The 115,343-nt window shown below is 63.5% G+C and carries 99 protein-coding genes (2 of these 99 cut by a window edge); 55 read left to right on the forward strand and 44 right to left on the reverse strand.

Annotation, left to right across the window (positions count from 1 at the left end):
* From PPGU16_RS13255 to PPGU16_RS13290, 8 genes are all read right to left on the reverse strand, one after another.
* Positions 1 to 386, reverse strand: partial view of a glycosyltransferase family 4 protein gene (locus PPGU16_RS13255; protein WP_180720389.1) — the 5' end (the start) only. 757 nt of this gene lie to the left of the window's left edge; only the first 386 of its 1,143 coding nucleotides appear in the window; the start codon lies at positions 384 to 386; its stop codon lies beyond the left edge, outside the window.
* Positions 387 to 491: 105 nt separating this feature from the next.
* Positions 492 to 1,499, reverse strand: coding sequence for a GDP-L-fucose synthase family protein (locus PPGU16_RS13260; protein WP_180720390.1), 1,008 nt, complete (start codon positions 1,497 to 1,499; stop codon positions 492 to 494).
* Positions 1,500 to 1,504: 5 nt separating this feature from the next.
* On the reverse strand, positions 1,505 to 2,632 hold the full coding sequence (gmd, locus tag PPGU16_RS13265) for a GDP-mannose 4,6-dehydratase (protein WP_180720391.1): 1,128 nt from the start codon (positions 2,630 to 2,632) through the stop codon (positions 1,505 to 1,507).
* 59 nt (positions 2,633 to 2,691) lie between these two features.
* Complete coding sequence (locus tag PPGU16_RS13270) at positions 2,692 to 4,917, reverse strand: polysaccharide biosynthesis tyrosine autokinase (RefSeq protein ID WP_180720392.1); 2,226 nt, start codon at positions 4,915 to 4,917, stop codon at positions 2,692 to 2,694.
* An 80-nt stretch (positions 4,918 to 4,997) separates the two neighbouring features.
* Complete coding sequence (locus tag PPGU16_RS13275; RefSeq protein ID WP_180720393.1) at positions 4,998 to 6,134, reverse strand: polysaccharide biosynthesis/export family protein; 1,137 nt, start codon at positions 6,132 to 6,134, stop codon at positions 4,998 to 5,000.
* A 55-nt stretch (positions 6,135 to 6,189) separates the two neighbouring features.
* Positions 6,190 to 7,575, reverse strand: a complete 1,386-nt coding sequence (locus tag PPGU16_RS13280) for an undecaprenyl-phosphate glucose phosphotransferase (RefSeq protein WP_180720394.1) — start codon at positions 7,573 to 7,575, stop codon at positions 6,190 to 6,192.
* An 81-nt stretch (positions 7,576 to 7,656) separates the two neighbouring features.
* Positions 7,657 to 9,279: a mannose-1-phosphate guanylyltransferase/mannose-6-phosphate isomerase gene (locus PPGU16_RS13285; RefSeq protein WP_180720395.1), complete on the reverse strand. Its 1,623-nt coding sequence runs from the start codon at positions 9,277 to 9,279 to the stop codon at positions 7,657 to 7,659.
* Positions 9,280 to 9,354: 75 nt separating this feature from the next.
* Positions 9,355 to 10,356 (reverse strand): GlxA family transcriptional regulator, encoded by a 1,002-nt coding sequence (locus PPGU16_RS13290; protein ID WP_036002896.1) that lies wholly within the window; start codon positions 10,354 to 10,356, stop codon positions 9,355 to 9,357.
* Between the two features lie 967 nt (positions 10,357 to 11,323).
* On the opposite strand from PPGU16_RS13290, the gene PPGU16_RS13295 reads away from it, so the two are divergent.
* The 3 genes from PPGU16_RS13295 to PPGU16_RS13305 all read left to right on the forward strand — a co-directional run bounded on the left by PPGU16_RS13295 (position 11,324) and on the right by PPGU16_RS13305 (position 14,448).
* Positions 11,324 to 13,507 carry a glycoside hydrolase family protein gene (locus tag PPGU16_RS13295; protein WP_180720396.1) on the forward strand — a complete coding sequence of 728 codons (2,184 nt, stop codon included), beginning with the start codon at positions 11,324 to 11,326 and terminating at the stop codon, positions 13,505 to 13,507.
* Positions 13,508 to 13,714: 207 nt separating this feature from the next.
* Positions 13,715 to 13,855: a hypothetical protein gene (locus PPGU16_RS13300; RefSeq protein ID WP_180720397.1), complete on the forward strand. Its 141-nt coding sequence runs from the start codon at positions 13,715 to 13,717 to the stop codon at positions 13,853 to 13,855.
* A 119-nt stretch (positions 13,856 to 13,974) separates the two neighbouring features.
* Positions 13,975 to 14,448 (forward strand): GDP-mannose mannosyl hydrolase, encoded by a 474-nt coding sequence (locus PPGU16_RS13305; RefSeq protein WP_180720398.1) that lies wholly within the window; start codon positions 13,975 to 13,977, stop codon positions 14,446 to 14,448.
* A gap of 79 nt (positions 14,449 to 14,527) precedes the next feature.
* On the opposite strand, the gene galU is transcribed toward PPGU16_RS13305, so the two are convergent.
* Positions 14,528 to 15,460 carry a UTP--glucose-1-phosphate uridylyltransferase GalU gene (galU, locus tag PPGU16_RS13310; protein WP_180720399.1) on the reverse strand — a complete coding sequence of 311 codons (933 nt, stop codon included), beginning with the start codon at positions 15,458 to 15,460 and terminating at the stop codon, positions 14,528 to 14,530.
* Between the two features lie 188 nt (positions 15,461 to 15,648).
* Between galU and PPGU16_RS13315 the strand changes: the two genes are divergently transcribed.
* From PPGU16_RS13315 to PPGU16_RS13330, 4 genes are all read left to right on the forward strand, one after another.
* Positions 15,649 to 16,713 carry a GlxA family transcriptional regulator gene (locus PPGU16_RS13315; RefSeq protein WP_180720400.1) on the forward strand — a complete coding sequence of 355 codons (1,065 nt, stop codon included), beginning with the start codon at positions 15,649 to 15,651 and terminating at the stop codon, positions 16,711 to 16,713.
* Between the two features lie 155 nt (positions 16,714 to 16,868).
* Positions 16,869 to 18,362 (forward strand): MFS transporter, encoded by a 1,494-nt coding sequence (locus PPGU16_RS13320; RefSeq protein WP_180720401.1) that lies wholly within the window; start codon positions 16,869 to 16,871, stop codon positions 18,360 to 18,362.
* Positions 18,363 to 18,650: 288 nt separating this feature from the next.
* Positions 18,651 to 19,004 carry a hypothetical protein gene (locus PPGU16_RS13325; RefSeq protein WP_180720402.1) on the forward strand — a complete coding sequence of 118 codons (354 nt, stop codon included), beginning with the start codon at positions 18,651 to 18,653 and terminating at the stop codon, positions 19,002 to 19,004.
* Between the two features lie 271 nt (positions 19,005 to 19,275).
* A complete protein-coding gene (locus PPGU16_RS13330) occupies positions 19,276 to 20,088 on the forward strand; it encodes a mechanosensitive ion channel family protein (RefSeq protein ID WP_180720403.1) in 813 nt (270 codons plus the stop codon).
* 61 nt (positions 20,089 to 20,149) lie between these two features.
* On the opposite strand, the gene PPGU16_RS13335 is transcribed toward PPGU16_RS13330, so the two are convergent.
* Positions 20,150 to 20,824, reverse strand: a complete 675-nt coding sequence (locus tag PPGU16_RS13335; protein ID WP_180720404.1) for a DedA family protein — start codon at positions 20,822 to 20,824, stop codon at positions 20,150 to 20,152.
* A 218-nt stretch (positions 20,825 to 21,042) separates the two neighbouring features.
* Between PPGU16_RS13335 and mutL the strand changes: the two genes are divergently transcribed.
* From mutL to PPGU16_RS13350, 3 genes are all read left to right on the forward strand, one after another.
* A complete protein-coding gene (gene mutL / locus PPGU16_RS13340) occupies positions 21,043 to 23,136 on the forward strand; it encodes a DNA mismatch repair endonuclease MutL (RefSeq protein WP_180720405.1) in 2,094 nt (697 codons plus the stop codon).
* 58 nt (positions 23,137 to 23,194) lie between these two features.
* Complete coding sequence (gene miaA, locus PPGU16_RS13345) at positions 23,195 to 24,145, forward strand: tRNA (adenosine(37)-N6)-dimethylallyltransferase MiaA (RefSeq protein WP_180720406.1); 951 nt, start codon at positions 23,195 to 23,197, stop codon at positions 24,143 to 24,145.
* A 362-nt stretch (positions 24,146 to 24,507) separates the two neighbouring features.
* Positions 24,508 to 25,779, forward strand: coding sequence for an IS256 family transposase (locus PPGU16_RS13350; RefSeq protein ID WP_418016271.1), 1,272 nt, complete (start codon positions 24,508 to 24,510; stop codon positions 25,777 to 25,779).
* A 541-nt stretch (positions 25,780 to 26,320) separates the two neighbouring features.
* Here the strand turns inward: PPGU16_RS13350 and purM are convergent.
* A complete protein-coding gene (gene purM, locus PPGU16_RS13355) occupies positions 26,321 to 27,388 on the reverse strand; it encodes a phosphoribosylformylglycinamidine cyclo-ligase (RefSeq protein WP_180720407.1) in 1,068 nt (355 codons plus the stop codon).
* Positions 27,389 to 27,485: 97 nt separating this feature from the next.
* Here purM and PPGU16_RS13360 point away from each other — a divergent pair, with 97 nt between their 5' ends.
* The 8 genes from PPGU16_RS13360 (at position 27,486) to PPGU16_RS43070 (ending at position 34,138) form a co-directional block, all read left to right on the forward strand.
* Positions 27,486 to 28,562 carry an AI-2E family transporter gene (locus PPGU16_RS13360; RefSeq protein ID WP_180720408.1) on the forward strand — a complete coding sequence of 359 codons (1,077 nt, stop codon included), beginning with the start codon at positions 27,486 to 27,488 and terminating at the stop codon, positions 28,560 to 28,562.
* Between the two features lie 43 nt (positions 28,563 to 28,605).
* Positions 28,606 to 29,388: a DnaA regulatory inactivator Hda gene (gene hda / locus PPGU16_RS13365; RefSeq protein ID WP_180720409.1), complete on the forward strand. Its 783-nt coding sequence runs from the start codon at positions 28,606 to 28,608 to the stop codon at positions 29,386 to 29,388.
* The gene (locus PPGU16_RS13370; RefSeq protein WP_042313055.1) at positions 29,381 to 30,067 is read left to right on the forward strand and encodes a histidinol-phosphatase; all 687 of its coding nucleotides are present in this window, start codon (positions 29,381 to 29,383) and stop codon (positions 30,065 to 30,067) included. Before hda ends, PPGU16_RS13370 begins: the two co-directional genes overlap by 8 nt.
* Positions 30,064 to 31,686 (forward strand): polynucleotide adenylyltransferase PcnB, encoded by a 1,623-nt coding sequence (gene pcnB / locus PPGU16_RS13375; RefSeq protein WP_180720410.1) that lies wholly within the window; start codon positions 30,064 to 30,066, stop codon positions 31,684 to 31,686. Before PPGU16_RS13370 ends, pcnB begins: the two co-directional genes overlap by 4 nt.
* A gap of 48 nt (positions 31,687 to 31,734) precedes the next feature.
* Positions 31,735 to 32,298 (forward strand): 2-amino-4-hydroxy-6-hydroxymethyldihydropteridine diphosphokinase, encoded by a 564-nt coding sequence (gene folK, locus PPGU16_RS13380; protein ID WP_180720411.1) that lies wholly within the window; start codon positions 31,735 to 31,737, stop codon positions 32,296 to 32,298.
* A gap of 11 nt (positions 32,299 to 32,309) precedes the next feature.
* On the forward strand, positions 32,310 to 32,990 hold the full coding sequence (locus PPGU16_RS13385; RefSeq protein WP_180722630.1) for a deoxynucleoside kinase: 681 nt from the start codon (positions 32,310 to 32,312) through the stop codon (positions 32,988 to 32,990).
* A gap of 42 nt (positions 32,991 to 33,032) precedes the next feature.
* A complete protein-coding gene (panB, locus tag PPGU16_RS13390; protein WP_180720412.1) occupies positions 33,033 to 33,848 on the forward strand; it encodes a 3-methyl-2-oxobutanoate hydroxymethyltransferase in 816 nt (271 codons plus the stop codon).
* A 158-nt stretch (positions 33,849 to 34,006) separates the two neighbouring features.
* On the forward strand, positions 34,007 to 34,138 hold the full coding sequence (locus PPGU16_RS43070) for a hypothetical protein (RefSeq protein ID WP_274599970.1): 132 nt from the start codon (positions 34,007 to 34,009) through the stop codon (positions 34,136 to 34,138).
* Positions 34,139 to 34,171: 33 nt separating this feature from the next.
* On the opposite strand, the gene pabB is transcribed toward PPGU16_RS43070, so the two are convergent.
* From pabB to hrcA, 8 genes are all read right to left on the reverse strand, one after another.
* Positions 34,172 to 36,052 (reverse strand): aminodeoxychorismate synthase component I, encoded by a 1,881-nt coding sequence (gene pabB, locus PPGU16_RS13395; RefSeq protein WP_180720413.1) that lies wholly within the window; start codon positions 36,050 to 36,052, stop codon positions 34,172 to 34,174.
* A 36-nt stretch (positions 36,053 to 36,088) separates the two neighbouring features.
* Positions 36,089 to 37,222 (reverse strand): molecular chaperone DnaJ, encoded by a 1,134-nt coding sequence (gene dnaJ / locus PPGU16_RS13400; RefSeq protein ID WP_036002840.1) that lies wholly within the window; start codon positions 37,220 to 37,222, stop codon positions 36,089 to 36,091.
* A 254-nt stretch (positions 37,223 to 37,476) separates the two neighbouring features.
* Positions 37,477 to 39,426: a molecular chaperone DnaK gene (gene dnaK / locus PPGU16_RS13405; RefSeq protein WP_180720414.1), complete on the reverse strand. Its 1,950-nt coding sequence runs from the start codon at positions 39,424 to 39,426 to the stop codon at positions 37,477 to 37,479.
* Between the two features lie 203 nt (positions 39,427 to 39,629).
* Positions 39,630 to 40,046: a thioredoxin family protein gene (locus PPGU16_RS13410; RefSeq protein ID WP_180720415.1), complete on the reverse strand. Its 417-nt coding sequence runs from the start codon at positions 40,044 to 40,046 to the stop codon at positions 39,630 to 39,632.
* A 17-nt stretch (positions 40,047 to 40,063) separates the two neighbouring features.
* Positions 40,064 to 40,666, reverse strand: coding sequence for a nucleotide exchange factor GrpE (gene grpE, locus PPGU16_RS13415; RefSeq protein ID WP_180722631.1), 603 nt, complete (start codon positions 40,664 to 40,666; stop codon positions 40,064 to 40,066).
* A 481-nt stretch (positions 40,667 to 41,147) separates the two neighbouring features.
* A complete protein-coding gene (locus tag PPGU16_RS13420; protein ID WP_180720416.1) occupies positions 41,148 to 41,555 on the reverse strand; it encodes an RNA-binding S4 domain-containing protein in 408 nt (135 codons plus the stop codon).
* A 74-nt stretch (positions 41,556 to 41,629) separates the two neighbouring features.
* The gene (gene hemH / locus PPGU16_RS13425) at positions 41,630 to 42,700 is read right to left on the reverse strand and encodes a ferrochelatase (RefSeq protein WP_180722632.1); all 1,071 of its coding nucleotides are present in this window, start codon (positions 42,698 to 42,700) and stop codon (positions 41,630 to 41,632) included.
* A 150-nt stretch (positions 42,701 to 42,850) separates the two neighbouring features.
* Positions 42,851 to 43,870: a heat-inducible transcriptional repressor HrcA gene (hrcA, locus tag PPGU16_RS13430; protein WP_036002823.1), complete on the reverse strand. Its 1,020-nt coding sequence runs from the start codon at positions 43,868 to 43,870 to the stop codon at positions 42,851 to 42,853.
* On the opposite strand from hrcA, the gene PPGU16_RS13435 reads away from it, so the two are divergent.
* From PPGU16_RS13435 to recN, 3 genes are all read left to right on the forward strand, one after another.
* Positions 43,869 to 44,144, forward strand: coding sequence for a hypothetical protein (locus tag PPGU16_RS13435; protein WP_180720417.1), 276 nt, complete (start codon positions 43,869 to 43,871; stop codon positions 44,142 to 44,144). The genes hrcA and PPGU16_RS13435 overlap by 2 nt on opposite strands.
* 7 nt (positions 44,145 to 44,151) lie before the next feature.
* Positions 44,152 to 45,054 (forward strand): NAD kinase, encoded by a 903-nt coding sequence (locus tag PPGU16_RS13440; protein ID WP_180720418.1) that lies wholly within the window; start codon positions 44,152 to 44,154, stop codon positions 45,052 to 45,054.
* An 88-nt stretch (positions 45,055 to 45,142) separates the two neighbouring features.
* The gene (recN, locus tag PPGU16_RS13445; protein WP_180720419.1) at positions 45,143 to 46,810 is read left to right on the forward strand and encodes a DNA repair protein RecN; all 1,668 of its coding nucleotides are present in this window, start codon (positions 45,143 to 45,145) and stop codon (positions 46,808 to 46,810) included.
* Positions 46,811 to 46,871: 61 nt separating this feature from the next.
* Here the strand turns inward: recN and glnE are convergent, their stop codons facing one another.
* On the reverse strand, positions 46,872 to 49,664 hold the full coding sequence (gene glnE / locus PPGU16_RS13450; protein WP_243460546.1) for a bifunctional [glutamate--ammonia ligase]-adenylyl-L-tyrosine phosphorylase/[glutamate--ammonia-ligase] adenylyltransferase: 2,793 nt from the start codon (positions 49,662 to 49,664) through the stop codon (positions 46,872 to 46,874).
* A gap of 186 nt (positions 49,665 to 49,850) precedes the next feature.
* Between glnE and PPGU16_RS13455 the strand changes: the two genes are divergently transcribed.
* The 6 genes from PPGU16_RS13455 to PPGU16_RS13480 all read left to right on the forward strand — a co-directional run bounded on the left by PPGU16_RS13455 (position 49,851) and on the right by PPGU16_RS13480 (position 58,933).
* Positions 49,851 to 54,095: a YhdP family protein gene (locus PPGU16_RS13455; RefSeq protein WP_180720421.1), complete on the forward strand. Its 4,245-nt coding sequence runs from the start codon at positions 49,851 to 49,853 to the stop codon at positions 54,093 to 54,095.
* A 115-nt stretch (positions 54,096 to 54,210) separates the two neighbouring features.
* Complete coding sequence (locus PPGU16_RS13460) at positions 54,211 to 55,059, forward strand: carbon-nitrogen hydrolase family protein (RefSeq protein WP_180720422.1); 849 nt, start codon at positions 54,211 to 54,213, stop codon at positions 55,057 to 55,059.
* A gap of 98 nt (positions 55,060 to 55,157) precedes the next feature.
* On the forward strand, positions 55,158 to 56,624 hold the full coding sequence (gene tldD / locus PPGU16_RS13465; protein ID WP_054928913.1) for a metalloprotease TldD: 1,467 nt from the start codon (positions 55,158 to 55,160) through the stop codon (positions 56,622 to 56,624).
* 386 nt (positions 56,625 to 57,010) lie between these two features.
* Entirely contained in the window at positions 57,011 to 58,084 is a 1,074-nt protein-coding gene (gene aroG / locus PPGU16_RS13470) for a 3-deoxy-7-phosphoheptulonate synthase AroG (RefSeq protein WP_180720423.1), read from the forward strand.
* Between the two features lie 226 nt (positions 58,085 to 58,310).
* Complete coding sequence (locus tag PPGU16_RS13475; RefSeq protein WP_243460595.1) at positions 58,311 to 58,601, forward strand: type II toxin-antitoxin system RelE/ParE family toxin; 291 nt, start codon at positions 58,311 to 58,313, stop codon at positions 58,599 to 58,601.
* Positions 58,598 to 58,933, forward strand: a complete 336-nt coding sequence (locus tag PPGU16_RS13480; RefSeq protein WP_042313094.1) for a helix-turn-helix domain-containing protein — start codon at positions 58,598 to 58,600, stop codon at positions 58,931 to 58,933. Before PPGU16_RS13475 ends, PPGU16_RS13480 begins: the two co-directional genes overlap by 4 nt.
* Before the next feature lie 33 nt (positions 58,934 to 58,966).
* Here the strand turns inward: PPGU16_RS13480 and PPGU16_RS13485 are convergent, their stop codons facing one another.
* On the reverse strand, positions 58,967 to 59,545 hold the full coding sequence (locus PPGU16_RS13485) for a cob(I)yrinic acid a,c-diamide adenosyltransferase (protein WP_180720424.1): 579 nt from the start codon (positions 59,543 to 59,545) through the stop codon (positions 58,967 to 58,969).
* Positions 59,546 to 59,738: 193 nt separating this feature from the next.
* Here PPGU16_RS13485 and PPGU16_RS13490 point away from each other — a divergent pair, with 193 nt between their 5' ends.
* From PPGU16_RS13490 to proC, 6 genes are all read left to right on the forward strand, one after another.
* The gene (locus PPGU16_RS13490) at positions 59,739 to 61,151 is read left to right on the forward strand and encodes an FAD-binding oxidoreductase (RefSeq protein ID WP_180720425.1); all 1,413 of its coding nucleotides are present in this window, start codon (positions 59,739 to 59,741) and stop codon (positions 61,149 to 61,151) included.
* Positions 61,152 to 61,222: 71 nt separating this feature from the next.
* Positions 61,223 to 62,728 carry an FAD-linked oxidase C-terminal domain-containing protein gene (locus PPGU16_RS13495; RefSeq protein WP_180720426.1) on the forward strand — a complete coding sequence of 502 codons (1,506 nt, stop codon included), beginning with the start codon at positions 61,223 to 61,225 and terminating at the stop codon, positions 62,726 to 62,728.
* A gap of 159 nt (positions 62,729 to 62,887) precedes the next feature.
* A complete protein-coding gene (glcE, locus tag PPGU16_RS13500) occupies positions 62,888 to 63,976 on the forward strand; it encodes a glycolate oxidase subunit GlcE (RefSeq protein ID WP_180720427.1) in 1,089 nt (362 codons plus the stop codon).
* Between the two features lie 7 nt (positions 63,977 to 63,983).
* On the forward strand, positions 63,984 to 65,210 hold the full coding sequence (gene glcF / locus PPGU16_RS13505; RefSeq protein ID WP_180720428.1) for a glycolate oxidase subunit GlcF: 1,227 nt from the start codon (positions 63,984 to 63,986) through the stop codon (positions 65,208 to 65,210).
* A gap of 118 nt (positions 65,211 to 65,328) precedes the next feature.
* The gene (locus PPGU16_RS13510) at positions 65,329 to 66,027 is read left to right on the forward strand and encodes a YggS family pyridoxal phosphate-dependent enzyme (RefSeq protein WP_180720429.1); all 699 of its coding nucleotides are present in this window, start codon (positions 65,329 to 65,331) and stop codon (positions 66,025 to 66,027) included.
* Between the two features lie 13 nt (positions 66,028 to 66,040).
* On the forward strand, positions 66,041 to 66,856 hold the full coding sequence (proC, locus tag PPGU16_RS13515) for a pyrroline-5-carboxylate reductase (protein ID WP_180720430.1): 816 nt from the start codon (positions 66,041 to 66,043) through the stop codon (positions 66,854 to 66,856).
* Positions 66,857 to 66,938: 82 nt separating this feature from the next.
* Here proC and ubiA read toward each other — a convergent pair whose 3' ends face one another.
* The 7 genes from ubiA to recG form a co-directional block, all read right to left on the reverse strand.
* The gene (gene ubiA / locus PPGU16_RS13520) at positions 66,939 to 67,802 is read right to left on the reverse strand and encodes a 4-hydroxybenzoate octaprenyltransferase (protein ID WP_180720431.1); all 864 of its coding nucleotides are present in this window, start codon (positions 67,800 to 67,802) and stop codon (positions 66,939 to 66,941) included.
* A gap of 178 nt (positions 67,803 to 67,980) precedes the next feature.
* Positions 67,981 to 68,469, reverse strand: a complete 489-nt coding sequence (locus tag PPGU16_RS13525; protein ID WP_007578627.1) for a Dps family protein — start codon at positions 68,467 to 68,469, stop codon at positions 67,981 to 67,983.
* A 171-nt stretch (positions 68,470 to 68,640) separates the two neighbouring features.
* A complete protein-coding gene (locus tag PPGU16_RS13530; protein ID WP_180720432.1) occupies positions 68,641 to 68,817 on the reverse strand; it encodes a hypothetical protein in 177 nt (58 codons plus the stop codon).
* A gap of 53 nt (positions 68,818 to 68,870) precedes the next feature.
* Entirely contained in the window at positions 68,871 to 70,325 is a 1,455-nt protein-coding gene (locus PPGU16_RS13535; RefSeq protein WP_180720433.1) for a catalase, read from the reverse strand.
* 87 nt (positions 70,326 to 70,412) lie between these two features.
* Positions 70,413 to 70,547, reverse strand: coding sequence for a hypothetical protein (locus tag PPGU16_RS43075; protein WP_274599971.1), 135 nt, complete (start codon positions 70,545 to 70,547; stop codon positions 70,413 to 70,415).
* A 174-nt stretch (positions 70,548 to 70,721) separates the two neighbouring features.
* Positions 70,722 to 71,681: a LysR substrate-binding domain-containing protein gene (locus PPGU16_RS13540; protein WP_180720434.1), complete on the reverse strand. Its 960-nt coding sequence runs from the start codon at positions 71,679 to 71,681 to the stop codon at positions 70,722 to 70,724.
* 124 nt (positions 71,682 to 71,805) lie between these two features.
* The gene (gene recG, locus PPGU16_RS13545) at positions 71,806 to 74,031 is read right to left on the reverse strand and encodes an ATP-dependent DNA helicase RecG (RefSeq protein ID WP_180720435.1); all 2,226 of its coding nucleotides are present in this window, start codon (positions 74,029 to 74,031) and stop codon (positions 71,806 to 71,808) included.
* Between the two features lie 196 nt (positions 74,032 to 74,227).
* Between recG and queA the strand changes: the two genes are divergently transcribed.
* The 5 genes from queA (at position 74,228) to secF (ending at position 80,246) form a co-directional block, all read left to right on the forward strand.
* Positions 74,228 to 75,289, forward strand: a complete 1,062-nt coding sequence (gene queA, locus PPGU16_RS13550) for a tRNA preQ1(34) S-adenosylmethionine ribosyltransferase-isomerase QueA (protein WP_180722633.1) — start codon at positions 74,228 to 74,230, stop codon at positions 75,287 to 75,289.
* Between the two features lie 84 nt (positions 75,290 to 75,373).
* The gene (gene tgt, locus PPGU16_RS13555) at positions 75,374 to 76,585 is read left to right on the forward strand and encodes a tRNA guanosine(34) transglycosylase Tgt (protein WP_180720436.1); all 1,212 of its coding nucleotides are present in this window, start codon (positions 75,374 to 75,376) and stop codon (positions 76,583 to 76,585) included.
* 189 nt (positions 76,586 to 76,774) lie between these two features.
* Entirely contained in the window at positions 76,775 to 77,104 is a 330-nt protein-coding gene (gene yajC / locus PPGU16_RS13560; protein ID WP_007578638.1) for a preprotein translocase subunit YajC, read from the forward strand.
* Positions 77,105 to 77,225: 121 nt separating this feature from the next.
* Entirely contained in the window at positions 77,226 to 79,277 is a 2,052-nt protein-coding gene (gene secD, locus PPGU16_RS13565) for a protein translocase subunit SecD (protein WP_180720437.1), read from the forward strand.
* 18 nt (positions 79,278 to 79,295) lie between these two features.
* Entirely contained in the window at positions 79,296 to 80,246 is a 951-nt protein-coding gene (gene secF / locus PPGU16_RS13570) for a protein translocase subunit SecF (RefSeq protein WP_180720438.1), read from the forward strand.
* Between the two features lie 105 nt (positions 80,247 to 80,351).
* Here the strand turns inward: secF and PPGU16_RS13575 are convergent, their stop codons facing one another.
* The 4 genes from PPGU16_RS13575 to PPGU16_RS13590 all read right to left on the reverse strand — a co-directional run bounded on the left by PPGU16_RS13575 (position 80,352) and on the right by PPGU16_RS13590 (position 84,361).
* On the reverse strand, positions 80,352 to 81,629 hold the full coding sequence (locus PPGU16_RS13575; protein WP_180720439.1) for an MFS transporter: 1,278 nt from the start codon (positions 81,627 to 81,629) through the stop codon (positions 80,352 to 80,354).
* A gap of 978 nt (positions 81,630 to 82,607) precedes the next feature.
* Positions 82,608 to 83,177 (reverse strand): YceI family protein, encoded by a 570-nt coding sequence (locus PPGU16_RS13580; protein WP_180722634.1) that lies wholly within the window; start codon positions 83,175 to 83,177, stop codon positions 82,608 to 82,610.
* A 39-nt stretch (positions 83,178 to 83,216) separates the two neighbouring features.
* Positions 83,217 to 83,780, reverse strand: coding sequence for a YceI family protein (locus tag PPGU16_RS13585; RefSeq protein WP_180720440.1), 564 nt, complete (start codon positions 83,778 to 83,780; stop codon positions 83,217 to 83,219).
* Positions 83,781 to 83,788: 8 nt separating this feature from the next.
* Positions 83,789 to 84,361, reverse strand: coding sequence for a cytochrome b (locus PPGU16_RS13590; protein ID WP_007744607.1), 573 nt, complete (start codon positions 84,359 to 84,361; stop codon positions 83,789 to 83,791).
* Positions 84,362 to 84,745: 384 nt separating this feature from the next.
* Between PPGU16_RS13590 and PPGU16_RS13595 the strand changes: the two genes are divergently transcribed.
* The 5 genes from PPGU16_RS13595 to PPGU16_RS13615 all read left to right on the forward strand — a co-directional run bounded on the left by PPGU16_RS13595 (position 84,746) and on the right by PPGU16_RS13615 (position 89,886).
* Positions 84,746 to 85,489, forward strand: coding sequence for a paraquat-inducible protein A (locus PPGU16_RS13595; RefSeq protein WP_180720441.1), 744 nt, complete (start codon positions 84,746 to 84,748; stop codon positions 85,487 to 85,489).
* Between the two features lie 7 nt (positions 85,490 to 85,496).
* Positions 85,497 to 86,171, forward strand: a complete 675-nt coding sequence (locus PPGU16_RS13600; protein WP_180720442.1) for a paraquat-inducible protein A — start codon at positions 85,497 to 85,499, stop codon at positions 86,169 to 86,171.
* The gene (locus PPGU16_RS13605) at positions 86,164 to 87,798 is read left to right on the forward strand and encodes a PqiB family protein (protein WP_180720443.1); all 1,635 of its coding nucleotides are present in this window, start codon (positions 86,164 to 86,166) and stop codon (positions 87,796 to 87,798) included. Before PPGU16_RS13600 ends, PPGU16_RS13605 begins: the two co-directional genes overlap by 8 nt.
* Entirely contained in the window at positions 87,795 to 88,502 is a 708-nt protein-coding gene (locus tag PPGU16_RS13610) for a PqiC family protein (RefSeq protein ID WP_180720444.1), read from the forward strand. Before PPGU16_RS13605 ends, PPGU16_RS13610 begins: the two co-directional genes overlap by 4 nt.
* 112 nt (positions 88,503 to 88,614) lie before the next feature.
* Complete coding sequence (locus tag PPGU16_RS13615) at positions 88,615 to 89,886, forward strand: THUMP domain-containing class I SAM-dependent RNA methyltransferase (protein ID WP_180720445.1); 1,272 nt, start codon at positions 88,615 to 88,617, stop codon at positions 89,884 to 89,886.
* Positions 89,887 to 90,634: 748 nt separating this feature from the next.
* On the opposite strand, the gene PPGU16_RS13620 is transcribed toward PPGU16_RS13615, so the two are convergent.
* From PPGU16_RS13620 to PPGU16_RS13640, 5 genes are all read right to left on the reverse strand, one after another.
* The gene (locus PPGU16_RS13620) at positions 90,635 to 91,375 is read right to left on the reverse strand and encodes a helix-turn-helix transcriptional regulator (RefSeq protein ID WP_180720446.1); all 741 of its coding nucleotides are present in this window, start codon (positions 91,373 to 91,375) and stop codon (positions 90,635 to 90,637) included.
* A 29-nt stretch (positions 91,376 to 91,404) separates the two neighbouring features.
* Positions 91,405 to 91,788, reverse strand: a complete 384-nt coding sequence (locus tag PPGU16_RS13625) for a VOC family protein (protein ID WP_180720447.1) — start codon at positions 91,786 to 91,788, stop codon at positions 91,405 to 91,407.
* A 915-nt stretch (positions 91,789 to 92,703) separates the two neighbouring features.
* Positions 92,704 to 94,155 carry an NAD(P)(+) transhydrogenase (Re/Si-specific) subunit beta gene (locus PPGU16_RS13630; protein ID WP_180720448.1) on the reverse strand — a complete coding sequence of 484 codons (1,452 nt, stop codon included), beginning with the start codon at positions 94,153 to 94,155 and terminating at the stop codon, positions 92,704 to 92,706.
* Complete coding sequence (locus PPGU16_RS13635; protein ID WP_180720449.1) at positions 94,156 to 94,479, reverse strand: NAD(P) transhydrogenase subunit alpha part 2; 324 nt, start codon at positions 94,477 to 94,479, stop codon at positions 94,156 to 94,158.
* A 65-nt stretch (positions 94,480 to 94,544) separates the two neighbouring features.
* Positions 94,545 to 95,687, reverse strand: a complete 1,143-nt coding sequence (locus tag PPGU16_RS13640) for a Re/Si-specific NAD(P)(+) transhydrogenase subunit alpha (protein ID WP_180720450.1) — start codon at positions 95,685 to 95,687, stop codon at positions 94,545 to 94,547.
* Positions 95,688 to 95,975: 288 nt separating this feature from the next.
* Between PPGU16_RS13640 and PPGU16_RS13645 the strand changes: the two genes are divergently transcribed.
* The 3 genes from PPGU16_RS13645 (at position 95,976) to PPGU16_RS13655 (ending at position 99,576) form a co-directional block, all read left to right on the forward strand.
* A complete protein-coding gene (locus PPGU16_RS13645; protein ID WP_180720451.1) occupies positions 95,976 to 96,473 on the forward strand; it encodes an NUDIX hydrolase in 498 nt (165 codons plus the stop codon).
* 43 nt (positions 96,474 to 96,516) lie between these two features.
* Positions 96,517 to 97,668 carry a tRNA 2-thiouridine(34) synthase MnmA gene (gene mnmA, locus PPGU16_RS13650; protein ID WP_180720452.1) on the forward strand — a complete coding sequence of 384 codons (1,152 nt, stop codon included), beginning with the start codon at positions 96,517 to 96,519 and terminating at the stop codon, positions 97,666 to 97,668.
* 297 nt (positions 97,669 to 97,965) lie between these two features.
* The gene (locus PPGU16_RS13655) at positions 97,966 to 99,576 is read left to right on the forward strand and encodes an FMN-binding glutamate synthase family protein (RefSeq protein WP_180720453.1); all 1,611 of its coding nucleotides are present in this window, start codon (positions 97,966 to 97,968) and stop codon (positions 99,574 to 99,576) included.
* A gap of 789 nt (positions 99,577 to 100,365) precedes the next feature.
* On the opposite strand, the gene loiP is transcribed toward PPGU16_RS13655, so the two are convergent.
* Positions 100,366 to 101,121 (reverse strand): metalloprotease LoiP, encoded by a 756-nt coding sequence (gene loiP / locus PPGU16_RS13660; protein ID WP_180720454.1) that lies wholly within the window; start codon positions 101,119 to 101,121, stop codon positions 100,366 to 100,368.
* Positions 101,122 to 101,383: 262 nt separating this feature from the next.
* Complete coding sequence (locus tag PPGU16_RS13665) at positions 101,384 to 101,992, reverse strand: glutathione S-transferase N-terminal domain-containing protein (RefSeq protein WP_180720455.1); 609 nt, start codon at positions 101,990 to 101,992, stop codon at positions 101,384 to 101,386.
* A 301-nt stretch (positions 101,993 to 102,293) separates the two neighbouring features.
* Here PPGU16_RS13665 and PPGU16_RS13670 point away from each other — a divergent pair, with 301 nt between their 5' ends.
* The 6 genes from PPGU16_RS13670 (at position 102,294) to ruvC (ending at position 108,701) form a co-directional block, all read left to right on the forward strand.
* Positions 102,294 to 103,694, forward strand: a complete 1,401-nt coding sequence (locus PPGU16_RS13670) for an aminopeptidase P N-terminal domain-containing protein (protein WP_180720456.1) — start codon at positions 102,294 to 102,296, stop codon at positions 103,692 to 103,694.
* 21 nt (positions 103,695 to 103,715) lie between these two features.
* Complete coding sequence (locus tag PPGU16_RS13675; RefSeq protein WP_180720457.1) at positions 103,716 to 104,933, forward strand: UbiH/UbiF/VisC/COQ6 family ubiquinone biosynthesis hydroxylase; 1,218 nt, start codon at positions 103,716 to 103,718, stop codon at positions 104,931 to 104,933.
* Positions 104,934 to 105,137: 204 nt separating this feature from the next.
* The gene (gene dusB / locus PPGU16_RS13680) at positions 105,138 to 106,202 is read left to right on the forward strand and encodes a tRNA dihydrouridine synthase DusB (RefSeq protein ID WP_180720458.1); all 1,065 of its coding nucleotides are present in this window, start codon (positions 105,138 to 105,140) and stop codon (positions 106,200 to 106,202) included.
* Positions 106,199 to 106,432, forward strand: coding sequence for a Fis family transcriptional regulator (locus PPGU16_RS13685; protein WP_007587477.1), 234 nt, complete (start codon positions 106,199 to 106,201; stop codon positions 106,430 to 106,432). The genes dusB and PPGU16_RS13685 overlap by 4 nt, the downstream gene beginning before the upstream one ends.
* A gap of 43 nt (positions 106,433 to 106,475) precedes the next feature.
* Complete coding sequence (gene purH, locus PPGU16_RS13690; protein WP_180720459.1) at positions 106,476 to 108,041, forward strand: bifunctional phosphoribosylaminoimidazolecarboxamide formyltransferase/IMP cyclohydrolase; 1,566 nt, start codon at positions 106,476 to 106,478, stop codon at positions 108,039 to 108,041.
* A 117-nt stretch (positions 108,042 to 108,158) separates the two neighbouring features.
* Positions 108,159 to 108,701, forward strand: coding sequence for a crossover junction endodeoxyribonuclease RuvC (ruvC, locus tag PPGU16_RS13695; RefSeq protein ID WP_007587471.1), 543 nt, complete (start codon positions 108,159 to 108,161; stop codon positions 108,699 to 108,701).
* Positions 108,702 to 108,713: 12 nt separating this feature from the next.
* Here ruvC and PPGU16_RS13700 read toward each other — a convergent pair whose 3' ends face one another.
* Positions 108,714 to 109,346, reverse strand: coding sequence for a LysE family translocator (locus tag PPGU16_RS13700; protein ID WP_180720460.1), 633 nt, complete (start codon positions 109,344 to 109,346; stop codon positions 108,714 to 108,716).
* A 163-nt stretch (positions 109,347 to 109,509) separates the two neighbouring features.
* Here PPGU16_RS13700 and ruvA point away from each other — a divergent pair, with 163 nt between their 5' ends.
* Positions 109,510 to 110,091, forward strand: a complete 582-nt coding sequence (ruvA, locus tag PPGU16_RS13705; RefSeq protein WP_180720461.1) for a Holliday junction branch migration protein RuvA — start codon at positions 109,510 to 109,512, stop codon at positions 110,089 to 110,091.
* Positions 110,092 to 110,200: 109 nt separating this feature from the next.
* A complete protein-coding gene (gene ruvB, locus PPGU16_RS13710) occupies positions 110,201 to 111,265 on the forward strand; it encodes a Holliday junction branch migration DNA helicase RuvB (RefSeq protein ID WP_180720462.1) in 1,065 nt (354 codons plus the stop codon).
* Between the two features lie 45 nt (positions 111,266 to 111,310).
* On the opposite strand, the gene PPGU16_RS13715 is transcribed toward ruvB, so the two are convergent.
* The 3 genes from PPGU16_RS13715 to tyrS are packed head-to-tail and all read right to left on the reverse strand — an operon-like array spanning position 111,311 to position 113,759.
* Positions 111,311 to 111,985, reverse strand: a complete 675-nt coding sequence (locus PPGU16_RS13715) for a histidine phosphatase family protein (protein WP_180720463.1) — start codon at positions 111,983 to 111,985, stop codon at positions 111,311 to 111,313.
* A gap of 24 nt (positions 111,986 to 112,009) precedes the next feature.
* Complete coding sequence (gene dtd, locus PPGU16_RS13720) at positions 112,010 to 112,468, reverse strand: D-aminoacyl-tRNA deacylase (protein ID WP_007745682.1); 459 nt, start codon at positions 112,466 to 112,468, stop codon at positions 112,010 to 112,012.
* A gap of 43 nt (positions 112,469 to 112,511) precedes the next feature.
* On the reverse strand, positions 112,512 to 113,759 hold the full coding sequence (tyrS, locus tag PPGU16_RS13725) for a tyrosine--tRNA ligase (RefSeq protein WP_180720464.1): 1,248 nt from the start codon (positions 113,757 to 113,759) through the stop codon (positions 112,512 to 112,514).
* Positions 113,760 to 114,006: 247 nt separating this feature from the next.
* On the opposite strand from tyrS, the gene PPGU16_RS13730 reads away from it, so the two are divergent.
* Positions 114,007 to 115,137, forward strand: a complete 1,131-nt coding sequence (locus tag PPGU16_RS13730; RefSeq protein WP_086909301.1) for an anhydro-N-acetylmuramic acid kinase — start codon at positions 114,007 to 114,009, stop codon at positions 115,135 to 115,137.
* Positions 115,138 to 115,217: 80 nt separating this feature from the next.
* On the opposite strand, the gene erpA is transcribed toward PPGU16_RS13730, so the two are convergent.
* Positions 115,218 to 115,343, reverse strand: the end of a protein-coding gene (erpA, locus tag PPGU16_RS13735) for an iron-sulfur cluster insertion protein ErpA (protein WP_007587442.1). The gene runs 240 nt beyond the window's last position; only the last 126 of its 366 coding nucleotides appear in the window; its start codon lies off the right edge, out of view; its stop codon occupies positions 115,218 to 115,220.

Consider the following 115,343-nt stretch of genomic DNA (forward strand, 5'->3'; position numbering starts at 1 on the left):
CGATCGCGCGCCGTCGAATCGCAGAACACGGCGCGCCGTTTGCCCATCACGACGCACGCGGCGAGCATCGCCCAGTATTCGGGGCGGTGATAGCCGGGCAGCACGATCAGGTCCGACTTCGCCTTCACCACTTCCCAGACGAGACGCTTCGTCAGTTGCCAGCGCGGCACGTCCTCGTAGCAGCCGTCGAAGAGCTTGTGCATCGGGTAGCGGTGAAACGAATAGTCGACGTCCGAGAAACCAATCCGATCATGTTCCGTGTCCGCGATCTGCACCATCGAGTAGCGGATCGCGCCCGATGCCGAGATGCTGTGCAACGCGGAGAACACGGCGCCCTTGTGCCGTGACCACACAACGTTATGAAAGATCGTGACTGACGCACTCATTTCTTACAGTCCTTATTCAAGCGAAACTGTCGTTTCTCCCGGAAAAAAGAACGGACGTCACCCTAATCCCGGTCCCGGGCAACGTCCGTCACCAGGAGCGGTTCATCAGGCACGCGCGGCCATCGCGAACGAAGGCGCAGCGTATTTTTCTCCGTGCTTGTCTCCGAAAGTGTCTCCGTACTTCTCCTCATACTTCGCGGCGAATTCGCGATACGTATTCGCGATCCCATCCGCGAGACCAATGCTCGCGCGCCAGCCCATCTGCGCCAGCTGCGACACGTCGAGCAGCTTGCGCGGCGTGCCGTCGGGCTTGCTCGCGTCGAACTGCAACTGGCCGTCGAAACCCACTACATCGCAGATCGTCTGGGCGAGTTCGCGAATGCTCAGGTCCTCACCGACGCCGACGTTGAACACGCCCGTATTGATGTCGTGCTCGAGCACGAAGAGCGTTGCCGCCGCCAGATCGTCGACATGCAGGAACTCGCGACGCGGCGTGCCGCTGCCCCACACGGTCAGCGATTCGTCGCCGTGCAGACGCGCCTCGTGCGCCTTGCGGATCAGCGCGGGCAGCACGTGGCTGTTCTTCAGGTCGTAGTTGTCGTTCGGACCGTAGAGGTTCGTCGGCATCAGCGCGACATAACGCGTGCCGTACTCGCGGTTGTACGCGTCGCACAGCTTGAGACCGGCGATCTTCGCGATCGCGTACGCGTCGTTGGTCGGCTCCAGTTCCGAGGTCAGCAGATACGATTCGCGGATCGGCTGCGGACACAGCTTCGGATAGATGCACGACGAGCCGAAGAACACCAGCCGGTCGACGTTCGCGCGATACGCCGCGTGAATCACGTTGGTTTCGATCACGAGGTTCTCGTAGAGAAACTCGCCGGGCTGCGTCGCGTTCGCCAGAATGCCGCCGACGCGCGCCGCCGCGAGTAGCACGACGCCGATCTGCTCGCTTTCGAAGAAGCGGTTCACGGCCGCCTGGTCGGTCAGGTCGAGTTCGGCATGCGTGCGCGTGACGAGGTTGCGATAGCCGCTCGCCTCGAGCTTGCGCACGAGCGCCGAGCCGACCATCCCGCGATGCCCTGCGACGAAAATGCGTGCGTTCTTGTCCATGGGCGTCACTCGTGATGTTCCAGCGCCTTGAAGCCGGCCAGCGTGACGAGCGCATCGCGCCGCGCAATCTGGTAATCCGACAACACCATTTCCTTCACGAGCGACTCGAACGACGTGGTCGGCTTCCAGCCCAGCTTCTGGTGCGCCTTCGACGGGTCGCCGAGCAGCGTCTCCACTTCCGTCGGACGGAAGTAGCGCGGATCGACGCGCACGATCACATCGCCCGGCTGCACGCGCAATTCATTGCGGTTGCGGCGCTCGACATGTTCGACGATACCCACTTCATGCACGCCCTCGCCTTCGAAGCGCACCGCGATGCCGAGCTCCGCCGCCGCGCGCTGCACGAACTCGCGCACGCTGTACTGGACGCCCGTCGCGATCACGAAGTCTTCGGGTACTTCCTGCTGCAGCATCATCCATTGCATCTCGACGTAATCGCGCGCATGGCCCCAGTCGCGCAACGCCGAGAGATTGCCGAGATACAGCTCTTCCTGCAGACCAACCGCGATACGCGCGATGGCCCGCGTGATCTTGCGCGTCACGAAGGTTTCGCCGCGCACGGGCGACTCGTGATTGAACAGGATGCCGTTGCACGCGTAGATGCCGTACGCTTCGCGATAGTTGACCGTGGTCCAGTACGCGAACAGTTTCGCGACGGCATACGGGCTGCGCGGATAGAACGGCGTGGTCTCGCGCTGCGGCACTTCCTGCACGAGGCCGTAGAGTTCCGACGTCGATGCCTGATAGAAGCGCGTTTTCTTCTCGAAGCCACAGATGCGGATCGCTTCAAGAATGCGCAGCGTGCCGAGGCCGTCGGCATTGGCCGTGTATTCCGGTTCTTCGAACGACACGGCAACATGGCTCTGCGCCGCGAGGTTATAGACTTCGTCCGGCTTGACGCGCTGGATGATGCGCGTGAGGCTCGTCGAATCGGTCAGGTCGCCGTGATGCAGTTGCAGGCGCTGGTCCGGGTCGTGCACATCGCGGTAAAGGTGGTCGATCCGGTCGGTGTTGAACAACGACGAGCGACGCTTGATGCCATGCACCTCGTAGCCCTTGTCGATCAACAGCTCGGCCAGATATGAGCCGTCCTGGCCGGTAATGCCGGTAATCAAGGCAACCTTTCGAGTCATCGTATTCTCCTTGGTGGAACTGAGCGGGCGCTTTGACGCCTCACTCCGGACCCATGCGTTTAGCCTGCGATACTCTCGTAACCGTAATAGCCGCCGCGATAACCCGAGCCGATGAAAGCGCCCGCCTGCGGCACGTCGGTCAACAACACCCCCTGCAAATCCACGCCGCCATTGCGCAGGCGCTTCGCCGTTTCAGCGAGCTCGCCCACCGGATGACGACCATGGCGAATCACGAGCAACGTCGTCCCGACGTGCTTGCCGATCACGGTCGAATCGGTGACGGCGAGCACAGGCGGCGTATCGATGATGATGAAGTCGTATTGCTTCTTCAGTTCCTCGAGCATCGTCTCGAAGCGCTTGCTCATCAGCAGTTCCGAGGGATGCGAAGGCAACGAGCCCTTGGTGAGCACGTCGAGGCCCGGCAGCACGTCGCGCTGGATCGACGATTGCAGATCGCCGCCGCGCAGCACGTCCGAAAGACCCGGCTGATGCTGCAGGCCGAAGTGCGAGTGCACGTCGCCGCGCCGCATGTCGCCGTCGATCACCAGCGTGCGTTTGGCCGTCGAGGCCACCAGCGCCGACAGGTTCACCGACAGGAACGATTTGCCGGCATCCGGGCGCGAGCCCGTCAGCATCACGACGTTGTTCTGCTTGTCGTCGACGGACAGCTGCAGCGAGGTGCGCAGGTTGCGCACCCCTTCCACGGCGATATCCTGCGGCGCCTGCTCGGCGAGCACGTGCAGGCCGCGCCGGCGCATCATCACGTCCTGTTGCAGGCGCAGTTGCTGCTCGCTGCGCGGCACCACGGCAAACACGGGCACGCCCAGCGCGGCTTCGAGTTCGTCCGGACGTTCGACGCCGCCATACAGCGTCTTGCGAACGAACGCGAACACGATGCCGATGAACAGACCCGCACCGAAGCTGATCAGGATCACGAGCACGCGCTTCGGACGCACGGGGTCGTCGGCCGATTCGGCGAAGTCGACGATGCGCACGTCGCCCACCTGGCCCGCCTTCGCAATGCGCAGCTGCTGCGCGCTGTTGAGCAGGTTCGTGTACAGCTCGGTATCGACATGCACGTCGCGCAACAGGCGCAGGGCCGTCTGCTCGGTATCGGGCAGCGTCTGCACGCTCTTGCCCATCTTCCCGAGATTGCCTTGCAGCGCGGCGATTTGCGCGTCCAGTGCGGCGACGGCCGGGTGATTCGCGGTAAAGCGTTGCGACATTTCCGCGCGCTGCGTTTGCAGGTCGACGAGTTTGGTCTTGTTATCGACGATCTGCTGCAGCAGCAGCCGGCTTTCTTCGCTCAGATCGACAGTGCCGTGCTGATTGCGGAACGTGTTGTAACGCTGCTCGGCGGCATCGAGTTCCTTGCGCAGCTGCGGCAACTGCTGGTCGAGGAACGCCAGCATGTGCTCGGCTTCCGTCGAACGGCTTTCGACGTCCTGGCGGATGAACTCGCGCGCCATGCTGTTCATGATGTCGGCCGTGAGCTTCGGATCGTGGCCTTCGAGGCTCGCGCGGATCACGCCCGACTGCAGCGTCGATTCGCCGATATCCATCGCCTTCTGCAGCCGCTCGACCGTGGTCAGCGTGGACCCGCGCGTCAGGTCGTAACGCGTGCCCGGCGCACCCGTCATTTCATCGACACGCAGCGTGATCGGGCCGGCCGGCGTTTCACGCACGACGTTCTCGCCGACGCGCCCTTCGAGAATCGCGACGCCATCGGGATTGTTCAGCACGAAGTCGCCATTCTGTCCGGCGATCAACGTGAAGTCCTTGTCGTACATATCCTTCGCCGTGTCGAAGCGGGACACCTTGATGCTCTCGTTGCCCCACGCGTAGCTCGGCAACTGCAGCGCCGGCGGCAGCTTGATGCCCCACTTGCCGTTCATCAGCGGCGCGAGCAGCCCGCCGACGAAAGGCAATGTGTGCGGCCGCGCAGCGATGTCGAGGTGCAGCGACTTGACGGTCTCTTCGGTCACGAGCCGCGACTTCATCAACTCGATCTCGGCTGCCGTCGACGGCTTCGTGTCGAACATGCCTGTCAGCGGTTGCAGGCCGTCCTGCTTGTTGTTGTTTTCGGCCTTGTCGACCACATGGAACAGCACGTCCGCACGATAGACGGGCGTCGCGATGAATGCATACGCGGTGCCCAGCGCCGTGATGGCCAGCGTGATCATCAGAATGGAGCGCCAGTTCGCGATGATGGCCTGCAGATAGTCCGTCAGGTGCATCTCGTCCGAACTGACATCCGTATAACGATTGTCAAAGTTGATAGCCATTTGCTTGATCCATCAAAGACCGACTGTGTCGAAAGCGTTGCGTTGTTTCACCCCGTTAATGCATAACGCATACCTGCTGCTTACTTCGCGAGCAACGCAGCCGTCACACCGGCGTTGATTGCCGGCAGGAGCAGTGTCAACACGCGGTTGAAACGCACGAGGCTGTTGTTGTCGACATAGACGACATCCTTCGGCTGCAGCTCGAACTGGTTCGCGAGCAGCATCGAAACGGGTGAGGTCGTGTCGAGGTGATAAATCTCCGGCTTGTCGCTCGTCGAATTGCGGATGACGAAGGTCTGCTTTGCGTCGGCCGTATTCGGGTTGAAGCTGCCCGCCTGAGAGAGCGCTTCCGACAGCGACAGCTTGCCGTCGCGCATCGGCAGGATGGTCGCGGGCTTGTTCACTTCGCCCATCAGATAGATGCCGTTCTCTTCGCGTGCCGGCACGCGCAGCATGTCGCCCGGTTGCAGGTAGATCGAGGTCGGTGCGCGGCCGCGCTTGATCAGGTCGGGCACGTTCAGGTCGTAGGTCACGCCGTTGCGCACGAGTTCGAGACGACCCTGGTCCGCGTTCGGCGTGAAGCCGCCCGTACGGTTGATCGCTTCCGTCAGCGACATGGGGATGTCGTTGACCTGTGCCGGCCCCGGTGCGTGCACCTCGCCGTCCACATACACTTGCGACGAACGGAACGACGAGACGCGCACCGTCACTTCAGGCTTCGAATACACCACGCTCAACTTTTTATACAGCTCTTTCTGCACGGACGCCGCGTCCTTGCCGCCCACGTGCAGCGTGCCCGCATACGGGAACTGGACGTTGCCGTCGGCATCGACGAGAAAGCCGAGCCCCGGATCGTTCTTGCTGCTCGATGCCTGCGGCTGTCCAAGCGCGGCGGCCAGTTCGGGGTGATCCCAGACGGTGATCTGCAATACGTCGCCCGGACCGATCTTGTAGACGGGCGGCTTGTTGCTGAAGAGTCCGACCGTTTGCTGGCTCAGATCGGTCGTCTGGCCCTTCATCTTCCGCACCAGCGACAGATTGATGTCGGTGATGGGGATCTGGATCTGCTGCTCGGCCTCGGTGCTGTACTCGCCGCCCGTGTCCGGCAGCGCGGCAGGCGTGATCATCCGTTGTCCGGGTGCGAGACCGCAGGCGGAAAGCAGCAACGTCATCGACAGCACTAACGGCGCGTACACGCCTGTTCGAATGCGGTTCATGGCAGTTCCTCCTAACTCGGGAGCTTGGTCCTTGTTCATTGGCTTGCTCCCCGTCTCAATACGCGTTGGTATGAATAAAGCCTTTGACGATCGTGGCGCCGATAATCCGCATATCGAGCCAAAACGTCCAATGCCCCAGGTAATACAGGTCATGCGCGACCCGCCGCTCCATCTTTTCGATGCGATCGGTTTCGCCGCGAAAGCCGTTGATTTGCGCCCAGCCTGTGATACCCGGCTTGATCCGGTAACGATGGATATAGCCGGCCACGACCTTCTGATACAGATCGTCGTGTTCGAGTGCGTGCGGGCGAGGCCCGACCACGGACATGTCGCCGCGCAGCACGTTGAAGAACTGCGGCAGCTCGTCGAGACTCGTGCGGCGCAGGAACGCGCCGACCCTGGTGATACGCGGATCGCCCTTGGTGGCCTGGCTGACCTTGCCGGCTTCCTCGGTGTGCACGCGCATCGAGCGGAACTTGTAGATCTTGAAGACGCGGCCGTCGGCGCCCTTGCGCTTCTGCCGGAAAAACACGGGACCGGGCGACGTCACCTTCACGGCAATCGCAATCGCGATCAGCAGCGGCGCGAGTCCGATGATGGCGGCCGCGGCAAACACGCGGTCGAACAGGTCCTTCTTGAACAGCGCGCGCGACGACAGCGGCGAGGCCACGAGGTTGATCGCGGGCACGCCGAGCAGCTCGATCACGCTACTGGTGTCGAACAGCGCGAGGCTGCGCACGTCCGGCATGAAGCGGATGTTCACGAGATCGTTGCGAAACTCGGTGACGAGACGAAAGATCGTGCGCTCGTCGGTGAGCGACAGTGCGAGCCAGAGTTCATGCACGTCGTTGGCGCGTACGTAGTCGGCGAACGCCGCCTGCGAATCGAAGCAGGTCACGCGCGGGTTGGTCAGCGGCGATTCTTCGGGGTGCGTGTTGAGTACCGCCGTCGCGCGAAAGCCCGTGGCCGGCTGCGATTCGACGCGGCGCAGAATCTGGTCGCAATGGCCGCCGCTGCCGACGATCGCCACCTGATGCAGGTTCCAGCCGAGGCGCCGGGCGCGGGCCAACACGGCATGCGCGATCAGCCGCCATGCGATCAGCAGGCCGCCCGCCATCGCCGTCCAGTAGGCGAACCAGAGGCGCGACACGATGTCGATCCGATGCAGCGAATACATCAGCGCGAGCGCGCAGCCCTGCACGACCAGCCAGGCGAGCGCGACCTGGCCGGCGAGCGCGAGCTTCGAGCGGCCGCGCCACGATACATAGACGCCGAACGCCGGGAACATCGCCAGCGCGAAGGCCGCAGAAAAGAGTACGAACGCGTCGTAGAAGCCGCGCTGTGAAAATTCGTCGAAGCGGATCTGCGATGCGACGATGGCGCCTAAGAGTATCAGCGCCACGTCCGCCACCCGCGCGAAAAAGTCCTGTAAGTCCCGCATAATCGTTCACCCTGCCATTCGTCGTTCGTTAACTGCTCTCCGGGTGTTGCGTAGGGTGTTGCATGTCACGCCGCCGCGCGCCTAACTCGCGGAGTGAGTCGGGCCGTGCCCCGTGCCCTGACTCTGGTTCTGGCTCTGGACCTGAAGCGGGCCCGCGCCCTGCAACTGCTTCGGGTCATGCGCCTGTTCGCAGCGCCCGTACGTATCGTCGAAGCGCACGATGTCGTCTTCGCCGAGATACGAGCCCGACTGCACCTCGATGATTTCAAGCGGCACCTTGCCCGGGTTCTCGAGCCGGTGGCGCACGCCGAGCGGAATGTAGGTCGATTCGTTTTCCGTCAGCAGGAACTGCTCGTCGCCGCGCGTGACCAGCGCCGTGCCGCGCACGACGATCCAGTGCTCGGCGCGATGGTGATGCAGTTGCAGCGACAGCTTCGCGCCCGGCGTCACGACGATGCGCTTCACCTGGAAGCGGTCGCCGTGATCGATCGAGTCGTAGAAGCCCCACGGGCGGCGCACCTTGCGATGCGCGTCGGCCTCAGGGGCTTTCTGCGCCTTGATGCGCGCGACCAGCCCCTTCACGTCCTGCACGCGCGAGCGGTCGGCGACGAGCACGGCGTCGGCCGTTTCGACGACCACGACGTTCGTCGTGCCGACACACGCGACGAGCCGTCCCTCCGAATGTGCATAGCTTGACACCGCGCCTTCGAACATCACGCGGCCACGTCCGACGTTGCCCGCTTCGTCCTTCGGCTGCGCGGCCCACACGGCGTCCCACGAGCCGAGATCGGACCAGCCCGCGTTGAGCGGCACGACGACGCCCGTCGGCGTCCAGCCGGACGTGGCGTTGAGCCGCTCCATCACCGCGTAGTCGATCGAATCGGACGGCGAGCGCGTGAATGCGTCCGCCGCGGGGCGGAACGTGGTGCCGTCTGTCTGCCCCTGGACGAACGACGCGAGACACGCCGCGTGCATATCGGGTTGTAGCGATTGCAGCGCCGCTAGCCACACGCTCGCGCGCACGATGAAGATGCCGCTGTTCCACCAGTACGTGCCCTGCGCGAGGTATTGCTTCGCGAGTTCGGCAGCGGGCTTTTCGACGAAACCATCGATCTCGCGCGCATCGTCGTCGAGCTTCTTGCCGACGCGGATATAGCCGAAACCTGTTTCCGGCGCGTTCGGCGGCACGCCGAGCGTCGCGATCGAGCCGCGCTGCGCATGGCGCGCGGCAACTTCGAGCGCACGCTGTAGCGCGGGCACGTCGCCAATCGCGTGGTCGGACGGCATCACGACCAGAATCGCGTCGTCGCCGTTCGCGCAGGCGAGCGCTGCCGCCAGCGTGAGCGCGGGTGCCGTGTCGCGTCGCGCCGGTTCGACCACGAGACGCGGCGTGCAGGCATTGCACGTCAGCTGCTCGGCGATCACGAAGCGATGCTCTTCACCACACACGACGATGGGCGAATTCGACACGGTCCAGCCAGCGGGGAAACCTTCCATCCGATGCGCGGTGTCCTGCAACAGCGACTCCGAACCGACGACGCCGATCAGCTGCTTCGGAAAGTTTTCACGCGACATCGGCCACAGCCGCGTGCCCGATCCGCCCGCCAGAATCACCGGGACGATCTGCGTGCACGCCGCCAGCGCGCTGGCAGGTTCCGCCGCATTCGCCGCCCCATTCGTCGGATTGTTATGGTCCGTCAACATATATGCACTCCTTAATGTCCGCCACTGAACGCCTGGCATGGAGACCTGAAACACACTGCGGATCGTGGCCGGGGACTAGATGCCGGCTTCGCGCCGGGTCTTCATCCGGTATTCCGTCGGCGAGACTTTCATCCGCTTGCGGAAGATCTTGGCCAGACGATCGCCGTTGCCCATTCCCGTGCGCCGCGCAATCTTGTCGACGGGCAGTTCGGAATCGGTCAACAGGCTGCACGTAATCGCGAGCCGTGCGTGCAACAGGTAGTCGGACGGAGTGACGCCCACTTCCATCTTGAAGCGACGCAGAAAATTGCGTTCGCTCATTGCGGCCACCTGGGCCGCATCCGCGATCGAGATCGACCGCTGGCAGTTCTCCTGTAACCAGCGCGCCGCGGCGCGCACCTTGTCTGCGGGACTCTTGCCCGTGCTGTCGCCCAACAGCGACATCAGGCTGTCGCCGGCGTCGGGCATCAGGCGTTCGGCGACGTTGCGCGCGACATCGATGCCGAGGTCGCGCTTGATCAGCATCAACGCGCTTTTCATCGATTCGAGACGATCGTTCGCTTCGCTACCGTTACGTTCATCGCGTTCTTCGCGCACGTTATAGCTGCCGAAGTCGCGTTGCTGAATACCGTTGATACAGGCCGCTTCGAGCAGCGAGCGTCCTTCGCCGATCGGACGCACGGTGCTGGTGTTCGCATGCACACGCCGCAGCCAGGCAATGAGCCGTTCGTCGCGGGCCGCGGCACGCGCACCCTTGCCGCCAGCGACGAAAAGCGCATCGAAGCCCATGTAATGACGCGCATCGAGTCCATCCGTCCAGACCCGAATGGACGACGAGCACGTGATGTTGCCGCCCGCAGCCGAGAGAAAACTCACGTCATACGTCCAGCTGTGACTGGCGGATGAAGACAGTTCGTTAGCAGCGTGAAAAACTTCAGCGACGATGCCTGCGCCAAGAAGGGAACAGCCGTCGAAAAGCAGAATTGCAATGTGGCGTGTAGCGGCTGCGTAGTGCGCGCTGCGCTCAGGCGCTCGTACCCAGCCAACCATCGGAGATTCTAGACTTGCATACGCCATGACTCTTCCCCCTTGACCATTCCGGTGTGGAAAGAACTAGTTAAATGCGTGCGATGTGCAGTGCATCATACGCATTAAAAAAACAATCCCGGCGGCTACTGACTGAAACTGACGATGTATTGGCGTATTCGGTCCGGTGAACGATAACCGGCTTTCAGCCCGCATTTAACAATCACATAAACCGATTATTACGGGCCCGTATTCCACTGCTAATTCGCCATTTCATAAGACGAACCGCAATCACGCCTCAAAAGCCGCACCGGGCTTGACACAAAGCCTTACAAATTGTTGCAAATACATTTTCTTCATACCAATAAAACAGCAATTTTTTCGGCTTTACATTTAAGGGACGCAATACTTACCAGACGCGTACCTGGTTATCCCAATTTCCGATCCAATTGCCAGTTTGCTAATATGAAATGACGGCTTTATTGATATGATGAAATTCGCGCGCACAACTGCACGAATTAGGAATTATAAGAAGGGAAATGACAGTTCAAATAATTTCTTCTATTCCTTTTTGAGTGGCGCCATAAATAAATCAATTAATGTTTCAAACACGAAACATTGGGCCCCAGGGCGAGGCGCAATGGCGCTAACCAGGTGCAGTCAAACTGCCGTTTTAGCGAACCATTCAGGTTCATTCGGACACGCAAACACCCTCTCCCTACGTTGCAGGCCTTATGCAGCGCCACTTCGCTGCATTAGTCGAATCTCGCCACGAACAAGCGTCGCGACGACGCAACATTCGTATCGATCCGCCAGCGAAGTTGCGCTCATGCACTAGGAAACGTCCAATTCCTGCTAACTCACCGGTGTAATCTTGGTCGCGCGATAAGCGCTTAACCGGTCATCGATACCGTTTGGGGGAAGAATGACTGATGGCGATAACAGGGTCGGTAAGAGATGCGTATCCGGTTTGCGGCCGCGTTTTGCACGCAATGTTTCGCTCAGCTTGCGAATAACAATGCTGGCCATAACCATTGCGATAGCGAGCGCCTGCGACAGTGCATCGGCCGATAACGAACAGGCGAAGAATTCTGCTAACTGGACCCATTGTGCAGACGAGCGGGGCACGTGCAGCTTCAACGGCACGCGCGACGTGCGCTACGGCAGCGAGACGCACAACACGGTCAAGTCGCTGACGAACGGCACGCCATGCGACAACGGGATATTCGGCGACCCCGCGCCTGGCGAACTCAAGCAGTGCTGGATCGCGGGCACGACCGACGCGGCCGGCCCTTCCGCGTCCGCCAAAACCGCCACTGCATCGACGGACGATGCCTCTGAGCAAAGCGAGTGGCCGATGAAAGCGCCTCCGCGTGCGAACGATTCGCAAGGACTCCGTTGTAACAAATCGTCGGAGGTGGCGGCCGCGAACGCACAGGGCGATCTCCTCGACGCGGACACGCCAGGCAGCGACGGCACACGCCTCTTTCCGCTCGACCGTTCGTTCCAGATTGTCATCACGACACGCGCGCCGCGCGACGACAAGCTCGCATGGAAGGTCCGCGATGCATGGGGCACCGTGCAAGCAAGCGGGACATATGGCGTGGCGCAAGGCGCGCGTCAGGTAACGTTGAATTGCGAGTCCTCGCTGGCGGGTTACTTCGCGCTGTCCGCATCATTGGACAAGGCGCATGGGCAATTGACGGCGCGCGGCACGCGCCCTCAGGGCATTACGACCTTCGGCGTACTGCCCGACGTATCGGCGAGCGTGCCGCCCGTGCGTTACGCGCACGCGGACCTGCATCGCTTCGGTGGCCAGGGCGGCGCGTTCGTCGGACCCGGCCAGCGCTGCTGCGACGGCGACGGCTATCGTCCGCTCTATACGCGGCTCGGCCTCACCTGGGTCAACGACAATCGCAACTGGTACAAGGAAGAACCGGATCGCGCGGACACCTTCAATCCCGCCACGCGGCAACTCGAACCGTGGTTCCGCAAAGGCGACCTGCTGCGGCTGATCCAGCTAGATGGCTTTCCCGGCTGGGCGAGTCCCACGGGCAAGCAGACGCATAGCTACCTGCCGAAGTCGACGACAGCGCTGCGCGAATACATGCAGCGCGTCGGCACTGAATCGAGCCGCGTGCGCAACACGGTCTTTCCGACGCAGACGAGCAACTACTACCAGGTGACGTGGGAACCGGATCTGGCAGGCGGCCTGCCCTGGCGCGACACCGATGCAAATTTCGTCGAGCTATATAAGTCCGTGCATGAAGGCATTCATGCAACCGATCCGAACGCCGTCGTGATGGGCCCGACGTTTGGATCGGTGGTCGGCAATATCGAATGGCTCAAGCGTCTCGCGCCGCTCGGTCTGCCGAAGTATCTGGACGGGATCGCCATTCACGGCTACTACGATCCGGGCGGCAACAGCCCGTCGCATCCGCCCGAACGTCTGATGAACGCGAGCAATCCGCAGCAGGCGCAATACGCGCTGCCAAACGCGATGCGCGCCTTGCGACGCGTGATGACGGATCAGTACCGGCCAGGCGCGAAGCTGTTCGCGACCGAGACGGGCATCAGCTACGACGTCGGCGAAGAGTACGGCCCGCACTATCCGCCCAACGACGTGCTGTACGCGCAAGGCGCCGTCGTCGCGCGCACGCATCTGATCCTGCTCGGCGAAGGCGCGGACATGACCTACATCTTCTATTCGAACGATTCACCCGCTGCGACGCCCGGCTACGGCGTGTTCTTCGATCTCGATCATCCGAAGGGCGCGTTCGGCCCGAGCACGGTCAGCCCGAAGCCCGCCGCGTCTGCGATCGTCGCGATGACCCGGCTTATCGACGGCACGGCCACACTCGGACCCGTGAAGCGCACGCCTGCGGGCGTCTATGCGTACGCGTTTCAGCGCCTGAACAACGGCAAGGTCGTCACGGCCGCCTGGACACATGACAACGCCAGGTGGAACAAGTCGACTCACTTCGACCCGACAGCGGGCGTCGCCTGGCGTTTGCAGGTGGATGCGCCGGGCACCGCGGGCAAGGTCACGGTGTTCGACATGATGGGCAATCCGTCGAGCGTGCCCTACGAGGATGGTTACGTGTCGCTCACGCTGACTGAGACGCCCGTGTATGTAGTGTCGTCGAATGTGGCGGTGATGAAGGCCAACGTCACCACGCCGGCGGGCTATGTCGCGCCGTGACCGCCGTGTGGAAGAGCGCGTCAATCGGCGCGCAGCCCGTGTCTGCGCGCGGCTTTTCACTTTGGCCATACAAGACGGCATTTAGGCGTCAGACGACAGAACCGCGCTTTATTGCTACGTCTAGACTCTGAGCAATGCTGCAAACCGCGCGTCATACGAGCGTCACGCAGCGCAAAACTATCGAGGCCATGACGACGGAGCGGTGGAATGACCGGTTTGGGCTGGATCATGGTGATAGTGGTTGCAATGCTGGCGTCCTGGCTGCTGCTTAGCGTGGGCGTCGCCGTTGCCATCGCTCTTCTGTTCGGCACTGCGTCGCGGCTGTTCGCCAGCGATCACGATCAATAGACAGGCAAGCCGGCCGGGCACGCCGGCGGCCCGTCACACGTGCGACGCGTGTGACGGGCGTTGTGCTGTACGCCGTTTGGCTGCATCCATTAAACAAGACCACATGACGAGAGAGAGACATGGCCGCCACGTGTGCCGATTATCTCGAAGCAGGCGATTTTCTTCAGGTCGTCAAAATGACACCGCTCGTGTCGATCGACCTGATCGTGTCCGACTACTCGGGGCGAGTGCTCGTCGGGCATCGGCGAAACCGGCCGGCGCTCGGCACCTGGTTCGTGCCGGGCGGACGCATCTGCAAGAACGAAAGGCTCGACGCGGCATTCACGCGCATCGTCGATGCGGAACTCGGTATCTCGGGCATGGAGCGCTCGGCCGCGCGTTTCGGCGGTCTGTTCGAACACCTTTATAAAGACAACTTCGCCGGCGCGGACAAGATCACGACGCACTACGTCGTCATCGCGTATTTCCTGACGCTCGAGAACACGGCGTCCGTCGGGCGCTTCGACCAGCACAGCCGCTACATCTGGCTCCCCCCCGAGGCGCTCCTCGCGCGCGACGACGTGCACGAAAACACCAAGGCGTATTTCCGCTGAGTCCACAGGCGAGGTTCGTCGTCGGGCAAAAAAACGGCGCGGCGGATCACACCGCCGCGCCATCTCCCATCCGCCGGAATCAGACCCGGCTCAACAGTTCCGCCAGTTCGTCCTGCGCGCCCTCGCCGTTCGGCCCAGGTTCGCCCTGCATGCGGCCGCGCAAATAGGCATCGAATGCATCTTTCACTTCGGGATGGCGCAACGCGAACTCGACCGTCGCCTTCAGATAGCCGAGCTTGCTGCCGCAGTCGAAGCGCTTGCCGTTGTACTGGTACGCGAGCGCCTGCTCCGAGCCGAGCAGCGACTGGATCGCGTCGGTCAACTGGATTTCGCCACCCGCACCGGGTTGTTGACGGCGCAGATGATCGAAGATCGCGGGCATCAGCACGTAGCGGCCCACGACGCCGAGATTCGACGGCGCATCTTCAGGCGCGGGCTTTTCGACGATCCCGGACATCTTGAAGAGCCGATCGTCCCACCGCTTGCCGTCGATCACGCCATACGAGCGCGATTCCTGCTTGCCGATCTCCTCGACACCGACAATCGAGCAATGATAATGATTGAACAGGCTCACCATCTGCGACAGAACGGGCGGCTCGCCATCGAGCAAATCGTCGGCGAGGATCACGGCGAACGGTTCGTCGCCGACCAGCTTTTCCGCGCACAGCACCGCATGTCCGAGCCCGAGCGGCTCCGACTGGCGCACATAGCAGCATTCGACATGGCTCGGCTTGATGTTCTGCACCAGTTCCAGCAGCGCGAGCTTGCCGCGCGCGAGGAGCTCGCACTCGACCTCGTAGGATTTGTCGAAATGGTCTTCGATCGCGCGCTTGCTGCGCCCCGTGACGAAGATCATCTCCGTGATGCCCGCCGCGATTGCCTCCTCGACTGCGTACTGGATCAGCGGCTTGTCCACGACCGGCAGCATTTCTTTCGGGCTCGCCTTCGTCGCGGGAAGGAATCGGGTGCCGAGACCGGCCACCGGGAACACCGCCTTGCGTATGCTGAGCATGCTCGCGCCTCTTTTGAGTGGTTTGATAAGCATCGATACGCCAGCGTATTCCGCGAATATCGAGCCGATCTGCCAACTTCTCGGTATTTTCCGACTCAAACCGACAGCGCCTGAAAACATGGGCCTATGATGGACCCAAGGCACGCAGACCTTTATTCTTTCGCCGTCCTCGGCACTGGAGACAGACGATGCGATATGAGCACGCGGTGAGTCGGTGGCTGGATTCAACCTCGTCGAGCGCAGTCGTCAATGTCGGGCACATGGTCAAACGTATCGGCATTCTCGTTTTTGAACGGTTTCCGCTGAGCGACGTGTGTCTGCTCGCTGACGCATTCCGGCTCGCCAACGAAGCACAGGCCGATCAGTCCGGCCCCGAGGGAATGGGTATCGAACCCTCCTATTCGATCGTGATGCTGTCCGAAATGGGCGGCAGCGTCGTCAGCAGCTGTTCGCTGCGCGTGTGGACGGAAAGCCTCAATGGACCGCTGCTGAACGGCTTCGATACGCTGTTCATCGTCGGCGGTCCGGGCGCGTCGCGCGCGAAGGCAAACGAACGGCTGATCCGGCGCCTGCGCGCCATCGCGCCGAAAATCCGCGTGGTCAAGGCGCTCGACGAAGGCCTCGGCGTGCTAGCGGCCGCCGATCTCGCCTTCGAGCGGCGCGGCTGGCGCAGCATGTCGGGCGCAACCGACGACTCTGGCAAGCCCGCCACGCCCCTCGCGAGCGACACGCAATGGCAGATCGAGCCCGGCGCCTCGATCGACGTCGACGCGCCCGTGCGTTCGATCGCGGCGGCGCTCACCGTCATCAAGCGCGATCACGGCACGCCGATCGCGCGGCTCGTGTCGGAGCGCGCGCTATCGGGCACGTCGCGACGGCTCGATGCGATTCTCGACGACGACGAAAAAAAGGGCATCACCCGCAAGATCACGACGGCCGCGCACTGGATCCGCGAGAACTACACGCGTCACATTTCGGTGGCGGAAGCCGCCGAAGTCGCGAAGATGAGCGAGCGCAATTTCCTGCGGCGCTTCAAGGCGCAAGTGGGACTCACGCCGTCGGAATACCTGCTGCGCGCACGGCTCGACGCGAGTTGCCTGCTGCTGACGGAGACCGACATGTCGATCGACGGCATTGCACGGCGCTGCGGCGTGCGCAGCGGCGACGGGCTCGCGAAGATTTTCCGTAAGCGTCTGTCCATTTCCCCGACCGACTATCGCGCGGCACACCGGCACAGCATGTCGAAGAGCTGATCCCGGCGACGTGGACTGTTGGCCCGCATTCCCGTATTTGGGACGATGCGTTTCGCATCGACGCGGGCATGAGCTAATAACAAAAATAACGTTGGTGGCAGCGGACAGGCGCCCGTAGGATTCGCCCTTTTGCGCGTTTTGCGCGTTCCCGCCGCATGTCCACTGTTCTCGCGCCCGAAACAGGCGTCGCGCAAGCATCTTCCCGCGCGCACAGCAAGCCTGTCATCCGTTCCGCCGCCGACGTCTCGGCACTCGTCAACCAGGGCGCCGCCATTGGCAGCGACGCGCGCATCGTCGTCGCGATCGCGCTCGGCGGCGTGTTTCTCGATGCCTACGATCTCGGCGCGCTGGCGTTCGGCCTCAAGGACGTCGCGCGCGAATTCTCGCTGACGCCCGCAGGCACGGGTTTCGTCGCTTCCGCGATCACGTTCGGCGCGATCGTCGGCGCGTTTCTCGGCGGCTTTCTGACCGATCGCATCGGCCGCTACCGCGTGTTCATGGCCGACATGTTCTTCTTCGTGATCGCCGCGCTCGCCTGCGCGTTCGCGCCGAACGCGTGGGTGCTCGGCGGCGCGCGCTTCGTGATGGGTCTCGGCGTCGGCATCGACCTGCCCGTCGCGATGGCGTTTCTCGCCGAGTTCTCGCGGCTGCAAGGCAAGGGCAACAAGGCCGCGCGCGTCGCGATGTGGTGCCCCGTCTGGTATGCGGCGATCAGCGTGTCGTATCTGCTCGTGCTGGCGTTCTATGCGACCTTGCCGGAGGCTCATCAGCCTCTGCTATGGCGCCTGATTCTCGGCTTTGGCGCCGTGCCGGCGATCGTCATCATCCTGATCCGCAGCCGCTATATCAGCGAATCGCCTGTATGGGCCGCGAATCAGGGCGATCTGAACGGTGCCGCGCAGATTCTCAAGCGCTCGTACGGTATCGATGCGGACGTCGCGCCGGATGCCGCCGCCAACGCGAAGCAGAATCACGTGCGCACGGCATCGTGGAAGAATTACGGCACGCTGCTCAAGGGCGTGTATCTGAAGCGAACGGTGCTCGCGACGGTCATCGCAATCGCGTCGTCGTTTGCGTATAACGCGGTCGCGTTCGGTTTGCCGGTGATCATCTCGAGCTTCCTCGCGCAGTCGATGCTCACCACGATCCTCGCGTCGCTCGTGCTCAATCTTGCGTTTGCGTTCGTCGGCGGCGTCATCGCGGTCCGAACGGTGCCGAAGTTCGGCGCGTGGAACATGACGGTGCTCGGCTACGCGTGCCAGCTCGTCGCGCTGGTCGGTCTTGCTGTCGTCGGCAAGCCGGCGGGTGGCGCGCAGGTCGCCACCGCGATCGCGATGCTCGCGCTGTTCCTGTTCGGCCAGGGCTTCGGGCCCGGCTCGCACAGCATGACCTTCGCTTCCTTGAGCTATCCGACTTCGCTGCGCGGCGTCGGCGTCGGCTTCAACCAGACGCTGATGCGCGCAAGCTCGACCGTCTCGCTGTTTCTGTTCCCCGTGCTCGCCGCCGCGCTGCATACGCGCGTGTTCTGGATCATCGCCGTCGCGCCGCTGTGCGGCCTGATTGCGCTGCTCGCGATCCGCTGGGAGCCGTCGGGCTACGACGTGGACGCGGAAGACTTCGCGCCGGCCGCGTCGCTCAGGCAGCAATAGCCCGCGCGCTTCCTGCACCAGGCGGAACAGCGCGACATTCGCTGTCGTCGCCATACCGACAAGGGTCTCCGGGCAACCGGAGACCCTTTTTTACATTCGACGGCGCAAACAGTTGAGAAATGGCACCGCGTGTCGTGCGTCGCCAACGCCTTATTCTGGAGTCCAGATATTTGCATTTATCGAGATGAAAAGACGTGCAATGATCGCGCCGCTACGCCCATGTGGTGCCTGCATATTGACGTCACCTGCGAGCGGGCATTCGTAAAAGAACGTTTTCATCTCAACGTCATGATCAATTTCCTGCTCGATCTGATTTCGAACCTGATCATCCTCGCCATGCTGCTGACGGCCTGTTGCGTGATCAACTGGATGAGGCCAGACGCGAAGGCGAACGGCTATCGGGTGTTCGTGGTGCTCGTCGCGATCGCGCTGCTGTTCGACGGGGCGCTGACCTTTCTGGTGTTCGCCGATTCGCAGGCGCGCTATGGCAAGTTCAGCACGGCGCAAGCATTCGTTCCGCGCCTTGCCGCGTATGTCGCGGCATGCGGCATCGCCATCGGCCTGTCGCGTATGCGCAGCCGCAAGGCAGCCGGGCGCGCCGGCGGGCGCACCGTCATCCGCACGTCGCCTTCCGCCCATTGACCGCGATCGGCGTGGACCGTTTTCCGCCTGGAATATGTCTTGCTGACGGCCGCGCCATCGCCTATAACAGTCGATGATTGCAAGCGGCGGCAACAGCGCCGCCGTTTCTCGCATATCGGGCAACCTGCCCGCTCAAGCCGTTCGCCGTACGAATAACAAGTCGTGTAGCACAAGCGATGGACGCGGCGTCCGCTCTGCTGGTCCGCCTCGCGTCCACTGCGCCGTCGCATGCACGTAGTCAGTCATACGAACCGACTCAAGCGAGGGAATCGTGGATATCGAAGCCGTACGCGTCTTTCTGATGACCCGGGGCATCGACTTCGGGACCAAGGTACTCGGTGCGATCGTTCTGTGGATCGTCGGGCGATGGGTGATCGGACTCGTCATCGGCCTGTTGCGCAAGGTGCTCGCGCGCAACAGCAAGGTCGACCCGACGCTCGCGCACTACCTCGGCTCGATCCTCGGCGCGCTGCTGAACCTGATCCTGATCCTCGCGATTTTGCAGGTATTCGGCGTGCAGACCACGTCGTTCGCCGCGCTGCTCGCGGGCCTCGGTCTGGCGATCGGCACCGCGTGGGGCGGTCTGCTCGCGCATTTCGCGGCGGGCATCTTCATGCAGGTGCTGCGACCATTCAAGGTCGGCGATTTCGTGACGGCGGGCGGCGTGACGGGGACGGTTCAGGAACTCGGCCTGTTCGGCACGACGATCGTTACGCCTGACAACGTGCTGACCATCGTCGGCAATAACACGATCTTCGCGGGCATCATTTCCAATTTCAGCGCGCAGCCGGTACGGCGGGTCGAACTGACGGCGAAGGTCGCGAACGGCGTCGATCCCATCGATGCGGCGAACCGCTTGCGGGCCGCCGTCACGAAGATTCCGAATGTGTCGGAAAGCCCGCCGCCCGATATCGAGGTGCTGTCGTTCACGCCGGAAGGTCCGCTGCTGTGCGTGCGGCCTTACACGCACAACGACAACTACTGGCAGGTGTATTTCGACACGAATCGCGCGATCATCGAAACGTTCCGCGAAGCGGGCTACCCGACGCCGGAAACGCCTGTCGTGCGGCGCGTGGCGCCGTAGCGTTTCTGCTGCGATTGCATCCTCTGCGCAGCAGGCACCGCGCGCGATGCCTGCTGGCCGCTTAGTCGGCCGAGCGTGACGGCTGACGCTTGCTGCGCATGATCTTCCATAGCGCGCCGAGCGCGACGGGCACGACAGCGGCACCGATACCGACCAGCGCGATCACATTCAGATACTGGCGGATGAACGGAATATTGCCGAAGAAGAAACCGAGCAGCGTCAGAAGCAGCACCCAGAACAGCGCGCCCGCGACGTTGAAGAACTGGAACCGCTTGACGCTCATCTGCGACGCGCCTGCGACGAACGGCGCAAAGGTCCGCACGACGGGAATGAAACGGGCGAGCACGATCGTCTTGCCGCCGTGGCGCTCGTAGAAGTTGTGCGTCTTGCGCAGCGCTTCGCGATCGAGGAAGCGTTCGAGCACGGGTATGTGCGAGTCGAACACCTTCGGCCCGATTGCCCGGCCGATCATGTAGTTCACCGTGTTGCCGAGCACGGCCGCCACCAGCAGCAGCACGATCAGCAACTCGATATTCATCTCGCCCGTCGCGCAGAACGCGCCGCCGATGAACAGCAGCGAGTCGCCCGGCAGAAACGGCAGCACGACGAGGCCTGTCTCGCAGAACACGATGAGGAACAGCACCGCGTAGACCCACGCGCCGTACTGATGAATGAAGACTCCCAGAAACTTGTCGATGTGCAGGACAAGATTGAAGAATTGCAGCAGCGTGTCCAAAGGTCGTCCTTTTAAAAGCAGATGGCTGGCATGACGGGGACGGCGGCCCGTCTTGTCTGGCGGTTTGGCGCGCCTCACGCAGGTCACGGCAGTGACGAAGCGTCCCGAGGCACGAAATTGACCGCGCAATGATACCGAAAGTGCCATGACGACCTTAAAAAATGTCGCCTGCTTTGTGCACGTTCAGACGATCTGCGACGAATCGCTATAATTTCGCCATGTCCGCGATCCCCGAATCTTCCGAAACGCGTGCCAACGCGCCCGCCGGCGCACCTGCCGCGCCGAATTCCATGTCCGACCGCGACGAGAACGCAGCCGAACGCGACCTCACGCCGCGTCCGCTGCGTGCAATCCAGCCACTGCCCGACCAGCTGATCAGCCAGATCGCCGCAGGCGAAGTGGTCGAGCGGCCGGCGTCAGTGGTGAAGGAATTGCTCGAGAACGCGCTCGACGCGGGCGCGAAAACGCTGCGCATCCTGCTCGACGAAGGCGGCGTCAAACGCATCTCGATCACCGACGACGGCTGCGGCATTCCCGAAGGCGAGCTCGCGCTCGCGCTGATGCGTCACGCGACCAGCAAAATCCGCTCGCTCGCCGAGCTCGAAGCCGTGGCGACACTCGGGTTCCGAGGTGAGGCACTGGCGTCGATTGCGTCGGTGTCGGACATGCACATCACGAGCCGCACTGAGAACGATTCGCACGCGACGCGCATCGACGCGCAGACAGGCGCGCTGTCGCCCGCAGCGGGCACGCGCGGCACGACGATCGAAGTGCGCGAGCTGTACTTCAACACGCCGGCGCGCCGTAAATTTCTCAAGAGCGAGCAGACCGAACTCGGCCATTGCCTGGAGATGATCCGGCGCGCGGCGCTCGCGCGGCCCGATGTTGCGATTTCGGTGCTGCATAACGGCCGCGCCGTCGAGCACTGGAACGCCAGCGATCCCGCGACTCGCGTCGCGAAGATTCTCGGCGAGACGTTCGCGACCGCGCATCTGCCGCTCGACGAATCGGCGGGACCGCTGGCCGTCTACGGTTGCGCCGGTCTGCCGACCGCAAGCCGCGGCCGCGCCGATCAGCAGTATTTCTTCGTCAACGGCCGCTTCGTGCGCGACAAGCTGCTCACGCACGCCGTGCGCGCCGCGTACGAAGATGTGCTGCACGGCGACCGTTATCCGTCGTATGTGCTGTTCCTCGATCTGCCGCCCGAGGCCGTCGACGTGAACGTGCATCCGTCGAAGATCGAAGTGCGCTTTCGCGATTCGCGCTCGATTCACCAGTTCGTGTTCCATGCCGTGCAGCGCTCGCTGGCGCGACATGCGGGTGCATCGCCGGAAACGACGTCGGGCGGACACGCCGCGCGCATCGAGCCGATGCCGATGCCGTTTCCGACGCCGGCAACGCCCGCGACGCCCACCACCCCCGGTTCATTCGGCTCGACGCCGCTTGGCGGCGGCTTCCGGGTCAGCGATGGCGGCAGCTCGCAACCGGGCAACACGTGGCTGCGCCAGGCGCGCATGACGCAGGGCACGCTGCCCGTCGCGCAGCCGCTCGCGCTCTACGACGCGCTGTTCGGACGCAAGGACACGGGCGCGGGCACACAGCAAGGCACGACTACGTTTGAACTGCGCGACGCGCCGGACACGGCTGATGGCGTCGGCGCGCCATCCCCGTTCGCGGGTTTTGCGCCAAAGCCGCCCATCGCGCCGCAGAGCTTCGATGCGCATGACGAGCAGCCGCTCGGATTCGCGCTCGGTCAGATCCACGGCATCTACGTGCTCGCCCAGAACGCGCGCGGACTCGTGATCGTCGATATGCACGCGGCGCATGAGCGCATCCTGTATGAGCAGTTCAAGAACGCACTCGTGGATCGAGCGATTGCCGTGCAGCCGCTGTTGATCCCCGTGTCGATGCCGGCTGATGGTGTCGAGATCGGTGTCGTCGAAGAGGAACGCGAGACGCTCGATGCGCTCGGCTTCGATCTGGCCGTGCTGTCGCCGACGAGTATTGCGATTCGCGCCGTCCCGGCGCTGCTGAAGGATGCCGATTTGCAGGCGCTGGCGCGCGCGGTGCTGTCCGATCTGCACGCGTACGGCGGCTCGCGCGTGTTGACCGAGCGTCAGCACGAACTGCTCGGCACACTGGCCTGCCATCACGCGGTGCGCGCTAACCGGCGCCTCACGCTCGACGAAATGAATGCGCTACTGCGCCAGATGGAAGCGACGGAGCGCGCGGACCAGTGCAATCACGGGCGGCCGACGTGGTATCAGTTGACGCTAGCCGATCTTGATCGGCTGTTCATGCGCGGACAGTGAGCGGGTTCGTTTTGCACTGCCGCTTACGCCTGTCATCCCGTATGTCATCACGCCTCTCATGACGCAGCACGCACCTCAACCGATCGCCTGCCTGCTCGGCCCGACGGCTTCCGGCAAGACGGCGGCCGCGCTGGCGTTCGCTGCGCGCGCGCCTGTCGAGATCGTCAGCGTCGATTCGGCGCTGGTGTATCGCGAGATGGATATCGGCACGGCGAAGCCGTCGGCGGAAGAACGCGCCGTCGCGCCTCACCATCTGATCGACATCGTCGATCCTGTCGATGCCTACTCTGCCGCCGATTTCCGCGCCGACGCGCTGCGCCTGGTCGGCGAGATCGTGGCGCGCGGCAACGTGCCGTTGCTGGTTGGCGGCACGATGCTGTACTACAAGGCGTTGACGCAAGGGCTGAACGATCTTCCCGCCGCCGATCCCGACGTGCGCGCGACGCTCGATGCCGACGCTGCGCGCGAGGGCTGGCCTGCACTGCACGCGCGCCTCGCGGCTGTCGATGCAGTCACGGCGGCGCGACTTGCTCCGAACGATTCGCAGCGTATCCAGCGGGCGCTTGAAGTGTTCATGCTGACGGGGCAACCGATGTCGGCGTTGCTCGCCGCGCCCACGCGCGATGACGATGCAGCGCGGCTTTATCGATTCGTTCCGATTGCGTTGGAGCCGTCTGATCGTAGTGTGCTGCATGCGCGCATTGCGGCGCGGTTTGATGCGATGCTTGCGGCTGGGTTTATTGACGAGGTGAGGCGGTTGCGCGCGCGTGGGGATTTGCATCCCGGGTTGCCTTCGATGCGGTGTGTGGGGTATCGGCAGGCCTGGGAGTATCTCGACGGCGAGACCGATTACGACACCATGCGGGATAAGGGCGTCTTTGCGACGCGGCAGTTGTGTAAGAGGCAGCTTACGTGGCTGCGAGCTATGCCTGGGCGGGTTGTGGTTGATTGTTGTGGGGCGGAGGCTACTGCGCTTGCCTTGCAGGCTATTGAACGTGTTGTTGGTTGAGGTTTTTTGTTCTGCGACGCGTTGGGTGTTTTTTCGCTGGCATCCGCGTTGTGCCTCTGGTTTGCGAGCGTTGCCCCTGTGCGGGGCGGCACCTACTTTTTCTTTGCCGCCGCAAAGAAAAGTAGGCAAAAGAAAGCGGCTCACACCGCCAGTTCTTGTATTTGCCTGAGGGCCCCCACAGGTTCTTACACTTCACGCGTCAACGCACCTGTCCACGCTCGTTGCCAACGTTCTCTCCCTACGCCTCACCCGCTTCACGTGCCCGCGTCGCAGCACGCCGCGCCAGATAGTCCACGGCCGCCCAGGGGGCCTATCCGTCATTTTGTGGGCGAGGCATATCATGAGAGGTAAAAGTCATGGATATGCCAATGAAGAAGAAACGCACGGTGGCGTCTCAGGCAGCGGCCCGAGGGCCGCTGCCTGAACTGCCCAAGGCACTGCTGGACGAACTGGTCAAAGGGCCGATGACGCCAGGCGAGGTGCAGGATCTGATGCTGGCGTTTAACAAGGCGATTATCGAACGCGCGATGGGTGCGGAGATGAATCTGCATCTGGGGTATCCGCCGGGCGAATCCAAACCCGCTGGCCAGGCCAACGAGCGCAACGGCGCCAGCCGCAAGACGGTCATCACCGATCGTGGCGTCGTCCGGGTCGAGTTGCCGCGCGACCGCGACGGCAGCTTCGAGCCGATCCTGATCCCCAAACACGAACGCCGCTTCACCGGCTTTGACGAGCGCATCATCGCGATGTACGCGCGTGGCATGAGCGTGCGTGAGATCCAGGCCTTTCTGGCCGAGAGCTACGGCACCGAGGTGTCGCCCGATTTCATCAGTTCGGTCACCGACGAGGTGATGGCCGAAACGCTGGCCTGGCAGAACCGTCCGCTCGAGACGATGTACCCGGTGGTCTTCTTCGACGCGTTGCGGGTCAAGATCCGCGATGACGGTGTGGTCAGCAACAAGGCGGTGTATCTGGCTCTGGGCATTCAGGCGGACGGCCAGCGCGATGTGCTGGGCCTGTGGATCGAGCAGACCGAGGGCGCGAAGTTCTGGCTCAAGGTGTTCAACGAACTCAAGACCCGCGGCTGCCAGGACATCCTGATTGCGGTCGTTGACGGCCTGAAGGGGCTGACCGACGCGATCGGCGCGGCTTATCCGAAGACGGCGGTGCAAACCTGCATCGTGCATCTGATCCGCAACAGCCTGGAATACGCGGGCTGGAAGGACCGCAAGGCCGTCGCCCAGGCGCTGCGTCCGATCTACGCAGCGGCCAGCGAAGAGGCCGCGAAGCAGGCTCTGCAAGCCTTCGCTGATGGGCCATGGGGCGCGAAATACCCGAGCATCGTGCAGTCCTGGCAGCGCGCATGGGAGCACGTCACGCCGTTCTTCGTGTTTCCACCCGAGATCCGACGGGTCGTGTACACCACGAACGCCATTGAGAGTCTGAACATGCAGTTACGCAAGATCATCAAGACCCGCGGTCACTTCCCCAATGACGATGCTGCCATCAAGCTACTCTGGCTGGCATTGCGCAACGTCCTGGCCAAAAACGTGCGCTCAGCCTTCGACTGGAAGTCAGCCATGAACCAGTTTGCTATTCTGTTTGGCGATCGATTCACGCAGGCGCGCGGCTAACGATTCCTTTAACCGCCTCGCCCACAAAAATGCGGACAGGCTCCGCCCAGGTGGCAAACTGTGTGTAGGCTTTTGCGCCATACACGCTTCACTCCGCACTGAAAAGCAAGGTCGGTGTCTCTGGTAAGAACGCTGACATTTTGGGCACTACAACCTACACACAGTTTGCCACCTGGGCGGCACAAATCATTCGCTGCCGCCGGTCCGTGTGCGGGCGTTTGAAGAGGGTGAGGCATCGATTCGAAGCGTTGGCAACGAGCACCAGCCGGAGCACTGCCGAGTGAAGCACGGGAACGTTGGGGGCCCATGGATAAGAACACGGGCTGGCGGTGTGAGCCGCTTTCTTTTGCCTACTTTTCTTTGCGGCGGCAAAGAAAAGTAGGTGCCGCCCCGCACAGGGGCAACGCTTGCGAACCAACAACATCACGCGGATGCCAGCGAAAGCCCCAAACCAGAAAGTACAAAAAAACGAAAAAGCAAAAAACAAAAAAGCCGCCCAACTCCCGCCGGACGGCTTCGCAAACTCTGCCTGAAAGGCAAATCAAACCACCACAGTCTGCGCCTCACCTTCTGCGCTCTCACGCACGGCACCGATCTTCCACACCTGCTCGCCAGCGGCAGACAACAGCCCAATCGCCTTATCCGCGTCAGCGGCAGACACAATCACCGCCATCCCGATTCCGCAATTGAACACCCGATGCATCTCCGCATCAGCCACGCCGCCATGCTTCTGCAGCCATGCAAACAGCGGCGGCAGCGGCCACGCGCGGTGATCCAGCTCGGCTGTCAGGCCTTCCCGCAGCACGCGCGGAATATTCTCAACGAGACCGCCGCCCGTGATATGCGCCATGCCCTTCACTTCGAGCTGCTGCATCAGCGCCAGCAAAGGCTTCACATAAATATGCGTCGGCGCCATCAGCGCATCCGCAAGCGAACGACCATCGAAATCGGCATTCAAGTCCGGCTGAGCACGCTCGATCACCTTACGCACCAGCGAAAAACCATTCGAATGGATCCCGCTCGACGCCAGACCCAGCACCACATCGCCCGGGACGATCTTGCTGCCGTCGATGATCTTGCTCTTTTCGACCGCGCCGACGGCAAAACCCGCCAGGTCGTACTCGCCATCCGGATACATGCCCGGCATTTCAGCCGTTTCGCCGCCGATCAGCGCGCAACCAGCCAGCTCGCAGCCCTGCGCAATGCCCTTCACGACCGTCGCGGCCGTGCCGACGTCCAGCTTGCCGCACGCGAAGTAGTCGAGGAAAAACAGCGGCTCGGCACCCTGCACCAGAATGTCGTTCACGCTCATCGCGACGAGATCCTGGCCGACTGTGTCATGCTTGTTCAGCTGGAACGCCAGCTTCAGCTTCGTGCCGACGCCGTCCGTACCCGACACGAGCACCGGCTCCTTGTACTTCTTCGGCACCTCGAACAGCGCGCCGAACCCACCGATGCCGCCCAGCACGCCGTCGCGCAGCGTCTTTTTGGCAAAGGGCTTGATCGCGTCGACCAGGGCGTCGCCCGCGTCGATGTCCACGCCCGCGTCGCGATACGACAAACCTTGGGCCGAATCAGGGGAATTCGGGGCGGATTTCGGTTGATTCATGGGGGGAGAGCTCGAAGGTCGGTAAAATGCGATTTTACCCGATGCCGGCCGCACGGCTGGAATTTGAGACGCCGACACGACACCTGGGAAACCCGCTTTGCAGCAAAACAGTCCGATCCTCACGCCGTATCAGCGCCGCGCCTTTATCTGGCTTGCCATTGCGCTTGCCGTCGGCATCCTGCTCTGGCTGTTGAGCCCCGTGCTCACGCCCTTCCTGCTCGGTGCGATCCTCGCCTACATCTTGCAGCCGGGCGTCGCGTGGATGACCCGTCGGCGCGTCCCGCGCGGCATCGCCGCAATGCTGATGATCCTGTTCTTCGCCTTGATCGTCACGCTGCTGGGGCTGCTCGTGCTGGGCGTCATCCAGAAGGAAGTGCCGCAACTCAAGCAGCAGGTGCCCTCGTTCTTCTCGCATCTGCATGGCTGGCTGCAGCCCAAGCTGGCGTTGCTGGGCATCATCGATCCGCTCGATTTCGCGAGCATTCGCGACGTGGTGATGGGCCAGCTCGAAGGCAGCGCGCAGACGGTCGTGCTGTACGCGTGGACCTCGATCCGCACCAGTTCCAACGTGATGATCACGGTGGTCGGCAACGTCGTAATGGTGCCGCTCGTGCTGTTCTATCTGCTGTACGACTGGAATGCGATGCTCGCGCGCCTGCGCGGCTTCATCCCGCGCCGCTTTTTCGCGAAGACGATTCATCTCGCGCGCGACATGGATCACATGCTGTCGCAATACCTGCGCGGCCAGCTGCTCGTGATGGGCGTGCTCGCCGTGTTCTATGCGGCCGCGCTGTATATCGCCGGGTTCGAGATCGCGCTGCCCGTTGGCATCTTCACGGGGCTCGCCGTCTTCATTCCGTATATCGGCTTTGCGACGGGCCTCGCGCTCGCGCTGCTCGCCGCGCTGCTGCAATTCGGCGACTGGTACGGGTTCGGCGCCGTCGCGGTGATCTACGGCATCGGACAGATACTCGAAAGTTTCTTCCTGACGCCGCGGCTGGTCGGCGAACGGATCGGCCTGCATCCGCTCGCGGTGATCTTCGCGCTGCTCGCGTTCGGCCAGTTGTTCGGCTTTTTCGGCGTGCTGCTCGCGCTGCCCGTCAGCGCGATACTGTCTGTCGCATTCCGCGAGTTGCGGCAGAGCTATCTGTCCAGTTCGCTTTACAAGAACTGATCGCTTATCGGTTCGCATATCGGTCATTAACGGCTTATCTATTGTGTCGCGCCAATTGACGCTCGATCTCGGCACCCCGCCGCCATCGACATTCGACAACTTCTTCGCCGGCGCCAACGCCGAGCTGGTGACGCGCCTGCGCGAGCTGGACGCGGCGCTCGCGGCCGGCCCGGTCGCGGACCGCACGTTCTATGTCTGGGGCGAGACGGGCAGCGGCCGCACGCATCTGCTTGAGGCGCTCGTGCATGAAGCGCCGCCGGGCCACGCGCGCTACGCCGGTCCGCAAAGCAGCCTCGCGGCTTTTGCGTTCGACCCCGCCGTCGCGCTGTATGCAATCGACGATTGCGACCGCCTGTCCGGCGCGCAGCAGATCGCGATGTTCAACCTGTTCAACGAAGTGCGCGCCCATCCGACCAGCGCGCTCGTCGCCGCGGGCAACGCCGCGCCGATGGGCCTCGACGTCCGTGAAGACCTGCGCACGCGGCTCGGCTGGGGCCTCGTGTTCCATGTCGCGCCGCTCGCCGACGATGGCAAGGCGGCCGTTCTGAAGCGCGCGGCACGCGAGCGCGGCATCAATCTCGCCGACGACGTGCCCGCCTACCTGCTCACCCATTTCCGCCGCGACATGCCGAGCCTGATGGCATTGCTCGACGCGCTCGACCGCTTTTCGCTCGAACAAAAGCGTGCCGTCACGCTGCCGCTTTTGCGCACGATGCTCGCGTCGCCCGATGGCGCCAGCACCGCGAGCGGCACGGTCGACGCCCCGCGTCGCGCGGCTGCCCAGGCCTTATCATCCGCTTCAAGTAAAATAGTCCCCCATGGCTAACCTCGCTCTCTTCGACCTCGATCACACGCTCATCCCCACCGACAGCGACCACGAATGGGGCCGCTTCATGGTGAAACTCGGCATTGTCGAAGCCGAAAGTTTTGCGCGTGAAAACGATCGCTTCTTTGCCGACTACAAGGCCGGCAAGCTCGACATTCATGCCTATCTGGTCGCCATGCTGACGCCGCTGGCGAAGTACCCGCGCTCGCAGCTGAAAACGTGGCACGACCAGTACATGCATGAAGTCATCAAGCCCGCCATCGTTCCCGCCGCAATGGAACTGGTGCGCAAGCATCGCGACGCGGGCGACCTGTGCTGCATGGTCACCGCGACCAACGAATTCATCACCGCGCCGATCGCCGAAGTCTTCGGCGTCGAGAAGCTGATCGCGTGCGAAGTGGAGACGATCGACGGCCACCCGGCATCGGACTACACCGGTTACCCGAAAGGCACGCCGAGCTACCGTGAAGGCAAGATCGTGCGCACGGAAGAATGGCTCGCGTCGATCGGTAAAACATGGTCGGACTTCGAACGCAGCTATTTCTACAGCGATTCGCATAACGACATCCCGCTGCTCGAAAAGGTCACCGACCCGATCGCGACCAACCCGGACGACACGCTACGCGCACATGCCCAGAAGCATGGCTGGCGCATCCTCGAACTCTTTCAACCCTCGTGATCAAGAAACTCATTCGCAAGCTGTTCGGACAGGACGCAGAGCCCGCTGACGAAGCCGCGCCGCCCGCAGAAGCCGACGACTACGCTGTGCCGGAAGAACGCGCGCACACCAGCCGCGCACCCCGTACGTCATCGAAAGGCGGCGCTGCGTCGTCGAAGGGCGGCACGCGCCGCAAGCCGGCCGCAGCAGCCGTGTCCGAGCCCGACGCGCCCGTCATCATCTCGTCGGACATTCACGGCATCGACCCTTCGCTGATTTCGCGCAACGCGATCCGCGTGACGGAAGGGCTGCAACAGGCCGGCTTTCGCGCGTTCATCGTCGGCGGCGCCGTGCGCGATCTGCTGCTCGGCATCGCGCCGAAGGACTTCGACGTCGCCACGGACGCCACGCCCGAACAGGTGCAGAAGCTGTTCCGCCGCGCGCGCATCATCGGGCGGCGCTTCCAGATCGTGCACGTGCAGTTCGGCCAGGAAATCATCGAAACGTCGACGTTCCGCGCCTTGGTCGACGCGCCGCCCGCCGATGCCGACGCCCCGCCGCCGCGCCGCCTGAAGCGCGACGAACTGGACCGTCGCACGCATGCCGTCGATGCAAGCGGCCGCGTGCTGCGCGACAACGTCTGGGGCGAGCAGCACGAAGACGCCACGCGCCGCGACTTCACGATCAACGCGATGTACTACGATCCCGCGACGCAAACCGTGCTCGACTATCACAACGGCATGGCCGATGTGCGCGCGCGCCTGCTGCGCATGATCGGCGATCCGGCCACGCGCTATCGCGAAGACCCGGTGCGCATGCTGCGCGTCGTGCGCTTTGCCGCGAAGCTCGATTTCGATATCGAAGAAGCGACGCGCGCGCCCATCACCGAACTCGCCGATCTGATCAACAACGTGCCCGCCGCGCGTCTGTTCGACGAGATGCTCAAGCTGCTGCTGTCGGGCCATGCGCTCGCGTGCCTGCAACGTCTGCGCAAGGAAGGCTTGCATCACGGTCTCTTGCCGCTGCTCGACGTCGTGCTCGAACAGCCGCATGGCGAGAAGTTCATCACGCTCGCACTGAACAACACTGACTCTCGCGTTCGCGCGGGCAAGCCGGTGTCGCCGGGCTTCCTGTTCGCCACGCTGCTGTGGCATGACATGCAGCAACGCTGGCAGCAGTACGAGGCGAACGGCGAGTTCCCCGTGCCCGCGCTGCATCGCGCGATGGACGACGTGCTCGACATGCAGACCGAGAAGCTGGCCATTCACAAACGCTTCTCGTCGGATATGCGCGAGATCTGGGGCCTGCAGCATCGCCTCGAAAAACGCTCGGGCCGCAGCGCGCTGAAGTTGCTGGAACACCAAAGATTTAGAGCGGGGTATGATTTCCTCCTGTTGCGCTGCGAATCGGGCGAACTGGATGAAGCGGTCGGTTCGTGGTGGACGGAGTTCATCGAAGGAGACATCGCCGCGCGCGAAGCATTGCTTTCGCAAGGCGGGAAGGACCGGGCGCCCAGAAAACGACGGCGGCGTAGCAACAGCCGAAACCGCAGCAAACAGGGCGACGGAATGGAGGGCGGCACGGCTTCAGGAAACCGCGCAGCAGACGATGCGAGCCACGACGGCCCGCATGAAGACTGACGCATTTCTGGCGCGCGCCGTCGAACGCAAGTTGCAGGAAGTTATGCCATGACGGTTGCCTATCTCGGCCTCGGCGCGAATCTCGGGGACGCGCGCCAGACCCTGAAAGACGCGGTGGTGTGTCTCGCACAACAGCACACCGTCACCGTGCTCGCGAAATCGAGCCTGTATAGAACGGCCCCGATCGATGCGGGCGGCGACGATTATCTGAATCTCGTCGTCAAGCTCGATACCACGCTGCCGGTTCGCCATCTGCTCGCGCTGTGTCACAAGATCGAGCATCACTTCGGTCGCGAGCGCCCCTTTCGCAACGCGCCGCGCACGCTCGATCTCGACATTCTGCTGTTCGGCGAACACGCCATCGACGAACCCGATCTGATCGTCCCGCATCCGCGCATGACGGAGCGCGCGTTCGTGCTCGTGCCGCTAGTCGAAATCGAGCCCGAGCTGATCATCCCGCAACGCGGCCGTGCCGATGCGTTTCTGGCAGCCGTTGCCGATCAGCGCATCGAAAAAATGAAATCGCCCTGCCAGTGCATCGCGCCCAACGCGGCCGACGCGATCCGCACGGAAGACGCCAGGCAAGATACGCCCAAGGGCGGTTGCCCATGAACTCTCTGCCTATGACCGCCCCGCCGCTCACCGTCACCGCGCCTGACCTGCGTCCGCCGCACGGTTATCTGACCATCGAAGGGCCGATCGGCGTGGGCAAGACGTCGCTTGCGCGCCGGCTCGCGCAACGCTGGTCGATGCACGAGTTGTTCGAACGTCCGCAAGACAATCCGTTTCTCGAGCGCTTCTATCGCGACACGTCGCGCTATGCACTGCCCGCGCAGCTGAGCTTCGCGCTGCAGCGCGCGCAGCAGGTGCAGGACATTAGTGCGCTGCGCACGGCAGGCACGCCGCTCATCACCGATTTCATGACGCAGAAGAACGACATCTTCGCCCGTCTGACGCTGCAGGACGACGAGTACCCGCTGTATCGCGCGCTCGCGGCGAAGCTGGATGTGCCCGGTCCGTCGCCGGATCTGATCATCTATTTGCAGGCGAGTCCCGAAGTGCTGTTCTCGCGCATTCAGAAGCGCGCGGTGCCGATGGAACTGCAGATTTCGGATGCGTACCTGCGTTCGCTATGCGACGCATACAACGACTTCTTCTATCACTACGACGGCGCGCCCGTTCTCACGGTCAGCGCCGAACACCTGAATCCGCTCGAATCCGACGCGGACCTTGCTTTGCTCGTCGAACGTATCGAAGCGATGCGCGGGCGCAAGGAATTCTTTGTCAAAGGCGGCACGCTATAGCGTCTGGCTGTAGCGTGTCGCCGCGTTCCCAATGGATCACCCATGACCTATTTGCAGGAGACGAGCCGCAGCGCCGTCACCGTCCCCAAACTCCAGGCGATGCGCGAAGCCGGCGACAAGATCGTGATGCTCACATGCTACGACGCGAGCTTCGCGGCGCTGCTCGACCGCGCGGGCGTCGATTCGCTGCTGATCGGCGATTCGCTCGGCAACGTGCTGCAAGGCCAGAGCACGACGCTGCCCGTCACGATCGACGAAATCGCCTATCACACCGCCTGCGTCGCGCGCGCGAAGCCGTCGGCGCTGATCGTCGCCGACATGCCGTTCGGTACTTACGGCACGCCCGCCGATGCGTTCACGAATGCCGTCAAGCTGATGCAGGCGGGCGCGCAGATGGTGAAGCTCGAAGGCGGCGAATGGCTCGCGGATACGGTGCGCTTTCTGGTCGAGCGCTCGGTGCCCGTGTGCGGTCACGTCGGACTTACGCCGCAATCGGTGCACGCGTTCGGCGGCTTCAAGGTGCAGGGCAAGACGGAAGCAGGCGCGGCCCAGTTGCTACGCGATTCGCGCGCGATGCAGGACGCGGGCGCGCAACTGCTGGTGATGGAAGCGATGCCGACGCTGCTTGCCTCCGAAGTCACGAAGCAGGTGCGCATTCCGACAATCGGCATCGGCGCGGGTGTGGAGTGCTCGGGTCAGGTGCTGGTGCTGCACGACATGCTGGGTATTTTCCCCGGCAAGCGTCCGCGTTTCGTGAAAGATTTCATGCAGGGACAACCAAGCATTCTCGCCGCCGTCGAGGCATATGTGCGGGCCGTTAAGGACGGTACGTTCCCAGGACCTGAACACACGTTCTGATTCTTCTCTGGCGGCGCCTCGATGCGCCGCTTTTTCATCGTGGATATGTGCGGAGCCGCTCGAACACGTTAAGACCGGTCCGATTCGACCTGCAATCGCTGTCGTCCGTCTTCGTTCTCCTTCCAACGCGCTCAGCGCGCGCCAACGGAGATACGAACATGAGCCCCTTCTGCCTGATCGACGTCACGCGCATCCGTGACCACGGCAATCATCCCCGCGAATACGATGCCGCCTGGCATGCGCGCCTCGCCGTGTGGATCGGTCGCCTGTTTCACCGGCATCACGCCTGATGCGCGTTTCGTCTATGTTGCCGGCTACGCCATTCAAGCAATAATCCGCGCCGGCAACGCCCCACGCAGTGCGTTGCAGAGCATCAGCCCTTGCGCATTCAATACATCGTCCCGACTCAGCACCCGTTCGCCCGCCTGCATGTCGGGATCGTCCAGCAGCACACCACGCATCACGCCCGGCAACACGCCCGACGACAACGGCGGCGTCCACCAGCGTCCTTCCAGCATCACGAAAACGTTTGATCGACCGCCCTCGGTCAGCTCGCCGCGTTCGTTGAAGAACAACGTGTCGAACGCATCGTGCGATTCGGCTTCGCGCCAGCCGCGATCGTATTCCGCGCGGCGCGTCGTCTTGTGCAATAGCAAAGGATCGGCCGCCTGCATTGTCGCGAAACCATGATCGGGGCCGAGCAGCACGCCAGCCACGTCTTCCGTCAGCGGCACGAGCGGCGCAAAGGTGATTTCCGCCGCGCCGCCCTTGTCCAGCGTCAGCCGCATCCGGTGTGGCGTAGCGTTGCGCAGCGCCGCGCATTGCGCGACGAGTTGCGCGCGCACGCTGTTTTCGTCGAACGCGAAGCCCAGCCACCGCGCGCTATGGCCAAGCCGCGCGAGATGCCGGTCGAGATGCCGCACGCCATCTTCACGCGTCGCATACATCGTTTCGAACAGCTGGAAGCCTGGGTCGGCTTCCGTCAGGAAACGTGCTTTCAATTTGCACTCCGCGTATTCGTCTTGTGCCACGCTATCGAGCACGATGCCCGCACCGATGCCCATTTCGCCATGCCGCGCGCCGTCCGGTGTGACGGCGCCGAGCGTCAGCGTGCGGATCGCCACCGACAGGCAGAAATCGCCGCACTGCTTGCCGACTGTCTCGCCAAGATCCGGTTGCGCGTCGAGCCAGCCGATCGCGCCCGTGTAGAGCCCGCGCGGCGTGGATTCGAGCTGCTCGATCAACTGCATGGTCTTGTGCTTGGGCGCGCCCGTGATCGAGCCGCACGGAAAGAGCGCGCGCAGCACCTCGGCAAACGACGTACGCGCCTGCAACGTCGCCGTCACGGTCGACGTCATCTGCCACAACGACTGATACGGCTCGATCGAAAACAGCGCGGGCGTTTTCACCGTGCCGGTTTCCGCGATCCGCGACAGGTCGTTGCGCAGCAGATCGACGATCATCACGTTTTCCGCGCGGTTCTTCGGGTCGCTGGCGAGGAATTCGGCGGCCGCGCGATCCTGCTGGGCGTCCGACGAACGCGGCGCGGTGCCTTTCATTGGCCGCGTGCGCAGCGACGCGCCCTTCTTCTCGACGAACAGTTCCGGCGAGCACGACACGATCCAGCGGTCGTCGGGCAATGCGATCAGCGCGCCGTAGTGAACCGACTGTCGCGCGCGCAGCCGCCGGAACAGCGCGGCGGGCGTGCCGAACACGTCGAAATACAGCCGATAGGTGTAGTTGATCTGATAGGAGTCGCCGGCGCGCAGCGCGTCGTGAATCGCGCTGATGGCCTGCGTGAACTGCGCTTCGTCGACGCTCGCATGTACGCCGCCGATACCCGCCACCGAAGGCTCGACGGCCGCGCTGTCGTACAGCGCGAGCCATGTGTCGACCTCGTCGCGCGACATCTTCCGGCACGTGTCGAACAATAAAAAACGCAGCGTGCCGCCGGCACGCTGCGTCTTCTGCTGCAAAGCCTGTCCAAATTCGTAGTCGGCCAGCACGACGGCGAACAGCCCGCTGTCGATATCGGCCGAAGCCGCCTCGCAAACGGCATCCAGCTGCGCGCGGTCAGTGCAAACGTGCTCGCGACGAAACCCCGTGTACAGCCGGCTCGACCTGCGACTCGTAGTCGAGTCGCAGTCGTCCAGCAACGCGAACACGGAGCTTCCTTCGTGAGCCGCTGTTTCCTGAGCCGCCATGCATACCGCCAACGTCAGAACGCGCTTCAGAACACGTTAATCGAAAAAGCTCTTGACGCGGTCGAACCAGCTCTTGCTCTGCGGGCTGTGACGCGCGCCACCTTCCACGAGCGACTTCTCGAACTGCTGCAGCAGGTCGCGCTGCGCATCCGTGAGCTTGACGGGCGTTTCCACCTGAACATGCACGTACAGATCACCCGCGATGCTCGAGCGCAAACCCTTGATGCCCTTGCCGCGCAGACGGAACGTCTTGCCCGACTGCGTGCCTTCCGGCACCGTGAAGCTCGCGCGGCCCGCGAGCGTCGGCACTTCGATCTCGCCGCCCAGCGCCGCCTTTGTGAACGGAATCGGCATCTGGCAATGCAGATCGTCGCCGTCGCGCTCGAACACGGCGTGCGCCTTGATGTGAATCTCGACGTACAGGTCGCCCGACGGACCACCGTTGATGCCCGGCTCGCCGTTGCCAGCCGACCGGATGCGCATGCCGTCGTCGATGCCTGCCGGAATCTTCACTTCCAGCGTCTTGGTTTCCTTGGTCTTGCCCGCGCCGTGGCAGTGCGTGCAAGGCTCGGGAATGTAGGTGCCCGTGCCGTGGCACTTCGGACACGTCTGCTGGATGCTGAAGAAACCTTGCGACATCCGCACCGCGCCCGAGCCGTTACAGGTCGGGCAGGTTTCCGGCTTCGTGCCGGGCTTCGCGCCCGAACCGTGACAGATTTCGCACGACACCCAGCTCGGCACGCGGATCTGCGTGTCGTAACCGTGCGCGGCCTGCTCGAGCGTAATTTCCATGCTATACCGCAGGTCGGCGCCGCGATACACCTGCGGACCGCCCCGGCCGCCGCGGCCACCCGCCGCCGCCTGACCGAAGATATCGCCGAAGATATCGCCGAATGCATCGGCAAAACCGCCGAAACCCTGGGCACCCGCACCCGCCATGTTCGGATCGACGCCTGCGTGGCCGTACTGGTCGTACGCTGCACGCTTTTGCGAGTCCGACAGCATTTCATAGGCTTCCTTCACCTCTTTGAAATGCTCTTCCGCATCCTTGTTGCCCGGATTGCGGTCAGGGTGGTGCTTCATCGCGAGCTTGCGATAAGCCTTCTTGATTTCGTCGTCGCTCGCGTTCTTTGCAACGCCCAGAATCTCGTAGTAATCCCGTTTCGCCATATCGGTTCAACGCCATCCGCGCGACGCGGCGCGGCGGCTCCTCTTGAATGCTGGAGTCTCGCGACTCGTAAGGCTCTGGCCTCGACCACAATTACGGGTCAAAAGCCGCGCCCTCCATAAAACAAATGTGCCCGGAGAGCCGAAAGGCTCGCCAGGCGCGTGATCGGTTCAAACGCCGCGGATGGCGCTCAACCCTTTGCAGCCGGGCTGCGCATGTCGCCATGCGCAGCCGTGCGGTCAACCAGCAACCCGGCTTAGTCCTTCTTCACTTCCTTGAACTCGGCGTCGACGACGTCGTCGGCCTGCTGGCTCTGGCCGGCGGCTGCTTCCGCACCCGCTGCGCCCGCAGTTGCCGCGCCTGCTGCACCTTGCGCCTGCATGTCGGCGTACATCTTTTCGCCGAGCTTCTGCGAGGCCGTTGCAACCGTCTCGATCTTCGCTTCGATCGCAGCCTTGTCGCTCGAGCCGCTCTTCAGCGTTTCTTCGAGGTCCTTCAGCGCGGCTTCGATCTTTTCCTTCTCGCCTGCGTCCAGCTTGTCGCCGTACTCGGTGAGCGCCTTCTTCGTGCTGTGGACCAGCGCATCGCCCTGGTTGCGGGCGTCGGCCAGTTCACGCAGCTTGTGATCTTCTTCCGCGTTCGCTTCCGCGTCCTTCACCATCTTTTCGATTTCGGCTTCGGACAGACCCGAATTCGCCTTGATCGTGATGCGGTTTTCCTTGCCCGTCGCCTTGTCCTTCGCGCCGACGTGCAGAATGCCGTTCGCGTCGATGTCGAAGCTCACTTCGATCTGCGGCACGCCACGCGGTGCGGGCGGGATGCCTTCCAGGTTGAACTCGCCCAGCAGCTTGTTGCCCGCCGCCATTTCGCGCTCGCCCTGGAACACCTTGATCGTCACGGCGCCCTGATTGTCGTCCGCCGTCGAATACACCTGAGCGTGCTTTGTCGGGATCGTGGTGTTCTTGTTGATCATCTTCGTCATCACGCCGCCGAGCGTTTCGATGCCCAGCGACAGCGGCGTCACGTCCAGCAGCAGCACGTCCTTACGGTCGCCCGACAGCACCTGGCCTTGAATGGCCGCGCCGACAGCAACGGCTTCGTCCGGGTTCACGTCGCGGCGCGGTTCCTTGCCGAAGAACTCCTTCACCTTCTCCTGCACCTTCGGCATACGCGTCTGGCCACCGACGAGAATCACGTCGTCGATTTCGCCGACCTTCACGCCTGCATCCTTGATCGCGACGCGGCACGGCTCGATGGTGCGCTCGATCAGGTCTTCGACCAGCGCTTCCAGCTTGGCGCGCGTGATCTTCAGGTTCAAGTGCTTCGGACCCGATGCGTCCGCCGTGATGTACGGCAGGTTGATTTCCGTCTGCTGCCCCGACGACAGTTCGATCTTCGCCTTTTCAGCCGCTTCCTTCAGGCGTTGCAGCGCGAGCACGTCCTTCGACAGATCGACGCCTTGCTCTTTCTTGAACTCGCCGATGATGTAGTCGATGATGCGCTGGTCGAAGTCTTCACCGCCGAGGAACGTATCGCCGTTCGTCGACAGCACTTCGAACTGCATTTCACCGTCGACGTCTGCGATTTCGATGATCGAGATGTCGAACGTGCCGCCGCCCAGGTCGAACACCGCGATCTTGCGGTCGCCCTTTTCAGCCTTGTCCAGACCGAACGCCAGCGCAGCCGCCGTCGGTTCGTTGATGATCCGCTTCACGTCCAGACCGGCGATGCGGCCCGCGTCTTTGGTGGCCTGACGCTGGCTGTCGTTGAAGTACGCCGGAACCGTGATGACGGCTTCCGTGACCGTCTCGCCGAGATAGTCTTCGGCCGTCTTCTTCATCTTGCGCAGCACTTCAGCGGAAATCTGAGACGGCGCGAGCTTTTGCCCGTGCGCTTCGACCCAGGCGTCGCCGTTGTCGTGCTTGACGATCTTGTAGGGCATCAGGCCGATGTCCTTCTGCACTTCTTTTTCTTCGAAGCGGCGGCCGATCAGGCGCTTGACCGCGTACAGCGTGTTCTTCGGGTTGGTAACCGATTGACGCTTGGCGGGCGCGCCGACGAGGACTTCGTTGTCGTCCATGTAAGCGATGATCGACGGCGTGGTGCGCGCACCTTCCGAGTTCTCGATCACCTTGACCTGATTGCCTTCCATCAGCGCCACGCACGAATTGGTGGTGCCGAGGTCGATGCCGATGATTTTGCCCATTTTTACTAATCTCCTGACTTTGATCGCTGCGGGCATCGCTGGCTGACCCTTCCGGCCACCGGGCGTCCCGCCCCTGAATTTCATCCTGCACTCAACATAAGTGCAGCCGCCTCGTTTTCAAGACCCTTAATGCGATGCGGTCATTAAATTTTTTCAATCGGTCTGGTGGCCGGTTGAATCTGCCGACCAAGCGACAGCCGCCCTTACCCCGGGCCGGCCACACCCGCCGCCCCAAATCCGGCCGCGCGGATTTTCTCACGCGCGCCGGCGACGGCCGCTTCGAATTGCGCCAGTCCATGCCAACCCGTCGCTCGCCCGAGACGCTTACCGCGGTGAAAGAAGAACCATGTCGGCACGCCATGCAGCAGGAAGCGCCGGCCCAGTTCGCGATGCTCGTACACGTTGCTGTGAAACCAGCGCAGCCCGAGCGCGCGGATCGCGTCCGGCTGCGCAAGCATCGCCTTCTTCGCGATTTCGCAGTTGAAGCAGTCCAGCCCCCAGAAGAACACCACGGCCAGATCGTCGCCCGCCGACTGGATGCCGGCGTCGAAGGTATTGGCAGTGAGTTCCTCCATGTCGAAAGCCGCGAACGCGGTGCTGTCGACGGGAATACCGGCCATGACAGTGCGAACGTCGCTTATTTCGGCGCCGCGACCGTGACCAGCGCCGGACGCAGCACGCGGTCGGCGATCACATAACCCTTTTGCAGCACGGCGACCACGGTGTTCGGCTCCTGATCGGCCGGGACCATCGAAATGGCCTGGTGGCGATGCGGGTCGAACTTCTCGCCAACGGGATTCAGAGCAACAACCTTGCCCTTCTCCAGCGCGCCCGTCAGCTGGCGCAGCGTCAGCTCGACGCCTTCACGCACCTTCACGAGATCGTCGGAGGAGTGCGTGACGGCAGCTTCCAGGCTGTCGACGACGGGCAGCAGATGTTCGGCAAAGCTTTCGATGGCGAACTTGTGCGCCTTCGCGACGTCTTCCTGCCCGCGGCGGCGCACGTTCTCCGTCTCCGCTTTGGCGCGCAGGAAGTTTTCCTGCATTTCGGCCAGCTTAGCCTGCGTTTCGGCCAGCGCGGCTTCTGCGCCGGACGTTTCGGCTTGCGGTTCGCCGGTAGCCGTTTCCGGCTGTTGCGCCTGAGCCTGCGGCTCGCCCGATGCGGCCTCTGCGGCCTGGCGCGCGGCTTCGTCGGCGGGCGTGGGATTCTGGCTCGTCGGATTCTCTTGCGTGTTTTCCATGTCGCTGAAATTCAAATTAGATATGGCCAAGAAACGGCGGCAGTTTAACGGGACTCGCCCGATGGGCGTGGTGCCGATACAACATGCCGGCCGCGCATCAACGGTGCAAGTAAGGGTGCGCACGCCGTATTTCAAGGCTCCCGCCGATGCTTTTTGCACCTTGCAGGGGCCCGGAAATGCGGCGTAACAAGCAATTCGAGCGCGACATCATATTGAGATTGAGCGCGCTGCGCGAGTGTCCTAAACTCAACTAAAGCGTCCGAAAAGGCACGTTAACCCTAATCTGACGTACGGCTTACTACCAGCTGAATCGCCCGTTTCCGCTTGCAATCTCCATGGGGGAGTACCGTGAAACTGACCTTCGCTATATCGGTGGTCGCATTGGTACTCATCGCAGGCACCACGACCATCTGCATGTCCGGCGTCGTCAATGAACACACCACGGAATATGGTGGCGTTCATGCGACGATGGAACAGTTGTTCAACCCTCACGCGAAAATTTGTCGATGACACGCCGGTCGCGCTTGGTCGGCCGCCCATGCAATTCGGCGGCCGGCTCGCGATAGGTCTTGCGCCGCTCGTTCTCCTGCTGGCGCTTCTGCCTGCCCTCTTCGGTTTCCGCATAAAGCGTCTGCGCGACGCTCGCTGGCCCGCGCACGTCGCAGACGCCGAGCACCTGAATCTGCCAGACAATCCGTTCGATCTCGATCTCGACCAGATCGCCGACCCGCACATCCTTGGCCGGCTTCACCGTCGCGCCGCCGATCCGCACCCGGCCCTTCTCGACGGCATCGGTTGCCAGCGAGCGCGTCTTGAAGAAGCGCGCCGCCCACAGCCATTTGTCGATGCGCAAGCGAGCGCCCGGTTCGGTAGAAATCTTGTAGTTCATCAGTCCTTCTTCAGGCGTTTCCAGACGCCATAAGCCGATCTACGAATGCAGATTGCATGCCGGACACGAAAAACTCAGGCGACGGACGCGCTTTGCGGCGCGCTCACCTGCACCGGCCAGCCTTGCAGATGCTGCGCGACGATCTCGCCGAGCGCCGCGATCCACGCGGGCGACGCGTTCAGGCAGGGAATGGCGTGAAAAACTTTCCCGCCCGCGTGCACGAATTCGTCGCGCACTTCCATGCCGATTTCCTCGATCGTCTCCAGGCAATCTGCCGTAAAGCCCGGACAGAACACGTCCGCGCGATGCACGCCCGCCGCGCCCAGTTCCTTGAGCGTCGGCGCCGTATAAGGCTGCAGCCATTCGGCCTTGCCGAAGCGCGACTGAAACGTCACGCGACATTCCACCGTCGTGAGCCCAAGCGCATGCATCAGCAGCGACGCCGTCTGCTGGCATTGCTCGTGATACGGGTCGCCCAGATCGAGCGTGCGCTTGGGCACGCCGTGAAAGCTCAGCACCAGCTTGTCGCCCGCCGCAAAGTCCGGCCGTCCATGCGCATGCCAGTAATGGTTCACCTGCGCCGCGAGCGCCGATATATAAGCGGGATGATCCGCGTACTGGCGCACGGTGCGGATCTCCGGCTGGTTGCGCATCCGCCTGAGCGCGGCGAATGCGTCGTCGAATGCCGTGGCCGTGGTCGACGACGAATACTGCGGGTACATCGGCATCAACAGGATGCGCTCGGCGCCCGCCAGCTTCAGCTGGTTGAGCATGGCGGGAATGCCGGGCGTGCCGTAACGCATCGCGTAGTCGACGATCACCGTGTAGTCGTTCAGGTGCAGCAGATGCCGCAGCCCTTCCACCTGCTTTTCCGTATGCACGCGCAGCGGCGAGCCTTCAGGCATCCAGACGGCCGCGTATTTCTTCGCCGAGGCCACGCCGCGAAACGGCAGGATCAACAGACGCAGGATGATTTGCCACACGAACGACGGAATCTCGACCACGCGCGGATCGGACAGAAACTGCGCGAGATAGCGCCGCACGGCGCGAGGCGTCGGCGCATCGGGCGTACCGAGATTGATCAGCAACACGGCGACACGATGTGCCGCAGCATTCTGCGAGGGCCGCTCGAGGTCGAAGCGCATAGGCAAAGGGAAAGAGCCGTGCAAGCGCGCGGCACGTAATGAATCAGGAAGCCCATTATAGCGGCGCGGTCTGCCGCCGATACCTGGCCGTTCGGCCAATTGGCACGGCGAAAAACGCCGCGCATGATGTACACCATGCCGGGCTCGACGTTACCCCTGGCTGAGCGTCATCGAAAGCAGGCGCGCAGTGATGTCGACGATGGGAATCACGCGGTTGTAGGCCATGCGCGTCGGGCCGATCACGCCGAGCGTGCCGACGATCTTGCCGTTCACTTCGTACGGCGCGGTCACCACGCTCATTTCCTCGATGGGGACGAGGTTCGACTCGCCGCCAATGAAAATCTGCACGCCTTGCGCGTGGCTCGAGACGTCGAGCAACTGAAGGAGACTCGTCTTTTGATCGAATACATCGAACAGCTTGCGCAGCCGCGCCATGTCCGACGAAAGGTCGGCCACTTCGAGCAGATTGCGCTCGCCGGAAATCAGCACGGTTTCGCCCGTATCCGTGACGTCCGTGCTTGCGGTAACGGCCGCGTGCATCAGCGTGGTCATGTCGCCGCGCAGTTCGTCGATTTCTTCGCGCAGACGCAGGCGCACCTCGTCGAACGACAGGCCCGCGAAGTGCGCGTTGATGTAATTGGAGGCTTCCGTGAGCTGCGACGGCGAGAAATCGCGCTGCGTCGCCATGATGCGGTTCTGCACGTCGCCTTCCGGCGTCACGATGATCAGCAGAATGCGCTTGTCGGACAGACGCAGAAATTCGATCTGCTTGAACACATGGCTCCGGCGCGGCGTGAGGATCACACCCGCGAACTGCGACAGATTGGACAGCACGCTGGCGGCCGCTGCGACCACCTTCTGCGGCTCGCCCGGTTGCAGCGTGGTCTTCACCGCGCGCATCACGGCGTCTTCGTCGGCGGCCGACTCGACGGTGAGCATGGTGTCGACGAAAAGCCGGTAGCCTCGCGGCGTGGGAATGCGTCCCGCCGACGTATGCGGACTGATGACGAGCCCCAGCTCCTCCAGATCGGACATCACGTTGCGGATCGTCGCCGGGCTGAGTTCGAGCCCGGAGTACCGCGAGAGCGTGCGCGAGCCGACCGGCTGACCTTCGGCGATATATCGCTCGATCAGCGTTTTCAGGAGGGTTTGTGCGCGAGGATCTAGCATGGCGAAAAATTTTAGCGTAACCACCGCATGGCGGCGAGCGCGCGGCGGCACGCGGCGCGGCGGCTTGACAGCCGTGCGCGCCCTGCGCGGCACCCCGCCCGCGCACAAGCCGCTTCGCATGGATCCAGACAGTCGTCACGTCTGTCATGAGGACTTCACCATTCTAACGATAATCGGGCGAAGGCTGGCTGGCATCGCGCGGCCGTCGCGCGTCAGCCCCGACGGGCGTGGCGCCGCCTTCGACGGTTCTTTTCAGGTCGCACCTATGGTGTAATGCCGGCATGCAAGCTAACAGCCAGTTCAAGACCGTTGCGCTCGTCGGGCGCAGCAATACGCCGGGCATCGGGGAACCGCTGACCGCGCTCGCCGCGTGCATCGGGAAGCTCGGCTTCGACGTCGTGTTCGAGGCGGAAACCGCGCAGGAAATCGGCGCGTCGCAATGGCCCGCGCTGCGCCCGGCGGAGATCGGCGCGCGCGCGGACGTAGCCATCGTGCTCGGCGGCGACGGAACGATGCTGGGCATCGGCCGCCAACTGGCGCCGTACAGGACGCCGCTGATCGGCATCAACCACGGGCGGCTGGGCTTCATCACCGACATCCCGATCACCGACATGCGCGAGATCATTCCGCAGATGTTGTCGGGCACCTTCGAGCGCGAAGAGCGCACACTGCTCGAATCGCGGATCATGCGCGACGGCCAGCCCATCTACCATGCGCTCGCCTTCAACGACGTCGTGGTGAACCGTTCGGGCTTTTCGGGCATGGCGGAACTGCGCGTGTCGGTAGATGGCCGCTTCATGTACAACCAGCGCTCGGACGGGCTGATCGTCGCGACGCCGACGGGTTCGACGGCTTATGCGCTGTCGTCGCAAGGGCCGATTCTGCATCCGCAGCTGCAAGGCCTCGTGCTCGTGCCGATCGCGCCGCACGCGCTGTCGAACCGGCCTATCGTGATCCCGGACGACTCCAAGGTCAGTATTCAGATCATCTCGGGCCGCGATGTCAACGTGAACTTCGACATGCAGTCGTTCACCGCGCTCGAACTGAACGACACGATCGACGTGCGCCGCTCGCGCCACACGGTGCCTTTCCTGCATCCTGTCGGCTACAGCTATTACGCGACGCTGCGCAAGAAGCTGCACTGGAACGAGTATCCGTCGCACGAAGACGATCCACGCGACTGAATTCTCCCCGGCGCCGCCTGCTGACAAGCCCGAGCGTAACGACAACACACCACACCAACTCACGCCAGCCACGCCACACAGACGAGCCATGCTCCGCCACCTCTCGATACGCGACTTCGTCATCGTCGCCGCGCTCGACCTTGAATTCGACAGCGGCTTCACAGTCTTTTCCGGCGAAACGGGTGCCGGCAAATCCATTCTCATCGACGCGCTGGCGCTGGCGCTCGGCGCCCGCGCCGACGCGAGCGTCGTGCGCAACGGCGAGGCGCGCGCGGATATCACCGCCGAGTTCGACACGCATCCGCTCGTCGACGCATGGCTCGACGAACAGGCGCTCGCCGCCGACGAGACGGAGCACGGCAACACCGTGATGCTGCGTCGCGTGGTGGATGGCAACGGCCGCTCGCGCGCGTTCATCAACGGTACGGCGGCAACTCTCACACAACTGCGCGAAGTCGGCGAAATGCTCGTCGATATTCACGGCCAGCACGCACATCAACTGTTGATGCGGCCCGATGCGCAGCGCGAACTGTTCGACACGCACGCCGGACTGCTCGACACGAAGGCCACTGTGACCCGCGCGTGGCGCACCTGGCGCGACGCGGCGCAGGCCGTCGAGACCGCGCAGAGCAAGGACCGCGAACTGCAACTCGAACGCGAACGTCTTGCGTGGCAACTCGCGGAACTCGACAAGCTCTCGCCGCAGCCCGGCGAGTGGGAAGAGGTCAACGTCGAGCACCGGAGGCTGTCGCATTCGGCGAATCTGATCGATGGCGTGCAAGGCGCGCTGTCGGCGCTGTCCGAATCGGACGAAGCGATGCTCGGTCATCTGTCGTCCGTCATCTCGAAGGTGCGCGATCTCGCGGAGATCGATCCGGCGCTGAACGACGCCCTCGCTGCGCTCGAACCCGCTGAAATCCAGTTGCAGGAAGCCGCGTATTCGTTGAGCCACTATGCGCAGCGGCTGGAGCTCGATCCCGACCGGCTCGCCCAGGTCGAAAAGCGCCTCGACGCGCTGCATTCGGCGGCACGCAAATTCCGGCTGCAACCGGAAAACCTGCCGCAGGAACATGAAGAGCGCCGCGAGCAGCTCGCAAAGCTCGACGCCGCCGCCGACCTTGACGCGCTGCGCGCCGCCGAGGCAAAGGCGAAAGACGCGTATATCGCCGACGCAAAAGTCCTGTCAAAGGCGCGTGCGAAAGCCGCGAAGGCGCTGGGCGCCGCGGTGACAACGGGCATGCAGGAACTGTCGATGGCGGGCGGCAGCTTCGAAGTCGCGCTCGTACCGCTGCCCGACGGCGGCGCGCATGGGATGGAGCAGGTCGAATTCCGCGTCGCAGGCCACGCGGGCGTGCCGTTGCGGCCGCTGGCAAAGGTCGCCTCAGGCGGCGAACTCGCGCGTATCAGTCTTGCGCTTTCGGTGATCGCGAGCGCGGCCAGCCCGACGCCGACGCTGATCTTCGACGAAGTGGACACGGGCATCGGCGGCGGTGTCGCGGAAGTGGTCGGGCGTCTGTTGCACCAGCTCGGCGAGCAGCGCCAGGTGCTATGCGTGACGCACCTGCCGCAAGTCGCGGCGCGCGGCGATCACCACTTTCAGGTCGCGAAGAGCAGCAAGGGCAAGAACGGCACGGTCAGCACGGTGACGTCGCTGGACAAGACGAGCCGAATCGAAGAAGTCGCGCGCATGCTGGGTGGTCTGGAAATCACGGCCACCACACGCAAGCACGCGAAGGAAATGCTCACGACGGCGTAAAGCGCCCGTCACGGCGCGGCGCGAAACTTAACGCTCCGCGCCGCCTCGCAACGTCATCCAGTCATCCGAACACCCGCCGCCAAAGCCGTAGCACGGCCTCGCGTTCGTTCCCGACGGCGTGTGGCTCGACGCGAGCCTTCTCCATGCCGTCGAGCCGCAGCTTGTGCTGCAGCTTCCGATACGTTCGATACGCCGCGCCCACGGTATCGGCTTCTTCGCCGCTCATCAGCCCGAAGCGCGACACCTCGCGCAGCAGCGCGATGTTGCCGGTATTGCGGATCAGTTCGGGATCGCGCGCCGCGTGCAGCAGCACCCAGTACTGCACGGTGAACTCGATGTCGACCATGCCGCCACGGTCGTGCTTCAGATCGAACAGCTCGGTGCGGTTCGGATGGCCTTCCTCGACGCGCCGGCGCATGTCGACGATCTCGGCGGCGAGCGACGCGGCTTCGCGCGGCGTCGTCAGCACCTGTTCGCGGATCGCCTCGAACTGCGCGCCGACGGCGGGATCGCCCGCGCAGTAACGGGCGCGCGTCAGCGCCTGGTGCTCCCAGACCCACGCGGTGTTGGCGGCGTCGCCCTCGCGCAGTTGATAACGGCGGAATGCGTCGAGATCGGTCACGAGCAGGCCCGATTCGCCGTTCGGACGCAGCCGCAAGTCGACGTCGAACAGCGTGCCCGCGCCCGTCGCCGTCGTGAGCCACGTGATCAGGCGGCGCGTGAAGGTGGCGTAGATGTCCGACGCGTTGTCGTCGGAATCGTCGTACAGGAAGATCAGGTCGAGGTCCGACGCGTAGCCAAGCTCCTTTCCGCCCAGCTTGCCGTACGCGATGATCGCAAAGCGCGGCACCGCGCGATGGCGCTTGGCCAACTGGTTCCAGACGGCCTCGATGGTCACGTCGAGCACGGCATCCGCGAGTTCGGACAAGCGGTCGCTGACGTGCTCGACGCTCAGTTTTCCCGCCAGATCGATCAGCAAAATACGGAACACCTCGGCCTGATGCGCGTGACGCAGCAGATCCATCTGCTGCTCGACGCCATCGGCGGCTGCGAGGCGCGTGCGCAACGTGCGCTTGAACTCCGGCCAGTCAAACGGGCTCGCCATGGCTTCATCGTCGAGCAGTTCGTCGAGCAGCTGTGGATGTCGGATCAGGTAGCCGGCCGCCCAGCGCGACGCGCCCAGCACCGACAGCACGCGATGCAGCGCCTGCGGATATTCAGTCAGCAGCGCCAGATAGGCGCCGCGCCGCCCGATGGCTTCGAGCAGATCGAACAGGCGCGCGAGAATATCGCCGCGCCGCTCGGCCGGCTCCAGCGTGTGCGCAGCTTCGAGCGCGCGCTGCGCAACGATGTCGAAGCGCTGGCGGCTGCGCTCCGCAAGCCCCGCGTAGCGCGACGACTGCCACACAGCCTTCAGCCGCGTCAGCAACTCCGCCGGATGATCGATGCCGAGCTCGACGAGCCGCGCGGCGAGCGCCTCGTCGGCGCTGTCGTCGGCGAGCGCGCTGCTCCAGACCCACACAGCCGCGCCGTCTTCGCGCGCGCCGCAGCCACCCTGGCCGCTCACCTTGTCGGCGAATATCTGGTCGAACTGCTGCTCGACCAGTTCGCGATGCGCTTCGAGCTTCGTCATCAGCGACGCGTAATCGTCGAAACCCATCGCCTTGGCGAGATGCGCGCGCTCGGTCGGATCGACGGGCATTGCGTGGGTTTGCGCGTCGTTTCGATACTGCAGACGGTGTTCGAGGTCGCGCAGAAACAGATACGCGCTCGTCAGATCCGCGCACACGCCCGGCGAAATGAGTCCGCGCGCCGCCGCGTGGCGCAGCACGACGAGCGTCGGGCGCACGCGAAAGCCCGCGTCCTGGCCGCCGCGTATCAGCTGGAACACCTGCGCGCTGAATTCGATTTCGCGGATGCCGCCGCGGCCGAGCTTGATGTCATCCGCCTTGTCGGGGCGCATCGACGCGCGCCGCTGCGCCTCCTGGCGAATCTGCAGATGCAGCGAACGGATCGCGCTGATCACGCCGAAGTCCAGATAGCGCCGGTAGATGAACGGCTTCACGATCGCATCGAGCTGCTTCGACAGCCGGCGCGCCGAATCGCTGGCGTGCTCGGACACGACGCGGCCCTTGATCCACGCGTAGCGTTCCCACTCGCGGCCCTGCACATAGAAATATTCTTCGAGCATGCCGAGACTGCACACCAGCGGCCCCGAATCGCCGTTCGGCCGCAGCCGCATGTCGACGCGAAACACGTAGCCGTCCGCCGTCACTTCGGCGAGCGCCGCGATCAGCCGCTTGCCGAGGCGCGTGAAGAAGTCCTGGGTGGCGATCGGCGAGCGCTGGCCGCCCGTCGTCTCGCCGTCGTCCTCATAGACGAAGATCAGATCGATATCGGATGACACATTCAGCTCGCGCCCGCCCAGCTTGCCCATGCCGACCACGCCGAGCGACAGCCGTTCGCCCTGCGAGCCGCGCGGCTCGCCATACAGCGCCTGGAGATCAGCGCTGACCACGGCCATCGCGCGCTGGACGGTCGCTTCGGCGAGATCGGTCATCGTGCCCGTCACTTCCGCCACGTCGGCCGCGCCGGACAGGTCGCGCTCCATCACGGCGCAGAACACTTCCGCGCGAAGCTGGCGCAGCGCCTTTTTCAGCGCGTCTTCGGAGAGATGCGAATCGGGCGTCGCGCGCAGCGCGTTCGTCAGCGCGTCGAGACGCTCGTCGATCCGCTCGCGGCTGATGGGCGCCGCGGCCAGCGCCGCGACGCGCGACGCGAGACCGTCGTGCGCCGCATAGGCACGCGACGCGTAGTGCGAATAGCTGGAACTCAACAGGGATGGTTCGGTCATCAAGTATCGGGCTCGCTGGTTGCTAGATTTTCTGCTCCGGGTTGCCGCAGCGGCAGTTTGCACAAGCTGCCGACACCCCGTGTGGCCTTGTCCACACTGGCCGTACCTTATGTCCGTCGCCGCTGGCCCGTGTGATACATTTCGTGGTTAGACCGCAAAACTAACATACGCCTACCCCGTCGCAGCATGTCCGAGCGAAACTCATCCGCCGACCCGCACGAAGCTGGACGCGTCAAGCCCGTAGGCGGACACGATCACGCAGTGCTGCGGCACACTCTGCGGGTCCTGCTCGGCATCGCGCTGTTCCTCTATTTCGTTGTCGTGCTGGCCGTGCTTGGCCTGCGCTACATCGTGCTGCCGCACGCCGATTCGTTCCGGCCGAGAATCGAGGCCGCCGTCTCCGAAAAGATTCACGCACAACTCAGGATCGGCAAGATCGCGCCGCACTGGACGGGCTTCCAGCCCGGCCTCGAAGTCACCAACGTCACCATCACCAACCGCGACGGCAAGGTCGCGCTGAACATTCCGCATGCAAGCGCGACCGTGTCGTGGTCGTCCGTCTGGAAGCTCGCGCCGATCCTGTCGAGCGTGATCGTCGACAAGCCCGATCTGCTGATCGAGCGCGAGACGGACGGCTCGTTGACCGTGGCGGGCGTGATGGTGCCGACCACGCATTCGGGCAACGACACGTTCAGCACATGGCTGCTGCGCCAGGAGGCGATGATCCTGCGCGGTGGCACGCTGCGCTGGCACGACGCGCGCCGCGACGCGCCCGAGATCGCGCTGCAGGACATTCGCCTGGCGATCCTCAGCGACGGCTACGATCACCGGCTCGCGCTGCAGGCGCCGCCCGACGGCAAGCTGCTGTTCGGTCCGCTCGACTTTCGCGCGCACTTCCGGCACGCGCGCCTCGCGGCGATGGGCAAGCCGATCAACTGGACGGGCGAGGCCTATATTTCGGCCGGTCCCGTCGATCTGCCCACACTTGCCCGCTACATGGATTTCCCGATCGAAACCTATGCGGGCCGCGTCGACAACGCGATCTGGCTGCAGTTCGCTCAGGGCCGCGTGCGCTCGGCATCGGGCGAACTGTCGGGCAATAACATCGCGCTGCGCGTGAAGCCGACGCAGCCGAAGCTCGACGTGCCCGTGGCGAGCTTTTCGTGGGCCGTCGCGCACGACGGCGACGACTGGACGCTCGACCTGAACAACCTGCGCGCCGAACTCGGCCAGCCACCGCTCGACGACGGCACGCCCGTGGCCCGCATCCTCGCGTTGCACACGCTGTCGAGCCGCTACCGGATGCCGAGCGTCCAGCACGGCCAGCTGATCAGCATTTCGGGCGATCGCGTCGATCTCGGCGTGCTCGCGGAATTCAGCCGCGCGCTGCCGCTGCCCAAGCGCCTGTTGAACAACCTCGTGCGCTTCAATCCGCGCGGGCTGGTGGCGAACTACACGATCGAGGTCGAACGCGGCAAACCCGATTCGGGCGAGGCCGCCACCGAGCATCGCGAGCCGGGCGCGGAACCGATCGTGCGGTATCGCTTCAAGGGCGATCTGCAGGGCATCAGCGTTGCCGCACAAGAGCCGCCGCCGGGGCTGACGGCGAGGAACCACCCGCGCGCAGGCATCCCGGGCATCGAGAATCTGTGGGGCACGGTCGACGCCGACGAAAAGCACGGCTCGATTTCCATCGACACAGCCAACGCGGCGCTCACGCTGCCCGGCGTGTTCGACGACCCGCGCCTCACATTCGACCATCTGAGCGGCAAAGGCACATGGACGATCGCGTCCGCCATCGAGCCCGGGCAGCAGCACAAGGCGTTCAAGGTCGATGTGTCGGAGCTGAAGGTGTCGAATGCGGACACGGCGGCAAAGGCGACGGCCAGCTACTCGAACGTCGGCAGCGGACGCGGCTCGCTCGACCTGAAGGCGGATTTCGAGCGCGCCCAGGTCACGCGCATCACACGCTATCTGCCCACCAGCATCAGCGAGAAGCTGCGCGTTTATCTGACCCACGGCCTGCAGGCAGGTGTATCGCGCGGCGGCACGATTGAAATTCACGGCAATCTTGAGAAATTCCCCTACTCGCGCGATCCCGACGCGGGCGTTTTCAAGATCATCGCGCCGTTCAAGGGCGGGCGCTTCGATCCGTCGCCGTATCCGCCGCGCACGCTGAAGAATGGCACGCCGAATGTGTGGCCGGCGCTGGACGGCATCGACGGCACGTTCCAGCTGAAAGAGAAGCTGCTGCGCTTCGACGTCGACCGCGCGCACTACAAGGGCGTCGCCATGCGCAAGGTGACGGGCAAGATCGACGATCTCGGCAACCGGGCGTCGAGCCTCATCATCACGGGCGACGGACACGGCCCGCTCGCCGACATGCTCGACTATGTGAACAACAGCGCGCTCGGCGGCATGGCGAAGCATGAGACGGAAAAGATTCACGCCGATGGCCCGGCCGCGCTCGCACTCAAGCTGACGGTGCCGCGCAACCCGCCCACGCCACCGGGCGTCACGCCGCCGAAAGTGCGTGTCGCGGTAGAAGGCTCGCTTGCGTTCGAGAACGACCGGCTTGCCGTGGACAACGTCCCGCCGCTGTCGCAACTGCGCGGCAAAGTGCGCTTCACCGAGCGCACCGCGCAGGTCGACGGGCTGACGGGGCAATTCATGGGCGGCGAGGTGCGCGCGAAAGGTGGCCTGGACGACAACGGCGCCTATGCGCTCAATCTGTCCGGCCAGGTGGCCGTCGACGCCGCGCGCGGTCTGAATCTGCGCGGCCTGCCCGCGCAGGTGTTGACGCGGATGAACGGCAGCGCGCCCTATGACATCAGCGTGCGCGGCGCGAAAGGCCGTCTGCCCGACGTCGCGGTTCACTCGGACCTGACGGGGCTGGCGCTCAATTTCCCCGCACCGTTCAACAAGCCGATCGGCACGCCGATGCCGCTCGACTTCACGTTCCGGCCGACGGTCGGGAACGGCAGCAGCAGCGTGGACGCCAGCAACGGCAGCGCGACCGCCAACGGGTTGCAACGCGCCGACCTGACGTTCGGCCCGATTGCGGCAACCTATCTGCTGCGGCACACGCCCGGTCAGCCGCCCGAAGTCGTGCGCGGTGCGATCGGCGTGAACCGGACGGCAGAACTGCCGTCGGAAGGCGTGATCGCCGCCGTGGACATCGACGCGCTCGACGCCGACGCGTGGCGCGCCCTCTTCCTGCAGATGCGCAAAGCCAACGAAGGCGTTGCGCCCGTACCGCCCAGCGCCACGGCCGTGCAGTTCATGCCGAACCGCTTCGCGATCCACATCGGCACGCTGACCTTGCTCAAGCGTCATTGGGAAAGCGTGGTCGTCGGCGCCTCGCACAACGACCGTCAGTGGCAGGCGAATATCGCATCGAACCAGGTGTCGGGCCATCTGTCATGGGTGCCGGGCGCGCAGCCGGGATCGCCGGGCACGCTACAGGCGCGGCTCGCCCGGCTCGTGATCCCGTCGGCGACCGAGAACGATCTGCTCGGCCCCGCAATCAACCAGCCGGCGCAGAACATTCCGTCGATCGATCTCGTCGTCAACGAGCTGATCGTGCGCGAGCGCAATATCGGCAAGCTCGAAGTCAACGCGCATAACTTCGAGGACAACGGCACGCCCGTCTGGCAGCTCGATTCGCTCGAAATCACCAACCCGGCCGCCGCGCTGAAGGCGACGGCGAACTGGCGCACGGGCCGCAACTACGGCCCGAATCAGGACGACGAAGCCGAGCGAAGCACCGAGCTCGATTTCAAGCTGGACATCAAGGACGCGGGATTGCTGCTCGAGCGCGCCGGCCTGCCGCGCACGCTGAAGGCGGGCGAAGGCTCGTTGTCGGGCAAGCTCGGCTGGCGCGGCGGCCCGACCAAGCCCGACAAGCCGACGCTCAACGGCAATCTCGCCGTCGATCTGCGGCACGGGCAGATTCTCAAGGTCGATCCGGGCGTCGCAAAGCTGCTCGGCGTGCTCAGCCTGCAGAGCCTCGCGCGCTACGCGACGATGAATTTCCGCGACGTGATTGGCGAAGGACTGCCGTTCGAGCACGTGACGGGCACCGCGCAGGTCGTCAACGGCATCGGCTCGACGAACAACTTCGAACTGGTGACAGCGCCTGCGCGCGCTGAAATGAAAGGCACCGTCGATCTGACGACCGAAACCCAGAACCTGAACGTGCATATCGTGCCGACCGTCAGCGCGGGCGCGGGCGTCGTCGCGGCGGCCATCATCAATCCGCTGCTCGGCCTTGCGGCGCTGGTCGGCGATTTCGCGCTGTCGCATTCGATCGAACATGCGTTCGCGCGCGATTACGCGATTACGGGCTCATGGGCCAAACCGCACGTCGAGCGGGTACATGGAGATAGCGGTAATATGAACGCGCCGGCCGCCATCGCCACGCCGAACTGAGGGCCGAACCAGGGTTCCGAGGTTTTCCGGGGATCGTTGGCGCGCCCTATGCGTCGGCCGCGAATGCCGGCGCCCGCTGCCCGCACTGCCCATTGCAGGAGTCTTTCGAAGGCCTATGAGCGACCTGAACACGCAGTCCGCGAAGTCCTTTCCCCACGCTGGTCCTTTCCGCGTCGCCGCGCTGCAGATGGTGAGCACGCCGGACCGCGACCGCAATCTCGCCGAAGCCGAAAACCTGATCGCGCAAGCCGCCGCCGACGGCGCGCAGCTCGTCCTGCTGCCCGAGTACTTCTGCTTCATGGGCTACAAGGACACCGACAAGCTCACCGTGCGCGAACCGTATGGCGACGGCCCGATCCAGCGCTTTCTCGCCGACGCCGCGCGTCGCCACAAGGTCTGGGTGATCGGCGGCACGCTGCCTTTGACGGCGCCTGAAGAAACGCGCGTGCTGAACACGACGCTCGTGTTCGATCCGCAGGGCAACGAGGCCGCGCGCTACGACAAGATCCATCTGTTCAACTTCAAGAAAGGCGAAGAATCGTTCGACGAGGCGCGCACGATCCGCCCCGGCGACACCGTCCGCACGTTCGATGCGCCGTTCGGGCGCGTCGGCCTGTCCGTCTGCTACGATCTACGCTTTCCCGAGCTGTATCGGCGCATGGGCGACTGCGCGCTGATCGTCGTGCCGTCCGCATTCACGTACACGACGGGCCGCGCGCACTGGGAAACGCTGCTGCGCGCGCGGGCCGTCGAGAACCAGTGCTACGTGCTCGCCGCCGCACAGGGCGGCAAGCACGAGAATGGCCGGCGCACGTGGGGCCACACCATGCTGATCGACCCGTGGGGCGAAATCATCGACGTGCGCGACGAAGGCGCGGGCGTCGTCGCGGGCAATATCGAGCGCTCGCGCATCGACGAAGTCCGGCAGAGTCTGCCGGCGTGGCGTCACCGCGTGCTCAGCTGATTACGTAAGACATGAAACGCACGTATTGAAAGTGCCGCCAACGTCACCCATCTGACTGGCGTGCACCCACCGAATACCCTGAATCGAGCGAACTTCGCATGAACATCATCGAACCCAGCATCCGTAATCTCGCGACGGCCAAAGACGTGCTCCTGACGCCGTACGGCCTCGACGAAGCCGTGCTGACCCGCACGCTCGCCGAAATCTTCACGCATCGCGTCGACTACGCGGACCTCTATTTCCAGGCCACGCGCAGCGAAGCGTGGAGCCTCGAGGAAGGCATCGTCAAATCGGGCAGCTTCAGCATCGACCAGGGCGTCGGCGTGCGCGCCGTGTCGGGCGACCGCACGGCGTTCGCGTATTCGGACGACCTGTCGCCCGAGGCGATCCGCCAGGCCGCGATCGCCACACGCGCGATCGCGAAAGCGGGCGGCGGCAAGCAGAAGATCAAGGCGGCATCGACGCTGACGGGCGTGTCCGGGCGCGATCTGTATCTGCCGTCCGATCCGCTGCATTCGCTCGACGCGACTGCGAAGGTCAAGCTGCTCGAGCGCATCGAACAGATGGCGCGCGGCCGCGATCCGCGCATCACGCAGGTGATGGCGGGCCTCGCGGGCGAATACGACGTCGTGCTGGTCGCGCGCAGCGACGGCGCGCTGGCGGCGGACATCCGCCCGCTCGTGCGCGTGTCGGTGACGGTGATCGCCGAGCAGAACGGCCGCCGTGAAATCGGCAGCGGCGGCGGCGGCGGACGCTACGACTACGGCTATTTCACGGATGAACTGCTGTCGAAGTACGTCGACGATGCCGTCCACGCGGCTTTGGTGAACCTCGACGCGCGTCCGGCCCCTGCCGGCGCGATGACGGTCGTGCTCGGACCGGGCTGGCCCGGCGTGCTGCTGCACGAAGCGATCGGCCACGGTCTGGAAGGCGACTTCAACCGCAAGGGCTCGTCGGCGTTCGCCGGACGCATCGGTGAGCAGGTCGCGGCGAAGGGCGTCACGGTGGTTGACGACGGCACGCTGCCGAACCGCCGTGGCTCGCTCAATATCGACGACGAAGGCAACCCGACGCAGTGCACGACGCTGATCGAAGACGGCATCCTGAAGGGCTACATCCAGGACACGCTGAACGCGCGTCTGATGAAAATGCCCGTGACGGGCAACGCGCGCCGCGAATCGTACGCCGCGCTGCCGATGCCGCGCATGACCAACACGTACATGCTCAACGGCGACAAGGATCCGCAGGAAATCATCGCTTCCGTGAAGAACGGCCTGTATGCGGTGAACTTCGGCGGCGGTCAGGTCGACATCACGAACGGCAAGTTCGTGTTCTCGGCATCCGAGGCGTACATGATCGAAAACGGCAAGATCACGTATCCCGTCAAGGGCGCGACGCTGATCGGCAGCGGCCCGGAATCGCTCAAGTTTGTGAGCATGATCGGCAACGATATGTCGCTGGATACGGGCGTCGGCGTGTGCGGCAAGGAAGGTCAGAGCGTGCCCGTGGGCGTCGGTCAGCCTACCCTGCGCATCGACAAGATGACGGTCGGCGGAACGGTGTAATTCTTCGCGTCACGCACGCTTTACGCACAGCAAGCGTAAAGCGTGCGGATTTTCCGCATTTTTGGCACCCACAGCTTGCCAACTGAGCAAACCTCGGGTTATAAAGCCAATCAACCTTTTTGACGAGCCATCCCTTTTTCGCCATGTCCGCCAAGTTTTATTTTTACTTTTTTTGGGCATCTCAGACCGCTGGCGGATCGAGAGGGGTGTGAACGTACATAGGCACCTGAAATTCCCGAAAAAACCGCCAGCGAGTCTGGCGGTTTTTTTTCGTCCCTAACAACTTTGACTTTGACCTTTTTAGCCTGTTGATCTGTTCGCTGCGGCATCGTCGCCAGATGGCCGACCGCTCGAACCGCGCTACGAAACGAATCGAGGAGAAAACCATGCCCCCGCACAATACCGACGATGTCCGCATCCGCGAATTGAAAGAACTGACGCCGCCCGCACACCTGATCCGCGAATTCCCGTGCGACGAGAACGTGTCGGATCTGATCTTCAACGCGCGTCAATCGATGCACCGGATCCTGCACGGCATGGACGACCGCCTGATCGTCATCATCGGGCCGTGTTCGATTCACGACCCGAAGGCCGCAATGGAATACGCCGGCCGCCTGATCGAGCAGCGCAAGCGCTTCGCTGGCGAGCTGGAAGTCGTGATGCGCGTGTACTTCGAAAAGCCGCGCACGACGGTGGGCTGGAAAGGTCTCATCAACGACCCGTACATGGACAACAGCTTCAAGATCAACGACGGCCTGCGCGCCGCGCGCGAGCTGCTGGTGAAGATCAACGAGCTGGGGCTGCCCGCCGGCACCGAATACCTCGACATGATCAGCCCGCAGTACATCGCCGATCTGATCTCATGGGGCGCGATCGGCGCGCGCACGACGGAGTCGCAGGTACATCGTGAACTCGCATCGGGCCTGTCGTGCCCCGTCGGCTTCAAGAACGGCACCGACGGCAACGTGAAGATCGCCGTCGACGCGATCAAGGCGGCATCGCAGCCGCACCATTTCCTGTCGGTGACCAAGGGCGGCCACTCGGCCATCGTCTCGACGGCGGGCAACGAGGACTGCCACATCATCCTGCGCGGCGGCAAGACGACGAACTACGACGCCGACAGCGTGAACGCCGCGTGCAGCGACATCGGCAAGGCCGGCCTTGCAGCACGCCTGATGATCGACGCGAGCCACGCCAACAGCTCGAAGAAGCACGAGAACCAGATTCCCGTGTGCGCGGATATCGGCCGCCAGATTGCGGCGGGCGACGAGCGCATCGTCGGCGTGATGGTCGAATCGCATCTGGTCGCGGGCCGTCAGGATCTGCAGGAGGGCTGCCCGCTGACCTACGGCCAGAGTGTCACCGACGCCTGCATCGGCTGGGACGACAGCATCTCCGTGCTCGAAGGTCTGGCGGATGCCGTCAAGCAGCGCCGCGTCGCGCGCGGCAGCGGCAACTGAACGCCGCGGTTCTCTCCTACGCACATCGCGCCCGGCTCATGCAGCCGGGCTTTTTTTTGGCCATTCGGCTGAATCGAATTTCCCCTTCCCTTTCGGTACCTTCAAATCTCGTTCCTGCGTTTGCGGCGATTGAACACAGGAGATTTTAGGTATAAAATTTTGTACACGAAAGGAACTCATGGAGCTGGAAAAAGAGATTCGCTGGGTCGGCTCCAGCTAGGAAAATCTGCTCGAGTTTCCGGATGAATCGCGCCGCCAGGCTGGCTTTCAGCTAGCCAAAGTGCAGGCGGGGCTCGATCCGGACAACTGGAAGCCGTTCGATATCGTCGGCGCGGGCACCCGCGAAATTCGCATCAACGAACAGGAAGGCGCATTTCGCGTGATGTACGTCGCCAAGTTTGTCGAAGCCGTTTATGTGCTGCACTGCTTCCACAAGAAGACGCAGGCTACCAGCCGGCATGACAGGGAAATCGCCGAGGCGCGCTACCGCGCCGTGGCCAATGTGAGGAAAGTATGAAGACCATCGACACCAAGGTCCGTCACGTAACCAAACCGGGCGCGAATCTGTTTCTCGAGCTCGGCTTCCCCGCAGAAGAGGCGAAGCGCCTGCATGCTGCATCGCAGAAACAGATCAACGACACGCGGCTGCTCAAGGAGCAATTGATGACCGAGCTGTCCACGTGGATCGAGCAGCATCATCTTAAGCAGTCTGAAGCTGCGGAAATCCTGATGGTGTCGCGGCCGCGCGTGTCGGATGTCGTCAACAAGAAGACGGCCAAATTCACCATCGACACCCTCGTCGAAATGATGAGCCGTATCGGCAAGCCTGTGACGCTCGCGGTCGGCTGAGCGTGCGGTCGAACGGTCTTACCGGTCGCGCTGCTATTCGCCGCGTTGCGTATCCGGTTTGTTCGCGCCTCGGTCGTGCCGCCACAGCACGTCGCTGCCGCCGTCCACGCGGTTCAGCACGCGAGCCAGCACGAAAAGCAGATCGGACAGCCGGTTCACATAACGGCGCGGCGCATCGTTGATCGTCTCCACAGCGCCGAGCGCGACGATCGCGCGTTCCGCGCGCCGGCAAACGGTGCGGCACACATGCGCAAGCGAAGCGGCGCGCGTGCCTGCCGGCAGAATGAATTCCTTGAGCGGCGGCAGCGTCGCGTTGTACTCGGCTAGCCATGCATCGAGTTGCGCGAGATGGGTATCGGCGATCATCGAGTGGCCCGGGATGCATAGTTCGCCGCCGAGATCGAACAGATCGTGCTGAATCGACGTGAGCGCAGATCGGACACCGTCGGGCACGGTTTCGCACAGCAGCACGCCTATGTTCGAGTTCAGTTCGTCGACATCGCCGATTGCGGCAATACGCGCACTGTCCTTGCGCACACGGTTGCCGTCGCCGAGACCTGTGGTGCCGTCGTCGCCCGTGCGCGTCGCGATCTTGCTCAAGCGGTTGCCCATGATTTGCGTATCCTCGTAATGTTCCGCGATGCATCCGCCCGGATATATCGCGGCATGCCGTTCAGCTACGATCCATTATAAGGATGCTGGGGCTAACCCTTGCGCGCCCGTCTGCAAGCATGGCGCCGCGTCGGCGGACGATGGGCGTAAAATGGCCAGCAACCATCAGAATATTCGCCAACAGGAGACGCAGGTGAACCATCCCGTGCCGCCCGCCCCCGTGCGCCGCCCCTTTCCTCCTGAACTTCTCACTGCACTCAAGTCCGCATTCGGCGAACGCGTGTCCACGTCCGAAGCCGTCCGAACCCATCACGGCCGCGACGAGTCACCATTCGATCCGCAACTGCCCGATGCCGTCGTCTTCGCGAACAGCACCGAAGACGTGCAGACCATCGTCAAGCTATGCGGTCAATACGACGTGCCCATCATTCCGTACGGCAACGGTTCTTCGCTCGAAGGGCATCTGCTCGCCGTGCAAGGCGGCGTGTCGATTGACCTTTCCGGAATGAACCGCGTGCTGTCGATCAACGCGGAAGATCTGACCGTCACCGTCGAACCCGGCATCTCGCGCAAGCAGTTGAACGAGGCGTTGCGCGACACGGGTCTGTTTTTCCCGATCGATCCGGGCGCCGATGCGAGCATCGGTGGCATGTCGGCGACGCGCGCGTCGGGCACGAACGCCGTGCGCTACGGCACGATGCGCGAAAACGTTCTCGGCCTGACCGTCGTGCTCGCGGATGGCCGCGTGATCCAGACGGGCACGCGCGCGCGGAAGTCGTCGGCGGGTTATGACCTCACGCGCCTGTTCGTCGGTTCGGAAGGCACGCTCGGTGTCATCACCGAAATCACCGTGCGCCTGTACCCGCAGCCCGAAGCGGTATCAGCGGCCGTCTGCACGTTTCCGTCGATGGGCGATGCCGTGCGCGCCGTGATCGAAACCATCCAGATCGGCGTGCCGATCGCGCGTGTCGAGTTCGTCGATTCGCTCGCCATCCGCTCGATCAACCGTCATTCGAACCTGACGCTCCGCGAAGCGCCCACGCTGTTCTTCGAGTTTCACGGCACGGAAGCCGGCGTGAAAGAGCAAGCCGGGCTCGTGCAGGAAATCGCCGCGCAGAACAGCGGCGAAGGTTTCGAGTGGGCGACGCGTCCGGAAGACCGCAGCCGTCTGTGGAACGCGCGTCATAACGCGTACTTCGCGATGCTGCAACTGAAACCCGGCAGCCGCGCCGTCACTACCGACGTTTGCGTGCCCATCTCCCGGCTCGCCGAATGCGTGGTCGAAACGGAAGAAGATCTGAAAGCCTCGCCGCTGCCCTGCCCGATCGTCGGGCACGTCGGCGATGGCAACTTCCACGTCGCGATGCTGATCGACCCGAACAAGCCCGAAGAGCTAGAGGAAGCGGAGCGCCTGAATCATCGCATCGTGCAGCGCGCGCTGCGCATGGACGGCACCTGCACGGGCGAACATGGCGTGGGCCTGCACAAGATGGGCTTTCTGCTCGAAGAACACGGCCCTGTTGCCGTCGACGTGATGCGCTCGATCAAGCGTTCGCTCGATCCGCGCAACCTGATGAATCCGGGCAAGATCTTTACCTGGGCCTAAGGCTGGGCGTAACCGCATGCCCGGCTGCGCAGCGCAACGACGCGCGCGGCCGTCGATGGAGGAGACATTCCATGAACGCACCCGGCGAGCTGTCCCCCGAACTGTCGCCCGAGATGCTCGCGCAACGTCAGCGCGAAGTTGTACAGGCCTTGATGGCCGTGCTGCCAACGCATTGCCTTTTGTATCGCGAGGAAGACACCGTCGCGTACGAGTGCGATGGTCTGGCCGCGTATCGGCGCTTGCCGCTGGCCGTGGCGTTGCCCGAGACGGAATCGCAGGTGCAGCGCATCGTGCAGATCTGCCACCGGTTGAACGTGCCGATCGTGCCGCGTGGCGCGGGCACCAGCCTGTCGGGCGGCGCGATGCCGATCCGGCATGGCGTCGTCGTGTCGCTCGCGCGCTTTCGCAAGATCATTGAAGTCGACCCGTATGCGCGCACTGCGACCGTGCAGCCCGGCGTGCGCAACCTGTCGATCTCCGAAGCGGCCGCGCCTTATGGTCTCTACTATGCACCGGACCCTTCGTCGCAGATCGCCTGCACGATCGGTGGCAACGTCGCGGAAAATTCCGGCGGCGTGCACTGCCTGAAGTACGGACTGACCGTGCATAACGTGATGCGCGTGCGGGCGGTCACGATGGAAGGTGAAATCGTCGAGTTCGGCTCGCTCAGCCCGGACGCGCCCGGCCTCGATCTGCTCGCGGTCGTGATCGGCAGCGAAGGCATGTTCGCGATCGTCACGGAAGTCACGGTCAAGCTGATTCCCAAGCCACAGGCCTCGCAGGTCATCATGGCGAGTTTCGACGACGTCGTGAAAGGCGGCGATGCCGTCGCGGGCATCGTCGCAGCCGGCATCATTCCGGCCGGCCTCGAAATGATGGACAAGCCAGCCACGCGCGCCGTCGAGGAATTCGTGCAAGCGGGTTACGACCTCGACGCGGCGGCCATCCTGCTGTGCGAGTCGGACGGCACGCCCGAGGAAGTGAGTGAAGAAATCGTCCGGATGACGGCTGTGTTGCGCGAGCATGGCGCAACGCGCATCCAGATATCGCGCACGGAGGCCGAGCGGCTGCGCTTCTGGTCGGGCCGCAAGAATGCGTTCCCGGCCGCTGGCCGTATTTCGCCCGACTACTACTGCATGGACGGCACCGTGCCGCGCCGCAGCATCGGTCCGCTGCTGGCGCGCATCGAAGAGATGGAAAAGAAGTACAACCTGCGCTGCATCAACGTGTTCCATGCGGGCGACGGCAACATGCATCCGCTGATCCTGTTCAATGGCAACGATCTCGACGAGTGGCACCGCGCCGAGGCATTCGGCTGCGACATTCTCGAAACATGCGTCGAACTGGGTGGGACGGTGACGGGCGAACATGGCGTGGGCATCGAGAAAATCAATTCGATGTGCGTGCAATTTTCGCCGGAAGAACGCGATGCGTTCCACGCGGTCAAGCGCGCCTTCGATCCCGCCTGCCTGCTCAATCCCGACAAGGGCATCCCGACGCGCGCCCGCTGCGCCGAGTACGGCAAGATGCATGTGCGCGGAGGGCTGCTGCCGCATCCTGATCTGCCTCGTTTTTGAGCACCGGTGTTTGAGCACCTTCATGCGCTGCCGGACCATGCGCGCCTTTGAACCGATATAACGCATAAGCGCAGCAGGACGTTTCATACGGGTCCGAACCGGGTTGCGAGCGCGGCTTGCCTCGGTACAATCGAACGCACTACAACGAAGCAACGCACCATGAAAGAGGACGACATCGTCGCCGCGTGGTCGGATCGGGTTCGTGCGGCCACGGCCGCGCAGCAGCCGATCCGCATCCGCGGCGGTGGCACGAAGGACTGGTACGGCCAGTCATTGCAGGGTGAGATCCTCGACACGCGCACGCATCGCGGCGTCATCGCGTACGATCCGGCCGAGCTGGTCATCACGGCGCGCGCCGGCACGCCGCTCCTCGAAATCGAAGCGGCGCTCGCCGAACACGACCAGATGCTCGCTTTCGAGCCGCCTCACTTCGGCCCGCAAGCCACGCTCGGCGGCTGCATTGCGGCCGGCATCGCCGGTCCGCGCCGTCATTCGGCGGGCGCGGCGCGCGACTTCGTGCTTGGCGCCGTCGTCATGAACGGCCAGGGCCAGGTGCTGACGTTCGGCGGCCAGGTCGTGAAGAACGTCGCGGGTTACGACGTGTCCCGGCTGATGGCGGGTTCTCTAGGAACGCTTGGGCTGATTCTCCAGTTGTCCGTCAAGGTGTTGCCGCGTCCGAAGGCCGAAGCGACGCTCAAGTTCGACATGAACGGCACCGACGCTGTCCGCAAGCTCAACGAATGGGGCGGCCGGCCGCTCCCGATCACGGCAAGCGCGTGGCGTCACGGCACGCTCGCCGTGCGGCTGGGCGGCGCCGAGGCGGCCGTCAAGTCTGCGCGCACGTCGCTGGGCGGCGAAGTGGTCGACGCCGTAGAAGCCGAACGTTTCTGGGCGGGTCTGCGTGAACAGACCGATCCGTTCTTCGCGGCGATCGCGCCGAAGTCCGCACTCTGGCGCCTCGCGCTGCCGACCATCACCGAGCCGCTGCAACTGCCCGGCGCGCAACTGATGGAATGGGGCGGCGCGCAACGCTGGTGGATCACCGACGCCGACGCGCAGACCGTGCGCATCAGCGCGAAACAGGCGGGCGGCCACGCGACGATCTTCCGCACCGGCCTCGGCTACGACCGCGGCGCAGGCGTGTTCACGCCGCTGCCCGCACCGCTGATGAAAATCCATCGCGGCCTGAAAGCTGCCTTCGACCCCGCCCGCATCTTCAACCGCGGCCGGTTGTACTCCGACTTCTGAGCGCCAGATGCAAACCAATCTCGCCGACTTCATGCGCAACACGCCGGACGGTGAAGAAGCCGACGCCATCCTGCGCAAATGCGTGCATTGCGGCTTTTGCACGGCCACCTGCCCGACCTATCAACTGCTGGGCGACGAGCTCGACGGTCCGCGCGGGCGCATCTATCTGATCAAGCAGATGGTGGAAGGCGCGCCCGTCACGCGCAGCACGCAACTGCATCTGGACCGCTGCCTGACGTGCCGCAACTGCGAATCGACCTGCCCTTCCGGCGTGCAGTACGGCAAGCTCGTCGAGATAGGCCGCAAGCTCACCGAAGAGAAGGTGCCGCGTCCGTTCGGCCAGCGCATGATGCGCCGGATGCTGGCGAGCTTCGTGCCGAACAGCACGCTGTTCACGCCTGCGATGCGGCTTGGCCAGCACTTCCGCCCGCTGCTGCCAAAGAAGCTGCGGGACAAGGTCCCGCAACGGCAACGCCAGCTGGAATGGCCGACGGCCACGCATCCGCGCAAGATGCTGATGCTGGCGGGCTGCGTGCAGCCTTCGATGATGCCGAACGTCAACATTGCAACGGCCCGCGTGCTCGACGCGCTCGGCATTCAGACCGTGATTGCGCCGGAAGCGGGCTGTTGCGGCGCGATCCGCCTGCACCTTGGCTACAACGACGAGGCGCTCGACGACGTGCGTCAAAACATCGACGCATGGTGGCCGCACGTCGAACAGGGCGCCGAAGCGATCGTGATGAATGCCTCGGGCTGCGGCGCGACGGTCAAGGAATACGCGCACCTGATGCGCAACGACCCCGCTTACGCGGAAAAAGCGCAACGGATTGTCGAACTGACGCGCGACATCAGCGAAATCCTGCCGGACTTCGAAGAGGCGCTGACGCCACTCACGCGCCGCCGCGCGATCCATACGGTGGCGTATCACCCGCCCTGCACGCTGCAACATGGCCAGCAGATTCGCGGCAAGGTCGAGCACCTGCTGAACGCGCTCGGCATCGACGTCAGGCTGCCCGCCGATAGCCATCTGTGTTGTGGCTCGGCCGGTACCTATTCGCTCACGCAGCCTGCGCTTTCGTACGCATTGCGCAACCAGAAGCTGGAAAAGCTGAAGGCACAGGAGCCACAGATCATCGTGTCCGCGAATGTGGGTTGCATTGCGCATCTGCAAAGCGGTACCTCCACGCCGGTCGTGCATTGGGTCGAACTCGTCGAGCACATGCTCGCGTCCTGATCGACAGGATCGGTTACGGACGGGTTGCGCGCAACCTGGCCGTCCGGCCAGGTCGTGACGCGCGGGCAGCGTCCGTATAATCCGATTCGTCGCCCCTCGCATCGGTACTCAACGTTTCATGCCCGATCTCGCTCACAATCTCGACGCCGTGCATCAGCGCATCGCCCTCGCCGCGCAAGTCGCAGGCCGCGATCCCGCTTCCATTGCGCTGCTGGCCGTCTCCAAGACGTTCCCCGCCGAAGACGTTCGCGCCGCGCATGCCGCGGGCCAGCGCGCGTTCGGCGAAAACTACGTGCAGGAAAGCCTGACGAAAATCGAGGCGCTGGCCGATCTGCGCGCATCGCTCGACTGGCATTTCATCGGGCCGCTGCAGTCGAACAAGACGCGCCCCGTCGCCGAAAATTTCGACTGGGTGCATTCCGTCGACCGGCTGAAGATCGCGCAGCGTTTGTCCGAGCAGCGCCCGGAGGCGCTGCCGCCGCTCAATGTCTGCCTGCAGGTGAACATCAGCGGCGAGGCATCGAAGAGCGGCGTGATGCCGGACGAAGCCCTCGAGGTCGCGCGCCAGATCGCAGCGTTGCCCAGGCTGCGCCTGCGCGGGCTGATGGCGATTCCCGAACCCGCGGGCGACGTCGGGCAGCAACGCGTGCCGCATCGCGCGTTGCGCGAACTGTTCGAAAAACTGCGCGCGGACGGTCTCGAACTCGACACGCTGTCGATGGGCATGTCGGGCGATCTCGAAGCAGCCGTGCTCGAAGGCGCGACCATCGTGCGTATCGGCACCGCGATCTTCGGCGCCCGCGATTACTCTCACTGAACTTCCGAACATCATGAAAATTGCCTTCATTGGCGGCGGCAACATGGCCGCTGCACTCATCGGCGGTCTGATCAAGCGTGGCGTTGCGCCGTCGGATATCCGCGCGATCGATCCCAACGAAGACGCGCGCAAGCGCAGCGAGCAGCAATTCGGCGTCGGCACGAGCGCTGCGGCGGATGCGTCGCTGCAATCGTTCGATGCCATCGTGCTCGCCGTCAAGCCGCAGATCGTCAAGGACGTCGCGGCTGCGCTCGCACCGCATCTGTCGGCGTCGCAACTCGTCATCAGCATCGTCGCGGGCATTCGCGGCGCGGACCTCGGACGCTGGCTCGGCGGTCACGCACGCCTCGTGCGCACCATGCCGAACACGCCGGCGCTGATCGGCATGGGCGTGACGGGACTGGTCCCGATGGAGGGTGTCGACGCAGCGGGACGCGAACTGGCCTCACAGGTGCTCGGCGCGGTGGGCGAAACGGTGTGGTTCGACGACGAAGCGAAAATCGACGCCGTCACCGCGATCTCCGGCAGCGGTCCGGCGTACGTGTTCTATTTCATCGAGGCAATGCAGGAAGCAGCCCGCCAGCTCGGCATGGACGAAGAGCAAGGCCGCGCGCTGGCCGTCGCGACGTTCACGGGCGCGGCGCAACTTGCCGCGCAGTCGGGCGAGCCGGCCAGCGTGCTGCGCGAGCGGGTGACGTCGAAGGGCGGCACGACGGCGGCGGCATTGGCTGCGTTCGACGCGCAAGGCGTGAAGGACGCAATTGTGCGCGGCGCACTGGCTGCGGATGCGCGCGCGCGTGAAATGGGCGAGGAATTCGGCAAGCAGTGATGCCGCTTGCCGTATGGCACGGGCGGACGGAGCAGCGATGCGCGTGCTTCGTCTCGCCGGCCGATAGCGTCTGGAACGGCTTCTAGAACGCCTGCGCCGCGTAATGTGCGGCAATGCCTGCGAACAACGCGCCGCCGAGCCAGTTGTTATGCCGGAACGCCGCGAAACACGGCATGCGCTCGCGGTCCTTGATCAGCGTGTAGTGATAGACGGCACAGCCCACCGCGGCGGCAAGACCGATCCAGTACAGCACGCCGAAGCCCAGCGCAACGCCGATGCCCACGTAGATACCGAGCGTCGCCGCGTAGCAGAGCATGATCGCCAGCACGTCGAAGCGGCCGAAGGTCAATGCGGATGTGCGAATGCCGATCTTGATGTCGTCGTCGCGATCTACCATCGCGTATTCGGTGTCGTACGCGACTGACCAGAACACGTTCGCAATCAGCATTACCCACGCGAGCAGCGGCACCTGGTTTTGTATTGCCGCGAACGCCATCGGAATGCCGAAGCCGAACGCAATGCCCAGATACGCCTGCGGAATCGCAAAGAAGCGCTTCGTGAACGGATACGTGCCCGCGACGAACAGCGCGGCCACCGACAACTCCTTCGTCAGCGCGTTGAGCGGCAGGATCAGCAGAAACGCGATCAGCGAAAGCCCCGCTGCCAGCGCCACGGCTTCCCATGCCTTGATCTTGCCTGACGTGATCGGCCGGTTTTCGGTGCGCTTCACATAACGGTCGAAGTCTCGATCCGCGTAATCGTTGATCGCGCAGCCGGCCGAGCGCATCAGTATCGTGCCGAGCGCAAAGATCACGAGCAAGGACAGCGACGGATGACCGTCCGACGCGATCCACAACGCGTTGAGGGTCGGCCACAGCAGCAGCAGGCTGCCGATTGGCTTGTCCATGCGGACAAGGCGCAGATAGAGCGGGAGTCGGGCGAACATGGCGGTGCGCGGAGAGGCGATTCCCGTATTTTAGAGCAGCGCGCGTGACAGACCCGTTCGAACGCGCAGGCACAAAGCAAAAGCCCGGCAGAATCCAACCTGCCGGGCTTTCATTGCCACATTCTGCAACGCGGCGGCAGACGCTTCATACAGCGCCCGCGCTATACCGCGACAGAGATTACGCCAGCATCGAACGCAGCATCCACGCGTTCTTTTCATGGGTCTGCATGCGTTGCGTCAGCAGGTCGGCCGTCGGCTCGTCGTGGGCCGCGTCCGTCACCGGGAAGATCGCGCGTGCGGTACGCACCACGGATTCCTGACCTTCCACCAGCTGGCGGATCATGTCTTCCGCGGCGGGCACGCCGTCCGCTTCAGCGATCGACGACAGCTTCGCGAATTCCTTGTAGCTGCCCGGCGCCGCAACGCCCAGCGCGCGGATGCGCTCGGCGATCAGATCGACGGCCAGAGCCAGTTCCGTGTACTGCGTCTCGAACATCAGATGCAGCGTGTTGAACATCGGACCCGTCACATTCCAATGGAAGTTGTGGGTCTTCAAATAGAGCGTGTAAGTGTCGGCGAGAAGACGCGAGAGACCTTCTGCGATTTTCTTGCGATCCTTGTCGCTGATACCAATGTTGACGTGCTGTACGGCTTCTTTCTTGGCCATGATGACTCCTTTTAAGAGTGATACGAACCGGTCTGCATGCCCGGAACTGCGCGTGTGCAATTGTTCAACGCTCGAACGCCCGCCAGTTTATCGTAGAACCGGCAACCGTTCGCGAGACCCAACGCCGCGCGGCACATGCCTTCCAGACCACATATGGCCATGCGCGATTCGTCATCCGTGGACGGCGTGCACCAGACTTGCGACGATCGTCACATAGCCACTGCCGAGGATCGCGAAACCCACCAGCTTCTGGAAAAGCAGCGGGCCGTTCGCCTGTTGCGCGACGCTACGGGCATCGCGAGCGTTACCTGCCTGATATCCGACTGCGTTCATCACCATCTGAACCATGATCTTTCTCCGTGTGGACGACAGCATGTTGCTGCCGTCCACTGACTGAAACGTTATTTCGCGTTCGCTTTTGCGAGCGCCTCGATTGCTGCGATCACGCCTTCCGCGTATGCCGGGTCGATCTTGCGGAAATGCTCGACCTGGCGCGCGACGATATCGGCGGGCACGCCTTCGATCGCCCGTGCGATGTTGCCGAACAGACGCTCGCGCTGCGCGTCGTCGAAGATCCGGAACAGCGCGGCCGGCTGGCTGTAGTAGTCGTCGTCCTCGCGATGGTTGTAGTGATCGACGTTGCCTGCCGCGAGCGGCGGCTCGATCGCGTTACGGTCCTGCGCGAAGTCGCCGAAGCGGTTCGGCTCGTAATTCACGTTCCCGCCAAGATTGCCGTCCACACGCATGCCGCCGTCGCGATGGAACGAGCGCACGTTCGGCGCGCGCGACGCGTTCACGGGAATCAGATGGTGATTCACGCCGAGACGATAGCGCTGCGTGTCGCCGTACGAGAACAGACGCCCTTGCAACAGACGGTCCGGCGAGAAGCCGATGCCCGGCACCACATTCGCCGGCGTGAACGCTGCCTGCTCGACATCCGCGAAGTAGTTCTGCGCGTTGCGGTTCAGTTCGATTACGCCGACGTCGATCAGCGGGTAATCCTTGTACGGCCACACCTTCGTGACATCGAACGGGTTGTAGCGATACGTCGCCGCGTCCGCTTCCGGCATCACCTGAATCTGGAAGCGCCACTTCGGAAAGTTGCCCTCGTCGATCGAACCGACCAGGTCACGCTGCCCGCTTTCGCGGTCGCGCGCGACCACTTGCGCGGCCTCGTCGTCGGTGTAGTTCTCGATGCCCTGCATCGACTTGAAATGGAACTTCACCCAGAAGCGCTCGTTGTCCGCGTTGATGAACGAATACGTGTGCGAGCCGAATCCGTGCATCTGCCGGTAATTCTTCGGAATGCCGCGATCGCTCATCACGATCGTCACCTGATGCAGCGACTCGGGATGACGCGAGAAGAAGTCCCACGCGTTCGTCGCGCTGCGCATGTTCGTGTACGGATCGCGCTTTTGCGTGTGGATGAAATCCGGAAACTTCAACGGATCGCGGATGAAGAACACGGGCGTGTTGTTGCCCACCACGTCCCAGTTGCCCTCTTCCGTATAGAACTTGATCGAGAAGCCGCGCACGTCGCGCTCGGCATCGGCGGCGCCGCGCTCGCCCGCCACGGTCGAAAAGCGCATGAACAGCGGCGTTTCCTTGCCGACATCCGCGAACACCTTCGCCTTCGTATAGCGCGAGATGTCGTGCGTCACCTTGAACGTGCCGAACGCGCCCGAGCCCTTCGCGTGAACGCGGCGCTCGGGAATCACTTCGCGATCGAAGTGCGCGAGCTTTTCGATCAGCCACACGTCCTGCAGCGCGACGGGGCCGCGCGGGCCAGCCGTCAGCGAGTTCTGGTTGTCGGCGACGGGTGCGCCCGAGGCGGTGGTGAGGTTGCGTTCAGACATAGTTATTCTCCGGGTGATCCTAAGGAATGCGGTCGTGCTGATTCGATGCTGGCTAATACGGATGGGGAGGGAACGTGCAGCGCGCCATCAGGCGGACAGCGCGCGATCGACGAGCAGTGAGAACGCAATCGTCCTGAAGCTGGACGCGTTGCTACCGCTCGATGTCGCTTGTTGCGGCGATGGGGAAACAGACTTGAACAGCGACGACGTGGATGGCTGCATGATTTCCTCCGTTTGTAGTGGTGGATCGCTAGGATCCATGGAGGAGATCTTATTAAAAACTATCGAAAACGACGATTTGATTAATTTTATGTATTCGATAGGCGCCGCCTCATGCAGAAGGCGGCAGGCGACGCATCGGCAGCATGGGCTACCAGGGCGTCGCGGAAACGGCAGTTAGTTGACGGCAGCGGGCAAATCGAGCTTCTTCACGCCCGGCAGGTCGCACGCCGCGATGGCGTCGCAGATCGCATCGATGGCGGGCATGCGCGTGAAGCTCTTGCGCCAGGCCAGCACGACCCGGCGGTCAGGCACCGGCTCGTCGAACGCCACGTAGCTGAGCAGGCCGGAATCGACGCCGCCCGCGTGCGGCTTCACTTCGTGCACCGACATGCGCGGCAGCACCGTAATGCCCACGCCGCTCGCGACCATATGCCGGATGGTTTCCAGCGACGACCCTTCGAAGGTCTTCTGGATGCCGTCCGCGTTCTGCGAGAAGCGCATCAGTTCGGGGCACACGCCGAGCACGTGATCGCGGAAGCAATGGCCGCTGCCGAGCAGCAGCATGGTTTCCTGCTTGAGATCGCTCGGATCGATCTTGTTGCGCGACTCCCACGCGTGACCCGACGGCAGCGCGACGACGAACGGCTCGTCGTACAGCGGGCGCAGCATCAGGCCCGTTTCCGGAAACGGCAGCGCCATGATCGCGACGTCGATCTCGCCTTGCTTGAGCAGTTCGATCAGCTTGAGCGTGTAATTTTCCTGCAGCATCAGCGGCATCTGCGGGACGCGCTTGATCATCTGCTTGACCAGCGTGGGCAGCAGGTACGGTCCAATCGTATAGATGACGCCCAGGCGCAGCGGCCCGACCAGCGGGTCCTTGCCCTGCTTGGCGATTTCCTTGATGGCGAGCGTCTGTTCGAGCACGCGTTGCGCCTGCGTAACGATCTGCTCGCCAATCGGCGTGACGCTGACTTCGCTCGTGCCGCGCTCGAAGATCTGCACGTTCAGCTCGTCTTCGAGCTTCTTGATTGCGACGGACAACGTCGGCTGGCTCACAAAACACGCTTCTGCCGCGCGGCCGAAGTGGCGCTCCCGCGCAACCGCGACGATATATTTCAGTTCGGTGAGGGTCATTGGGGACCAATCAGGGCGATAGATTCGATAGGTTTCTGTTATACACCTATGGGGCCAATTCGCCAACCTTCTGGCCGGATTCGGCCGTTGTGCGGCGCGCAAGCGCTTCCACCCCTGGCCTTCATCAGGCTTTCAGATATTGCTCGCGCGTGTTCAGCCAGCGCAAAAGATGCTGCGTGACGACGTTCGGATACTGCTCGAGCAGCGTCGCGGCCGCCTCGCGCGCCGGCTCGATCAGCCAGCCGTCGTTTTCCAGGTCGGCGAAGCGCAGCATCGCGGCGCCCGACTGCCGCGCGCCGAGAAACTCACCCGGACCGCGAATTTCGAGGTCGCGACGGGCGATTTCGAAGCCGTCGGTGGTTTCGCGCATGGTCTGCAAGCGGGCGCGCGCCGTCATCGACAGCGGCCCGGCGTACATCAGCACGCACACGGACGCCGCACTGCCGCGCCCTACTCGCCCGCGCAACTGGTGTAGCTGCGCAAGGCCGAAGCGCTCCGCGTGCTCGATCACCATCAGCGACGCATTCGGCACGTCGACACCGACTTCGATCACCGTCGTCGCGACCAGCAACTGCACTTCGTTGCGGCTGAACGCGTCCATGACGGTGGCTTTTTCGACGGGCGTGAGGCGCCCGTGCACCAGCCCGACCTTCAGTTCCGGCAGCGCGGCGACGAGCGTCTCGTAGGTTTCGACGGCCGTCTGCAACTGCAGGGTTTCGCTCTCCTCGATCAGCGGACACACCCAGTACACCTGACGGCCCGTCAGTGCAGCTTCGCGCACGCGTCCGATCACTTCGTCGCGTCGCGCGTCAGAGACCAGCTTGGTCAGGATCGGCGTGCGGCCGGGCGGCAGTTCGTCGATCGTCGACACGTCGAGGTCCGCGTAGTACGTCATCGCGAGCGTGCGCGGGATCGGCGTCGCCGACATCATCAATTGATGCGGCTGGAAGTCGCGCGCGCCGTCGGCCGCGTTTTGCGCCTTGGCGCGCAGCGCGAGCCGCTGTTCGACGCCGAAGCGGTGCTGTTCGTCGACGATCACGAGGCCGAGCCGCGCGAATTCGACCGCGTCCTGAATGATCGCGTGCGTGCCGATCACGAGCTGCGCGGTGCCGAGCGCGGCTGCTTCGATCGCGCTGCGCTTTTCTTTCGTCTTCAGACTGCCCGCGAGCCACGCGACCGACACGCCCAGCGGCTCCAGCCAGCCGCGCAGCTTGCGCGCGTGCTGCTCGGCGAGGATTTCGGTCGGCGCCATCATCGCGGCCTGATAACCGGCGTCGATGGCCTGCGCGGCGGCCAGCGCCGCGACGACCGTCTTGCCGCTGCCGACATCGCCTTGCAACAGGCGCTGCATCGGATGCGGCTGGGTCAGGTCCTGTGCGATTTCCGCGCACACGCGCTGCTGCGCGTTGGTCAGCGCGAACGGCAGCGTCTGTAGCAGACGCGTGACCAGTGATGCTTCATCGGTCGGCTCGCGCCGCGGCATCGCGGGCGCGGCGCGTGTGCGGCGCTCCTCGTGGGCGCGTTTGAGCGACAACTGCTGCGCGAGCAGTTCCTCGAACTTGATGCGCGTCCACGCGGGATGCGTGCCGTCGATCAACGCCGTCTCGTCCGAATGCGAATTCGGGTGATGCAGCGTGCGCACGGCGTCCATCAGTTGCGGCACGTCGAGCGGCTTCAGATATTGCCGCTCGACGGGTTCCGGCAGCAGTTCGGGCAGCGACGTGCGCGCCAGCGCGTTGTCGATTGCCTTGCGCAGATACGCCTGCGAGACGCCCGCCGTGCTCGGATAGACAGGCGTGAGCGCCTGCGGCAGCGGCGTGTCTTCATCGACGACGCGCACGGCCGGATGCACCATCTCCATGCCGAAGAAGCCGCCGCGCACGTCGCCGCGCACGCGCAGCCGCACGCCGATCGACATCTGCTTGACCTGCGAGCCGTAGAAATTGAGGAAGCGCAGGATCAGTTCGTCACCCGCGTCGTCGCGCATTTTCACCAGCAACTGGCGGCGCGGCCGATACGCGATCTCGTTGTCGTACACGACGCCTTCCGTCTGCGAGATGCCGCCCGGCAGCAGCTCGCCGATCGGCGTCAGCGACGTTTCGTCCTCGTAGCGCATCGGCAGATGCAGCACCAGATCGATATCGCGTGTGAGGCCCAGCTTGGCGAGCTTGTCGGCGGTTTTGGCGAGCGTGGGCTTTTTCGCGGCGGCGGGCTTTTTTGCGCCTTCAGCAGCGGGCGAGCCGGACTCCTCGACCACGTCCGTCTCCGCCTTGCTCCGCGCAGCGCGGCGCTTCCTGGGAGCGCTCTCGTCGTCGGTTTCTGGACGTGAACGGGTGTCGGACAAAGGCATGAGTCGCTTCGCAAGTACAATATCGGCTTCAGAAGTTTTACGGCCAGTGCGCGCGTGAGTGATGCGCGTATCCAGGGCCGCTGCGGCAATGTCCCGCAATCATAGCCGCTCGACGGGCGCTGTCGTAGACACTGTTGAATCAGCCGCGCGTTCGTCCGGGGGCAATCCCGTCAAGTACCGCATCAAGCCAGTCCGCATGTTCACGCTTTCCGATTTCGATTTCGACCTGCCGCCCGAGTTGATCGCGCAAGTCGCGTTGCCCGAGCGCAGCGCGAGCCGCCTGCTCGAAGTGAACGGGCAAACCTCACCCGCGACGCTCGTCGACCGCCGCTTCGCCGATCTGCCCGACTGCATCGAGTCCGGCGATCTGCTCGTCTTCAACGATACCAAGGTTCTGAAGGCGCGCTTCATCGGCCAGAAGGCCAGTGGCGGCAAGATCGAAGTGCTGATCGAGCGTCTGACGGGTGAGCGCACCGCGCTGGCGCAGATCCGCGCCAGCAAGAGCCCGGGCGCGGGCACCGTGCTGCGTCTGGCCGATGCATTCGACGTCACCGTCGGCGAACGCGTCGAGCCGTTCTACACGCTGCACTTCCCCGACGACTGCCTGACGCTGATCGAGCAGTTTGGCCGCCTGCCGTTGCCGCCGTATATCGAGCACGACCCCGACGCGTTCGACGAAACGCGCTATCAGACCGTCTACGCGCAGAATCCGGGCGCCGTCGCCGCGCCCACGGCCGGGCTGCATTTCGACGATTCGATCTTCGCGCGCCTGGACGCGAAAGGCGTCGAGCGCGCGACGCTCACGCTGCACGTCGGCGCGGGCACGTTCCAGCCGGTGCGCGTCGAGAATATCGACGAGCACAAGATGCACAGCGAGTGGTATCAGCTGCCGCAATCGCTGGTCGACAAGATCGCGGCGACGAAGGCGCGCGGCAACCGCGTGATCGCGGTCGGCACGACGTCGATGCGGGCGCTCGAAGCCGCCGCGCGCGACGCCGATGCCGCTGGCCGGCCGCTCGCCGCGACGAGCGCCGAGACGGACATCTTCATCACGCCGGGCTACCGCTTCCGCGTGGTCGACCGGCTGGTGACGAATTTCCACCTGCCGAAGTCGACGCTGCTGATGCTGGTGTCGGCGTTCGCGGGCATCGAGACGATCCGCGCCGCGTACCGGCATGCAATCGACGAGCGCTACCGCTTTTTCAGCTACGGCGACGCAATGCTGCTCACGCGCAACGACGACGCGCTTAACGCATAATCCCTCACCCGCCGCTGGGAGCCTTCCGGCGGCGCATATCACATTGCGCCGGACTGTTTTCCGGTTGCAAACGGAGTCAACAACATGACCGACGGTCATCACAACGCTGCACGCGCCGATCACGGCGCCTACCTTGGCGATCACGTTCGCCCCGATAACGGCCTCAAATTCGAGCTGCTCAAAACCGATGGCCAGGCCCGCCGCGGCCGCCTGACGCTGAACCACGGCGTAGTCGAAACGCCCATCTTCATGCCCGTCGGCACGTACGGCACCGTCAAGGCGATCCAGCCGCGCGAACTCGAAGAAATCCACGCGCAGATCATTCTCGGCAACACGTTCCACCTGTGGCTGCGACCAGGTCTGGAAACGATCGCCGCACACGGCGGCCTGCACGGCTTCATGGGCTGGAAGCGCCCCATCCTCACCGACTCAGGCGGCTTCCAGGTCTTCTCGCTCGGCGACCTGCGCAAGATCACCGAAGACGGCGTCACGTTCGCGTCGCCGATCAACGGCGACAAGCTGTTCCTGTCGCCGGAAGTGTCGATGCAGATCCAGAAGGTGCTGAACTCGGACATCGTGATGCAGTTCGACGAATGCACGCCTTACGCGACCAACGGCGTGGCGACCTCGCACAAGGACGCCGCCGATTCGATGCGCATGTCGATGCGCTGGGCGAAGCGCTCGATCGACGAATTCAACCGGCTTGGCAATCCGAACGCGCTGTTCGGCATCGTCCAGGGCGGCATGTTCGAAGACCTGCGCGACGAATCGCTCGCGGGGTTGTCGGAGATCGGCTTCCATGGGCTTGCGATCGGCGGGCTGTCCGTTGGCGAGCCGAAGGAAGACATGATGCGCGTGCTGAACCATATCGGCCCGAAGCTGCCCGCCGACAAGCCGCACTACCTGATGGGCGTCGGCACGCCGGAAGACCTCGTGGCGGGCGTTTCAGCGGGCGTCGACATGTTCGACTGCGTGATGCCGACCCGCAACGCGCGCAACGGCTGGCTCTTCACGCGTTTCGGCGACATCAAGATCCGCAACGCCACGCACAAGAACTCGCTGCGCCCGCTCGACGAGCAATGTGGCTGCTACACGTGCCGAAATTTCACGCGCGGCTATCTGCACCATCTGCACCGCGTCGGCGAAATTCTTGGCGCGCAGTTGAACACGATCCACAACCTGCACTACTACCTCGAACTGATGCAGGAAATGCGCGACGCCATCGACGCGCAGATGTTCGACGCGTTCAGGAAGCTATTTCACGAAAACCGGGCGCGCGGGACGGAACAAAGTTAACAGCCGCGTCGGGCGGCGCGTAAAAACCGTTCTCCCACATAGCGCGTCAGACATTACAATTAACTTTCGGAATATCGGCGAGACCCCTTGACAAGCCGTCAGGAAAACCCGTTCCGGGTGCCGTCCCGTAAATGGCCGGTGGTAGAATAACCGGCTGATTTTTTTGATTGTTATAACGGAGAGACCAACGTGTCGTTCATTACCGATGCCTTCGCGCAAGGCAGTGCAGCTGGTGGCGCCGAATCGAGCCTGATGAGCTTCCTGCCGCTGATTCTGATGTTCGCGGTGCTGTACTTCATCATGATTCGCCCGCAAATGAAGCGCCAGAAGGAACACCGCAACATGCTCTCCGCCATGGCGAAGGGTGATGAAGTCGTGACGAACGGCGGTATCGTCGGCAAGGTGACCAAGGTCGGCGAAGCCTACGTTGGCGTCGAAATCGCAGAAGGTACGGAAATCACCGTGCAGAAGTCGTCGGTGACGACCATTCTGCCGAAGGGCACCCTGAAGTCGCTGTAAGGCCTGCTCTCTCGCGTCCGGCGCGGCCTCGCGTCGATCGAAGCAAACCACGCATGCTTCTGCCCGCCGCGCTCATCGCCGGACGCATCGCTTTCAAGCCAACCTCCCGTTGGACCACCCCATGAATCGTTATCCCCTCTGGAAGTATGTCGTGATGCTGGTGGCGCTCGTCATCGGCCTCATCTACACGCTGCCCAATTTCTTCGGCGAAGCGCCGGCGGTACAGGTATCGAGCGGCAAGGCAACGGTGAAGCTCGATTCGACCACGCTGTCGCAGGTCGAAGGCGCGCTCGCATCCAGCCAGATCAAGCCCGACGACGTCACGTTCGACAATTCCTCGCAGAACGCGAACATCCGCGTGCGTCTGAAAGACACCGACACGCAGCTGCGCGTGAAGGACCTGCTGCAAAAAGCGCTCAATAGCGACCCGAGCGATCCGCAGTACATCGTCGCGCTGAACCTGCAGAGTGCGTCGCCGCGCTGGCTGACCGCCCTGCACGCACTGCCCATGTACCTCGGTCTCGATCTGCGCGGCGGCGTGCACTTCCTGCTGCAGGTGGACATGGCGGGTGCGCTGAACAAGAAGCTCGATTCGGACGCATCGGATGCGCGCACGCTGCTGCGCGACAAGGGCATCCGCGATGGCGGCGTGAACCGCGTCGGCCAGTCGGTGGTCGTCAATTTCGCGGACCAGGACGTTGCGGACAATGCGCGCAAGCAACTGACGACGGCAGTTTCCGAACTCCAGTGGGCGACGCAGCCGAATCCGGCAGGCGGCTTCCAGGTGGTGGGCACGTTCACGCCGGCCGTGCAGAAGACGGTCGAGGACGCGGCGCTCAAGCAGAACATCACGACACTGCATAACCGCGTCAACGAACTCGGCGTGGCCGAGCCGGTCATCCAGCAGCAAGGCTCCGACCGTATCGTCGTCGAACTGCCGGGCGTGCAGGACACGGCGAAGGCGAAGGACATCATCGGCCGCACGGCGACGCTCGAAGCGCGTCTTGCCGATCCGAACGGCCTGCATCCGAATCCGGGCGACCCGGTTCCGGCGGGCGACGAACTCTTCACGCAAGGCAACGCCGCGCCCGTGCTGCTGCGCAAGGCCGTGATCTTCACGGGCGACCGCATCATCGACGCATCGGCAGGTTTCGACGAGCATCAGCGTCCGTCCGTCAACATCCGTCTCGACTCCGCCGGCGGCCGCGCGGTGCGCAGCGTGTCGCGCGACAACATCGGCAAGCCGATGGCGATGGTGCTGTTCGAAAAGGGCAAGGGCGAAGTGCTGACGGTCGCGACGATCCAGTCGGAACTGGGCGACCGCTTCCAGATCACGGGCCAGCCGACACCGCAAGCCGCAACCGATCTCGCACTGCTGCTGCGCGCCGGTTCGCTCGCTGCGCCGATGGACATCATCGAAGAACGCACGATCGGCCCGAGCCTCGGCGCGGACAACATCAAGAAGGGCTTCCACTCGGTGGTGTGGGGCTTTGCGGCAATCGCCGTCTTCATGATCGCGTACTACATGCTGTTCGGTTTGATCTCGATGATCGCGCTGTCGGTGAACCTGCTGCTGCTGATCGCGATTCTGTCGATGCTGCAGGCCACGCTGACGCTGCCGGGCATTGCCGCTATCGCGCTTGCCCTCGGTATGGCGATCGACGCGAACGTGCTGATCAACGAGCGTGTGCGTGAAGAACTGCGCAACGGCGCGCCGCCACAACTGGCCATCCAGAACGGTTATGCGCATGCATGGGCGACGATTCTCGACTCGAACGTGACGACGCTGATCGCCGGTCTCGCGCTGCTCGCGTTCGGCTCGGGCCCTGTGCGCGGCTTCGCCGTCGTGCACTGTATCGGCATCATGACGTCGATGTTCTCGGCAGTGTTCTTCTCACGCGGCCTCGTGAACGTGTGGTACGGCGGCAAGAAGAAGCTGCAATCGCTCGCGATCGGCCAGGTCTGGAAGCCCGCCGCCGAAGGCGCAACGGGTTACCTCGACAACGCGGACACGGCAACCGACACGGCTCGCGCGATCGCTGCCGCAACGGCGCCGAAGGCAAAGCCAAAGGCCAAGGCGCCCGCCGGCGCCGCAAAAGCCCAGGCTGCCAAGCCGACGCTGCGCAACCGCAACGCGCCAGGTGGCACGAACAAACCGGGTTCATCCCGCTGAGTCCCGGAGAAAGAGAACATGGAATTTTTCCGCATCCGTAAAGACATTCCGTTCATGCAGCGCGCGTTGGTTTTCAACGCGATCTCGCTGCTGACGTTCATCGCCGCCGTGTTTTTCCTGCTGCATCGCGGGCTGCATCTGTCGGTGGAGTTCACGGGCGGCACCGTGATCGAAGTGCAGTATCCGGGCGCCGTGCCGCTCGAACCCGTGCGCGAAACGCTGACCAAAATCGGTTACGCCGACGCTCAGGTGCAAAACTTCGGCACCTCGCGCGACGTGCTGATCCGTCTGCCGTTGAAGCAGGGCTTGAGCTCGGCGCAACAGAGCGACCAGGTGATGTCCGCGCTGACGGGCCAGGATGCGAACGCGAAGCTGCAACGCGTCGAGTTCGTCGGCCCGCAGGTCGGCAAGGAACTCGCCACCGACGGCCTGCTCGCGCTCGCCTGCGTGGTCGCGGGCATCGTGATCTATCTGTCGTTCCGCTTCGAGTGGAAGTACGCGGTCGCAGGCGTGATCGCAAACTTGCACGACGTCGTGATCATTCTCGGCTTCTTCGCGTTCTTCCAGTGGGAGTTCTCGCTGTCGGTGCTGGCCGCCGTGCTTGCAGTGTTGGGCTATTCGGTGAACGAATCGGTGGTTATCTTCGACCGGATTCGCGAAACCTTCCGCCGCGAACGCAAGATGAGCGTGATCGAAGTGATCAACCACGCAATCACGAGCACGATGTCGCGTACGATCATCACGCACGGCTGTACGCAGATGATGGTGCTGTCGATGTTCCTGTTCGGCGGTCCGACGCTGCACTACTTCGCGCTCGCACTGACCGTCGGTATTCTGTTCGGTATCTACTCGTCGGTGTTCGTCGCCGCGGCGCTGGCCATGTGGTTCGGCGTGAAGCGTGAAGACCTGATCAAGGACAAGAAGGAACGTCACGATCCGAACGATCCGAACGCGGGCGCGCAGGTTTGATCGAAAGCGTCTGATACGTTCGACAGCAACATAAAAGCAAAAGGCCGGTTCGATGATGAACCGGCCTTTGTCGTTTACGGCTTCTACGCTATCGCGTAACCCGAATTAGCGGAAGCCCAACTTGCGACGCGCCGCAATCAACGCGATCACGCTCAGCACGGCGGCAAACATCAGATAGAAGCCCGGCGCGATTTTCGAGCCCGTCGCCTGGATCAGCCACGCAATGATGAACGGCCCGAAGCCGCCGAAAATCGTCACCGCGATGTTATAGGCGAGCGACATGCCCGTCGTGCGCGTCTGGACCGGGAAGATTTCCGACAGCAATCCCGGCAACGAGCCAAAGTACGCCGTCATCAGGAAACCGAACACAATCTGCATCGCCATCAGCGTGCCGAAGGTCGGATGCGCGACGAGATAGCTGAACGCCGGACAGATCAGCAAGAACAGCAACACGGCGGGCACGAGCATGATGCGCACGCGTCCGTGGAGATCGGACAGATGTCCGACGATCGGCGAGCACACCAGCTGGATCACGCCGACCAGCGCGATCGCCGCGAAGGCCACCGATGGTGCGAGACCCAGTTGCTTGATCGCAAAGGTCGGCATGAACAGCACGAGATACGTCGAGACCGTGCCGAGCACGACGATGCCCATGCCGATGAACAGCCGCAGCTTCTGGCTCGCGAAGGTATCGCGGATCGGCGTGGTGGTAGTTTCGGCGGCGAGGAACTCGGGGGTTTCGTCGAGCTTCGTGCGGATGTACCACGCGACCGGCCCGATCAGCAGCCCGAAGAAGAACGGCACACGCCAGCCCCAGGACGCCATCTGTTCCGGCGACAACCCGCCCGTCAGCAGCATGCCGAACAGCGCGGCGAGGAGCGTCGTCAGCCCCTGGCTCGCGATCTGCCAGCTGGCGAAATAGCCGCGCCGTCCGGGCACATGCTCGGCGAGAAAGGCCGTGGCACTGCCGAATTCACCGCCCGCCGAGAAGCCTTGCATCAACCGCGCGACAACGAGAATAACCGGCGCCGCGATGCCGATCGACTGATAGGTCGGCAGCACGGCGATGATCAGGGTGCCGATCATCATCAGCAGGATCGAGAGCGTGAGCGCGGCTTTACGCCCTGCCCGGTCGGCATAGGCGCCGAGCACGATCGCGCCCAACGGCCGCATGAAGAACGACACGCCGAACGTGCCGAGCGTCAGCAGGAGCGAGACGGTGTCGTTGCCGGCCGGGAAGAACAGTTTCGAAATGACGACGGCGAAGAAGCCGTAGACGACGAGATCGAACCACTCCAGCGCATTGCCGATCGACGCCGCGACGACCGTGCGCCATGTATCGGGGCGCGTTTGCGCGGTGCTCGCGGCTAGTGTTGAACTCATTGTGGATCTCCAGGTGCGCGCGGTAGTCGTTATGGTGGTGATTGGCGTGTGACGCCCGGTCCTTTCATTTTGCCGGTTCGATGCGCGCACAACCGATCCGGCGGATTTGTTCAATATGTACCGGAAAAATTATTTCTGCACGAGGGGGAGAAGTGCCAGGGGATGGGAGGTTTTTTTGCGGTTCGCGGTGGGGTTGGGGTTGGGGTTGGGGTTGGGGTTGGGATCTGTGGTTTGACTTCGTGGCGCTGCTGGTTTGGTTTGCTGGTGTCTGCGCTGGCATCCGCACTTTGTTAGCGTGCTTCACGCGTCGCCCCTGTGCGGGGCGGCACCTACTTTTCTTTGCCGCCGCAAAGAAAAGTAGGCAAAAGAAAGCGGCTCACACCGCCAACCCGTGTTCTTATCCACGGCCCCCCCAACGTCCCCATCCTTCACACGGCTGTGCCCTTGGTCCGTGCTCGTTGCCAACGCTTCGAACAATCACATCACCCGCGTCAGGCACCCATACAAAGGCAGACGGCAGCGAATGGTATGTGCCGCCAAGGTGGCAAACTGTGTGTAGGTTGTCGCGGCGTATAGCCTGGCGCTCTTACAGCGTCTGACGCATGCGCTATCGGTCCGGAGTGAGGCGTGTGGAGCACTTGGGGCCTACACACAGTTTGCCACCTGGGCGGCCGTGGAATAGCTGGTACGGCGTGCTGTAGTGCGGGAGCGTGAAGCGGGTGAGGCGCACCGCAAGCGCGCTGGCAACGAACGTGGGTCACGTGGTTGCCGTGTGAAGCGTAAGACCCTGTGGGGGCCCTCAGGCAAGAACAAGGACTGGCGGTGTGAGCCGCTTTCTTTTGCCTACTTTTCTTTGCGGCGGCAAAGAAAAGTAGGTGCCGCCCCGCACAGGGGCGACGCCTGAAGCACGCTAACAAACCGCGGATGCCAGCGCAAACACCAGCAAACCACCCCGCCTGCGCAGCAAAACCCAAAACCTTACTGCTTGATCCCTTCAGCCTGAATATGCAGCACCGTCTTCATGCTAAATCCATATTTAGTCCCAAAATCCATCCCATAATCCGCGCGATTGAACTCCCCCGTCGCCTCGACGCCGCACACCTCGCGCTTCAGCACAGGATGCTGAATACATTTAAACGATTCGATCTTCAGATTCAGCGGCTTCGTGACGCCCTTCAGTGTGAACTGACCATCAACCGCAACCGGCGTATCGCCATCAAACTTGATCGAAGTCCCTTTGAACGTAGCGGTAGGATACTTCGCCACATCGAAGAAATCGCCCGACCGCAAATGTTCGTCGAGCTTCGTATTCCCCGTCTGGATCGAAGACGTATCCACCGTGACATCCACCGTGCCCGTCTTCGCGGCGCGATCCAGCGTCACCGTGCCCGAGCTTTTCGTGAACTTGCCGCGCCACGTCGAGACGCCGCCCATGTGGTCGGACTCGAAGCTCGGATAGGTGTGCGTCGGATCGAGCTGATAAGTATCGGCGGCATACACGCCCGCCGCCATCGACGACGCCAGCGCGCCGGCCACAATCAAGAGCATCGTTTTCAATTCATTCTCCTTTCTGTCTGAATGCCAGGTTCACTTGCTTGCGGCGACGATATGAAACTTGATCGTCACATCGTCAGCGACCACCGACGTGTCCTTCCATTCGCCCGTGCCGATATCGAACTGCGAACGCTTCACCGTCACTGCGCCGTCATACACCTGCGCAGCGCCCTGCTTCGTCACCGTGACAGGCACGACCACCGTCTGCGACTTGCCTTTCATGGTCAGCTTGCCCGTCACGTTGAACTGGTTGCTGCCCGCAGCCGCAATCGCGCTCGAGACGAACGTTGCAGTCGGGAAGGTCTTCGAATCGAACCATTCCTTGCCGCGCACCTGCTCGTTATAGCTTTCGTCGCCGAGATCGTAGCTCGATGTATCGACCGTGACCTGTGCGCTGCCTGCCGCCGGCTTTGCCGGATCGAACGCGATCTGCGCAGTGAACTTGTTGAACTTGCCTTCGACAGGCACGTTCATCTGTTTCGAGATCGCCGTGACCGTGCTCTTGCCCATGTCGACCTGCGCAAACGCGCCGCCCGACGCGGCCAGCGATGCCGCCGCAAATGCGGCGAGCATGTAGCGGTAGAACGATACCTTCATGTTTGTCCTTATTTGAGGAACGGGATCATGCGCGACAACAGGCCGTCGCGATCGAGAATCTGATGCTTGAGCGCCGCCAGCACATGCAACACGACCAGCACGAGCAGCGTGTAGTTCAGCGTGATATGAACGGACTTCAACACTTCCTTCAGATGCGGATCGGGTGCGATCAGGCGCGGCAACGGCACGAGACCGAGATAGACGACAGGCACGTTCGCCGCCGAGCTGTACAGATAGCCCGACACGGGAATCGCGACCATCAGCACGTACAACAGGAAGTGCGTGAGATGCGCGATGCCGCGCTGCCATTTGGGCATGTGCGAGGGCATCGGCGGCGTGGCATGCGTCGCGCGCCACAGAATGCGGATGATGACCAGCGCGAATACGGTTACGCCGATCCATTTGTGCCATGAGAAATACTTGAGCTTGGTCGGCGTGAAGCCGGGGATGTCCGTCATCACCCAGCCGAGCGCGAATCCGCAGACGATCAGCAGCGCGATCAGCCAGTGCAGCGCGATCGCCGTCGATGTGTACGACGAACCGCGCGCCGAGAACGAATGAAACGAAGAGGTATGTGCCATGACAGATCCGACGCCAACATGAAAGTTAAACGACCCGGGCGATGCCATTATTCCGCTCGCGTCCGGCATCGGCGCCAACGGTCTGCGCGGCGCTCATCGTACCGCAAGCAGCGGCAACTGGCTGACAGCTTTACGCGCGGCGCGAAACTTGCTATTCCCGCCTGAGCGAATGCGCGGCGCATCTGTCGGACAAAGCCTACGACGGCCGTCGGTTCTGCATCCACCCTCATCACCGCGCGGACCCACCTGTAAGGCGTCATATTGACGAGCTTTGATACTATTGCCCCCAGGCCGCGACGCGCCAGTCGCTTGCGCGGCAACAATCTGTAAGACACCGGCTGCAGCCACGACAACAACATCGCTTCCCGTTTACCGATTGCCTGCATGGAACATGACCACCTGATTGCCTGTCACGAATGCGACGCGCTATTCCAGAAGCCGCGCCTTGGACGCGGGCGGATTGCGCGCTGCCAGCGGTGCGGCGCGATGCTGTACTGGAGCGCGTCGGGTCGGCTGGACGGCATCACGGCCATGACGGTCGCCGCGCTGATCACGTTTCTGATCGCTCAGGGCTTCCCCATCGTCGAGCTGGAAACCAACGGCATCACGTCGCAGACGAGTCTGCTCGGCGCCATTGTCGCGCTGTGGGACGAAAACATGCAGGTCGTCGCCATCATCGTGTTCTGCTCGACCACGCTCTTTCCGCTCACCGAACTGCTCGCACTGCTCTATCTGCTGCTGCCGATCCGCGCGGGCTATCTGCCGCCGTTCTTCAACCAGATGCTGCGCGCGATTCAATTCGTGCGCCCGTGGGGCATGATCGAAGTCTTCATGCTCGGCGTGCTGGTGACGATCGTGAAGATGGTGAGCATCGCGCGCGTGATTCCGGAAGCCGCGATGTTCGCGTTCGGTGCGCTCACGCTGATGTTCGTCGTGGTCGTCACGTTCGACCCGCGCACGCTGTGGGATGTCGCCGAAACGCTCGGCGTGCTGCAGGCGCGGCGTGAACGGCACGCACGCGAAGACGAAGCGCGCAGCGACATGGATGGCGGCCCGCCCGACGATCGCAGCGATCGCGCGCCGGGCGCGCCGGATGTCGATGGTCCGGCCGCGCCGCACCGGGGATGACGGGCCGATGAAATACACCACGGCCTCACGCGCCGGTCTGGTCGCCTGTCACGCGTGTTCGCGCGTGCAGCCGCGCGTGCGAGGCACAGAGCAGCGCTGCACGCGCTGCGGCGCGATCCTGCACCGGCGCAACCCCGACAGCCTGATGCGCACCTGGGCGCTGCTGATCGCAGCCGCCGTGCTCTACATTCCCGCGAACCTGTTGCCCGTGCTGCACACGACCTCGCTGGTCGGTACGGAGGACGACACGATCATGAGCGGCGTCGTCTACTTCTGGACCTCGGGCGACTGGCCGCTGGCGATCATCGTGTTCGTCGCGAGCATTCTCGTGCCGATGCTCAAGCTCACGGTGCTCGCGCTGCTGACCATTACCGCGCAACGCCACTCGACGTGGCGGCCGCTCGAACGCACCAGGCTCTACCGGATCGTCGAGCGCATCGGACGCTGGTCGATGCTCGACATCTTCGTCATCACGCTGACGGTCGCGCTGGTGCGCTTCAAGTCGCTGGCCGTCATCACGGCGGGGCCGGGCGCGCTCGCGTTCGGCTCGGTCGTGATTCTCACGATGATCGCCTCGATGCAATTCGATCCACGCCTGATCTGGGACGACGTGGACAACGACCACGAGCCCGCCTCGAACAAGCCGAAAGCCGTAAAACCTCAGGACCCGAAACATGAATAGCCCCCAAGCGCCGACGCCACCTTCCGGCCCGCCGAAGAACGACCCGCCCGAGCCCGAGATCGTCACGAAACGGGGTTGGCTGCCTTCGCTCGTCTGGGTGATTCCGTTGATCGCGGCGCTGATCGGCGTCGGGCTGGTGGTGAAGTCGGTGCTCGAAAAAGGGCCGACCATCAACATCAGCTTCATCAGCGCGGAAGGGCTCGAGACCGGCAAGACCAAGGTCAAGTACAAGGACGTCGACATCGGCTTCGTGAAGGCAATCAAGCTCGCGAAGAACCACTCGCGCGTCAACGTCGAAGTGCAGCTGACGAAGGAAGCCGAAGACTTCGCGGTGAAGGACAGCCGCTTCTGGGTCGTGCGTCCGCGTATCGGCGCGAGCGGCGTGTCGGGGCTCGGCACGTTGCTGTCGGGCGCGTACATCGGTGTGGACGGCGGCCGCTCGACGGAAACGCAGACGCAGTTCGTCGGCCTCGAATCGCCGCCCGCCGTCACCGTCGACCAGAAAGGCCATCAGTTCACGCTGCGCGGCGAATCGCTCGGCTCGATCGATATTGGCTCGCCCGTGTTCTACCGGCGCGTGCAGGTCGGCCAGGTGACGGGCTTCTCACTCGACAAGGACGGCACGGGCGTCACCGTGCAGGTGTTCATCAGCGCGCCGTTCGACCAGTACGTCGGCACGAACTCGCGCTGGTGGCATGCGAGCGGCGTCGACGTGAGGCTCGACTCGAGCGGTTTCAAGCTGAACACGCAGTCGCTGGCGACGGTAATCGTCGGCGGGCTGGCGTTCCAGTCGCCGCCGGGCCAGGCCGTCGGCGTGCAGGCGCCGAACAACATGACCTTCCGCCTCGGCTCCGACGAGGTCGACGCGATGCGCGAGCCCGACGGCGAGCCGGTGCGCGTCGTGATGAACTTCAACCAGTCGCTGCGCGGGCTGTCGGTCGGCGCGCCCGTCGATTTCCGCGGCATCGTGCTCGGCCAGGTGACCAACATCGGCGTCGAATACGATCCGCAGACGAAGAACTTCAACATGCCCGTCACGATGGATCTCTACCCTGACCGCCTGCGCCGCCGCTCGCGCGGTCAGCCGGTGCCCGACACGGGCAGCGAGGACAGCCACCGTATGCTGCTCGCGCTCGTCAACCACGGCCTGCGCGGCCAGTTGCGCACGGGCAATCTGCTGACGGGCCAGTTGTACGTCGCAATCGATCTGTTCGCGAAGGCGCCGAAGGCGACCGTCGACGTCACGCGCGACCCGATCGAGCTGCCGACGATCCCGAACTCGCTCGACGAACTGCAACTGCAGATCGCCGATATCGCGAAGAAACTCGATCAGGTGCCGTTCGACCAGATTGGCAACAACCTGAACGCCGCCCTGAAGAACGCCGACCACCTGTTCACGCAGCTCGACAAGGAAGTGCTGCCTCAGACGCGCGACACGCTCGCCGCGGCAAAGCAGACGTTCGGCTCGGCGGAAGCGACGCTGCAGCAGGACTCGCCGCTGCAATCCGACGTGCATCAGGCGCTGCAGGAATTGACGCGCACGCTGCAGTCGCTGAATGCGCTGTCGGACTACCTCGAACGCCATCCCGAATCGTTGCTGCGCGGTAAATCAGGAGACAAGCCATGACGTTTGCACGCGTCCCCCGAACGATGCGCGCCGTCGCGCTTTCCGCCCTGCTGATTGCCGCGCTCGCCGCGTGTTCGTCGCCGCCGAGCCACTTCTACACGCTCTCCGCGGGCGATCAGTCGCCGGATGCCGTGCGCACCGCGAGCAACCCGGCGTTCCTGATCGAAGTGCCGCCCGTCGACGTGCCGCCGCAAGTGGCGAAAAACCAGTTCGTCGTGCAGACGGGACCGACCCAGGTGCAGGTGCTCGAACAGGAACGCTGGGCGTCGCTGCCGGGCGACGAGATCCGCCGCGCGCTGTCCAGTTCGCTGACACAGCAGCTGGGCACGATCGACGTGTACGGCTCGCCGTATCCCGACCGCGTACCCGTCTATCGCGTCAGCGTGAACGTGCAGCGTTTCGAATCGTGGCCCGGCTCGCGTGCGCAGATCGATGCCGTGTGGAGCGTGCGGGCCGTGCGCACGCAGGCCGTGCTGACTTGCCGCAGCGTCGTCGTCGAGCCGGTTTCGAGCGGCTACGATGCGCTTGCCGAAGGGCATCGGCGCGCAGTCCAGCGGATTGCAACGGAGATCGCGGCAGCCGTGCGCAATCTCGCGGCGGCGCCGGCGCGCGGCGCGGCGGTGACGTGTCCGGCATCGACTTCGGGGCCCTCTGCTGCGCCGTCGACTGCGCCGTCCGCCTCGACTACGCCGACTAAAGGCTGACGGACGCAAGCCGCGCGGGTAGCGCATCGCGCCCGCGCGCGATACTTGCCGCAAGGCACGGCGGGGCGACCGCGTACAATGTCGCCTTAATCAACGCCCTGCGGCAATCCCCATGTCCTTCGAATTTTTCATCCCCTGCCCGCGCGGCCTCGAAGCCGCGCTCGCCGCCGAACTCGCCGAGATCGCCGCGCGTCATCTGAACGGCGCGCCGTTCGCGGCTGGCGCGCAGGTGCCCGGCGGCGTGCACTTCAAGGGCGGCTGGGCAGCCGGCATGGCTGCCAACCTGCATTCGCGGATCGCGAGCCGTGTGCTGCTGAAGATCGCGCATCGTCCGTATCGCAACGAGCAGGACATTTACGGCCTCGCGCTCGAGCAGAGCTGGGAGAAGTGGTTCTCGGCGAACGAGACGCTGCGCGTCGACGTCACCGCGATCAAGTCGCCGCTGCGCAGCCTCGAATTCGCGACGCTGCGCGTAAAGGACGCCATCTGCGACCGTCTGCGCGACAAGACGGGCGCCCGTCCGAGCATCGACACGGGCGCGCCCGACGCGCGCGTGTTCGCGTTCCTGACGGCCACCGACTGCGCGCTCTATCTCGACACTTCCGGCGAGCCGCTCTTCAAGCGTGGCTGGCGGCTGGACAAGGGCGCAGCGCCGCTGCGCGAGAATCTCGCAGCGGGCATCCTGCGGCTGACGGGCTGGACGCCCGGCACGCCGCTGTACGACCCGATGTGCGGCAGCGGCACCTTCCTCGCGGAAGCGGCTCAGGTCGCGCTGAACATTGCGCCGGGCGTCGAGCGGCGCTTCGGCTTCGAGAAGTTCAAGCAATACGACGTGTCGGCCTGGCAGACGCTGAAAGTCGCCGCGCAGGATGCAAAGCGCGCGGCACGCGCGGGCCGCGGCGATCTGCTGATCTTTGGCAGCGATATTTCCGACAATATGCTCGAGAAGGCGCGCGCGAACTTTGAACGCGCGGGTTTTCCTGCGCTGCCGTTGAAGCAGCTCGATGCGCGCAACATGATGCCGCCTGCGGGTGAGCCTGGCATTCTTGTGGCGAATCCGCCGTATGGCGAGCGGATCGAGGTGCGCGGACGCGGTCCGCGGGGTGAGATTCGTAATACTGGCCGCGAAGAAGGCGGCTTCCGTCGCGCGGAAAGCGAAGCAGCACCGGATATGACGGAGTTTTTCCAGTCGTTCGGGGATGCGCTGAAGAAGCGGTTTACCGGGTGGCACGCGTTTGTGCTGACGTCGGATCGGAAGCTGCCCGGGCAATTGCGGTTGAGGGAGTCGGCGAAGACGCCGCTGTTCAATGGCGCGCTTGAGTGTCGGTTGTTCAGGTTTGATCTTGTTGCGGGGAGTGTCAGGCAGCGGCCTGCTGCGGAGTGAGGCGGGGTTTTGACCTTGCATTGCTTTGCTTTGCTTTGCTTTGCGCTGGCATCCGCGGTTTGCTTCTGGTTCGCTAGCGTTGCCCCTGTGCGGGGCGGCACCTACTTTTCTTTGCCGCCGCAAAGAAAAGTAGGCAAAAGAAAGCGGCTCACACCGCCAATCCTTGTTTCTGCCTGAGGGCCCCCAAAGGTTCTTACGCTTCACACGGCAACATGCCATTCCGCGCCCGTTGCCAACGTTCTCTTTGTACGCCTCACCCGCTTCTTGCGCCCGCGTCGCAGCACGCGGCGCCAGATAGTCCTGCGCCGCCCAGGTGGCAAACTGTGTGTTGGTTGTCGCACCACACAGGTCAGCGTTCTGCCAGAAACACCAGCCCTGCTTTCCAGTCCGAAGTGATGCACGTACGGCGCGAAAGCCTACGCACAGTTTGCCACCTGGACGGCACAAACCATTCGCTGACGCCAGCCCTTGCGTGGGTGCCTGAGGCGGGTGAGACGTCTATTCGAAGCGCTGGCAACGAGCACCAGCCAGGGCACTGCCGTGTGAAGCATGGGGACGTTGGGGGCCCGTGGATAAGAATACGGGCTGGCGGTGTGAGCCGCTTTCTTTTGCCTACTTTTCTTTGCGGCGGCAAAGAAAAGTAGGTGCCGCCCCGCACAGGGGCAACGCTTGCAAACCAATAAACATCACGCGGATGCCAGCGCAAAGGCCAAAACACCAACCGACAACACCCGCGCCGCGAAGGCCCCTACCGCCCCTTCACCCCAATACTCCTCATAAAATCGGCAAGCCTCCTTCCCTCGACATCGGGAAACGGCTCCAGCACGTCAAGCTGGTCAATATTCGCAAGCGCAAAATGGCGGAAATCTTCACGCAGCTCGCACCACGCGCCGAGCGTAAACCTCGCCCCCCAATAAGCAAGAGCAAGCGGCCAAACCCGCCGCTGTGTCGCGGCGCCATGCTTGTCCTGATACGCAAAGCTGACAACATGCCGCGAGTCAATCGCGCGATGCAGCGTATCGACGATCGCTGACACATTCCCATCGACATGAAACGACGGCGCAAAGAACGCCAGCCTGTCGATAGTCGCCCGCTTGTCGGCGGGCATAGCCGAAGCAATCTTCGCGAGCGCGCCGCGCGCCCCGGCCGCCATGCTCTCGCCGCCCCACGATTCGAGCATCCGCGCGCCGGCAGCGAGCGCCGTCAGCTCGTCGGCGGTGAAGGTGAGCGGCGGCAAACTCGCGCTGCGGCTCAAGCGATAACCAATGCCCGGCTCCCCTTCGATCGGCACGCCCGACAACTGCAAATCCTGCACATCGCGATAAACGGTGCGCAGCGACACGTGCAACCAGTCGGCCAGTTGTTGCGCGGTCGTCAGCCGTCGGCCGCGCAACAGTTCGGCGATCTGGAACAGGCGGTCGGCGCGACGCGTCATCGTAGGGGTCTCCCGGAAATAGACGGAGAATCTCCCGCGATGATAGCGCCGCATGACGCGCTCCAGCCGCGTTGCGCGTCACTTCACTCGTTGGTTTTCGAATGCAGGCCGATGCGGTTGCCCTCGGTGTCGGTGAAAAAGCCAATCCAGCCGATATCGTGCGGCAGTTGCACGGCGGGGCCTTCGACCTTGCCGCCCGCGCGCTTCACGCGTTCGAGCGTTGCGTTGACGGTCGGGCGTGCGTTCAGATAGACGAGTGAACCTGTTTGCGACGGTTCGAGCGTCGGGCTTTGGACGATGCAGCCGCCCGTCGAAGGCTCGTCGTAACTGAAGACGGCCATCGGCATGCCGAAATCTTCACGGCGCAATGTCGTATCGAGCGCGGCCTCGTAGAAGCGCACGGCGCGTTCGAAATCGACGGAAGGAATCTCAAACCAGGCGATCGCGCGATTGAGTTGGGCTGACATGGTGTTCTCCTTTGATTGGCGGTGAGCCGTGTGGGTCGCCGGATGGCGTAGGAGAAGTGTGCGGGTGGGTTGCTGACAGCGTTCTGTCAGTAGGGTTGGGGGTGCTTTGGTTTTTGCTTTTTTGGCGGTGGGATATTCGGTGTGTTTTCGCGGAGCGAGTGGCGGTGGTTTTGTGTTTGCGGTGGCTGGCATCCGCGGTTTGCTTCTGGTTTGCTAGCGTTGCCCCTGTGCGGGGCGGCACCTACTTTTCTTTGCCGCCGCAAAGAAAAGTAGGCAAAAGAAAGCGGCTCACACCGCCAGCCCGTGTTCCTATCCACGGGCCCCCAACGTCCCCATCCGTCACACGGCAGTGCCCTGGCCGGTGCTGGTTGCCAACGCTTCGAACAATCGCATCACCCGCTTCAGGCACCTGTACAACGGCAAGGGGCAGCGAATGGTTTCTGCAGCCCAGGTGGCAAACTGTGTGTAGGTTGTCGCGTCGTATAGCCTGACGCTCTTACAGGGTGGGGCGCGTGCGCTATCGGTCCGAAGTGAGGCGTGTGGAGCACTTGGGCCAACACACAGTTTGCCACCTGGGCGGCAGACGAATGTCTGGCGCGCCATGCTGTAACGCGGGAGCTTGAAGCGGGTGATGAGCACTGCAAGAGCGCTGGCAACGAGCGTGGGTCACGTGATTGCCGTGTGAAGCGTAAGAACCTGTGGGGGCCCTCAGGCAGGAACAAGAACTGGTGGTGTGAGCCGCTTTCTTTTGCCTACTTTTCTTTGCGGCGGCAAAGAAAAGTAGGTGCCGCCCCGCACAGGGGCAACGCTAGCAAACCAGAAGCAAAACGCGGATGCCAGAGCAAAAGACAGAACACCAACCGCCCGCGCCGCGAAGGCGCAAAAACAACAAAGCGCCTCCGCGTAATCAGCTCCTCAATCGACAGACTTGACCATATCCTCAATCACCTTCTTGGCATCGCCAAACACCATCATGGTCTTGTCCATATAGAACAGATCATTATCGAGCCCGGCATACCCCGCCGCCATCGAGCGTTTATTCACGATGACAGTCCGGGCCTTATAGGCCTCAATAATGGGCATACCCGCAATCGGCGACTTGGGATCGGTCTTGGCCGCAGGATTAACGACGTCATTCGCGCCGAGCACAAGAACCACATCGACCTGACCGAACTCGCCGTTGATGTCCTCCATCTCGTGAACGATCTCATACGGCACTTCAGCTTCAGCCAGCAGCACGTTCATATGCCCAGGCATACGCCCCGCAACAGGGTGAATCGCATACTTCACGTCCACGCCCTTCTCGATCAGCAGATCGGTCAGTTCCTTCAGCGCATGTTGAGCACGCGCCACAGCAAGACCATAACCCGGCACGATCACAACGGTCTCGGCATTGCCGAGCATGAACGACGCATCTTCCGCCGACCCCGACTTCACAGGCCGCTGCTCAGCCGACCCGCCCGCCGTCGCCGCGCCCGCTTCGCCGCCGAAGCCGCCCAGGATCACGTTGAAGAACGAGCGGTTCATCGCCTTGCACATGATGTACGACAGAATTGCACCCGAAGAACCCACCAGCGACCCGGCAATGATCAGCATCGCGTTGTTCAGCGAGAAGCCAATGCCCGCCGCCGCCCAGCCCGAGTACGAGTTCAGCATCGACACGACGACGGGCATGTCCGCCCCGCCGATCGGGATGATGATCAGCACGCCGAGCGCGAACGCGATCAGCGTCATGATGATGAACGGCAGCCACGATTGCGTGAGGAAGAAGATCACGCCGAAGCCGATCATCGCCAGCGCGAGCAGCAGGTTGATCAGATGCTGACCCGCATAGACGACAGGCGCGCCCTGGAAGAGCCGGAACTTGTATTTGCCCGACAGCTTGCCGAATGCAATCACCGAACCGCTAAACGTAATCGCGCCGACGAACGTGCCGATAAACAGCTCGATCCGGTTGCCATACGGCAGGAAGCCCGGAATGCCTTCCTCGGAGCCGAGACCGAACGCAGCCGGCTCCGACACCACCGCATACGCGATACACACGGCCGCCATACCGATCAGCGAGTGCATCGCCGCGACCAGTTCCGGCATCTTCGTCATCTCGACGCGCGCGGCAACGAACGCGCCGATCGCGCCGCCCACCACCAGCGCGACGAACACCAGCGACAGACCCAGCGACAGATTCGAGCCGAGCGCGGCCGCCTGCTTGGCGATCAGCGCAACGGTCGTGAGAATCGCGATCGCCATGCCGACCATGCCGAACATGTTGCCCGTGCGCGCGGTCTTCGGATTCGACAAGCCCTTGAGCGCCTGGATGAAACAGACGGAGGCGATCAGATAAAGGAGCGTAACGACGTTCAGACTCATTTATGCACCCTCCTTGGGCCCAGCAATCTTCTTCGGCTCTTTCTTCTTGAACATCTCCAGCATTCGCCTGGTCACGAGGAACCCGCCGAACACGTTCACCGCGGCAAGCGCAACGGCAATCGTGCCGAAGAACTTGCCCGTGCCGCCGACCGTGAGGCCAGCCGCGAGCATCGCGCCGACGATGACAATCGCCGAAATCGCGTTGGTCACGGCCATCAGCGGCGTATGCAGCGCCGGCGTCACGTTCCAGACGACGTGGTAGCCGACGTAGATCGCCAGCACGAAAATGATCAGGTTGATCACGGTATGGTTGATGACTTCCATCAGAGTCTCCTGTCGACCAGAGTTCGCGCTTTAGCGCTGACTCTCGTCACATGCACGTTAGTGCGCTATGCCTTGCGCGTGACTTCGCCGTCGCGCGCCACCAGCGTGGCCGCGACGATGTCGTCCGCGAGATCGATATTGAGTGCGCCTTCCTTCGTGACGATCAGCTTCATGAAGTCGAGCAGATTGCGGGCGTACAGTGCCGAGGCGTCCGACGCGACCATCGACGCGAGGTTCGTATACCCCGCGATCGTCACGCCATGCTTGACGACGACCTTGTCGGCCTCCGTCAGCGGGCAGTTGCCGCCCCGCTGGCCTTCGTATTCGGGCCCGCGTCCCGCGGCAAGGTCGATGAGAACCGTACCCGGTTTCATGGCCTGCACGGTTTCGACGGAGATCAGCGTCGGCGCGGGGCGCCCAGGAATCAGCGCGGTGGAGATCACGATATCGGCCTGCTTCGCCCGCTCGTGAACCAGCGCCGACTGGCGAGTGAGCCACGACGGCGGCATCGGCCGGGCGTAGCCGCCGACGCCTTCGGCCGCTTCGCGTTCCTCATCGGTTTCGTAAGGCACGTCGAGAAATTTGCCGCCGAGCGATTCGATCTGCTCCTTCACGGCAGGACGCACGTCCGACGCTTCGATCACGGCGCCAAGGCGCTTCGCGGTCGCGATCGCCTGCAGGCCTGCGACGCCCGCGCCGAGAATCAGCACGCGCGCGGCTTTCACGGTGCCTGCCGCCGTCATCAGCATCGGCATGAAGCGCGGGTAAAGATCGGCGGCGAGCAACACCGCTTTGTAGCCCGCAATGTTGGCTTGAGACGACAGTACGTCGAGGCTTTGCGCACGTGTGGTGCGCGGCGCGGCTTCGAGCGCGAACGCAGTTATTCCCGCGGCTGCAAGCTTTGATGCGTTCTCGACATTAAACGGCTCCAGCATGCCGACCAGCACCGCACCGCGTTTAAGAAGCGGGAGTTCTGAATCGGTGGGGCTTTGAACCTTGAGAACGATCTCTGCGCCGAACGCGGTCGGCGCATCGACGAGTTCTGCGCCCGCAGCTGCGTACGCGTCGTCCAGATAGCTCGCGGCCGTTCCTGCGCCGCTCTGTACGGTAACCCTGTGGCCCTGCGACACGTACTTCTTGACCGTCTCGGGCGTCGCGGCGACGCGTGTTTCGTACGGCCGCGTCTCGGCTGGCACTCCGATGTGCATCGTGAATCCTCCTCGACCATCCTGTTATGAAAATCTGGAATCGCCGACGAGGGGCAACGCCGGCAATGCAAAAGGCAAGTGCAACGGCTACGCACGGCTGGGGCTTCAGCCACGATGTCCACTTTAACCGAAGTCCAGGGGCAGATCGAAATTGGTATCGATCCCGGTATTCAGGAACACGATCCTTATGTCTTTCCGTGCCTTTTGCATCGATATGTGCTAGTGCGAGGCGGTCCGTTCTCCGCCGGCGCCGGCAAGCCCGGGCCATAAACGGTAAAATGCCGTCCCATGAAACCGGAAACCTGGGCTCCGCATGTCACGGTGGCGGCTGTCGTCGAACGCGATGGGCGCTTCCTGCTGGTCGAAGAACATACGCCCGCCGGGCTGCGTCTGAACCAGCCCGCCGGCCATCTGGAAGCAGGCGAGACGCTGACGCAGGCCGTCATCCGCGAAACGCTCGAAGAGACGGCGCAGTCATTCGCGCCCGCAGCGCTGGTTGGCGTCTATATGACGCATTTCAGCCGGCCCGACACCGTGGATGGTCCGCAAGACGGCGTCACGTATCTGCGCTTCACGTATTGCGGCTCGACGGACGGCGAACCTTCAGAGGCCCGTGCGCTCGATCCCGATATCGTGCGCACCGTCTGGATGAGCGCCGACGAACTGCGCGCGTGCCCCGAGCGGCATCGCACGCCGCTCGTGATGCAATGTATCGACGACTACCTCGCCGGCCGGCGTTTCCCGCTCGACTTCGTGCAAACGCATTCGGTCGGGCCCTCCCGATAGAACGCGTGCTTCGGCACGACACAGAGCAGTCAGGCAGAGTCACATGAGCAAACAGAAAGTGGTGGTAGGCATGTCGGGCGGCGTCGATTCGTCGGTCACGGCGTGGCTGCTGAAGGAACAGGGTTACGACGTGGTCGGCCTGTTCATGAAGAACTGGGAAGACGACGACGACAGCGAATACTGTTCGACGCGTCAGGACTGGATCGACGTCGTCTCGGTCGCGGACCTGATCGGCATCGACGTCGAGGCGGTCAACTTCGCGGCCGAATACAAGGACCGCGTGTTCGCCGAATTCCTGCGCGAGTATTCGGCGGGCCGCACGCCGAACCCGGACGTGCTGTGCAATGCCGAGATCAAGTTCAAGGCGTTCCTCGATCACGCGATGTCGCTCGGCGCGGAAACCATCGCGACGGGCCACTATGCGCGCGTGCGCGAAATCGACGGCCGTTTCGAGCTGCTGAAGGCCTTCGATCACACCAAGGACCAGTCGTACTTCCTGCATCGCCTGAACCAGGCGCAACTGTCGAAGACGCTGTTCCCGCTCGGCGAAATCCCCAAGACCAAGGTGCGCGAGATTGCCGAGCAGATCGGCCTGCCGAACGCGAAGAAAAAGGATTCGACGGGCATCTGCTTTATCGGCGAGCGGCCGTTCCGCGACTTCCTGAACCGCTATCTGCCGACCAAACCCGGCCCGATGAAGACCACCGAAGGCAAGACGGTCGGCGAGCACATCGGCCTCGCGTTCTATACGTTCGGGCAACGCAAGGGCATTGGCCTGGGCGGCAGCAAGGACGGTAGCGGCGAGCCGTGGTTCGTCGCGGGCAAGGACATCGCGTCGAACACGCTGTATGTCGCGCAGGGCCACGATCACCCGTGGCTGCTGAGCCATACGCTGACGGCGGGCAACACGAGCTGGGTCGCGGGCCACGCGCCCGAGGAAGGCCATGCGTGCGCGGCGAAGACGCGCTATCGCCAGGCCGATGCAGCATGCACGTTCGGGGCTGCCGACGGCGCCGACAAGAACGCGCTCTTTTCCCTTCATTTCACCGACGCCCAATGGGCTGTCACACCGGGGCAATCGGCCGTGCTCTACGATGGCGACGTGTGCCTCGGCGGCGGCATCATCGAACACGCGGCTACGGCTCAACCCGTCGTCCGCCAGCCTCAGAAGGCGGCGCTGCTGACCGCGCGCTGAGCCTTGCCGGGAAAGCCTCGCGGACACCTTCCGCGAGCTTTTCCCGCCGACATCGCTGCACTGATTCCCGCTTCGTTGTATCTTCCGGGCGACGGTTGTCCTGCCGCCCGCGTTTCGGCGCGCTGACGGTTCGCTTCATGTTCCGTCAAACAGGCCGTTAACTGGGCAAGAACAACCCGCCGTACCGTTTCGCAGCGCGATCCATCCCCACGGACGCCCGCTGTTTTCACGAGAAGACCCCGACGCAACCGGCGCCGGATGCTTCCGCTGCGAGGAATTCACCGCAATGGAGTTGTCATGTTTTCTCGACGTTATCTGGCGATGTGGGGTGCCATCCTGCTGCTGGCGGCCTGCGCCGCGCTCGCGGCAACCGGTCACATCGCATGGCTGTGGATCATCGTGCCCGTGCTGCTGGTCGCGCTCGGCGCCTACGATCTGACGCAGGAGCGCCACGCGATCCTGCGCAACTATCCGCTGTGGGGGCATTTCCGCTTCCTGTTCGAGTTCATCCGGCCTGAGATCCGCCAGTATTTCGTCGAAGACGACACCGAAGAAAAGCCGTTCTCGCGTGCGCAACGCAGCATCGTCTATCAGCGCGCGAAGAATGAAGTGGACAGCCGTCCTTACGGCACGGAAATCGACGTGAAGGCGACGGGCCACGAATTCATCAGCCATTCGCTCGTGCCGACCAAGCTCGACGGCCACGACTTTCGTGTCGTGGTCGGGGCGAACCGCGCGCAGCCGTATTCGATGTCGATCTTCAACATCTCCGCGATGAGCTTCGGCTCGCTGTCGGCGAACGCGATTATGGCGCTGAACCTCGGCGCGAAGAAAGGCAACTTCGCGCACGACACGGGCGAAGGCTCGATGTCGAAGTATCACCGCGAGCATGGCGGCGACATCATCTGGGAAATCGCATCGGGCTACTTCGGCTGCCGCAACGACGACGGCACGTTCAACGCCGACAAGTTCGCGAAGCAGGCCAGCGAGCCGCAAGTGAAGATGATCGAGGTAAAGCTGTCGCAAGGTGCGAAGCCGGGCCACGGTGGCGTGTTGCCCGCCGCGAAGATCACGCCCGAAATCTCCGAAACACGCGGCGTGCCGATGGGCCGCGATTGCATCTCGCCCGCCACGCACTCGGAGTTTTCGACGCCGCGCGAACTGCTCGAATTCGTCGAGCGTCTGCGCAACCTGTCGGGCGGCAAGCCAACGGGCTTCAAGCTGTGCATCGGGCATCCGTGGGAATTCTTCGGCATCGCCAAGGCAATGCTGGAAACGGGCATCCTGCCGGACTTCATCGTCGTCGACGGCGCGGAAGGCGGCACGGGCGCGGCGCCGCTCGAATTCACCGATCACATCGGCGTGCCGCTGCAGGAAGGGCTGCTGCTCGTGCACAACACGTTAGTTGGCGTCGGCTTGCGCGACAAGATTCGCATTGGCGCGAGCGGCAAGATGATTACGGCTTTCGATATCGCGAAGACGCTGGCGATCGGCGCTGACTGGGTGAATGCCGCGCGCGGGTTCATGTTCGCGGTTGGGTGTATTCAGGCGCAGACGTGTCATACGGGTCGTTGCCCGACGGGTGTTGCGACGCAGGACCCTGTGCGCCAGCGGGCGCTGATCGTTACCGACAAGTCGGACCGCGTGTTCAACTTTCATCACAACACGCTGCATGCGTTGCAGGAGATCGTTCAGGCTGCTGGCCTGCGGCATCCTGCTGATCTGCGTGCGCACCATATCGTGCGGCGGGTGTCGTCGTATGAGGTGCGGTTGATGTCGGATCTGCTGAAGTATCTCGAACCTGGCGATTTGCTGGTGGGGCAGTATCGTTATACGTTGTATGAGAAATGGTGGCCCGTGGCGCGGAGTGATTCGTTTGCGCCGGAACTCGAGTCGGCCACTGCGTAATGCTGGTTTTTTAGCGGGCATCCCGCGAGTTGGTTCTGGTTTGCTAGTGTCGCACTTTGGGCCGCTTCGGGTTTTGTGGCGGCATCCGCGTGATGTTATTGGTTCGCATGCGTTGCCCCTGTGCGGGGCGGCACCTACTTTTCTTTGCCGCCGCAAAGAAAAGTAGGCAAAAGAAAGCGGCTCACACCGCCAGTCCTTGTTCCTGCCTGAGGGCCCCCAAAGGGTCTTACACTTCACGCGTCAACCACGTGACCGACGTTCGTTGCCAGCGCTCTTGCGGTGCGCCTCACCCTCTTCACGCTCCCGCGCTACAGCACGCCGGCCCAGACAGTCCTCCGCCGCCCAGGTGGCAAACTGTGTGTAGGCCGTAGTGCTCCACACGCCTCACTTCGGACCGATAGCACACGCGTCCCACCTGTAAGAGCGCTTACTTACACGACGCGACAACCTACACAGAGTTTGCCACCTGGGCGGCACATACCATTCGCTGCCGCGCACCGTTGTACGGGTGCCTGAAGCGGGTGATGCGATTGTTCGAAGCGCTGGCAACGAGCATCGGCGAGGGCACTGCCGTGTGAAGCGCGGGGACGTTGGGGGCCCGTGGATAAACACACGGGCTGGCGGTGTGAGCCGCTTTCTTTTGCCTACTTTTCTTTGCGGCGGCAAAGAAAAGTAGGTGCCGCCCCGCACAGGGGCAACGCTTGCGAACCAATAACATCACGCGGATGCCAGCGCAAAGCAAAGCAAACCGAACTAAAACCGTCCACGCCTTGCGCAGCAAAAAAACCGTTACTGATTCGACGCGATGCGTTGCTGAATATGCTGCGCCCGCGCCGCCGACGCCGGATGCGAACTCAACATACTCGACTTCCCTCCATCGAGCTTCGCGAGTTTATTGAACGCGGTGACGAGACCAGCCGGGTTCTGGCCTTTCTTCTTCTGGATATCGAACGAATAATCGTCCGCCGCCGATTCCTGCGACTGCGAGAACTGCGCGTTGATCAGCTTCTCGGAGAAATCCCCAAGTTGCGACGACGAGATCGCGGCCGTGATACCGCCCGTCGACGACGCCACCGACCGCACCGCCGACGTCGCATACGCGACCTGCATCGCTTTCTTCGTGTGGCCAAGCGCCACGTGACCCATCTCATGACCGACGACGCCGCGCACTTCGTCGTCCGTCATCATGTCCATCAGACCGCTATAGACGCGCACGCAGCCGTTCGCCATCGCCCACGCGTTGACGTCCTTCGTGATGTAGACCTTGTAGTTGACGGGCACGCCGTTGATATTGTCGCCAAGCTGCGCGGCAATCTTGTTCAGGCGCTTCGTGTACGGGCTGCCGGCGGGCGCAATCTTGTTTTCCGCGTCGAGCTGCGCGCAGGACTTGTCGGACAGTGTGCGCACGTCGGCATCGGTGAGGGACGCAGCCTGCACGGCCTGCGAGCCGGACTGAACGAGGCTATTGGGATCGAGGCTCACCCCCGAACAGGCAGCGAGCACACCGCACGCGGCGGCGGCGAGAGCAACGCGGATCGTTTTCATGACGAACGTTCCCTTGACGATGTTATCGATGGTCGTGCGAGGGCGCCGTGCGCCCCGCCTGCTGCCGCGAACGAACGCAAACCCGCGCGCCGCGACGGCTTCATCCGGACAGACGCCCAAAGAAAAAGCGCCTGACAGGCAGGCGCTTTTTTAACATATCGAAAGGTCTTTTCGTGGAAAACGAAAGCTTCCTTAACACTCCGTCACTCGCATGCGACATTCACGCGGCGTTTCCATGCGCGATGAATCGCTGGGCCACGGATCACGTCAATACAGTGTCGATGAACGACTGACGCTGCGACAGCTTCTGATAGTGCTTGTCGAGATTCGGATGCTGTTCGCGCCAGTTCAATTGCGGCATGCGGAAGTCGAGATAGCCCAGCGCGCAGCCGACGGCCACGTCGGCGAGCGTGTAGTGATTGCCCGCGCACCACGCCTTCGCGGCGAGCCCTTGCGCCATCGCGATCAGGCCGTCGTCGATCTTGTGACGCTGGCGCGCAATCCACGATTTGCTGCGATGCGCTTCTTCACGCAGCACGCCTTCGAGGCGGATCAGCACCGCGGCGTCCATGATGCCGTCCGCCAGCGCTTCCCAGCAGCGCACTTCGACGCGCTCGCGGCCCGACTGCGGCACGAGCTTGCACACGGGCGACAGCGTGTCGACGTATTCGCAGATCACGCGCGAGTCGAACACGGCCGCACCGTCTTCCATCACGAGACACGGCACCTTGCCGATCGGGTTGTACTCGTGGATGGCCGTGTCGTCGGCCCAGACGTTTTCGAGTTCGAGCTTGTAGTCGATTTTCTTTTCGGCGAGCACGATCCGCGCCTTGCGGACAAATGGGCTCGACAGCGAACCGATGAGTTTCATTACATCCTGCCTTGGATTGAAATTGGGCGAAAGTATAAGTGCGCGGGCGCGCGCTGGAAGGTTTTCCGTGCGCTGCGCGCTGCGCTTCGCCCTGCCGGCGCGCCGGGTTGTAGACAGATTGCAACAATGCCGGCCGCGGGCGGGACCGTCTACCTGGCCTGATAGCCAAGGCTCACGCGCGGCCAGGAGCCACCCGGAAGCGTTTCCCGTTGGGCGATACAATCGCAACATTGCCGCGCGGCGAATGACCTTGCCTGCCGCGCCGCCCTCCACCACGCACGATGAACCGCCGACTGCACTCATGACCGATCTGACTCCGGCAACCGATATCTACCGTCAGCGCCGCGCGCGCGTACTCGATGCGCTGCGCGCCGCGGGCGGCGGCGTCGCCATCGTTCCGACCGCGCCCGAAGTGCTGCGCAACCGGGACGCCGACTATCCGTACCGGCACGACAGCTACTTCTACTATCTGACGGGCTTCACCGAACCGGAAGCGATGCTCGTGCTCGACGCGAGCGCCAGGCAGGACGAGCCCGCGGCGATCCTGTTCTGCCGCGCGAAGAACGCGGAGCGCGAGACGTGGGAAGGCTTCCGCTTCGGCCCCGAAGGCGCGCGCGAAGCATTCGGCTTTGACGCCGCCTTTGCCTTCGACGAAATCGACGCCCAGTTGCCTCGCATCATCGCCGACAAGCCCGCGCTGCACTATGCGCTGGGCGCGTCGGAACAGTTCGACGGCAAGGTGCGCCAGTGGCTCGACGCGGTGCGCATGCAAGGCAGAAGCGGCGTGCTCGCGCCATCGGCGGTGCATGATCTGCTGCCACTGCTCGACGAGATGCGCCTCGTGAAGGACGATCACGAACTCGCGATCATGCGCCGTGCTGCCGCGATCTCTGCCCAGGCGCATCGGCGCGCGATGGCGGCATGCCGGCCCGGCGTGCGCGAATACGAACTCGAAGCGGAACTGCTCTACATATTCCGCAAGCACGGCGCGCAGGCACCGGCGTACGGCTCGATCGTCGCCGCGGGCGCCAACGCTTGCGTGCTGCACTATCCGGCCGGCAACGCAGTCGCGCAGGACGGCGATCTGATCCTGATCGACGCCGCATGCGAACTCGACGGCTACGCGTCAGACATCACGCGCACCTTCCCCGCGAGCGGCCGCTTCACGCCCGCGCAGCGCGAGCTTTACGACATCGTGCTGGCCGCGCAGCAGGCCGCGATCGATGCGACGAAAGCAGGCGCGAACTTCGACGCGCCGCATCAGGCCGCGGTGCGCGTGCTCGCGCAAGGGCTGCTCGACACAGGCATTCTCAATCGCGATCTGTTCGCGGGCGTCGATGAAGTCATCGAAGAGCGTGCGTATGCGCGCTTCTACATGCATCGCACGGGACATTGGCTCGGCATGGACGTGCACGATGCGGGCGACTATCGCGAGCGCGGCGCGCCTGCCGATGAAACCGGCGCGCTACCCTGGCGCACGCTGAAGCCGGGCATGACGCTGACGATCGAGCCGGGCCTTTACATCCGCGCCGCCGACGACGTGCCCGAAAAGTACTGGAACATCGGCATCCGCATCGAGGACGACGCGATCGTCACGGCAACCGGCTGCGAGCTGATGACGCGCGACGTGCCCGTCGACGCGGACGAAATCGAAGCGCTGATGCAGCAGGCGCAACCCGCGCAGAAGGCCGGCGTGGCCTGAGCGCAAGGAACAGACAAGAAGATGAGCGAAGTCCACCCGGCGGCGAACACGCCCGCCCTTCCTTCGAGCAGCGAGCCCTACGACTACGACGTGACGATCGTCGGCGCGGGGCCGGTCGGTCTTGCGCTCGCGGGCTGGCTCGCGCGGCGCAGCGCAACGCAGAAGCTGAACGTGGCGCTGATCGACGCGCGCGAGCCGGAAGATTCGGTTGCCGACCCGCGCGCAATTGCCGTATCGCATGGCAGCCGGATGATTCTCGAGCCGCTCGCCTGGCCATCCGACGCAACCGCGATCCAGCGCATTCACGTCTCGCAGCGTGGTCATTTCGGGCGCACGCTGATCGATCACTCGGAGCACGGCCTGCCCGCGCTCGGCTACGTGCTGCGATATGGCTCGATCGTCCACGCACTCGCCGAGACCGTGCGCGCGACGCCCGTGCACTGGTTCAAATCGACGAAAGCGCAGGCGCCGCAGCAACTGGAAGACGACGGCGTGCTGCTGCCGATCGAAAGCGCGCACGTCACGCGCACGCTGCGCACGCGCATTCTGGTGAACGCCGAAGGCGGCCTGTTCGGCGAACAGCAGGCGGGCTCCGGCGAAACGCGTGATTACGGGCAAACCGCGCTGGTCGGCACGGTGACGCTGTCGTCGCCGCAGCCGCATGTCGCGTGGGAACGCTTTACGTCGCAAGGTCCGATTGCGCTCCTGCCGACGGGCGGCGTGCGCGGCGCGGACTACGCGCTCGTCTGGTGCTGCGCGCCGGAACAGGCGGCGCGCCGCGCGCAGTTACCCGACGAAGACTTTCTGCGCGAACTCGGCGCCGAGTTCGGCGACCGGATGGGCCGTTTCGTGCAGATCAAGGGGCGCGCGTCGTTCCCGCTCGGGCTGAACACCGTCGATACGCTCGTCAAGGGCAACGTCGTCGCGATCGGCAATGCGGCGCAAACGCTGCATCCCGTCGCGGGCCAGGGGCTGAATCTCGGCTTGCGCGATGCGCACGCGCTCGCCGACGCGCTGTCGCACTACGGCGCGACGCGCAGCGCGTTGATCGCATTCGCGCAGCGCCGCGCGCTCGACCGCCGTATGACGATCGGCGCAACCGACACGCTCGCCCGCCTCTTCACGATCGACTTTCCGCCGCTCGCGGCGCTGCGTGGTCTCGCCCTCACGGCGCTCGAGTTCGTGCCGCCCGTGAAGACGGCGCTCGCCCGCCAGATGATGTTCGGGCAACGCCGCTAGCGCGTTGCGACATCGCGAAAAAGTGGTCACCGTTCTATGAGCGCGGCCACTTTCATAGAAGATTTAATGAGTTACCTCAGGCGCGGTTCGATCTGGGTCAGCGCGTTAACGGTAAAATAGCGGTTTTCCCTCGTATTTTGCGGTACGTACGGTGCGCGATTTCCACGATTTCGACGCACCTCACGTTCGCCGCCGATGTCCGCTATGCCCACTCTCGGCTCCCACACACTGCGCAACAATCTGTTCGTCGCCCCCATGGCGGGCGTGACCGACCGGCCGTTCCGCCAGCTCTGCAAGCGCATGGGCGCGGGCTATGCGGTGTCGGAGATGGTGGCGTCGAACGCGCAGTTGTGGAAAAGCGAAAAGACGATGCGCCGCGCCAACCACACGGGCGAGGTCGAGCCGATCGCGGTGCAGATCGCGGGCGCCGACCCGCAGATGATGGCCGAAGCCGCGCGCTACAACGTCGCGAACGGCGCACAGATCATCGACATCAACATGGGCTGCCCGGCCAAGAAGGTCTGCAATGTCGCGGCCGGTTCGGCGCTGCTGCAGAACGAGCCGCTCGTGCAGCGAATCGTCGAAGCCGTGGTGAATGCCGTCGGCGTCGGTCCGGATGCGGTGCCCGTCACGCTGAAAATCCGCACCGGCTGGGACCGCGACAACAAAAACGCGCTGACCATCGCGAGTCTGGCCGAAAGCGCCGGCATTTCGATGCTGACGGTGCACGGCCGCACGCGCGCCGACCTGTATCACGGCGAAGCGGAGTACGAAACGATCGCCGCCGTGAAGGCCGCGGTGAAGATCCCCGTCGTCGCGAACGGCGACATCACGTCGCCGCACAAGGCGCGCGAAGTGCTGGCCGCGACGGGCGCGGACGCCATCATGATCGGCCGCGCCGCGCAGGGGCGTCCGTGGCTGTTCCGCGAGATCGAACATTTCCTGTTGACGGGCGAGTTGATGGAAGCGCCGCGCATCGACGAAATCCAGCAGGTGATGAACGAGCACCTCGAAGATCACTACGCGTTCTACGGCGAATTTACGGGCGTTCGCACTGCGCGCAAGCACATCGGCTGGTACACTCGCGGCCTTTCTGGCGCCAACGTGTTCCGCCACCGTATGAATACGCTGGACACGACGCGCGAACAACTGCTCGCCGTCAACGAATTCTTCGACGCACAAAAGGCGATTTCGGACCGCCTCGTGTACGTCGACAACGAAGTCAACAACGACGGTGAGCAGGACCAAACCGACCGACTAGCAGCATGAGCAAGCACAATATCGAACAATGTGTCCGCGATAGCCTGGGGATGTACTTCCAGGATCTCGACGGCTCCAATCCGCACGACGTCTACGACATGGTGATTTCGTGCGTCGAAAAACCGTTGCTCGAGGTGGTGCTCGAGCAGGCCGGCGGCAATCAGTCGCTGGCAGCCGAGTATCTCGGCATCAACCGCAATACGCTGCGCAAGAAACTGCAACAGCACGGCCTGCTGTAGTTTCGGCGCCCTGCCACGCCTTTCATCGGCTTTTGTTCTCATCATGATCAAGCAAGCGCTCATCTCCGTTTCCGACAAGTCCGGCATCGTCGATTTCGCGAAATCGTTGTCGGACCTCGGCGTCAAGATCCTGTCGACGGGCGGCACCGCGAAACTGCTCGCGGACGCCGGCCTTCCCGTTACCGAAGTGGCCGACTACACGGGCTTTCCGGAAATGCTGGATGGGCGCGTGAAGACGTTGCACCCGAAGGTGCACGGCGGCATCCTCGCCCGCCGCGATCTGCCCGAGCACATGGCCGCGCTCGAAAAGCACGACATTCCCACCATCGATCTGCTCGTCGTGAACCTGTATCCGTTCGTGCAGACGATCTCGAAGGAAGAGTGCTCGCTGGAAGACGCGATCGAGAACATCGATATCGGCGGACCGACCATGCTGCGTTCGGCAGCGAAGAATCACCGCGACGTGACCGTCGTGGTCGATCCCGCTGACTACGCAACCGTGCTCGAAGAAATGCGCGCGAACGGCAACACGGTCGGCTACAAGACCAACTTCCGCCTCGCGACCAAGGTGTTCGCGCACACCGCGCAGTACGACGGCGCGATCACGAACTACCTGACGAGCCTCACGGAAGAACTGCAGCACCGCGAGCGCAACACGTACCCCGCCACCTTCAACCTCGCGTTCGACAAGGTGCAGGACTTGCGCTACGGCGAGAACCCGCACCAGAGCGCAGCGTTCTATCGCGACATCGTGGTGCCCGCTGGCGCACTGGCGAACTATCGCCAGTTGCAGGGCAAGGAACTGTCGTACAACAACATCGCCGACTCCGACGCCGCGTGGGAATGCGTGAAGACGTTCGACGCGCCTGCCTGCGTGATCATCAAGCACGCGAACCCGTGCGGCGTGGCTGTCGGCGCGAACCCGCACGAAGCGTATTCGAAGGCGTTCCAGACGGATCCGACGTCGGCGTTCGGCGGCATCATCGCGTTCAACCGCGAAGTCGACGAAACGGCGGCCCAGGCTGTCGCGAAGCAGTTCGTCGAAGTGCTGATCGCACCGTCGTTCAGCGATGCAGCGAAGCAGGTGTTCGCGGCCAAGCAGAACGTGCGTCTGCTCGAAATCGCGCTGGGCGAAGGCCACAACGCGTTCGATCTGAAGCGCGTGGGCGGCGGTCTGCTCGTGCAATCGCTCGATGCGAAAAACGTGCAGCCGCACGAACTGCGCGTCGTGACGAAGCGTCACCCGACACCCAAGGAAATGGACGATCTGCTGTTCGCTTGGCGCGTCGCGAAGTTCGTCAAGTCGAACGCGATCGTGTTCTGCGCGAACGGCATGACGATGGGCGTCGGCGCGGGCCAGATGAGCCGCGTGGACTCGGCGCGCATCGCGAGCATCAAGGCGCAGAACGCGGGCCTGACGCTGTCGGGCACGGCCGTGGCATCGGATGCGTTCTTCCCGTTCCGCGACGGTCTCGACGTGGTCGTGAACGCAGGCGCGACCTGCGTGATCCAGCCGGGCGGCTCGATGCGCGACGACGAAGTGATCGCCGCCGCCGACGAGCACAACATCGCGATGGTCGTGACGGGCATCCGCCACTTCCGCCACTGATCGGCTGACCTGCTTCTTCTGAAACGGCCCGGCAGTTGCAACTGCCGGGCCGTTTTGCATTTCGCGTTTGACGTTGTGCCGTTGTAGTATCGCAGGCACTGAATAAGCACGGCACCTATGAGAATTCTCGGCATCGACCCAGGCTTGCGCGTCACCGGTTTCGGCGTGATCGATCAGTCCGGCCATCAGCTGACTTACGTGACGAGCGGCGTCATCAAGACCGCCGATGCCGATCTGCCGTCACGCCTGGGCACCATATTCGAGGGTATTTCCACGCTGATCCGCCAGCATGCGCCGGACCAGTCGGCGATCGAAAAGGTGTTCGTGAACGTGAATCCGCAATCGACGCTGTTGCTCGGCCAGGCGCGCGGCGCCGCGATCTGCGGCCTGGTGGCGGGCGGCGTGCCGGTTGCCGAATACACCGCGTTGCAATTGAAGCAAGCCGTTGTCGGCTACGGACGCGCGACCAAAGAGCAGATGCAGCAGATGGTCGTGCGTCTGTTGTGTCTATCCGGTATTCCGTCAACGGATGCCGCCGATGCGCTCGGCATGGCGATTTGCCACGCACATGGCGGCGGCACGTTGAGCACGCTGGGCGGCATTGCGCCGGCGCTCGCGAAGAAAGGCTTGCGGGTGCGGCGCGGGCGGCTGATCGGCTAGACGTCTGTAGCGTCAGCGTTGTCCCGCCAGAGCGAGCCGGCAAGCCAGCCCGGCGAACACTGAACCGAGCAGATACTGCGGCCAGCGCGACGCGCTCTTGCCGCTGTTCAGTTTCCGGCTCAGTCTGCTGGCAAGCAGAATCACGCTGCCATTCACGAAGAAGCCGATCACATTGAGTACGGTCGCAAGCAACATGATCTGCAACGCGACCGAGCCCGCCTCCGGCTTCACGAACTGCGGAAACAATGCGAGCACGAACAGCGCAACCTTCGGATTAATCAGGTTCGTGAACAACCCTTGCCTGAAAATCCTGCCGACGGGATAACGTCGCATCGACGCATCAGGCGTCAGCATCGTTCCTTCCGAGCGGAACGTTTTCCAGGCCAGATAGAGCAAGTAGGCCGCGCCCGCGAAGCGCACGATGTCATAGGCCATCGGCGCGGCAAGAAACAGCTGTGACAGGCCGAACGCCGCGGCGAGCGCATGGCAATACGTGCCGACCATGATCCCGGCGAAGGACGCAAAACCCGCTGCCCTTCCCTGGCTCACGCTGCGGGAAGCAATCAGCAACATATCGGGACCGGGCGTGGCGGTAAGTGCGAGACACGCGCCTGAGAACAGCGCGAGCGTGGCGAGACTGAGCATCGAAGACCCCTTTTGGTCAGTTACGGAACGTCCAAAAGGGATCTCAGTGTATTGAGCGGCTGCGGCCTGGTCAATCGGTCGCCCACCTACCTCACCAGATACGACGTACGAAAGCCCTCTACCCTGCGCTACACTCGCGCTTTCTCTCTCGATAGAACCCGCCATGATCGGTCGCATCGCCGGCGTTTTGCTGGAAAAGAATCCGCCTCACCTTCTGATCGACTGCAACGGCGTCGGCTACGAAGTCGATGTGCCGATGAGCACGTTCTACAACCTGCCCGGCACCGGCGAAAAAGTCGTGTTGCTCACGCAGATGATCGTGCGCGAAGACGCGCATCTGCTGTACGGCTTTCTCACGCCGCAAGAGCGTTCGACGTTTCGCGAGTTGTTAAAGATCACGGGCATCGGCGCGCGCATGGCGCTCGCCGTGCTGTCCGGCATGAGCGTGCAGGAGCTGTCGCAGACGGTAACGATGCAGGACGCCGCGCGCCTCACGCGCGTGCCGGGTATCGGCAAGAAGACGGCGGAGCGGCTCCTGCTCGAACTGAAGGGCAAGCTCGGCGCCGACCTTGGCGCGATGGCGGGCGCCGCGTCGCAGTCCGACCATGCGTCCGACATTCTGAATGCGCTGCTGGCATTGGGTTACTCCGAAAAAGAAGCGCTCGCGGCCATCAAGAACGTGCCCGCAGGCACCGGCGTTTCCGAGGGCATCAAGCTCGCGTTGAAGGCGCTGTCGAAGGGCTGAGGCGGCTTGCGGCAGCGGCGATGTGTGAAGCTTCGCATGGCGCGTCTGGATGTACACCCTGGCCATTCGGCCAGGTCGTCGAACAGGCTCTGCGCGGTACAATGCCCGCATGATCGAACACGACAAACTCGCCGCCGAACGCATCATCGCCGCCACGCCCGTGTCGCCGAACGAGGAAGCGTTCGAGCGCGCGTTGCGCCCGCGCCAGCTCGACGAATACGTCGGCCAGGAAAAGGTGCGCGGCCAGCTGGAAATCTTCATCGAAGCCGCCAAGCGCCGCAAGGAATCGCTGGATCACGTGCTGCTGTTCGGTCCGCCGGGTCTCGGCAAGACGACGCTCGCGCATATCATCGCGCGCGAGATGGGCGTCAACTTGCGGCAGACGTCGGGCCCCGTGCTGGAACGCGCGGGCGACCTCGCCGCGCTGCTGACCAATCTCGAAGCCAACGACGTTCTTTTCATCGACGAGATTCACCGGCTGTCGCCCGTCGTCGAGGAAATCCTGTACCCGGCGCTCGAGGATTATCAGATCGACATCATGATCGGCGAAGGTCCCGCCGCGCGTAGCGTGAAGCTCGATCTGCAGCCGTTCACGCTGGTCGGGGCGACCACGCGCGCGGGCATGCTGACCAACCCGTTGCGCGACCGCTTCGGCATCGTCGCGCGGCTGGAGTTCTATAACGCCGAGGAACTGGCGCGTATCGTGAGCCGCTCGGCCTCGCTGCTGGGCGCGCAGATCCATCCCGATGGCGCGCTCGAAATCGCCAAGCGCTCGCGCGGCACGCCGCGTATCGCGAACCGCCTGCTGCGCCGCGTGCGCGACTTCGCCGAGGTGAAGGCAGACGGCAATATCACCGCGAAGGTCGCGGATGCCGCACTGAAAATGCTCGACGTCGATCCCGTCGGCTTCGATCTGATGGACCGCAAGCTGCTCGAAGCCATCCTGCACAAGTTCGATGGCGGGCCAGTCGGTGTGGACAATCTGGCGGCTGCGATTGGCGAAGAGCGCGACACGATCGAAGACGTGCTCGAACCGTATCTGATCCAGCAAGGCTTCTTGCAACGCACGCCGCGCGGGCGTGTCGCCACGCTGTTGACGTATCGGCACTTTGGCCTGGCCGCCCCGGATACGGCAAGCCCTGTGCGCAATCTGTGGGATTCGGAGCCGACTTAAGCGGCTCTCAAGGAAAAACGCGGCGAACTGCCGCGTCTATCAGACTCAACGCCCGGCTTCGGGCGTTTTTTTCTTGAAGCTGTCGTCTTCGGCGCGGCCGTCGAGATGCGCGATATCGGCCCACGACACGACCTTCGCACGGCCGTCTTCGAATTCGACCACATTCACGCTAGTGTTCAGCAGCGCGTAGTTGCGCGGCGCATCCAGCGGCAAGCCATTCGCGAAGCGATACACGCAATCCAGCACGCCGCCATGCGCGACAATCGCGATCCGATCGTTCGGATGCGCGGCGACCACGGGCTCGATCGCATGCAGCACGCGGTGATAGAACACGCGCTGCGATTCGCCCTCGGGCGGCGAAAAGCCCGGATCTCGCGTCTGCCACTGCGCGTATTCGTCGGGGAAGCGCAAAGCGATCTCGTCGCTGTCGTGTCCCTGGAATGCGCCGTAATTGCGCTCGCGCAGGCCTTGTTTCAGCTTCAGCGGCAGGCCGAGCACGTCGGCAAATGGCTGCGCCGTTTGTTGCGCGCGCATGAGGTCGCTCGAATAAATCGCGTCGAGCCGCGCGCCCTCCCCAGCCTCGCGTGCGAAACGTTCGGCGAGACGTTGCGCCTGGTCGACACCGCTCGTCGCGAGCGGAATATCGATGTGCCCTTGAATCCGCTTGATGCGGTTCCAGTCGGTTTCGCCGTGTCGGATGAAGAGGACTTGTGTTGCCATGGAATCGGAGCGGGAAAACAAAGGTTAGGCGCGCGTCTGCAGCCAGAACGTCACGGGGCCGTCGTTGACGAGCGACACCTGCATGTCCGCGCCGAATTCACCCGTCTCGACAATGGGATGCTTCGCGCGCGCCGCCGCCACGAAGTAGTCGAACAGGCGCTTGCCCTCGTCGGGCGGCGCGGCGGGTGTGAAGCTCGGGCGCAGGCCGCTGTTCGTATCGGCGGCCAGTGTGAACTGCGACACGAGCAGCAAGCCGCCCGCGCGTCCCGCACCATCGATGTTCTGGACAGGCAGGTTCATCTTGCCCGCCGCGTCGCTGAACACGCGATAGCCGAGCATTTTGGCGAGCAGTTTATCGGCGGCGGCATCGGTATCGCCGCGCTCTGCGCAAACCAGTGCAAGCAGGCCCGCATCGATCGCGCCCGTCACACGGTCAGCGACGCGCACTTCCGCGCGCCGCACGCGTTGAATCAGCGCGATCATGCAGCGCGCTTCCGTTGCGTCGCTTGCAAACGCTCGCAGACCATCATGCCGTCAGCGTGACGCGTGCGAACCGGCGCTTGCCGACCTGCACGACGAACTCACCGGCTTCGATCTTCAACCCCTTGTCCGACACGGTTGCGCCGTCGATCTTCACGCCGCCCTGCTCGATGTTGCGCAGCGCTTCGCTCGTCGACGGCACGAGACCAGCCTGCTTCAGCAACTGCCCGATTGCGAGCGGCGCGCCCGCGAGCGTCACCGACGGGATATCGTCCGGCACGCCGCCCTTCGCGCGGTGGTTGAAGTCTTCCAGCGCGCGCTCTGCGTCGGGCTGCGAGTGAAAGCGCGCGACGATTTCCTGCGCGAGCATCACCTTGAAGTCGCGCGGATTGCGTCCGCCTTCGATTTCACGCTTGAAGGCTTCGATCTCCGCCATCGGACGGAACGACAGCAGTTCGAAGTAGCGCCACATCAGCACGTCGGAAATGCTCATCAGCTTGCCGAACATGTCGTTCGGCTTTTCGCTGATGCCCACATAGTTAGCCTTCGACTTCGACATCTTCTCGACGCCATCCAGCCCTTCGAGCAGCGGCATCGTCAGAATGCACTGCTGTTCCTGACCGTACTGCTTCTGCAGTTCGCGGCCGACCAGCAGATTGAACTTCTGGTCCGTGCCGCCGAGCTCGAGATCCGCATTCAGCGCGACGGAGTCGTAGCCCTGCATCAGCGGATAGAGGAATTCGTGGATCGAGATGGGGACGCCGCCCTGGAACCGCTTCGTGAAGTCTTCGCGCTCCAGAATGCGCGCGACCGTGTAGCGCGACGCGAGCTTGATCATGCCGTCGGCGCCGAGCGGCATCGACCATTCGCTGTTGTAGCGGATTTCCGTCTTCTCGCGGTCGAGCACCAGCGCGGCCTGCTCGAAGTACGTCTTCGCATTCGATTCGATCTGCTCGCGCGTGAGCGGCGGGCGCGTTGCGTTGCGGCCGGACGGATCGCCGATCAGCGACGTGAAATCGCCGATCAGGAAGATCACCGTGTGACCGAGATCCTGCAACTGACGCATCTTGTTCAGCACGACGGTGTGACCGATGTGGATGTCGGGCGCCGTCGGGTCGAGACCGAGCTTGATGCGCAGCGGCGTGCCCGTGGCCGCGCTCTTCGCGAGCTTTTGCGCGAACTCCTCTTCGATCAGCAGTTCGTCGACGCCGCGCTTCGTGACTTCGAGCGCGTGGCGAACTTCGTCGGTGATCGGGTAGGCGGAATTGGGCTTGGCGGTGGACTCGGTGCTCATGCTGGAACGGGAGATCGCAAAAAGAGAGATTGTCCCATAGTTGCGGGGCATTGCGCCCTGATCTCACGCGAAACGCGCTCCAACTCGCGGCAGGGTGCGGCGCGTGTGGCGAATGTGGACCGTCATGAGCGCTCGCGCCCCTCGTTTCATCGATTGTTTCGGGACGCACCGATGAGCGACAATCGTCGTCAACGAGGCGCCGGAAGCATCCACGAGGCGCGACGAACGACGATCAGAGGAGCAAAGCGTGGCCAAAGACACGGCAGACGGCGTGTATTTCGGGTTGATGTCAGGCACGAGCATGGACGGCGTGGACGGCATCGCGGTCGAATTTGCGAAGGGCAAGGCGCCCGTCGTGCGGTCGCAGGCGTTCGTGGGCTTTTCCGAGGGTCTGCGCGACGCGCTGTTCGCCCTGCAGCAACCGGGAGACAACGAGATCGAGCGCGAGGCGCTCGCAGCCAACGCGCTGGCCGCGCGCTACACGGTGTGCTGCCATGAGTTGCTGCGCTCGGGCAATCTGTCCGCTGCGGACGTCCGGGCGATCGGCGTGCACGGGCAAACGGTGCGGCATCGGCCGGAAAAAGGCTACACGAAGCAGATCAACAATCCGGCGTTGCTGGCCGAAATGATGCATATCGACGTGATCGCCGATTTTCGCAGCCGCGACGTCGCGGCGGGCGGCCAGGGCGCACCGCTCGTGCCTGCCTTCCACGCGACGGTTTTCGGCGCGAAGAACGAGACGCGGGTGGTCTGCAATCTGGGCGGGATCAGCAATATCACGATCCTTTCGGCGAACGGCGCGGTGCGCGGCTTCGACTGCGGCCCCGCTAACGCGTTGCTCGACGAATGGGCGCACCGGCATCTGAACAAGCCATTCGACGAGAACGGTCAGTTTGCGGCGTCGGGTCAGGTGCATCGTCCGTTGCTGAACGCATTCCTCGACGAGCCGTTTTTCGAGGCACAACCGCCGAAGAGCACGGGCCGCGACCTGTTCAACCCCGAATGGCTCGACGCCCGGTTGCAAGGATTCGCTAATGTCAGCCCCGCCGACGTCCAGGCGACACTGGTCGCGTTGACGGCCGTCACGGTCGCGCGAGAGGTCGAACGCCATGCACCCGATTGCAAGGCGGTCTATGTGTGTGGCGGCGGCGCACGCAATCCGGAAATCATGAAGGCATTGCAGGGCGCGCTCGCCGAAAGCGGCTGCAGCGGCGTCCCCGTCATGACGACGGAGGCGCTCGGCGTGCCGCCGCATCAGGTCGAGCCGCTCGCCTTTGCGTGGCTCGCCATGCGTTGCGTAGCGCGCGAACCGGGGAATCTGCCGTCGGTGACGGGCGCAGCGGACGAGCGCGTGCTCGGCGCCATCTATCCGCGCTGACACGGCACGCGAAATGAACGTGAAAATAAAAACGGGGCCGAAGCCCCGTTTTTGCTGCAACTTACACGAAGAAGCTGCGATTACACCGAGAACGACGAGCCGCAACCGCAAGTGGTCGTAGCATTCGGGTTCTTGATGACGAACTGCGCGCCGTTGATGTCGTCCTTGTAATCGATCTCTGCGCCAACCAGATACTGATAGCTCAT

Origin of the sequence: Paraburkholderia largidicola (genome assembly GCF_013426895.1) — a bacterium.
GTDB lineage: Bacteria > Pseudomonadota > Gammaproteobacteria > Burkholderiales > Burkholderiaceae > Paraburkholderia > Paraburkholderia largidicola.

What these genes read in the sequence shown, in the direction of transcription:
- PPGU16_RS13260 (WP_180720390.1), bottom strand. Translation starts at nt 1,499, where the DNA reads ATGGACAAGAACGCACGCATTTTCGTCGCAGGGCATCGCGGGATGGTC.
- gmd (WP_180720391.1), bottom strand. Translation starts at nt 2,632, where the DNA reads ATGACTCGAAAGGTTGCCTTGATTACCGGCATTACCGGCCAGGACGGC.
- PPGU16_RS13270 (WP_180720392.1), bottom strand. Translation starts at nt 4,917, where the DNA reads ATGGCTATCAACTTTGACAATCGTTATACGGATGTCAGTTCGGACGAG.
- PPGU16_RS13275 (WP_180720393.1), bottom strand. Translation starts at nt 6,134, where the DNA reads ATGAACCGCATTCGAACAGGCGTGTACGCGCCGTTAGTGCTGTCGATG.
- PPGU16_RS13280 (WP_180720394.1), bottom strand. Translation starts at nt 7,575, where the DNA reads ATGCGGGACTTACAGGACTTTTTCGCGCGGGTGGCGGACGTGGCGCTG.
- PPGU16_RS13285 (WP_180720395.1), bottom strand. Translation starts at nt 9,279, where the DNA reads ATGTTGACGGACCATAACAATCCGACGAATGGGGCGGCGAATGCGGCG.
- PPGU16_RS13290 (WP_036002896.1), bottom strand. Translation starts at nt 10,356, where the DNA reads ATGGCGTATGCAAGTCTAGAATCTCCGATGGTTGGCTGGGTACGAGCG.
- PPGU16_RS13295 (WP_180720396.1), top strand. Translation starts at nt 11,324, where the DNA reads ATGCTGGCCATAACCATTGCGATAGCGAGCGCCTGCGACAGTGCATCG.
- PPGU16_RS13300 (WP_180720397.1), top strand. Translation starts at nt 13,715, where the DNA reads ATGACCGGTTTGGGCTGGATCATGGTGATAGTGGTTGCAATGCTGGCG.
- PPGU16_RS13305 (WP_180720398.1), top strand. Translation starts at nt 13,975, where the DNA reads ATGGCCGCCACGTGTGCCGATTATCTCGAAGCAGGCGATTTTCTTCAG.
- galU (WP_180720399.1), bottom strand. Translation starts at nt 15,460, where the DNA reads ATGCTCAGCATACGCAAGGCGGTGTTCCCGGTGGCCGGTCTCGGCACC.
- PPGU16_RS13315 (WP_180720400.1), top strand. Translation starts at nt 15,649, where the DNA reads ATGCGATATGAGCACGCGGTGAGTCGGTGGCTGGATTCAACCTCGTCG.
- PPGU16_RS13320 (WP_180720401.1), top strand. Translation starts at nt 16,869, where the DNA reads ATGTCCACTGTTCTCGCGCCCGAAACAGGCGTCGCGCAAGCATCTTCC.
- PPGU16_RS13325 (WP_180720402.1), top strand. Translation starts at nt 18,651, where the DNA reads ATGATCAATTTCCTGCTCGATCTGATTTCGAACCTGATCATCCTCGCC.
- mutL (WP_180720405.1), top strand. Translation starts at nt 21,043, where the DNA reads ATGTCCGCGATCCCCGAATCTTCCGAAACGCGTGCCAACGCGCCCGCC.
- miaA (WP_180720406.1), top strand. Translation starts at nt 23,195, where the DNA reads ATGACGCAGCACGCACCTCAACCGATCGCCTGCCTGCTCGGCCCGACG.
- PPGU16_RS13350 (WP_418016271.1), top strand. Translation starts at nt 24,508, where the DNA reads ATGCCAATGAAGAAGAAACGCACGGTGGCGTCTCAGGCAGCGGCCCGA.
- purM (WP_180720407.1), bottom strand. Translation starts at nt 27,388, where the DNA reads ATGAATCAACCGAAATCCGCCCCGAATTCCCCTGATTCGGCCCAAGGT.
- PPGU16_RS13370 (WP_042313055.1), top strand. Translation starts at nt 29,381, where the DNA reads ATGGCTAACCTCGCTCTCTTCGACCTCGATCACACGCTCATCCCCACC.
- folK (WP_180720411.1), top strand. Translation starts at nt 31,735, where the DNA reads ATGACGGTTGCCTATCTCGGCCTCGGCGCGAATCTCGGGGACGCGCGC.
- PPGU16_RS13385 (WP_180722630.1), top strand. Translation starts at nt 32,310, where the DNA reads ATGACCGCCCCGCCGCTCACCGTCACCGCGCCTGACCTGCGTCCGCCG.
- panB (WP_180720412.1), top strand. Translation starts at nt 33,033, where the DNA reads ATGACCTATTTGCAGGAGACGAGCCGCAGCGCCGTCACCGTCCCCAAA.
- PPGU16_RS43070 (WP_274599970.1), top strand. Translation starts at nt 34,007, where the DNA reads ATGAGCCCCTTCTGCCTGATCGACGTCACGCGCATCCGTGACCACGGC.
- pabB (WP_180720413.1), bottom strand. Translation starts at nt 36,052, where the DNA reads ATGGCGGCTCAGGAAACAGCGGCTCACGAAGGAAGCTCCGTGTTCGCG.
- dnaJ (WP_036002840.1), bottom strand. Translation starts at nt 37,222, where the DNA reads ATGGCGAAACGGGATTACTACGAGATTCTGGGCGTTGCAAAGAACGCG.
- dnaK (WP_180720414.1), bottom strand. Translation starts at nt 39,426, where the DNA reads ATGGGCAAAATCATCGGCATCGACCTCGGCACCACCAATTCGTGCGTG.
- PPGU16_RS13410 (WP_180720415.1), bottom strand. Translation starts at nt 40,046, where the DNA reads ATGGCCGGTATTCCCGTCGACAGCACCGCGTTCGCGGCTTTCGACATG.
- grpE (WP_180722631.1), bottom strand. Translation starts at nt 40,666, where the DNA reads ATGGAAAACACGCAAGAGAATCCGACGAGCCAGAATCCCACGCCCGCC.
- PPGU16_RS13420 (WP_180720416.1), bottom strand. Translation starts at nt 41,555, where the DNA reads ATGAACTACAAGATTTCTACCGAACCGGGCGCTCGCTTGCGCATCGAC.
- hemH (WP_180722632.1), bottom strand. Translation starts at nt 42,700, where the DNA reads ATGCGCTTCGACCTCGAGCGGCCCTCGCAGAATGCTGCGGCACATCGT.
- PPGU16_RS13435 (WP_180720417.1), top strand. Translation starts at nt 43,869, where the DNA reads ATGGCGAAAAATTTTAGCGTAACCACCGCATGGCGGCGAGCGCGCGGC.
- hrcA (WP_036002823.1), bottom strand. Translation starts at nt 43,870, where the DNA reads ATGCTAGATCCTCGCGCACAAACCCTCCTGAAAACGCTGATCGAGCGA.
- PPGU16_RS13440 (WP_180720418.1), top strand. Translation starts at nt 44,152, where the DNA reads ATGCAAGCTAACAGCCAGTTCAAGACCGTTGCGCTCGTCGGGCGCAGC.
- recN (WP_180720419.1), top strand. Translation starts at nt 45,143, where the DNA reads ATGCTCCGCCACCTCTCGATACGCGACTTCGTCATCGTCGCCGCGCTC.
- glnE (WP_243460546.1), bottom strand. Translation starts at nt 49,664, where the DNA reads ATGACCGAACCATCCCTGTTGAGTTCCAGCTATTCGCACTACGCGTCG.
- PPGU16_RS13455 (WP_180720421.1), top strand. Translation starts at nt 49,851, where the DNA reads ATGTCCGAGCGAAACTCATCCGCCGACCCGCACGAAGCTGGACGCGTC.
- PPGU16_RS13460 (WP_180720422.1), top strand. Translation starts at nt 54,211, where the DNA reads ATGAGCGACCTGAACACGCAGTCCGCGAAGTCCTTTCCCCACGCTGGT.
- tldD (WP_054928913.1), top strand. Translation starts at nt 55,158, where the DNA reads ATGAACATCATCGAACCCAGCATCCGTAATCTCGCGACGGCCAAAGAC.
- aroG (WP_180720423.1), top strand. Translation starts at nt 57,011, where the DNA reads ATGCCCCCGCACAATACCGACGATGTCCGCATCCGCGAATTGAAAGAA.
- PPGU16_RS13480 (WP_042313094.1), top strand. Translation starts at nt 58,598, where the DNA reads ATGAAGACCATCGACACCAAGGTCCGTCACGTAACCAAACCGGGCGCG.
- PPGU16_RS13485 (WP_180720424.1), bottom strand. Translation starts at nt 59,545, where the DNA reads ATGGGCAACCGCTTGAGCAAGATCGCGACGCGCACGGGCGACGACGGC.
- PPGU16_RS13495 (WP_180720426.1), top strand. Translation starts at nt 61,223, where the DNA reads ATGAACGCACCCGGCGAGCTGTCCCCCGAACTGTCGCCCGAGATGCTC.
- glcE (WP_180720427.1), top strand. Translation starts at nt 62,888, where the DNA reads ATGAAAGAGGACGACATCGTCGCCGCGTGGTCGGATCGGGTTCGTGCG.
- glcF (WP_180720428.1), top strand. Translation starts at nt 63,984, where the DNA reads ATGCAAACCAATCTCGCCGACTTCATGCGCAACACGCCGGACGGTGAA.
- PPGU16_RS13510 (WP_180720429.1), top strand. Translation starts at nt 65,329, where the DNA reads ATGCCCGATCTCGCTCACAATCTCGACGCCGTGCATCAGCGCATCGCC.
- proC (WP_180720430.1), top strand. Translation starts at nt 66,041, where the DNA reads ATGAAAATTGCCTTCATTGGCGGCGGCAACATGGCCGCTGCACTCATC.
- ubiA (WP_180720431.1), bottom strand. Translation starts at nt 67,802, where the DNA reads ATGTTCGCCCGACTCCCGCTCTATCTGCGCCTTGTCCGCATGGACAAG.
- PPGU16_RS13525 (WP_007578627.1), bottom strand. Translation starts at nt 68,469, where the DNA reads ATGGCCAAGAAAGAAGCCGTACAGCACGTCAACATTGGTATCAGCGAC.
- PPGU16_RS13530 (WP_180720432.1), bottom strand. Translation starts at nt 68,817, where the DNA reads ATGGTTCAGATGGTGATGAACGCAGTCGGATATCAGGCAGGTAACGCT.
- PPGU16_RS13535 (WP_180720433.1), bottom strand. Translation starts at nt 70,325, where the DNA reads ATGTCTGAACGCAACCTCACCACCGCCTCGGGCGCACCCGTCGCCGAC.
- PPGU16_RS43075 (WP_274599971.1), bottom strand. Translation starts at nt 70,547, where the DNA reads ATGCAGCCATCCACGTCGTCGCTGTTCAAGTCTGTTTCCCCATCGCCG.
- PPGU16_RS13540 (WP_180720434.1), bottom strand. Translation starts at nt 71,681, where the DNA reads ATGACCCTCACCGAACTGAAATATATCGTCGCGGTTGCGCGGGAGCGC.
- recG (WP_180720435.1), bottom strand. Translation starts at nt 74,031, where the DNA reads ATGCCTTTGTCCGACACCCGTTCACGTCCAGAAACCGACGACGAGAGC.
- queA (WP_180722633.1), top strand. Translation starts at nt 74,228, where the DNA reads ATGTTCACGCTTTCCGATTTCGATTTCGACCTGCCGCCCGAGTTGATC.
- tgt (WP_180720436.1), top strand. Translation starts at nt 75,374, where the DNA reads ATGACCGACGGTCATCACAACGCTGCACGCGCCGATCACGGCGCCTAC.
- secD (WP_180720437.1), top strand. Translation starts at nt 77,226, where the DNA reads ATGAATCGTTATCCCCTCTGGAAGTATGTCGTGATGCTGGTGGCGCTC.
- secF (WP_180720438.1), top strand. Translation starts at nt 79,296, where the DNA reads ATGGAATTTTTCCGCATCCGTAAAGACATTCCGTTCATGCAGCGCGCG.
- PPGU16_RS13575 (WP_180720439.1), bottom strand. Translation starts at nt 81,629, where the DNA reads ATGAGTTCAACACTAGCCGCGAGCACCGCGCAAACGCGCCCCGATACA.
- PPGU16_RS13580 (WP_180722634.1), bottom strand. Translation starts at nt 83,177, where the DNA reads ATGCTCTTGATTGTGGCCGGCGCGCTGGCGTCGTCGATGGCGGCGGGC.
- PPGU16_RS13585 (WP_180720440.1), bottom strand. Translation starts at nt 83,780, where the DNA reads ATGAAGGTATCGTTCTACCGCTACATGCTCGCCGCATTTGCGGCGGCA.
- PPGU16_RS13590 (WP_007744607.1), bottom strand. Translation starts at nt 84,361, where the DNA reads ATGGCACATACCTCTTCGTTTCATTCGTTCTCGGCGCGCGGTTCGTCG.
- PPGU16_RS13595 (WP_180720441.1), top strand. Translation starts at nt 84,746, where the DNA reads ATGGAACATGACCACCTGATTGCCTGTCACGAATGCGACGCGCTATTC.
- PPGU16_RS13600 (WP_180720442.1), top strand. Translation starts at nt 85,497, where the DNA reads ATGAAATACACCACGGCCTCACGCGCCGGTCTGGTCGCCTGTCACGCG.
- PPGU16_RS13605 (WP_180720443.1), top strand. Translation starts at nt 86,164, where the DNA reads ATGAATAGCCCCCAAGCGCCGACGCCACCTTCCGGCCCGCCGAAGAAC.
- PPGU16_RS13610 (WP_180720444.1), top strand. Translation starts at nt 87,795, where the DNA reads ATGACGTTTGCACGCGTCCCCCGAACGATGCGCGCCGTCGCGCTTTCC.
- PPGU16_RS13615 (WP_180720445.1), top strand. Translation starts at nt 88,615, where the DNA reads ATGTCCTTCGAATTTTTCATCCCCTGCCCGCGCGGCCTCGAAGCCGCG.
- PPGU16_RS13620 (WP_180720446.1), bottom strand. Translation starts at nt 91,375, where the DNA reads ATGCGGCGCTATCATCGCGGGAGATTCTCCGTCTATTTCCGGGAGACC.
- PPGU16_RS13625 (WP_180720447.1), bottom strand. Translation starts at nt 91,788, where the DNA reads ATGTCAGCCCAACTCAATCGCGCGATCGCCTGGTTTGAGATTCCTTCC.
- PPGU16_RS13630 (WP_180720448.1), bottom strand. Translation starts at nt 94,155, where the DNA reads ATGAGTCTGAACGTCGTTACGCTCCTTTATCTGATCGCCTCCGTCTGT.
- PPGU16_RS13635 (WP_180720449.1), bottom strand. Translation starts at nt 94,479, where the DNA reads ATGGAAGTCATCAACCATACCGTGATCAACCTGATCATTTTCGTGCTG.
- PPGU16_RS13640 (WP_180720450.1), bottom strand. Translation starts at nt 95,687, where the DNA reads ATGCACATCGGAGTGCCAGCCGAGACGCGGCCGTACGAAACACGCGTC.
- PPGU16_RS13645 (WP_180720451.1), top strand. Translation starts at nt 95,976, where the DNA reads ATGAAACCGGAAACCTGGGCTCCGCATGTCACGGTGGCGGCTGTCGTC.
- mnmA (WP_180720452.1), top strand. Translation starts at nt 96,517, where the DNA reads ATGAGCAAACAGAAAGTGGTGGTAGGCATGTCGGGCGGCGTCGATTCG.
- PPGU16_RS13655 (WP_180720453.1), top strand. Translation starts at nt 97,966, where the DNA reads ATGTTTTCTCGACGTTATCTGGCGATGTGGGGTGCCATCCTGCTGCTG.
- loiP (WP_180720454.1), bottom strand. Translation starts at nt 101,121, where the DNA reads ATGAAAACGATCCGCGTTGCTCTCGCCGCCGCCGCGTGCGGTGTGCTC.
- PPGU16_RS13665 (WP_180720455.1), bottom strand. Translation starts at nt 101,992, where the DNA reads ATGAAACTCATCGGTTCGCTGTCGAGCCCATTTGTCCGCAAGGCGCGG.
- PPGU16_RS13670 (WP_180720456.1), top strand. Translation starts at nt 102,294, where the DNA reads ATGACCGATCTGACTCCGGCAACCGATATCTACCGTCAGCGCCGCGCG.
- PPGU16_RS13675 (WP_180720457.1), top strand. Translation starts at nt 103,716, where the DNA reads ATGAGCGAAGTCCACCCGGCGGCGAACACGCCCGCCCTTCCTTCGAGC.
- dusB (WP_180720458.1), top strand. Translation starts at nt 105,138, where the DNA reads ATGCCCACTCTCGGCTCCCACACACTGCGCAACAATCTGTTCGTCGCC.
- PPGU16_RS13685 (WP_007587477.1), top strand. Translation starts at nt 106,199, where the DNA reads ATGAGCAAGCACAATATCGAACAATGTGTCCGCGATAGCCTGGGGATG.
- purH (WP_180720459.1), top strand. Translation starts at nt 106,476, where the DNA reads ATGATCAAGCAAGCGCTCATCTCCGTTTCCGACAAGTCCGGCATCGTC.
- ruvC (WP_007587471.1), top strand. Translation starts at nt 108,159, where the DNA reads ATGAGAATTCTCGGCATCGACCCAGGCTTGCGCGTCACCGGTTTCGGC.
- PPGU16_RS13700 (WP_180720460.1), bottom strand. Translation starts at nt 109,346, where the DNA reads ATGCTCAGTCTCGCCACGCTCGCGCTGTTCTCAGGCGCGTGTCTCGCA.
- ruvA (WP_180720461.1), top strand. Translation starts at nt 109,510, where the DNA reads ATGATCGGTCGCATCGCCGGCGTTTTGCTGGAAAAGAATCCGCCTCAC.
- ruvB (WP_180720462.1), top strand. Translation starts at nt 110,201, where the DNA reads ATGATCGAACACGACAAACTCGCCGCCGAACGCATCATCGCCGCCACG.
- PPGU16_RS13715 (WP_180720463.1), bottom strand. Translation starts at nt 111,985, where the DNA reads ATGGCAACACAAGTCCTCTTCATCCGACACGGCGAAACCGACTGGAAC.
- dtd (WP_007745682.1), bottom strand. Translation starts at nt 112,468, where the DNA reads ATGATCGCGCTGATTCAACGCGTGCGGCGCGCGGAAGTGCGCGTCGCT.
- tyrS (WP_180720464.1), bottom strand. Translation starts at nt 113,759, where the DNA reads ATGAGCACCGAGTCCACCGCCAAGCCCAATTCCGCCTACCCGATCACC.